Here is a 103,217-nt window from a genome sequence, read left to right on the forward strand (position 1 = left end):
GAGCTGTTCCGCGACGACTGGCAGGAGCGCATCAACACCTTCATGCACCGCTGGCTGCAGGAGCGGCAACTGGCGCTCAATACCCTGTCGCGCCAGCACCGCAAGGAGCTGGTCGAGGCGCTGTACGCCGAGGGCGCCTTCAACGGCAAGAGCGCCACCCACTACATCGCCAACGTGCTCGGTCTCGGCCGCGCCACGGTGTACAAATACCTGCAGACGCTGAAATAGCCCGCCGCCAATGAAAAAGGTTGGCCGCATGACTGCGGCCAACCTTTTGTTGTCTGCGGCCCGTGCGGGCCGGCGACTTACTGTTTTTGCAGCAGCCGCAGCGTAATCTGCAGCTCGCCGTTGTCACCCTTCACCGTCTGCACGTTCTGCAGGCTGAGATCGGACGGCAGCAGCAAGCTGATGCCATTGCCGACGCCAACCTTGCTCCAGCTCTTTTCCAGCCGCCGCGCCATGCCCTGCGCCGGCAGCCGCACGTCGCTCTCCAGCGCAAAGCCATAGTTCTCGGCGGCGCTGTCGAACAGGCGCCCGACCTGCTCCGGCTCGACGTAGCGCTCTGCCATACTGCCCATCTGCCGCGGCGACACTTCCGGCACCGTCTTGCACAGCGTCATTACCTCGTCCTTGAAGCGCACCTGCGCCAGCGGGTCTTCGATCTCTTCCGAGATCTGTTCCATCACCTCGGCCACCAGCTTGCTGCTACTGCTGGTATCCGGCACCCGCATCGCCTGCAGGAAGTCGTCGAGCCAGAACTTGGCCTCGTGGCCCTGGCGGTCGACCGCGTACAGCAGCGGGCCGTTTTCCAGGATCAGTGCACCCTTGTCGATCAGGCGCGGGTTGATACCGCTGGCGTGGCTGATGTCGAACACCTCGCCACTCTCGACGATGGTCAGGAAATCCTCCTGGATCTCCGCCTTGAACACGCCTAGCGCGCGCTGCGGGCTGTCCGCTTCACCTAGGCCCGAGAACAGGATCACCAGCAGGTCGCCGGCAGCGATGTTCGGGTGCTGCGAGCGCGCGAACAGGTGCTTGGCGATGCGCTGCGACACCTCCAATAGATCGACGTCGCCGCGGAAAAACTGCCGCGTGTAGTGGTACAGCTCGTTGAGGTTGAGATCGGTCTCGTGGAAGAACTGGTACTTCTTCTTGTCGGAGACGATGCCCTTCAGGTAGCCGTCCAGAATCAGCGCCGACACCGCCTCGTCCACGCCGATGGCCTTGTGCGACAGCTGCAACGGCTCGCCGCGCGCCGGATTGCCGACACGGTGTACCACCAAACGCTCTACCCTGGATTCGCTAATCAGCATGCTCGGATCTGTCCTCATTCAATCAAGGCGCGATTATCGCCGCCCTTGCCCGCCACAACAAGGTTGGCCGCAGTTCAGCCAGCCAGCCCGAACTGCAAGGCGGCCAACCTCGCGTACAGCGGCGAGCGCTGTAGCAGCTCGGCGTGGGTGCCTTCCGCCACGATGCGCCCCTGCTCCAGCACCACGATGCGGTCGGCCTGCTTGACGGTGGCCAGCCGGTGCGCGATGACGATGGTGGTGCGCCCGGCGGCGGCGCGTTCCAGCGCCTGCTGCACCAGCTGTTCCGATTCGGCATCCAGCGCGCTGGTGGCCTCGTCCAGCAGCAGGATGGGCGGGTTTTTCAGGATGGCGCGCGCAATGGCGATGCGCTGGCGCTGGCCACCGGACAGGCGCACGCCGCGCTCGCCCAGGTAGCTGTGATAGTCCTCCGGCAGGCGCTCGATGAATTCGTGCGCGGCGGCGGCGCGGGCGGCGGCGATCACCTCCTCGTCCGTCGCCTCCGGCCGGCCGTAGCGGATGTTCTCCAGCGCGCTGGCACCGAAGATCACCGTATCCTGCAGCACGATGCCGATGTGGCGCCGCAACGCCTGCGGGTCCAGCTGCGCGATATCGGTGCCGTTGAGCGTGATGCGGCCAACTTGCGGATCGTAAAAGCGCAGCAGCAACTGGAACAGCGTGGTCTTGCCTGCGCCGGACGGCCCGACCAGCGCCAGCTGTTCGCCGGGGCGGACCGCAAGGCTGACGCCGGACAGCGACGGCTGCCCGGGGCGCGACGGGTAGGCGAAGCCGACGTCTTGCAATTGCAGACCGTCGCCCGTTGCCGGCAAGGGCAGCGGCTGCGCCGGCGGCTGGACCGGCGAGCGCTGCGCCAGCAGCGCCATCAGCCGCTCGGTGGCGCCGGCAGCGCGCTGCAGGTCACCCCACACCTCGGCCACCGCGCCGATGGCGCCGGCGGTCACCACCGCGTAGAGGATGAACTGCGCCAAGAGGCCGCTGGACATCTGCCCGGCCAGCACCGCGCGCGCGCCCAGCCACAGCACGAACACCACCGCGCCGAACACCAGCATGATCACCACCGCCGTCAGCTGCGACCGGGCACGGATGCGCGCCAGCGCGGTGTCGAAGCTCAGTGTCACCGAGCCGTCGAAGCGCACGGTTTCGCGCGCCTCCTGCGCGAAGGCCTGCACCGTCTGCACCGCGTTCAGCGTCTCGCCGGCCATGGCGCTGGAATCGGCGATGCGGTCCTGGCTGGCGCGCGACAGCGTACGCACGCGGCGGCCGAAGACCAGGATAGGCAGGATCACCAGCAACAGCGTCACCAGGATGTAGCCGGTCAGGCTGGGGCTGGTCACCGCCAGCATCACCAGCCCACCCAGCATCAGCAGCAGGTTGCGCAGCCCCATCGACAGGCTGGTGCCGATCACGGTCTGCACCAGCGTGGTGTCGGTGGTCAGCCGCGACAGCACCTCGCCGGTCTGCAGCGTCTCGAAGTATTCCGGGCTCATGCGGATCACGTGGCGGTACACCGCGCTGCGCACGTCGGCGGTGACGCGCTCGCCCAGCCACGACACCAGATAAAAACGCAGCGCGGTGAACAGCGCCAGCACCAGTGCCAGCCCCAACAGCGCCAGAAAGTAGGTATCGACCGCCTCGCGCTGCACGAAGGCGTGGTCGATCAGGTAGCGGAACGCCACCGGCAGCAGCAGCGTGGCCGAAGCCGCCACCAGCAGCGCCATGGCGGCCAGCAGCGCGCGGGTACGATACGGCCGCAGGAACGGCCACAGGCCGGACAGCGGGGTAAGACGTTGCAATAAACCCGGGCTAGCCACGGCAGCACTCCACAATTAGCATACGATGCGTAACAAGTGCCGCAACGGTACGCTTTTTTCAAGAGCGGCACCGCAATTGCCATCCCCATCCGGCGCCGCCCGCCCCGGCCGGCGCAGGTCACCACAAGGCCCCTCATGCTGATCAACTGTGTTGCCTACCGCCACGGCCAGAAACTCGGCGACATCACGGTAAGCGCCATTCCCGAACACCTGGCCCAGCCGGACTGCCTGGTGTGGGTCGCGCTGCAGGACCCGACCCCGGACGAAATCACCCACTTCGGCCACCAGTTCGCACTGCACCCGCTGGCGGTGGAAGACGCGCTGCACGGCCACCAGCGGCCGAAGCTGGAGGAGTACGGCGACACCCTGTTCCTGGTGATGAAGACGCTGGAGCCGGACCGCGAGAACGGCATCCACGTCGGCGAGGTCGACCTGTTCGTTGGCCGCAACTTCCTGCTGTCTATCCGCAACCGCACACGCAAAGGCTTCCAGGACGTGCGCGCACGCTGCGAGCGCGAGCCGCACCTGCTGGCGCACGGCAGCGGTTTCGTGCTGTACGCGCTGATGGATGCGGTGGTCGACCGCTACCTGGGCGTGATTCACCGGCTGGAAGACGAGCTGGACAGTATCGAAGGCCGGCTGTTTCTCAAGGGCAGCTCGGCGCGGCGCAATATCGCGGCGCTGTACGCGCTCAAGCGCAAGCTGATCGCCGTCCATCACGCCGCCGCGCCGCTGCACGAGGCCACCGCGCGGCTGTACGGCGGCCGCGTGCCGCCGCCCTGCCACGAGCTGCCGGAATATTTCCGTGACGTGGACGATCACCTGTCGCGCATCCTGCACACCGTGGAATCGCAGCGCGACCTGCTGGCCACCGCCATCCAGGTCAATATCGCGATGATCTCGCTGGACGAAAGCAGCATCAGCAAGAAGCTGGCCGCCTACGCCGCGCTGTTCGCGGTGCCGACCATGATCGCCGGCATCTACGGCATGAACTTCGACTACATGCCGGAGCTGCGCACGCCGCTGGGCTACCCGCTGTCACTGCTGAGCATGGTGGTGCTGGATGTGCTGCTGTGGCGCCGCTTCCGCCGTGCCGGCTGGCTGTAGCATTACGCAACTAAAAGTAAAAGATGTTATCGATTATTGGCGCTTTTACCCCCACCATGACATCGGTACACTCGAATCATTCGCTAAAGCAAAGCGTCCTCATCCGGCGCACGACGATAAAGAGAGAAACTTCATGACTACGCGCATCCAGAACCACCGTCTGCAGGTTGCGGCCAACCTTTATCACTTCATCGAGCAGGAAGCACTGCCCGGCACCGGCATTGATGCCGCCGCCTTCTGGCAGGGTTTCGATGCGCTGGTGCACACGCTGGCACCGAAAAACCGCGCGCTGCTGGCCGAGCGTGACCGCCTGCAAGGCGAGATCGACGCCTGGCACCGCGCCCACCCCGGCCCGATCGCCGACATGGCCGCCTACAAGACCTTCCTCGCCGGCATCGGCTACCTGAAACCGGTTCCGGCCGACGCGCAGATCAGCACCAGCAACATCGACAGCGAAATCGCGGAACAGGCCGGCCCGCAGCTGGTGGTACCGGTGATGAACGCCCGCTACGCACTGAACGCGGCCAACGCGCGCTGGGGCAGCCTGTACGACGCGCTGTACGGCACCGATGCCATCAGCGAGGACGACGGTGCCAGCCGCGCCGGCACCTACAACCCGGTACGTGGCGGCAAGGTAATCGCCTTCGGCCGTGATTTCCTCGACCAGGCGGCACCACTGGAATCCGGCTCGCACCATGCTGCCACCGCCTATAGCGTGGTCGCCGGCCAGTTGCAGGTACAGCTGGACAACGGCACGGCCAGCGGCCTGAAACAGCCGGCACAGTTCATCGGTTTCAATGGTGATGCCGCCGCGCCGAGCGCCATCCTGCTGAAGCAGAACGGCCTGCACTTCGAGATCCAGATCGACAAGAACAGCGCCATCGGCGCGCAGGACGCAGCCGGCGTCAAGGACATCGTGATGGAGGCCGCGATCAGCACCATCATGGACTGCGAGGACTCCGTCGCCGCCGTCGATGCCGACGACAAGGTGCTGGTATACCGCAACTGGCTGGGCCTGATGAAGGGCGATCTGGTCGAGGAAGTGAGCAAGGGCGGCAGCACCTTCACCCGCCGCATGAACCCCGACCGCCAGTACACCGCCGCCGACGGCAGCGCGCTGTCGCTGCACGGCCGCAGTCTGATGTTCATCCGCAACGTCGGCCACCTGATGAGCAACCCGGCCATCCTCGACGGCGACGGCCGCGAGATTCCGGAAGGCATCATGGACGCGGTGGTCACCACCCTGATCGCGCTGCACGACCGTCAGCGCCGCGGCAACTCGCGCGCCGGCTCCATCTACATCGTGAAACCGAAGATGCACGGCCCGGACGAAGTGGCGTTCGCCAACGAGCTGTTCGGCGCGGTGGAAAGCCTGCTCGGCCTGCCGCAGTACACCGTGAAGCTGGGCATCATGGACGAGGAGCGCCGCACCAGCGTCAACCTCAAGGCCTGCATCGCCGCCGCCCGTCACCGCGTCGCCTTCATCAACACCGGCTTCCTCGACCGTACCGGTGACGAGATGCACACCGCGATGGAAGCCGGCCCGATGATCCGCAAGGGCGACATGAAGACCAGCAAGTGGATCGCCGCCTACGAGCGCAGCAACGTGCAGGTCGGCCTCGCTTGCGGCCTGCGCGGCCACGCGCAGATCGGCAAGGGCATGTGGGCGATGCCGGACCTGATGGCGGAGATGCTGAAGCAGAAGATCGGCCACCCGAAAGCCGGCGCCAACACCGCCTGGGTGCCATCGCCGACCGCCGCCGTGCTGCACGCGCTGCACTACCACCAGGTCAACGTGCAGGACGTGCAGAAGAGTCTGGAAGGCCAGGCCATCGACGTGCTGGACGAGCTGCTGACCATTCCGGTTGCGGCCAACCCTCAATGGTCTGCGGCCGAAATCCAGCAGGAGCTGGACAACAACGCGCAGGGCATCCTCGGCTACGTGGTGCGCTGGATCGACCAGGGCGTCGGCTGCTCCAAGGTGCCGGACATCCACAACGTCGGCCTGATGGAAGACCGCGCCACGCTGCGCATCTCCAGCCAGCACATCGCCAACTGGCTGCGCCACGGCATCACCAACGAGGCGCAGGTGATGGAAACGCTCAAGCGCATGGCCGCGGTGGTCGACCAGCAGAACGCCGGCGACCTGGCCTACCGCAACATGGCCGGCAATTTCGAGACTTCGGTTGCCTTCAAGGCCGCCTGCGACCTGGTGTTCAAGGGCTGCGCGCAGCCGTCCGGCTACACCGAGCCGCTGCTGCACGCCTGGCGCCTGGTGGCCAAGGCGCAGTAAGCCCCGCCGCCAGCCGCCCCGCAAACGCGCCATCACCGATGGCGCGTTTTTTTATGCCGGACACGCCGACGCAACAAGGCCGGCGCCCGCGGCGGCGCGAACTATACTGCACTGTCGCTTATTCGGGAGGACACCATGAAGCAACTGATCATCCTGCTTGGCCTGCTGGCGGCGCCGGTCATGGCGCTGGACATCAACGACGCCAGCTACGACGAGCTGGTCGCCGCCGGTTTCAGTACCGTCGATGCGCAGCGCATCGTCGACGCACAGCTTACCACCACCTTCACCAACAGCCGTGACCTGCTGGCGATCAAGGGCATCACCCAGGGCGATCTCAACCGCGTGCGCGCGTCGCTGACCATCAACGGCGAGCCGGTCACTACCCGTTCCGGCACCGCGCCGGCCATCCCCGGCGTGCGGGCCGCCATTCCGGCCAGCAAGAGCAGCACCGTTGAGCTTACCGACAAGGGTGCAAGCCAGGGCAAGAGCGGCAACAGCCAGCGCGGCGGCCACGGCGGTGGTGGTGGCAGCAACGGCGGCGGCGGCAAAGGCAAGGGCAACTGATCCGGAACCATCCCCGGCGGCACGCCATCCGCCAGCGACAACGCGCCACCCTGCCGGTGGCGCGTTTTTTTGCCATCGCCCCGGGCCAGGCCTGCGCGCCACACCGTAGCTTGCCTTGTCCACCGGCGGCGGCATACGGAACTTGCCAGCCACTGTGCCCTTCTAAGGCCAGTAAACTGCATTCGCTGACCATTCAACCGTCGGCCCCACCCTAGGAGCACATAATGAAATCCACCCTCACCCGTTCACTGACCCTGCTGGCCGCCATCGCGGCACTGACCGGCTGCGCCGGCATGACCCATAACCAGAAGAATGCCGCCATCGGCGCCGCCATCGGCGGCGTGGCCGGCTCGGTGCTGACCGGTGGCGACACCCTCGGCACCATCGGCGGCGCGGCCGTCGGCGGTGTCATCGGCAGTGGCGCCGTCAAGTAAGCCCCCTGCGCCATTCCCGCTGCCGGGCACTGCACACGCCCGGCCACCCCACCGCCGTCACGCTACCGTGACGGCGGTTTTGCTTGTGGCGGCCAACCTTGGCCGCAGGCATGCCGGCAGGCGATACCGGCAATCCAGACAAAAATAAAATCGTTACAGAACAGCGCACTAGCGAACAGTCCAGTATAAAAAACAGCCGCATCGGCACATGGCCAGCCGGCGATCAGCGGCTATACTGCGATATGAGCCGCGACCTCCCGCCGCGACCTCGCCAAGGAGCAGCATCATGGGCAAGATCCGACACAGCACCAAGGAAGCGAAAAAGCAGGCACAGCACACGCCGAAGGAGAAACGCGCCGCCAAGCAGCTGAAGAAACACGCTGGCGACCAGCCTCCTCTGCTACCCCCGCACTGAACCCCGCCCGCTTCCATCCCGTCCTCCCGTAACAAGCCCCTTGCGCTGCCTGGTCACCCATACCGCACCAGGCAGCCGCAGGCATGCCCCCTCTCCGTCATCAAAGTCTCCCGTCCCTGGCGGCAGACTGGCGCACGGCGCCATGGTCTAGACTGAAAGCAGCGCCCTGATGGCGCGGAGTTTCGCAATGAGCAAGCTGTGGCAGTTCCTCGCCGTGCTCTGGCTGGCCCTGCTGCCGGCCCTGACGGCAGCAGCCACGCCGGCACCGGTCGTCGTCATCCCGCTCAGCGGTGCCATTGGCCCAGCCAGCGCCGACCACGTTGGTCGCAGCCTGGCGCGCGCGCAGCGCGAAGGCGCGCAGCTGGCGGTGCTGCAGATGGACACCCCCGGCGGGCTGGACACCTCGATGCGGCAGATCATCAAGGCCATTCTCGCCTCACCGGTGCCGGTCGCCAGCTTCGTCGCCCCCAGCGGCGCCCGCGCCGCCAGCGCCGGTACCTACATCCTGTACGCCAGCCACATTGCCGCGATGGCCCCCGGCACCAACCTCGGCGCCGCCACGCCGGTGCAGATCGGCATGACCGGTTCGCCGGACAAGGCCGGCAAGCCCGACAGCAGCGCCCCGGCCAGCAGCAACCAGGATGCGCTCAGCCGCAAGCAGGTGAACGACGCCGCCGCCTACATCCGCGGCCTGGCGCAGCTGCGCGGCCGCAACGTGGAGTGGGCCGAGCGCGCGGTGCGCGAGGCCGTCAGCCTGTCGGCCGGTGACGCACTCGCGCTGCGGGTGGTGGACCTCACCGCTCGCGATCTCCCCGACCTGCTGCAACGGCTGGACGGCCGCAGCGTACCGATGGCCGGCGGTACACGGGTGCTGCACACCAACGGCGCCGCAGTCATCACCCTGTCACCGGACTGGCGCAGCCGCTTCCTCGGCGTGATCGCCGATCCCAGCATGGCGATGATCCTGATGATGCTGGGCATCTACGGCCTGCTGTTCGAGTTTTCCAACCCCGGCTTCGTGCTGCCCGGCGTGGTCGGCGCCACCTGCCTGCTGCTGGGGCTGTACGCGCTGCAAATGCTGCCGGTCAACTACACCGGGCTGGCGCTATTGCTGCTGGGGCTGGGCTGCATGATCGCCGAGGCCTTTTTGCCCAGCTTCGGCACGCTGGGACTGGGCGGCATCGTCGCCTTCGTCATCGGCGGGGTGATGCTGGTCGACACCGAACAGCCCGGCCTCGGCGTGCCGCTGGGGCTGATCCTGGCGCTGGCCGTCACCTCCGGCCTGTTCGTGTTCCTGGTCAGCGGCATGGCGCTCAAGGCCCGGCGCCGGCCGCAGGTCGGCGGCGAGGTGGCGCTGATCGGCAGCCGCGGCGAAATGCTGGACGATCTGGACGGCGAAGGCTGGGCCATCATCCGCGGCGAATGCTGGCACGTGTACAGCGCGACGCCACTGAAACGCGGCCAGCCGGTGCGGGTGACCGCGCGGCAAGGGCTGCGGCTGGAAGTGACGCCAAGCAGCGACACCGACAAAGGAGCACCGTCATGACTTACGAAATGGGCAGTGGCTTGTTAATGCTGATACTGGTGCTGCTGGGGCTGCTGCTGATCGCGTCCTCGTTCCGCATCCTGCGCGAATACCAGCGCGGCGTGGTGTTCATGCTCGGCCGCTTCTGGCGGGTAAAGGGGCCGGGGCTGATCCTGGTCATCCCCGGCGTGCAGCAGATGGTGCGCGTCGACCTGCGCACCGTGGTGATGGACGTGCCGACGCAGGACGTGATTTCGCACGACAACGTGTCGGTCAAAGTCAATGCCGTGCTCTACTTCCGCGTGGTCGATCCGGAACGCGCCATCATCCAGGTCGCCAACTTTCTGGAAGCCACCAGCCAGCTGGCGCAGACCACGCTGCGCTCGGTGCTGGGCAAGCACGAGCTGGACGAGATGCTGGCCGAGCGCGAACGGCTGAACCTGGACATCCAGAAGGCGCTCGACGCGCAGACCGACGGCTGGGGCATCAAGGTGTCCAATGTCGAGATCAAGCACGTCGACCTCAACGAGTCGATGATCCGCGCCATCGCCCGCCAGGCCGAGGCCGAACGCGAACGGCGCGCCAAGATCATCCACGCCGAAGGCGAGCTGCAGGCCTCGGTAAAACTGCTGGAAGCCGCGCGCATGCTGGCGCAACAGCCGGAAGCGATGCAGCTGCGCTACATGCAGACGCTGACGCAGATCGCCGGCGACAAGAGCTCCACCATCGTGTTCCCGATGGACATCCTGCAGGCGCTGCGCGGCAAGACACCGCCGGAGTGAGGCGAAGCGGCAACACAAGCGTAAAAAGCCTGGCCGCAAACCGGCAAGCGCTTGCGGCCAACCTTCACTGCCCAAACCTGAACAGTATCGGCAGCGCTGCACCTGGCGGCAAGCGACCGGCCCGTGCCGGCCACCATCAAGAACAAGGAGGGCAACATCATGAAATGCTGGACCTACGACACCCGCTACGGCCCGTTCGAGATCGTGCCACTCGATGGCCGCTACCACATCATGCACGAGGGCGAGGCGCTCGCCGCCTACCCGACCCCGGAAGAAGCCGCCAAGGCGCTGGCCGAAGGCCACAGCCCGTGGCCCCCCTTCGGCAACCCGCGCGACCTCGGCATCCCGGCCGACCTGCAACAATGGCATTGCCGCCTGCTGGCCTGAGCAAGGCTGCGGCATGAGTAATTGCCAAACAACGTTGGCCGCAAACCGGTGATGGTTTGCGGCCAACGTTTGAGCATCGCCGGTGCGTCGCCAGGCAAGCCGGGTGACGACACCCTACGGGTTTTCCACGTCAATACCGGACACCGTCAACCGACAGCCAGAATCGAACCGACTCACCCATCCCGTTGGGGCAAGCCGTGCAAACTGCCGCCAGCCCGGAAGCAAGCCGCCCTCTTTTGAGCGCAGCGTATGGGCGGCGCCGGGCTGGCGGCAGTTTGCACGGGAATTTTTGCCCCTTCGGGTCGCCTTTTCTTTGCTTACGTTCTTTTTGGCGAAGCAAAAGAAAGTAAGCCGCCGCCGCGCGGAAAGCGGCAGTTAAAAAACATCCGCGCAGCGGATACCACATTAAAAACAAGGTTGGCCGCAAACCTTTACGACTTGCGGCCAACCTTGGGGCGAGGTGAGCGCTGGGCTGCACTGCATTTAGCCCAACCTACCGTACTATCTCAGTTGGCACACAGCTGCCAATTTTCATCCAGAATTTCTTGTAGTTTTACACAATAATTTACATTGCTCAACGAAATAAATTTCAAACCCCAAGAGTCTGGCTTAAACACAACAAACTTCACCACAACCCCTGGGTTTACTTTAAAAATAAAACCAACAACCCTCTTGAGAACATGATGCTGCTTATCAAGCCGTTCTGATGGATTATCATACCATTTCCGCATAAAAGAAAAATTAGACAAAAATCTTAATCCTAAAATTACTTCCTTTATGCCTTCAATAGGGATTATATGATCTTCAAAATTTTCTAAGCTGTTTATTGCTTTTTTGACAACTCTAACTTCTTCCTCATACTACCAAACTTGGTTTTTATAAAGAAACGCTTTTTGTAAAGAACCAATATTATTTACATCAAAACCGCAATCACTCTCAAATATTCTTTTCACACCATCTTCAAAAAAACAATCACTAGGCTTGGTTTTTGTATAAACAACAGAACCATATTGCACTGGAATAATATATTCCGAGCATTCAGCAAGCTTCGCCAGCTTCACATCATAACCAATGACGATTCCTCGATGACTATCACCATAATGCGACCACATCAACGAATTCAAAGGATTACGAGCCAAGCAAAATATTCTAGAAACTTCATCCACAGCACCCTGATATAAGGGAGCCCGCCCGTAAATATTTGCAGTAACAAGTTCAAATGGGTCATTAAAAGTACTAGCTCGACTAAAGCGAACCGTTTTTTTAGACAGGGCAGCAACCCCAATCTTTCGATTATAATATTTGTATAAAATCATAAAACCCCCGCCACCTTTCGATGACGGGGGTTTTATCACGAATGACAACGAGCTATCAAGCCAATTTGGCCAACTGCCCCTTCACCTTCTCCAGCTTGTCATTCAACTCCGCCAGCTGCGCCTTGTCGCGCTCCACCAGATGCGCCGGCGCCTTGTCGACGTAGCCCGGTTTCTCCAGCTTCGCCGTCAGCTTCTCCAGCTCGGCGCCGAGCTTGCCGATTTCCTTGGTCAGGCGTGCGGTTTCCGCCGCCTTGTCCACTTCCACCTTCAGCATCAGGCGGGCGTCACCGCTGATGGCCACCGGCGAATCGTCTTCCGGCAAGGCGGATACGATGCTGCCTTCGGTGAGGCGGGCCAGCAGCTTCAGGTACGGGATGAACTCGGCGATGGAGACGTCGGCGGTTTCGATGAACAGCGGCGCCTTCACGGCCGGGCCGATGCCCATTTCACCGCGCAGGTTGCGCACCGCGTTGACCAGGTCCTTGAACGCGTCCATGCGCGCGTTGGCGGCGGCGTCGATCTTCTCCGGCACGGCAACCGGCCAGGCGGCGACCATGATGGAGTCGGTGTGCTTGGCGTTGGCCAGCGGGGCGACGGTCTGCCACAGCTCTTCGGTGATGAACGGCATCAGCGGGTGGGTCAGGCGCAGCGCCACTTCCAGCACGCGCACGATGGTGCGGCGGGTGGCGCGCTGCTGCGCCTCGTTACCGGTCTGCAGCTGTACCTTGGCCAGCTCGACGTACCAGTCGCAGTACTCGTTCCAGATGAACTCGTACACGGTCTGCGCGGCGAGGTCGAAGCGATAGGTTTCCAGCGCCTCGGTCACGTCCAGCTCGGCCTGTTGCAGGCGGCCGATGATCCACTTGTCAACGAAGCTGAATTCCAGCGGCAGGCTTTCGTCCTGGCCGCAGTCCTTGCCTTCCACGTTCATCATCACGAAGCGGGTGGCGTTCCACAGCTTGTTGCAGAAGTTGCGGTAGCCTTCGGCGCGCTTGAAGTCGAAGTTGACCGAGCGGCCCAGCGTCGCGTAGCTGGCCATGGTGAAACGCAGTGCGTCGGTGCCGTAGGCCGGGATGCCGTCCGGGAACAGCTTTTCGGTGGCCTTGGCGATCTGCGGGGCCTTTTCCGGGCGGCGCAAGCCGGTAGTGCGCTTGTCGACCAGCGGCGCCAGCGCGATGCCGTCGATCAGGTCCACCGGGTCGATGACGTTGCCCTCGGACTTCGACATCTTCTTGCCTTCGTGGTCGCGCACCATGCCATGGATGTACACGTCCTTGAACGGCACCTTGCCGGTGAAGTGGGTGGTCATCATGATCATCCGGGCAACCCAGAAGAAGATGATCTCGTAACCGGTGACCAGTACCTGCGACGGGATGAAGGCGCGCAGTTCCGGGGTATCTTCCGGCCAGCCCATGGTGGAGAACGGCACCAGCGCGGAGCTGAACCAGGTGTCCAGTACGTCCTGTTCACGGCGCAGGGTCTTGCCCGGCGCCTTGGCCTGGGCCTCGGCTTCGGTGCGGCCAACGTAGATGTTGCCGTCTTCGTCGTACCAGGCCGGGATCTGGTGGCCCCACCACAGCTGGCGGCTGATGCACCAGTCCTGGATGTTGTTCATCCACTGGTTGTAGGTGTTGACCCAGTTTTCCGGGATGAAGCGCACTTCGCCGGATTCGACGGCGTCGATGGCTTTCTGGGCAATGGATTTGCCGGTGGCATCCCCGTCGCCTACCTTGCTCATCGCCACGAACCACTGGTCGGTCAAGAGCGGCTCGATCACCGAGCCGGTACGGTCGCCGCGCGGCACCATCAGCTTGTGCGGCTTGGCTTCCAGCAGCAGGCCCTGGGCGGTGAGATCGGCCAGCATCGCCTTGCGTGCGTCGGCGGTGGACAGGCCGGCGTAGGCGGCCGGCAGGTCGATGGTGCCCTGCGCGGTGCCGTCAAAGCCGAACAGCTGCGCCTTGGCAAGGATGGTCGCCTGCAGCGACATCACATTGATGAGCTGGGTGTCGTGGCGCTTGCCGACCTGGTAGTCGTTGAAGTCGTGCGCCGGGGTGATCTTGACGAAACCAGTGCCGAAGGCGGCATCGACGTAGTCGTCGGCGATCACCGGGATCTGGCGACCGGTGAGCGGCAGCTCCAGCATCTTGCCCAGCAGGTGCTGGTAGCGCTCGTCGGTCGGGTTGATGGCCACGGCCACGTCGCCGAGCAGGGTTTCCGGACGGGTGGTGGCGACCGTCACAAATTCGTCGCTGCCGACTACCGGGTACTTGATGTGCCACATGAAGCCGTCTTCTTCCTCGGAGACCACTTCGAGGTCGGAGATGGCGGTACCCAGTTTCGGGTCCCAGTTGGACAGGCGCTTGCCGCGGTAGATCAGGCCCTGTTCGAACAGGCGCACGAATACCTCGGTCACCACATTGGCGCGGGTGTCGTCCATGGTGAAGTATTCGCGGTCCCAGTCCACCGAGCAGCCGACGCGGCGCATCTGGCTGGTGATGGTGCCGCCGGACTGTTCTTTCCACTCCCACACCTTGCTGGTGAAGGCTTCGCGGCCGAGGTCGTGGCGGTTGATGCCCTGCTCTGCCAGCTGGCGCTCGACCACGATCTGGGTGGCGATACCGGCGTGGTCGGTGCCCGGAATCCACACCGTGTTGTCGCCCTTCATGCGGTAGTAGCGCGTCAGGCCGTCCATGATGGTCTGGTTGAAGGCGTGGCCCATGTGCAGGGTGCCGGTCACGTTCGGCGGCGGCAGCTGGATGCAGAAGGCGGGTTTGCTGGTGTCCATGTGCGGCTTGAAGTAGCCGGACTGTTCCCATTGATCGTACCAGCGACGTTCGATGTCGCCCGGCTCGTAGCTTTTGGCAAGTTCAGTGGTCATGGTGTGAATTCGGTCTTTATCGATGCAGAAAAATGACGTCGATTATAAACCGAATCGGCTACAGCGTCGTCAGCATCCGTTGAGATGACCGGGCGGCAAGCCTGTTCACGTGCCCATGAAAAATGCCCCGCCAAGGCGGGGCATTCGCGGTGTGTTGCGGCCAACGTTGGCCGCAACGCTACGCTTACAGCACTTCGATGATGCCGGCGGCACCCATGCCGGTACCGATGCACATGGTCACCATGCCGTAGCCCTGCATGCCGGCATTGCGCATGCCGTGCACCAGCGTGGCGGTACGGATGGCGCCGGTGGCGCCCAGCGGGTGGCCCAGCGCGATGGCGCCGCCGTGCGGGTTGACCAGGTTCAGGTCTAGCTCCAGGTCGCGCGCCACCGCCAGACCCTGCGCGGCAAAGGCTTCATTCAGCTCAATCCACTTCAGCTGATCCTGGGTGATGCCGGCGTTGCGGCAGGCTTCCGGAATCGCTTCCTTCGGGCCGATACCCATGATTTCCGGCGGCACGCCCTTCACTGCGAAGGTCACATAGCGCGCCAGCGGCGTCAGGTTGAACTGCTTCAGGATCTTCTCGGACACCAGGATCACGGCACCGGCGCCGTCGGACATCTGCGACGAGTTGCCGGCGGTGACGCTGCCCTTGGCATCGAACACGGTCTTCAGCTTGGCCAGGCCTTCCAGCGTGGTCTCGCGGCGCGGGCCTTCGTCGGTGTCCAGCACGCGGGTGGTGCTGATCACTTCGCCTGTTTCCAGGTTCGGCGTGCGGTAGGTCACCTCCAGCGGCGTGATCTCGCTCTTGAACTTGCCGCCGTCGATGGCCGCGATGGCGCGGCGGTGCGATTCAACCGCGAACGCGTCCTGGTCTTCACGCGACACGCCCCACTGCTGCGCCACTTTCTCGGCGGTCAGGCCCATGCCGTAGGCGATGGCGTAGTTCTCGTCCTTGGCGAAGATCGCCGGGTTCAGCGACACCTTGTTGCCCATCATCGGCACCATGGACATCGACTCGGAACCGGCGGCGATGACCACGTCGGCCTCACCCAGGCGGATGCGGTCGGCGGCCATCTGCACCGCGTTGATGCCGGAGGAGCAGTAGCGGTTGATGGTGATACCGCTGACGGTGTTCGGCAGTCCGGCCAGCAGCACGCCGATACGCGCCATGTTCAGGCCCTGCTCCGCCTCGGGGAAGGCGCAACCGACCACGCAGTCGGAAATCAGGTTCGGGTCCAGCGTCGGCACCTGGGCCAGCGCGCCGCTGATCACGTGCGCCAGCATGTCGTCCGGACGCACGTTGCGCATCATGCCGCGCGGCGCCTTGCCTACCGGCGTGCGGGTCACGGCGACGATGTAAGCTTCCTGTACTTGTTTAACCATTTTTTGCAATCTCCTTCAGGCCGGAGCGGCGGCGCACACGCCACCCTCCGGCCGCTGTTCGGCGGTATCAGTTACGCAGCGGCTTGCCGGTAGTGAGCATGTTGGCGATACGGTCCTGGGTCTTGCTGGACTTGAGCAGGGTCATGAACGCCTTGCGTTCCAGATCCAGAATCCACTGCTCGTTGACCAGCGTGCCCTGCTCCACGTCGCCACCGGTCATCACGTCGGCGATCAACGCGGCGATGGTGAAGTCGTGCTGGCTGATGAAGTGGCCTTCCAGCATGTTGACCAGCTGGCCCTTGATCGAGGCGGCACCGGCGCGGCCGGCAACCGCGAAACCGGCGACCTTGAGCGGCGGACGGTAGCCGGACTCGTACAACGCCAGCGCCTGCTGCTTGGCGACGTACAGCAGCTCGTAGGCGTTGAACACCACGCTGTCGCTGTTGCGGAAGAAGCCGATCTCCTGCGCCTCGTGGCCGCTGGTGGCGACCTTGGCGGTGGCAATGGCCATGAAGTAGTCCTTCAGCGCCGCCAGCACGTCGCCCTGCGCGTTCTGCGCCGCACGCAGCGCGAACTCCTTGCAACCGCCGCCACCCGGCAGCAGGCCAACACCGACCTCAACCAGACCGACGTAGGATTCCAGCGCGGCGACGACCTTGTCGCAGTGCATCGCGAACTCGCAGCCACCGCCGAACACATAGCCCTGCGTCGCGGCGACGGTCGGGATGTGGCTGTAGCGCAGGCGCATCGAAGTGGTCTGGAAGCGGTGCACCATGGTGTCGATCGCGTCCCAGTCGCCCATCATGAACGCCGGCAGCATGGACTGCAGGTCGGCACCGACCGAGAACGGCTCTTCGGTCTGCCAGATCACCAAGCCCTTGAAGCGGGCTTCGGCGATGTCGATGGCGGTGTTGACGCCGTCGATCACGTCCGGGCCGATGGCGTGGGCCTTGGACTTGAACGACACCACCAGCACGTCGTCACCGGTGGTGAAGGCGCGCACGCCCTCGTTCTCGAACACGGTCTCGCCCAGCAGGCCGGCGGTTTCGCCCAGTACCTTGGCCGGGGCCAGCTGGCGCTGGTACACGTCCAGCGTGGAGCGGCCGACCAGTTTGCCGGCGGTGGCATCGAAGGAGCCATCGGCAAAGTGCACGCCGGCACGGTCGGTTTCCAGCGCCCAGGCCGGCAGCGCGGCTGCGGCCAACGTTTTGCCGGCCTTGATGTCTTCATCGATCCAGCCGGCAACCTGCTGCCAGCCGGCCGCCTGCCAGGTCTCGAACGGACCGACCGACCAGCCGAAGCCCCAGCGGATGGCAAAGTCGACGTCGCGCGCGCAGTTGGCGATGTCGCCGAGGTGATAGGAAATGTAGTGGAACACGTCACGGAAGCAGGCCCACAGGAACTGTGCCTGCGGATGGCTGCTGGCGCGCAGCTGCTTGAACTTCTCCGCCGGGTTCTCGATCTTGAGGATGGCCTTGACCGCGTCGTCGCCCTTCTCGCCGGCGCCCACGTACTCGCCCTTGGCGGCGTCGAAGACAAACATCTGTTTGCCTTCCTTCTTGTAGATGCCGCGCTTGGTCTTGGCACCCAGGCTACCGTCGGCGATCAGCTGCTGCAGCCACTGCGGCGACTTGAAGTAGGCGTGCCACGGGTCGTTCGGCAGCGTGTCGTCCATGGTTTTCACCACGTGGGCGAAGGTGTCCAGGCCGACCACGTCGGCGGTGCGGAAGGTGGCGGACTTCGGACGACCAAGGCGCGGGCCGGTCAGATCGTCGACCACGTCAAAGCGGATGCCGAATTTTTCGGCGTTGGCGATGGTGGCCAGCATCGAGAACACGCCGATGCGGTTGGCGACGAAGTTCGGGGTGTCCTTGGCACGGATCACACCCTTGCCCAGCGTGGTCACCAGGAAGCGTTCCAGGTTGTCCAGCATGCCGGCGTCGGAGCCCGTGCACGGGATGATCTCGACCAGGTGCATGTAGCGCGGCGGGTTGAAGAAGTGCACGCCGCAGAAGCGTGGCGCCAGCTCGGCCGGTACGCCGGCGGCCAGCTGGTTGATCGACAGCCCGGAGGTGTTGGTCGCGAAGATGGTGCGCTCGCCCAGATGCGGCGCCACCTTGGCGTAGAGGTCGGTCTTCCAGTCCATGCGCTCGGCGATGGCCTCGATCACCAGATCGCAGTCCTTCAGCAGGTGCAGGTGCTCTTCGTAGTTGGCCGGCTGGATGTAGTTGACCGCATCCTTGTTGGACAGTGGCGACGGCTTGAGCTTTTTCAGGCCGTCGATGGCTTTCAGTGCGATGCCGTTCTTGTTGCCGTCTTTTGCCGGCAGGTCGAACAGCACGGTCGGCACCTTGGCATTAACCAGATGAGCGGCGATCTGCGCCCCCATCACGCCGGCGCCGAGAACGGCGACCTTGCGTACGATAAACTTGGTCTGAGACATGGTTTCCTCGGTTGTCTTAACGAACAAACATGGTTGCGGCTTCACGGATTATAGATTCCGGGTAAGCCATTCCGCGGGAAAGTCGGCTGAATCACAGTATCTGAACAACGGTTCAGCACTTCCCGAAAAAAACACGGCAACAGGGTCGCCGTGCCTGCTGCGGCCAACGTCAAACGTTGGCCGCAAAGCCTCGCGGCTTAGAAACGGTGGTTGTACTGCACCCCCAGGATCTGGGCGCTGGCTTTGTAGTTGGCGGTGCCCACGGTCTGGCTGGAAACACAAACAGTCTGGCCTTGCGAGGTGCAACGACCGTCAACATTGGCCTTCGCATCCTTGATGTGGATATAGCTGTAGGCAAAGTCGATGGAGGACTGCTTGTTCAGATCGTATTTGCCACCCAGCGAGAACCAGTAACGGTCGTTGTCAGGCATGGTGGCCAGACGATGGTTGTCATCCGGCACCGGCGACTTGTCGAAGGCAATACCGGCGCGCAGCTGCAGCGGCTCGGAGTACTGGTAAGCGCCACCCAGCGAGATCTTGTAGGTATCTTTCCACTGCGGATTCAGGTAGGTGGTATCACCCTGATTCACCGCCGGGAGAGACACTTTTGGCGTACCGTATTTCAACTGTGCAACATCAAAGCGCGAGTGCTTTGTCCAGGTCAGGTCGCCAAACAAAGTCACCTTGCGATCCAGCTTGTGCATGGCATGGAGCGACAAGGACTCGGGGGTCGTAATTTTTACGCTAGCATCTTCAGAATCGGGATACAGACTCTTGACCAAGTCAGCGACTGCATTGCCTGGACCGCCGGCAAGCACATCGGTGGAGCGTGACCACTTGGCCGATCCCTTGAGTTCATGATCAACCTTGGATCGGTAGTTCACACCAACACGAGTGCTATCATTTATGTCCCATAACCACGCCAGGTTGTAGCCAAAGCCCCAGTCTTTACCGTCAACATCCGCATATCCATCATACGTGCCGTTACCCCCGCCCAAGCCACCAGGAACCGCGGCGCCATGGTTGGCGTACTGGCGCAGAGTCGCCTCAGCGTGCTGGGCGACCACACCAACTGCAACCGAGTGCTGTTCGTTCAGCTTCAGTGCCACGGTCGGATTGATATCCATGGTCTTGAGCGAAGTGGCATTCAGGTTGTAACGCAACACTGAATCACGCTGGTATTCGGTTTCCGATGCAAAAGGAACGTAGATGCCCAAGCCCACAGTGACTTTTTCATTCAACTGGTGGGTCAGGTACATCTGCGGCACGGCGATCAGGTCATCTGTGATTTTACCGCTTGTTGTTCCGGCAATAGCGCCACCAACTGGGCGTGGCGTACTGCCAGGAACAGTGTAATTACCTGTTGCGTTGGAATACTCAACACTCGGCGCTACCAGGTTCAATGCACCGGAAAAGTTGGTCCCCTCCAGCTTGGTCATGCCCGCCGCGTTATAGAAAATAGTGGAAGCGTTGCCGGCTTCGGCAGCACTGGCATTGGCGGTAGATTGGGCGCTGACCGACTGGGTACCGAAGTGATAGCCGGAAGCCATGGCAATACTGGTTGCACCCATCATCATGACGGACAAGCTGACGTGTTTCAGTTTCATGTGTTATTCCCTCTGTGCATTGTTATTCATGCTGTTCCGAACGTCTGTTTGATTGACGATCTGGCCCGATACTACCTAGACACGAAGCCGTTATCCAGCTTTTTCGAGCATTCGTTCCAAACAATCGTTTCAATGAAACAACACATCAAATGCACTCAGGAAATGATTCTGGATTTGCCTTCGGCATCAATGGCGACATAGGTGGCAATCACCTCGGTAATCGGCACCACTTCGCCGCCCAAGCGCTCCGCCTCTACCGTCACCTTCAGCGTGACCGACTTCTGTCCGAGACGGAAACACTCGGCATACAGTGACACCACGTCACCGACATGGATGGGGCTGGTCAGCTGGAAAGCATTGACCGCGACCGTCGTCACCGGCCCCTTGGCCAGCCTTTCGGCGCAGATGGCACCGGCGGTATCGATCTGGAACATCAGCCAGCCGGCATGGACGCGGCCGTGGGCATTGGTGCTGCGCGGCTCGGCACGCAGGCGCAGCACCGGCTCACGGCAGATTTCGGGTTGTTGCTGTGGGGATGGGGTCATGTTGTCTCTCTCGATGGCGCTCTGTCGACAGAGTGCCATCGACAGAGACGGGCGTGGCCGCCCGACTCCTTATTGTTTAGCCGATCAGAAGATCAGCCGCTGCAGCAATTTGTCATCATGCTGCTCAAGTTTCATGTCGAAATCATCGACCATGATCACGTCGCGCTTCAGCTTGCGCGCACGCGTCACGGCGTCGAATTCCTGTTGCGTAATCTGGCCGGACTGCAAGGCCTCCGCCAGCCGCTCGCGCGCGGTGACAGTCTTGAACTTGCCATCCCGCCCCAGTTTGCGCAACTTCTGTTCCAGCGGCTCGGTCTCCAGCATCGCCTTCAGCGCCGGCTCCAGCACGCCGACCGGATCCGATTCGTCGCTCGGCGCGAAGATACCACGGGTCAAACGCTCGCGTGTCGGACCCAGCTCCATCAGCAGCCGCGCCACCTTGGTGCCGGTGTGGTCGCTGGCCGGCTTCAGCGTCAGCCCCCACGGGAAAATCACCTTGCGCAGGATTGCGGCCAACGTGCGGCTCGGCAGGTTTGCGAGGAAGCCGTCCATCGCCTGCTGCAGGTCGTACAGCGCATTCTCCACCGCCCACTGCAGCACCGGTAGGTCTTCCTTCGGCGCACCGTCACGTTCGAAGCGCTTCAGGCAGGCAGAGGCGATGTACAGGTTGGACAGCATGTCACCCAGCCGCGCCGACAGCTTCTCGCGGAACTTCAGGCTGCCCCCCAGGCTGAACATCGCCATGTCGGACAGCAGCGCAAAGGCGCTGGAGAAACGCGTCAGCTGCTTGTAGTAGGCGGCCACTTCGCCGCCTTTCGGGCTGCCGACCAGCTTGGCGCCGGTCAGGCCCATCCACAGCGAGCGGAACACGTTGCTGATCACGAAGTTGATGTGGCCGGTGATGGCCTTGTCGAATTCGGCGGCGTCATTGCTCATCGCCGCTTTCATCTCGCGCAGCACGAAGGGATGGCAGCGGATTGCGCCCTGCCCGTAGATGATCATCGAACGGGTCAGGATGTTGGCGCCTTCCACCGTGATCGCGATCGGGATCGCCTGGTAGGCACGCGCCAGGTAGTTGCGCGGCCCCAGCACCACAGCCTTGCCGCCATGGATGTCCATCGCGTCGTTCAGCGTTTTGCGCATGCGCTCGGTATTGTGATATTTCAGCACCGCGGACAGCACCGACGGTTTTTCGCCGATATCGAGGCCCGTCAGTGCCAGATCCTGCGACGCTTCCATCTGGTAGGTGAAGCCGCCGATGCGCGCCATCGCCTCGTCCACGCCCTCGAACTTGCCGATGGACAGGCCGAACTGGTCGCGGATGCGGGCATAGGCGCCGGTAGTGTAGGTTGCCACCTTGCCGGAGGCCACCGACATCGCCGGCAGCGAGATGCAGCGCCCTACCGACAGGCACTCGACCAGCATACGCCAGCCCTGGCCGGCGTAGTCGCGGCCGCCGATGATCCACTCCAGGGGAATGAACACGTCTTTACCCCAGGTCGGGCCGTTCATGAAGGCGGCACCGCCAGGGAAGTGGCGACGGCCAATGCAGACGCCCTCGTGCTCGGTCGGCACCAACGCGCAGGTGATGCCGATGTCTTCCTTGTCGCCCAGCAGGTGATCCGGGTCGTACATCTTGAACGCGAGGCCAAGGATGGTGGCGACCGGCGCCAGCGTGATCCAGCGCTTTTCCCAGCTCACGCGCAGGCCGAGTACGTCGTCAAAACGTTGGCCGCTGCGCGGATCGGTGTAGCTGCCGCGGCAGACGATGCCGTAGTCGGGGATGGCACCGGCGTCCGAGCCGGCGTAGGGGCTGGTCAGCGCGAAGCACGGCACTTCCACGCCCTTGGCCAGACGCGGCAGGTAGTAGTCTTTCTGCGCCTCGGTGCCGTAGTGCTGCAGCAGCTCGCCCGGGCCGAGCGAGTTCGGCACCATCACCGATACCGCCGCGGTGCCGCCACGGGTGGCAATCTTGGTGACCACCTTGGCGTGCGCGTAGTTGGAGAACTCCAGACCGCCGTACTTCTTCTTGACGATCATGCCGAGGAAGCCATTGTCCTTGATGAACTGCCATACTTCCGGCGGCAGGTCCTTCAGCTCGTGGGTGATCTTCCAGTCATCGACCATCTTGCACAGCTGCTCGGTCGGGCCATCCAGAAACGCCTGCTCTTCAGCAGTCAGTTTCGGATCCGGGAAGGACAGCAGACGATTCCAGTCCGGCTTGCCGGAGAACAGGTCGCGATCCCACCACACGGTACCGGCGTTGATCGCCTCCTGCTCGGTCTGAGACATCGCAGGGGTGATTTTCTTGAAGACGGAGAATACCGGGCCGGTGAACACGGCGCGGCGCAGCGGCACCAGATTCAGAACCAGCGCGATGACAGCAAACAGCGCCCACAGCGCAAGCGGGACCTGGCAGCCCCAGACTGGCTGCAGGCTGGCAAGCCAGCCCGCGATGACGACAGTCCACGCCAGAACGGGGGCGCGGAAATACGCGAGCGCCCCGAGCAGCAGGATCAGAACAATAGCAGAAGACATTATGGTTACCCTCGTGTTGACCTCGTGGAGTCAATCAGACGGGCGCCGTCAACCCCGCTACGACGAAAGGCACCAGGTGCTTGACGACCATGTCCGGGTCACGGGCGGAAACCACCTGACTGCGGACGAAGATCTTCAGCACATCATTACCGGCGAAGGCATTGAACATCACGCCAAAGGCAAAGTGCATGCGCCAAGCAATGTCTTCGGTTTCAAACTGCGGCAAAGCTGCCTGGAAGGCACTGCTGTAACGCTGTACAAACACGCTGTACTGCTGGTTCAGTGCCTCGCGCAGCAGGCGGTGGTTTTCCACCAGCGTGCGCGACATCAGCCGGACAAACAGCGCCCCGCCCTTGGTCGGGTCTTTCGACAACATCAGGCAGGGCTTGATGAAGGTCAGCACCAGCGCCTCGGCGGTCAGGGCTTGCCCGGATTGTTCCAGCGCGTCGAGCTCGGCCAGACAGGCGGCCACAAACGGGCCGATCCTGCGCATGAACACCGATTCGAACAGCGCATCCTTTGAACCGAAGTGGTAGTTCACAGCGGCCAGGTTGACTTCGGCCTGCTGTGTGATCATGCGAAGTGAGGTAGCTTCAAAGCCGTGCTCGACAAACAGCCGCTCGGCAACATCGAGAATCCGAGTTGCGGTATCGGGTTTGTTCACTTCCATGTCGTCTTGCACTTTCATCGGATTGAGTAATTGCGTCGCCTTGTCCATCATGATTTTAGAACAAGCGTTTGAAACTTACGTTTTAAATTGATGCCTGTCAAGAAATGCATTCCTGAAGCCTCCCGCGGTAAACACAAGTAAAACGGCAGTCCTTAGTCTAGACTGCCGTTCGATTGAAACAAACGTTTTTTATTACAAGCCTCTAGCGAGATCCGCCTTCAGGTCATCGACGTGCTCCAGACCGACGGCAACCCGCAACAGTCCCTCACTGATGCCGGCACGCGCGCGCGCCTCCGGCGTGATGCGTGCGTGGGTGGTCGATGCCGGATGGGTCAGCGTGGTCTTGACGTCGCCGAGGTTGGCGGTGCGCGAAATGACCTGCACCGCGTCCACCACCCGCCAGGCCGCTTCGCGCCCACCCTTGATCTCGAACGACACCACCGCCCCGCCGCTGCGCTGCTGCTTTTGCGCCAGCGCAAATTGCGGGTGGCTCTCCAGCCCAGGGTAGAACACGCGCGCCACCGACGGTTGCTGTTCCAGCCAGCGCGCCAGTTCGAGCGCGTTGGCGGAATGCTTTTCCATGCGCAGGTGCAACGTTTCCAGACCGGACAACAGTACCCAGGCATTGAATGCCGCCAGGGTCGGGCCGGCGGTGCGCACGTGCAGGTAGATCTGCTCGATCAGCTTGTCGTTGCCGACCACCGCGCCGCCCAGCACCCGGCCGTGGCCATCGAGGTACTTGGTGGCGGAGTGCACCACCAGATCGGCGCCCAGTTGCAGCGGCTGCTGCAGTGCCGGCGAACAGAAGCAATTGTCGACCACCAGCAAGGCGCCGGCTTCATGCGCGATGGCGGCGACAGCGGCAATATCGGCCAGCTCGGTGAGCGGGTTGGACGGCGTTTCCAGGAAGAACACCTTGGTATTGGGCTTCACCGCCGCCCGCCACGCTTCCGGATCGGCAGCATCGACATAGGTCGTCTCGATATTGAACTTGCCGAGAATGCCGTTGAACAGGTTGATGGTGGAGCCGAACAGGCTCTGCGACGACACTACGTGATCGCCGGCCTTGAGCAGGGTCAGCATGGTGGCCTGGATCGCGGCCATACCGCTGGCGGTGGCAATCGCGCGCTCGCCGCCTTCCATTGCGGCCAACCTTTGCTGAAAGGCGCTGACGGTCGGATTGGTAAAACGGGAGTAGGTGTAGCCTTCGATCTCGCCCATGAACATGGCGGCGGCCTGGGCGGCCGTATCAAAGGTGAAGCTGGAGGTCAGGTGCAGGCTCTGGCTGTGTTCGCGGTATTCGCTGGTTTCGCGGCCGGCACGGATGGCCAGCGTCTCGGGATGCAAGGGGGGACAGGTGTCTTCGCGCGACATGGTGGGCTCTCGTACGGCGTATGGCTGAAAGACTTTCAACAATAACAAGGGTTGGCCGCAACAGCCAACCCTTGTCGTTATATAGAAATTCAGATCAGGTTTTGTTCGGCAACATTCAGGTTGAGGTCAACCATCTGGTTGCTGCTGTCTTCCTCTTTCTGCTCGCTGGCCGCCTTGCCCTTCTTGCGTGCTGCCTCGATGGCGTCCAGATAGGCTTCGTTGATGTCGCCGGTGATGTAGCAACCGCTGAAGCAGGACGCCTCGAACACGTTCAGCTCGCGATTCAGGCCCTGCACCGCCTGCTCCAGCGCTTCCAGCTCCTGGTAGATCACCGCATCGGCACCGATCTCGGCGGCGATCTGCGTGTCGTTGCGGCCGGTCGCCAGCAGCTCGGCACGGGTCGGCATGTCGATGCCGTACACGTTGGGGAAGCGTACCGCCGGCGCTGCCGAGGCGAAGTACACCTTCTTGGCGCCGGAATCGCGCGCCATCTGCACGATTTCCTTGGAGGTGGTGCCGCGCACGATGGAATCGTCCACCAGCAGCACGTTGCGGCCGGCAAATTCCAGCGGTACCGGGTTCAGCTTCTGGCGCACCGACTTCTTGCGCACCGCCTGCCCCGGCATGATGAAGGTGCGGCCGATATAGCGGTTCTTGATGAAGCCTTCGCGGTACGGCAGGCCCAGCGCGCTGGCCAGCTGCATCGCGCTCTGGCGGCTGGAATCCGGAATCGGGATCACCACGTCGATGTCGATGTCCGCGTACTGGCGGCGGATCTTCTCGGCCAGCATCTCGCCCATCACCAGACGCGACTGGTAGACCGACACGCCGTCGATCACCGAATCCGGACGTGCAAAGTACACGTACTCGAACAGGCACGGTGCCAGCTGGGTGTTTTCGGCACAGACACGCGCCTGCATGTCGCCGTCGAAGGTGACGTACACGCACTCGCCCGGCTGCACGTCGCGCAGCACCTTGAAGCCGGAGCAGTCCAGCGCCACCGATTCGGAGGCGAACATGTACTCGGCCTTGCCGTCGACCTCGGTGGCACCCATCACCATCGGGCGGATACCGTGCGGATCGCGGAACGCCACCAGTCCGTAACCGGCGATCATCGCCACCACGGCGTAGGCACCCTTGACGCGGCGGTGTACCGCCTCGACCGCACCGAATACCGCATCCGCGGTCAGCGTCGCGTTCTCGACGCGGGCCGCAATCTCGTGCGCAAACACGTTGAGCAGCACTTCCGAATCGGAATTGGTGTTGATATGGCGCAGGTCATTGCGGTACATGTCCTGCTTCAGCTCGTCGGTATTGGTCAGGTTGCCGTTGTGCGCCAGCACGATACCGAACGGCGAGTTGACATAGAACGGCTGCGCCTCGGCCAGGCTGGATGCCGAGCCGGCTGTGGGGTAGCGCACATGACCAATGCCTGCATTACCGAACAGCGAGCGCATATTGCGGGTGCGGAACACGTCCCGCACCAGGCCGCTGCCCTTGTGCATGTGAAAGGTCTTGCCATTGGCCGTAACAATCCCGGCTGCGTCCTGACCACGGTGCTGCAACAATTGCAAACCGTCATACAACAGCTGGTTTACGGGCGACTGACCCACCACCCCCAAAATTCCACACATAGCTCATCCCCAGACTACACGAGTAAAAACAAGGGGTGACAGCGGATCGCACCATCACCCCTCTTGGTACTGCTAAAAAAATTTCACCGCTTGCGCCAGCGTATCCGGCAGCCACGGTCGGGCTGCCAGCGCCACCGCCTCGAAAGGCTGTACCAGCAAGGCGTCGTGCCAAAAACTCTGTTGCGGCATGGTACTCATCCCACCCAGCATTACCAGCACCGTGACCAGCAGCAGGCCACGGGCCAGGCCGAACACGACGCCAAGAAAACGGTTGACGCCCCCCAGACCGACCGCATCGATCAGCGCGGTCAGGGTGACGCGAAACAATGCGGTTGCCAGCCAAGTCAGCAACAGCAAAACCACGAAGGCGGCAATCAGCTGCAGCCCCTGGCCGGCCAATGGCATGAAGCCGGCGACCTCCGGGGCGAAACTGCGCGCCACCCAGAACGCCAGCAACCACGAACTCAGCGACAGCAGCTCGGCGGCCAGGCCGCGGAACAGCGCCACCGCCATGGAACCTAAGATGATGGCTAGAATCAGCCAGTCAAGAGCCGTCAGCATCATTTGGTGACAATGATTCCCGACACGCCGGCCCGTTCCAGTTTACGCAACGCGGCATCGGCTTCGGCACGGCTGCCGAACGGGCCGACACGCACCCGTGTCACCTCGCCCTTGCTGGTCTGCGCCTTGCTGAAACGGGCGGCCACGCCGGCTGAGGAGAGGCGCTGTTTCAGCGCGCTGATCTTGTCCGGATCGGACAGCGCGGCCAGCTGCACCTGGTATTTTTCGGCCGTCGCCGCGGTGGTCGCTGCGCGTGGCGCCGCCGCCTCGCGCCCTTCCAGAATCGCCATCGGGTCCGGTGCCGACTTCTTCTCTGCCACGACCGGCTCAGGCTTCTTGTCGGCCGCCTTCGGCGTCACCGGTTTCGGCTCGGCTGGTTTCGGCTCGGCTGGCTTGGGCGCGACCGGTTTCGCCTCCGCAGGCGGCACCACCTTGGCCTGAGCGGCTGGCGCAACGGCCGGTGCCACAACGGGCACGACGGCCTGCGGACGGCTGGCCTCGGCGGCCGGCGGCGGCGCCAGCACGCTGTCTTCCGGTGGCAGCGTGGCGAGAATGTCGGTTTCCTGCGGCGCCGAGGCCGCCACGGGCGGCGCTGCGACGGGGGCAGGAACCGGTGCCGAGGCCGGCAGGCCGGAGATCTCGACCTGCTCCGGCTTCATTTCCTGCTCCGGCAGTGCGTCCAGCACATTCCACAACACGGTGGTGGCCACCAGCACCAGCACGATGGCGCCGACCAGGCGGCGGCGCGCCCGCTTGCGCAGCATCAGCAGTTCATCGTGTGCAGAAAGAGACATCTGGCGTCCTCAGGCGTGATTGGTTTTCGCGGCCATCACTTCGGCGACGGTGTGGAAGGATCCGAAGACCACGATTCTATCATTCTCCCCTGCCGCCGATAAAGCCGCGCGCCACGCCTCGGCGACGCTGGCGAACGGTTTCACCTTGGCCACGCCCTGCTCATGCAGCTGGCTTGTCAATGCTGCGGCGGTTTGGCCACGCGGCATATCCAGACCGCCGACAAACCACTCGTCGAACTCGTCCTTCAGCGCCGCCACCACCGCCGGCAGGTCCTTGTCGGACAGCATTGAGAACACGGCAAAGCGGTTCTGCGCGTAGGCCATGCGCTTCAGGCTGTCCGCCAGCGCGCGGGCGGCGTGCGGATTGTGGCCGACGTCGAGTATGGTCAGCGGCCGTCCCGGCAGCACCTGGAAACGCCCCGGCCAGTCCACCTCCAGCAGGCCGCGCTTGATGGCGCCGATGCCGACCGGCAGCAGCGGGCGCAACCCTTCCAGCGCCGCCAGTGCCGCCGCGGCGTTGATCATCTGGTACTCGCCGCGCAGCGCCGGCACCGGCAAGGCGTGGCGGTGCACGTCGCCCATGTGGAACGACCACTGGTGATCGAGACGGGTGATGCCGAAATCCTTGCCCACCAGCCGGAGATCGGCGCCAAGCTTCGCCGCATGCTCAAGCAGGCTTTGCGGCGGATTGGGGTCGGCGCAAATCGCCAGCTTGCCGGCACGGAAGATGCCGGCCTTCTCGAAGCCGACCAGCTCGCGGGTGTCGCCAAGATAGCTCTGGTGATCGAGATCGACGCTTACCACCACCGACACATCCGGCTCGAAGATGTTGACCGCGTCGAGACGGCCGCCGAGGCCGACTTCCAGCACCGCGACATCGACCTGCTCGTCGATGAAGGTGTGCATCGCCGCCAGGGTGCCGAACTCGAAGTAGGTCAGCGTGGTGCCGCCCCGGGCTGCCTCGATGGCGGCGAAGCTCTGCACGATGCGCTCGTCGCTGACCGGCTGCATGTTGATGGCAACGCGCTCGTTGTAGCGCAGGATGTGCGGCGAGGAGTAGGTGCCGACCTTGAAGCCGGCACGCTCCAGTATGGTGGACAGCATGGCGCAGACCGAGCCCTTGCCGTTGGTGCCACCGACCAGCACCACCGGGAACGTTGGCCGCAGGCCCATCGCATCGCGCACCGCGCTGACCCGCGCCAGGCCCATGTCGATGGTGGCAGGGTGGATCGATTCCAGATGGGAGAGCCAGTCGTTCAGGGTGTCAAAACTTGCCATGCTTGATTACATCCGTTCGGTTTCAGGGTTGCCGGCGCCGCGGCACCAGCGCACATAGACGCGCAACGCGCGGTGGGTGTCGGCCGGCACCGCGTCCGGCCATACCAGCAGTTTGTAGCGGCGGCCGTTGTCGTCGCTCACGCTGAGTACCACCAGCAGCGGCAACGCGATACTGGCCGGCAACAGGCTGACGCGGCAGGCCCGGCCGCCCTGCTGCAACTGCAACACGCCGCGCATGTCGACGGCAAAGCCGTCGAAGGTTGGCCGCAGCATGCCGCTCTGGCGCAGCACCTGCCAGCCGCAGCCGGCGGCCGCCAGCGCCACCACCAACGCGAGGTCACGCTCCAGAAAGGACAGTGCCGCCAGCAGCATCAGCAGCGCCACGCCCACCAGTACGACGGCAAGGCGTGACGCCGCCAGCGTGGCGGCAAAAGGGCTGACGCGGCTAGCGTGCATCGCGGCGGCGGTCAGTCTTCGTCGACGTCGACCGGGGAGTTCATGATGTCGGCGTCGACGGTGTCCAGCAGCGTGGAGTGCACCTCGACGTCGAACCATTCCCAGAAGGTTTTCAGCGAGCGGTCCTGCGGCCACAGCGCCTCGTCCTCGTACCACGACGACAGTTCGATGCGGAACAGCTTGTCGTACATCTCGTCGATGTGACCGATCGCCTCTTCCGGCTCATCGAATTCGGGCAAAAGGATCACCGTGCAGTCGGCACGCAGCGCGTCCAGCGACAATTCGATCATGTCGTTGTCCGGCACGGCATTCAGCCACGCCAGAAACGGGGCCTTGGGCTTGATAACGGCAACGGAGCGATCAACAAAGTACATGGCAAATCCTTTCGCATTGACCTGCAGCGCAGGTCTTCGGTTGGCGCGCATTGTAACAGCGACCGCCCCCGAGGCGAAGGGCGATGCAGCCACATGCTACAATCCGCTCCATTGCAATAAGAAGACAGCCTCCCGCATACCATCATGGCCCTGATTACCGTAGAAAAAGCCTGCCTCGCCTTTGGTCACCACGCACTGCTCGACAAAGTGGATTTCTCGCTGGAACCCGGCGAAGTCGTCGGCCTGATCGGCCGCAATGGCGCCGGCAAGTCGTCGCTGCTGAAGGCGATTGCCGGCAGCATCAAGCTCGACGACGGCCGCATCAACCAGCAGGGTGACCTCAAGGTCGCCAACGTGCCGCAGGAGCCGCTGTTCAGCGAGGGCCACACCGTATTCGAGGCGGTGGCCGAGGGGCTGGGCGAGCTGCAGCAGCTGCTCACCGACTACCACCACATCACCCAGCAGCTGTCCGACCCTGCGGCCAACCATGAGCAGGTAATGGCGCGCATGACCCACATCCAGCAGGAGCTGGAAGCACGGGACGGCTGGCAGTTCGACGCGCTGATCAGCACCACGCTGTCGCACCTCGGCCTCAACCCGGACACGCTGGTCAGCGACCTGTCCGGCGGCTGGAAAAAACGCGTGGCGCTGGCGCGCGCGCTGGCCTCGCGCCCGGACGTGCTGCTGCTGGACGAACCGACCAACCACCTGGACATGAGTGCCATCGAGTGGCTGGAAGGGCTGATGAGGAGCTTCAGCGGCAGCGTGCTCTTGATCACCCACGATCGCCGCTTCCTCGACAACGTCGCCACCCGCATCATCGAGCTGGATCGCGGCATCCTGCGCAGCTACCCCGGCAGCTTCAGCGCCTACCAGGTGCGCAAGGCGGAAGAGCTGGCGATCGAGGAAGAACAGAACCGCCTGTTCGACAAATTCCACGCCCAGGAAGAGGTGTGGATCCGCAAGGGCATCGAGGCGCGCCGCACCCGCAACGAGGGTCGCGTACGCCGCCTGGAACAGATCCGCCGCGAACGCGCCTCGCGCCGCGAGCGTGTCGGCCAGGTCAACTTCCAGCTCGACGCCGGCGAACGCTCCGGCAAGCTGGTGGCCGAGCTGGAACACGTCAGCAAGGGCTTTGACGGCAAGCAACTGATCAAGGATTTCACCACCCGCATCCTGCGCGGCGACAAGATCGGCCTGATCGGCCCCAATGGCGCCGGCAAGACCACGCTACTGAAGCTGATCCTGGGCGAACTGGAAGCCGACAGCGGCAGCATCAAGCGCGGCACCAAGCTGGAAGTCGCCTACTTCGACCAGTTCCGCACCCAGCTGGACGAAGAGACCAGCGTCGCCGACATCATCAGCCAGGGCAACGACTTCGTCGAAATCGGCGGTCAGCGCAAGCACGTGATGAGCTATCTGGAAGACTTCCTGTTCTCGCCGCAGCGCGCGCGCAGCCCGGTGAAGTCACTGTCCGGCGGCGAACGCAACCGCCTGCTGCTGGCGCGCCTGTTCACCCGCCCGGCCAACGTGCTGGTGCTGGACGAACCGACCAACGATCTCGACATCGACACGCTGGAATTGCTGGAAGAACTGATCGAGCAGTACAGCGGCACCGTGTTCCTGGTCAGCCACGACCGCGCCTTCCTCGACAACGTGGTGACGCAGGTGATCGCCTTCGAGGGCAATGGCAAGCTGGAAGAATATCCGGGCGGCTACCAGGACTGGCTCGACACCAAGGCGCGCATGGCCTCGCTGAAACAGGAGGCGCCGCGCAAGGAGGCGGCGGCCAACGTCGAGGCCGCCAAGAGCGAGCGCGACCGCAGCAACCGCACACAAAAACTGAGCTTTAATGAAAAGCGCGAACTGGAACGGTTGCCGGCGGAAATCGCGGCACTGGAAGACGAGCAGGCCGGGCTGAACCAGAAGCTGCTGGACCCGAACGTGTACCGCGACGCGCCGCAGGACGCGCGCCAGTGGCAGGCGCGCATCGAGGAGATCGAACTGCTGCTGCTGGAAAAACTCGAACGCTGGGAAATCCTGGAGAGCAAACAGTCATGACCCGCCGCTGGCCTACCCTCTTGCTACTCGTCCTGCTGGCGGGCTGCGCCAGCACTCCCTCGAAAACCGTGCTCAAGCCCAAGCCGCGCCCGCCGGCGGCCAGCAACCTGTCCGCGCTCAAGGCCGACGGCGTCAACCGCGAAATCCTGCTCTACACCCTGAGCCTGCTCGACATCGACTACCAGTTCGGCGGCAGCAACCCGGAGGCCGGCCTCGACTGCAGCGGCATGGTCGCCTACATCTACCAGCACGCCGCCGGCATCCGGCTGCCGCACAATGCGGCACAGATCGCGGCGCTGGCACGGCCGATCGCCAACCACCAGCTGCAGGTCGGCGACCTGGTGTTCTTCAACACCATGAACCGGCCGTTCTCGCACATGGGGCTTTATATCGGCGACGGCAAGTTCGTGCACGCGCCGCGCAGCAACAGCGTGATCCGGGTCGACCGCCTCGACAACCGCTACTTTGCCAGCCGCTTCGAGGGTGCGCGCACCCTGTTCGGCTAAAACGCCGTGAGTAGCGCGCCCTGGCAACAGCGCTGGCGACAGTGGCAGGCGCTGCGCCCGAAACTGCACCGCGACGGCGCCTCGCTGCCGGCCGCGCTGCTGCTGGCCGGCCTGCAACGACAGCTCGACAGCGAGCAACTTCAGGTCATTTCCCTGCGGTTGCAGCCGCAGGAAAGCGTGCTGGAGCTGGATATACAACAGCCGCTGCGCGCCCGCCTGCAATTATCTTTCCACTTCGGCGAGCTCGACTGGCCCAGTCGCACCCTGCTGATCCACTACCGGCTGCAGGGCACACCGCACGACAGCGGCCTGATCCGGCGCACGCTCGGCACCCTGCTGCTGACGGCGCTGGATGCCGGCCTTGGCAGCCATCTGCTGCAAAGGTTGGCCGCAGAGCTGGCTTTCCTCGACATCCAGCCGCAACACATCGTTGTCCACCTCGACCAGCTGCCACCGTTTGCCCGCTGGCAGACACAGCCCTTCCCCGGCCAATCCCTGGCCCGCCATCTACAGCTGAAATCCGTCACCACTCCACCCGGCCACCTGCGCCTGACCCTGGGCTGGCACAGGCAAGGGTAATCCCCTATGTCATACCGCTTTGCAAGGGCAAATGACTATGCTCTTATAGCCACACACCGCTAGACGGTGGCGGCGTTGGAGAGCGCTGCAAAAAAACAAGGCCACAGAGCCTCACAACACATTAGGAGAAAACAGTGCAATTGCTGCTTGCCTTGTCGCGTCTTATCGACGCGATCAACGCACGCATCGGTCAGGCTGCGTCTTGGCTTGTCCTGGTGGTCGTGCTTATCAGCGCGGGTAACGCTGTGGTGCGCAAACTGTTCAACGTCAGTTCGAACGGCTTGCTGGAAATCCAGTGGTACCTGTTTTCTGCCATCTTCCTGCTGGCAGCCGCCTACACCCTGCAAAAGAACGAACACATCCGCATCGACCTGCTGGTCGGCAAGCTGTCCGCGCGCGGTCAGGCCGTCGTCGACATTGTCGGCACCCTGCTGTTCCTGATGCCGGTCTGCTACCTGCTGATCAGCTTCGGCTGGCCGATGTTCCTCGACGCCTGGAACAGCGGCGAGATGTCGTCCGACGCGGGCGGCCTGGTGCGCTGGCCGGTCTTCCTGCTGATCCCGGTTGGTTTTGCGCTGCTGATGGCCCAAGGCCTGTCCGAGCTGATCAAGCGCGTTGCCTTCCTGCAGGGCCTGATTCCGAATCCGGCCATCAAGTCCAACGACCCGCACAAGGAGCCAGCATGAGTCTCGACCTGATGGCCCCGATCATGTTCGTGTCGCTGATCTTCTTCCTGCTGATCGGCTACCCGGTTGCCTTTGCCCTGTCCGCCGTCGGCCTGCTGTTCAGCTGGATCGGCATCCACTTCGATCTGTTGCGCCCCGAGCTGTTGCAGGCCCTGCCCAACCAGGTCTACGACATCATGCGCAACGACACGCTGCTGGCGATCCCGTTCTTTACCTTCATGGGGCTGATCCTGGAGCGCTCCGGGCTGGCGGAAGACATGCTGGACACCATCGGCCAGCTGTTCGGCACCATGCGCGGCGGCATCGCCTACGCGGTGATCTTCGTCGGCGCGCTCTTGGCAGCCACCACCGGCGTGGTCGCCGCCTCGGTGATCTCGATGGGACTGATCTCGCTGCCCATCATGCTGCGCTACGGCTACGACACCCGAATCGCCACCGGCGTCATTGCCGCCTCCGGCACGCTGGCGCAGATCATCCCTCCGTCGCTGGTGCTGATCGTGCTGGCCGACCAGCTGGGCACCTCGGTCGGCGACATGTACGCCGGCGCCATGCTGCCCGGCCTGTTGCTGTGCGCGTTCTACACCGTGTTCATCTTCATGGTGTCGATGGTGAAACCGCAGTGGGTCCCGGCGCTGCCACCGGAGGCCCGCACCCTGCGCGGCGCGGCGCTGGGCAAGCGCGTGGTGCTGGTGATGATTCCGCCGCTACTGCTGATCTTCCTGGTGCTGGGCACCATCTTCCTCGGCATTGCCACCCCGACCGAGGGCGGCGCCATGGGCGCGGTCGGCGCCATCATCCTGGCGATGATGAACCGTCGTCTGGACATGTCACTGCTGAAGCAGGCAATGGACTCCACCGTCAAGCTGTCCACCTTCGTGGTGTTCATCCTGATCGGCGCCCGAGTGTTCCGCATCGCCTTCCTCGGCGTTGATGGCGACAAGTGGGTCGAGCACCTGCTCACCAGCCTGCCCGGCGGTGCCACCGGCTTCCTGATCACCGTCAACATCATGGTGTTCTTCCTGGCCTTCTTCCTCGACTTTTTCGAGATCGCCTTCATCCTGGTGCCACTCTTGGCGCCGGTGGCACAGAGCCTGGACATCAACCTGGTGTGGTTCGGCGTCATCCTGGCGGTGAACATGCAGACCTCCTTCATGCACCCGCCGTTCGGCTTCGCGCTGTTCTACCTGCGCAGCGTGGCACCGAAGGAAGTGAAGAGCACGCAGATCTACTGGGGTGCGGTGCCCTACGTGGTGATGCAGCTGATCATGGTCGGCACCCTGATCGCCTTCCCCGGCCTGGTCACCGGTTCGCTGCACGCCGAGGTGAAGACCAACGCCGACGACGCAGCGTCGATCATGCAGCAGATGGAGACAACACCTAGCAGCGACCTGCCGCAAGGCATCGAGATCCCGGCCGGCGACGCCTCCGCCGCCGACGGCGACAGCCAGCAATCGGACGCACTGCTCAAGGAACTGACTGGCCAATAAGCAGCAAGCGAGGCATCATGCCAATGGCAACATGCCTCGCTCGCCAAACCGCAAACGCATTACCGACAACATCCTCTGGCGGCACGCATCGCCCGGGACACACAGCAAGCACAACACAAAGGAGATCACGGTGGAAAGACGTTCGTTTCTGAAGAAAGCCGGCGCGGCCGGCCTGGTAGGCGCCGGGGTATCGGCACCGGTACTGGCCGCCGAAGGACCGGCTATCCGCTGGCGCCTCGCGTCCAGCTTCCCTAAAAGCCTGGATACCATCTACGGTGGCGCCGAGCAGCTATCCAAGCGCGTGGCCGAGCTGACCAGCGGCAAGTTCCAGATCCGTGTCTTCCCGGGCGGCGAGATCGTGCCGGGCACCCAGGTGCTGGATGCGGTGCAGAACGGCACCGTCGAGTGCGGCCACACCTGCGGCTACTACTATGTCGGCAAGAACAAGACCTTTGCCTTCGACACCACCATGCCGTTCGGCCTGACCTCTCGCCAGCAGAACGCCTGGCTGTACTACGGCGGCGGCATGAAGTTGCTGCGCGAGTTCTACGCCAAGTACAACATCGTCAACTTCCCGGGCGGCAACACCGGCACCCAGATGGGCGGCTGGTTCCGCAAGGAAGTGAAATCGCTGGCCGATCTCAAGGGCCTGAAGATGCGTATCCCGGGCTTCGGTGGCGAGATCATGGCCAAGCTGGGCGCGGTACCACAAACCCTGGCCGGCGGCGACATCTACCCGGCACTGGAAAAAGGTACCATCGACGCCACCGAATGGGTCGGTCCCTACGACGACGAGAAGCTCGGCTTCTACAAGGTGGCCCAGCACTACTACTATCCGGGCTTCTGGGAACCAGGTCCGAACATCTCGTTCTACGTGTCGAAGAAGGAATGGGACAAGCTACCGGCCGAGTACAAGGCTGCCTTCGAAGCCGCTGCCGCCGAGGCCAACCTCAGCATGCAGGCCGAATACGACGCCAAGAACCCGGTGGCACTGGTCAGCCTGCTGCAAAAAGGCACCAAGCTGCACCAGTACCCTGCTGACATCATGAAGGCAGCACAGAAGGCCGCCTTCGAACTGTACGAGCAGGAGGCGGCCACGAACGCGGACTTCAGGAAGATCTATACCGAATGGAAGAAATTCCGCACCCTGCAGCACGGCTGGTCCAACCTTGCCGAAAGCAAGATGGAAAACTTCATGTACGCCAACCGCGTCAAATAAGGCGCCAGCCACCGCAAAAACCGCGCGTCATGCGCGGTTTTTGCTTTTTGCAGGGGCGGCCGCTAGGCTGAAATGAGGCAACCACCGGGGTAACACCATCATGCGCCAAGCCATCCTGCTGTTCTGGCCGTCCTTCATCATCGCCGCGCTCGCCACCGGCCTGTTCTTCTCGATCTTCGACCCGCAGGAGCTGACCCTGCACGGCGCGCAGCTGTTTGCCGACAAGCTGTCCGCCTACTCGGTGTTTTTCCTGATTGCCTGGGGCTTTGGCGCGCTCAACACCAGCATCGTGCTGCTGCTGGAAAAATCCGCCCGCCAGATCAACGGCTTCCAGCCACCACGGGTGGACCCCGACGCCTACCCCGACGATCCGCCGCAGCTGCGGTCGTGAATCCGCCATCCCAGCTGACATAGTTCGGCGCACCCAGCACGGACAGCAGGGCATGACGCCCGTGCCCTGCCCCGCTACAATGGCGCGATGAACTCACCGCGCTTCGTCCACCTCCGCCTCCATTCCGAATTCTCCATCAGCGACGGCATCGTGCGCCTTGATGACGCGGTCAAACGCGCCGTCAAGGACGGCATGCCGGCGCTGGGCATGTCGGACCTGATGAACCTCTTCGGCATGGTCAAGTTTTACAAGTCCTGCCGCAACAAGGGCATCAAGCCCATCGTGTCCTGCGATATCTGGCTGGAAAACGAGGACGATCGCGACAAGCCGTTCCGCCTGCTGCTGATGGTGAAAAACCGCGCCGGCTACGGCCGCCTGTCCGAGCTGCTGGCCGCCGCCTATACCGGCAACCAGTACCGAGGCCGCGCCGAGATCAAGCGCGAATGGCTGGAGCAAGGCGACAACAGCAACCTGCTGTGCCTGTCCGGCGCCCATCTGGGCGATATCGGCGTGTCGTTCAGCAACGGCAACCCCGACGAAGCCCGTGCCCGCGCTGAGTACTGGGCGCGCCTGTTCCCCGGCGGCTTCTACCTTGAAGTTCAACGCCTGGACAACCAGCAGGTCGAGAACATCGTGCAGTCCACGCTGTGGCTGGCCGGCGAAACCGGGCTGCCGGTCGTCGCCACCCATCCGATCCAGTTCATGGACCCGGACGACTTCAAGGCGCACGAGGCGCGGGTGTGCATCGCCGAGGGCTACACCCTGTCTGACAAGCGGCGGCCGAAGAGCTTTGCCGAGTGCCAGTACTTCCTGTCCACCGACGAGATGCTGGCGCGCTTTGCCGACATCCCGGAGGCGCTGGCGAACAGCGTCGAGATCGCCCGCCGCTGCAACATCAGCGTACAGCTGGGCAAGAACTACCTGCCGGACTTCCCGACGCCGGACGGCATGACGCTGGACGACTACCTGGTACACCTGTCGCGCGAAGGGCTGGAAACGCGGCTGGAAAAACTGTTCCCCGATCCAGAAGTCCGCGCCGTCCGGCGCCCGGAGTACGACGCCCGCCTGGAAATCGAGTGCAAGACCATCATCGACATGGGCTTCCCCGGCTACTTCCTGATCGTGGCCGACTTCATCATCTGGGCCAAGAACAACGGCTGCCCGGTGGGGCCAGGCCGTGGCTCCGGCGCCGGTAGTCTGGTCGCCTACAGCCTCGGCATCACCGATATCGACCCGCTGGCCTACGCGCTGCTGTTCGAGCGTTTCCTGAACCCGGAACGGGTGTCGATGCCCGACTTCGATATCGACTTCTGCCAGGACAACCGCTACCGCGTGATCGAGTACGTGCGCCAGCGCTACGGCGCCGAGGCCGTGTCGCAGATCGCCACCTTCGGCACCATGGCCGCCAAGGCGGTGGTGCGCGACGTTGGCCGCGTGCTGGACCTGCCCTATATGTTCTGCGACGGCGTGTCCAAGCTGATCCCGGCGGCGCCGGGCAAGCAGTACTCGCTGGATGACGCGGTGGAAATGGAGCCGGTGCTGAAGCAGCGACTGGACAACGAGGAAGAGCTGCGCGAGCTGTGGGAACTGGCGAAAAAGCTGGAAGGCATGACCCGCAACATCGGCATGCACGCCGGTGGCGTGCTGATCGCGCCGGGCAAGCTGACTGACTTCTGCCCGCTGTACCAGGCGGCCGGCGATGACACCGTACCGGTGTCGATGTACGACAAGGACGACGTGGAGCAGATCGGGCTGGTGAAGTTCGACTTCCTGGGCCTGCGCAACCTGACCATCATCGACCTGGCGGTGCGCTACATCAAGGCGCTGGACCCGAGCTTCACCACCGACATCAACCTGCTGGAATTCACCGACCCGGCCGCCTACAAGGTACTGCAGCAGGCCAACACCACCGGCGTGTTCCAGCTTGAATCGGACGGCATGAAGCGGCTGCTGGAAAAGCTGAAGCCGGACCGTTTCGAAGACATCATTGCGGTGCTGGCGCTGTACCGTCCGGGCCCGCTCGGCTCCGGCATGGTCGACGACTTCATCCTGCGCAAGGCCGGCAAGCAGGAGGTCGACTACTACCACCCCGACTTGCAAGCCTGTCTCGATCCGACCTACGGCGTGATCGTGTACCAGGAACAGGTGATGCAGATCTCGCAGATCATCGGCGGCTACACCCTGGGCGGCGCCGACATGCTGCGCCGCGCGATGGGCAAGAAGAAGCCGGAAGAGATGGCCGAACACCGCGGCAAGATTGCCGAGGGCGCCAAGATCAAGGGGTATGACCCCAAGCTCGCGGAAATGCTGTTCGACCTGATGGCGAAGTTCGCCGAGTACGGCTTCAACAAGTCGCACACTGCCGCCTATGCGGTGGTGTCCTACCAGACAGCCTGGCTGAAGGCGCACCACACCTCCGCCTTCATGGCCGCCACCATGTCGTCGGAACTGGACAATACCGACCAGCTGAAGATCTTTTACGACGACAGTATCGATAGCAAGAACGGCCTCAAATTCCTGCCGCCCGACGTCAACCACAGCTTCTACCGCTTCGTGCCGGTCGACCGCAAGCACATCCGCTACGCGCTGGGCGCGGTCAAGGGCACCGGTGAATCGGCCGTCGATCATATCGTCGCGGTGCGCAATGCCAGCGGGCCGTTTACCAGCCTGTTCGACTTCTGCCAGCGCACCGACAAGAAGCTGGTGAACAAGCGGGTGATCGAGTCGCTGATCCGCGCCGGCGCCTTCGACAGCATCGACCCCAACCGTGCCCGCCTGTTCGCCAACGTTGGCCTGGCGATGACCGCCGCCGACCAGGCTGCGGCCAACGTCAACCAGGGTGGGCTGTTCGACATGTTCGACGACGACATCGCCCCGCCGGTGGAGATGGTGGACTGCAAGCCGTGGACGCCGGCGGTGCAGCTGGCGGAAGAAAAGATCGCCATTGGCTACTACCTGTCCGGCCATCCGTTCACCGCCTACGAAAAAGAGGTGCGTGGCTTCATCAAGACGCCGCTGAACCGCCTCAGCCCCAAGCGCGAGCCGCAGCTGCTGGCCGGCTTCGTCACCGGCATCCGCACCAAGGTCGGCAACCGCGGCAAGATGGCCTTCGTGCAGCTGGACGACGGCACCGCCAAGATCGAGGTCAGCCTGTTTGCCGAGGCGGTGGACGCCAACCGCACCCGGCTCAAGGACGACGTGGTGCTGGTGGTGGAAGGCAAGGTCAGCGAGGACAAGTTCTCCGGCGGCCTGCGCATCATCGCCGACAACGTGTACGAGCTGGGCGAGGCGCGCAGCCGCTACGCGCGCAGCCTGGCGGTGCAGATGGACAAGCGCCACGACGTCACCACCCTGCGCAACATCCTGACGCCGTACCGCAGCGAGGACGCCGGCTGCCCGGTACGCATCAGCTACAACAACGGCCAGGCGCGCGGCGACCTGATGCTGCCGCCGGAATGGGGCGTGCGCCTCGACGACGGCCTGCTGCTGACGCTGCAGGACTGGCTGGGCGAACAGACCGTCAAGGTCCTCTGGTAACACCGGTGCGTGCGGCCAACGTTGGCCGCACGCCGTCACCAAGGAGCAACCATGCTGCGTATTGCCATCCTGCTGCTGTGCAGCCTGCCGGCGCTGGGCAACGAGTTGTTCATCGGCACCGTCAGCCGCCACGGCACGCAGCTGGTGCTCACCCGTTGCGACGCCGCCAAGAATCGCTACCTGCTGGTCGATGCGGCAGACAATCCGCAGCCGGTGATTCCCACCCTGCTTGGCGCCGGCCTCGATCCGCAACGGCCGACCTACCTCGCGCTGTTTGCCAGGTACGATGCGCGCCAGGGCCGGGACTACCTGATCGTCAGCGCGGTCAAACACCTGGAGCAAGGGCGCAGCTGCCATCTGCCGGACTAAGCACCGCTAACAAGACCTCGCAGAGCCCCTGAGACTAGGCACGCCGATGCAGACAGTACACGTCGTACGGCAAGGAGGCGCAACGCAGGATCAGGGGTTTTGTTAGTGGCGCTAAAGCGGCAACGGCGCAGTTGCGGCCAACCTTGCTCCCCTTAACCACCCGTTTTTCACCGGAGTCACCATGCCCGCCACCGTCGTACCCGGCACCTACCGCCACTACAAGGACAAGCTGTACCAGGTCATCGGCGTCGCCACCCACTCCGAAAGCGGCGAACAGCTGGTGGTGTACCGCCCGCTGTACGGCGAAGGCGCGTTGTGGGTGCGGCCACTGGCCATGTTCTGCGAAATGGTCACCGTCGACGGCCGCAGTGTGCCGCGCTTCGCCCTGCTGCAGGCGGACTGATGCAGATCTACCGCACCGACCAGTTCCCGCTGCCGCTGCCAGACGGCCACCGCTTTCCGGCCGAGAAGTACGCGTTGCTGGCGCATGCGGTCGAGGCCATCGCCGCCGCACACATGGCGACGGCACCTGCTGCGACGCCGGCCGAGCTGGCGCTGGCCCACGACGCCGGCTACATCCACGCCATGTTCGACGGCAGCATCGCCCCGGCGGTCATGCGCGAGATCGGCCTGCCGTGGAGCGCCGCCCTGATCGAACGCAGCGCCCGCTCCACCGGCGCCACCATTGCCGCGGCACGCTCGGCGCTGCTGCACGGCCACGGCATCAATCTGGCCGGCGGCACCCATCACGCCAACCGCCAACAGGGCAGCGGCTTCTGCGTATTCAACGACGTCGCGGTCGCCATCCGCGTGCTGCAGCAGGAAGGCCGCATCCGCCGCGCGGCGGTGATCGATCTCGACGTGCACCAGGGCAACGGCACCGCCGCCATCTTCGCCGGCGACGCCTCGGTGTTCACGCTGTCGCTGCACGGCGCCAAGAACTTTCCGTTTCGCCGCAGCCCGTCGACGCTGGATGTCGAGCTGGCCGACGACTGTGGCGACGCAGCCTATCTCGCAGCACTGACGCCGGCGCTGGCGCAGCTTGCGGCCAACTTTGCGCCGGACATCGTGTTCTATCTTGCCGGCGCCGACCCGTACCGGGGCGACCGCCTCGGACGACTGCAACTGAGCATGGATGGCCTGCAGGCGCGCGACGCACAGGTGCTGGCCCTGTGCGAGGCGCGGCAGTGGCCGCTGGCGGTGATGATGGCCGGCGGCTACGCGGTGCCGATCAGCGACACCGTCGCCATCCACCTCAATACCGTGCGCGCGGTGCTGGCCTGTCACCATGGCCACCGCTAAGCGCCACTAACAAAACCCCTGATCCTGCGTTGCGCCTCCTTGCCGTACGACTTGTACTGCCTGCGTCGGCGCGCCTTGGCTCAGACGCGCTGCGAGGTTTTGTTAGCGACTCTAAACTGTGCCCTGCGCGGCGGAGCATCACGGCAAACCACACCACCGTGCTAAGATAGCGCGCAGTTTTTACGGGGCCGCCTTCCGGCACCGCGCGCCCGGCCCAAGGTTGGCCGCAAGCGGGGGCAGAGAAATCGGCAGCGCGGGATTGAGATTCCGCCCGTCAGCCCCACCTGCACTGCACTCATTTCAAAACCGGCACCACGGTGCCACCATCAGACAGGACACCTCATGGCCATCATCGTTAACGGCGTTGAAATTACCGACGCAATGGTACAAGCCGAGCTGGAAAATCACGCCGATACCCCGAGCCCGCGCGACGCCGCGATCCAGCAACTGGTACTGCACCAGCTGCTGCTGCAACAGGCCCGGGAAAGCGGTTTCGACACCGCCAACGAAGGCCAGGCCATCGGCGCCCTGCTCGACAAGGAACTGCAATTCGTTCCGGCGGACGAAGCCGCCTGCATCGCCTACTACGAAGCCAACCAGCAGCAATTCAAGCAAGGCGACAGCGCCAAGGCCAGCCACATCCTGTTCCCGCTGGGTAGCGGCGACGAGCTGTCCGCCACCCTGGCTCGCGCCAAGGCAGAAGGCGTACTGGCCGAAGTCCAGGCCAACCCGTCGCGCTTCGCCGACCTGGCACGCGAGCACTCCACCTGCCCGTCCGGCAAGCAGGGCGGCGATCTCGGCCAGTTCGGCCGCGGCCAGATGGTGCCGGAATTCGAACAAGCGGTCTTCGGTACCGACGCCGGCCAGATCACCCCGAACCTGGTGGAAACCCAGTTCGGCTACCACATCATCCAGGTCAACGCGCGCAACGAAGGCGGCCAGATCGCCTTCGAGGACATCAAGGATCGTCTGGGCCAATACCTGAACGAGATGGCCGGCCGTCAGGCAATGCACGACTACCTGACCAAGCTGGTCAGCGCCGCCAAGATCGAAGGCTACACCATGCCGGGCATGAACTAAGCCGCGTCATCCGGCTACAACGCCTCGTTACGGCAAGCCCGTAACGGGGCGTTTTTCATTTTCTGGCCGCCAGTCCGGCTCGTACCCGGCCATGTCCGGCCGGCAGCGCTAGCGGCGACAGACCATGTTGCGGCCCTTGCGCTTGGCACTCAGCAAGGCCCGGTCGGCACGCAGCAGCACCTCGTCGAAGCTTTCACCCGGCTGGCGCACGGTCAGGCCGATACTGACCGTGGTCGACAATTCCTGCTCGCCGGAATGGACCGTCAGGCGTTGCACCGCCTGATGCAACTGCACCACGACGTCATTGGCGGCCGCCATGTCGGCATTGCCGAGCACCAGCAGGAACTCCTCCCCGCCCCAGCGCCCGCACAGGTCGTAGTCGGACAACGGCGCAGACAGACTACGCGCAATGGCGATCAGCACCCGGTCGCCGATATCGTGACCGTGCAGATCGTTGAACTGCTTGAAGTGATCGACATCCACCATCGCCAGCGCGTAGCTGCCGCCGCGACGGCCGATGCTCTTCAGGAAGTCGAGCAGGCCGCGACGGTTCGCCAGCCCGGTCAGCGGGTCCAGCCGCGCCTGCATCGCCAGCTGCGCCTCATGCTCCTTCTCCTGGGTGATGTCGCGGTGGGCGCCCAGGATGCGCAGTGGTCGCCCGGCCTCATCCCGCTCCGCCACCCGGCCGCGGTCCCACAGCCAGCACACGCCGCCGTCCGGGGTAAAGGTGCGGTACACCGCCTCGTAACACGGCGTCTTGCCGGCAAGATGCGCGTAGTAGTTGTCCAGCACCGCCTGCCTGTCGTGCGGGTGCAGCTTGGACAGCCAGAGACTGAAGTTCGGCGCCATATCGCCGACTTCGAAGTTCTGGTAGTTGAATACGGTCAGATCGCCCGTTTGCGGGTGCCCCTGCCAGATGCAGATACCGGTGCCGTCCAGCGCGGCATCCAGCTTTTCCTTGAGGTGGGCAACTTCAGCCAGTGCCGCAGCCAGTTGCGCTTGCAGCTGCTGTACCTGGTCGGCGGGGGGCATTGAGCCATCCGTCATTCATTTTTCCTTAGCAGAAACAGTTCGTGAGTCTGACGGCCCCGTAGAAGGCAACGATCATGCCGGGCTGTCATAGCGCCATTCACTTACAGTAAACCGAGATCGAGCCGGCAAGCAGCACATATTGTTTACTTTGAAACAAAAAATTACATATGAATGGGAAGATTCGGCAAAAAAAGACGCCCCGCCCGCCAGGACAAGAATGGGACTGCTTCGCACTCTGTTTGGCGAAAACAGAAACAGGGCCGGCACCCGCAATCAGACCGTTTTAAAACGATCGTTTCATGGTAAATTATAAACCGCCTGGTAGCCACCGCTGCTGCCATGCAGGGCAAACAACACATGAACAAGCCGGCATCCCGAATGCCGCTCACTTTCGCAAGGAGTCAACATGTCCGATCTGCAGACCCAGTTTGAACAAGCACAAAAAGATGTCACCACCCTGGCCGAGCGCCCGGACAACCAGACCATGCTGCAGCTGTACTCCCTGTTCAAGCAGGCCACCTCCGGCGATGTCACCGGCGAACGCCCGGGCATGATGGATTTCATCAACCGCGCCAAGTACGACGCATGGGAAAAGCTGAAGGGTCAAAACGCCGAGGAAGCAATGCAGAACTACATCAACCTCGTTAAATCGCTGATGGCCTGATCGCAGACAGCACAAGCGGCACCACCCAGTGCGGCCACAACAGACCAACACCGACAAGGCCGGTCACGATTACCTCGTGGCCGGCCTTGTCGGCTTTTCGGCATGATGCCAATACCCAATCCGTTTTGCCCGCCTGATACGGACAAGCCGTCCCGACTCTCCGTCCTGCCCCAGAAAATACGCGTCGAAAGCGTTGCCAATGCTTGTTCTTTTCAGGGGCTGGTAGCACAATTCGGCACTAACTTTTTCCGCTTTTAGACAGTGTCCGTGGCGGGCACTGCTTTGTGTATTGGACTCTTGGTGAAACAGAACTTCCTCTCCCGCATTCAGGACAAGTCTGCCGTGATCGGCATCGTCGGACTGGGTTATGTCGGCTTGCCGCTCATGCTGCGCTTTGCCGAAGTCGGCTACAAGGTCCTCGGCTTTGACATCGACAACAACAAGGTCGACAGCCTGCAGCAAGGGAAAAGCTATATCGAGCACATCAGCGCTGACAGCATCCGGCTGGCGCGTGAGCGCGGTTTCGAGGCCACCACCGATTTCAGCCGCGCGCCGGAAGCCGACGCGCTGATCCTGTGCGTGCCGACCCCGCTGAACAAGTACCGCGAACCGGACCTGTCCTTCGTCCTCAACACCATCGACAGCCTGGTGCCCTACCTGCGCGAAGGCCATCTGGTGTCGCTGGAATCGACCACCTATCCCGGCACCACCGACGAAGAACTGCTGCCGCGCATCGAATCGCGCGGCTTCAAGATTGGCGAGAACGCCTTCCTGGTGTTCTCGCCGGAACGTGAAGATCCGGGCAACCCCGACTTCACCACCCGCACTATTCCCAAGGTGTGCGGCGGCGTGACCGAGGCCTGCCAGGAAGTCGGCGTGGCGCTGTACAGCGCGGTGATCGACAAGGTGGTACCGGTGTCGTCCACCCGCGCCGCGGAGATGACCAAGCTGCTGGAAAACATCCACCGCGCGGTAAACATCGGCCTCGTCAACGAGATGAAGATCGTCGCCGACAAGATGGGCATCGACATTCACGAAGTGATCCGCGCCGCCGCCACCAAGCCGTTCGGCTTCGTGCCCTACTACCCGGGCCCGGGCCTTGGCGGCCACTGCATCCCGATCGACCCGTTCTACCTGACCTGGAAGGCACGCGAATACGGCGTCCACACCCGCTTCATCGAGCTGGCCGGCGAAGTGAACTCGTCGATGCCGGACTACGTGATCAGCAAGATCGCTGCGGCGCTGAACCAGCGCAAGAAGGCGATCAACGGCAGCAAGATTCTAGTTCTGGGTATCGCCTACAAGAAGAACGTCGACGACATGCGCGAAAGCCCGTCGGTGTTTCTGATGGAAAAACTGCGTGACCTGGGTGCCGACATCAGCTACAGCGACCCGCACGTACCGGTGTTCCCGAAGATGCGCGAACACCACTTCGAGCTGTCCAGCGTGCCGCTGAGCGCCGAAACGTTGGCCGCCTACGACTGCATCCTGCTGGCTACCGATCACGACCGTTTCGACTACGAGCTGATCAGCAAGCATAGCGACCTGATCGTGGACAGCCGCGGCAAGTATCTGCAGCCGGCGGCCAACGTGGTCAAGGCATAAGCCGACGGAAATCCGCGCGGCAAGATGCCAGCAATAAAAACAGGGCGTAACTTTGAGTTACGCCCTGTTTTCATGATCGCCAGTAATCCCGTAGATCTCGCGGTAATTCGCTTACTCTCAAGCCAAAGCCAATACCTACTCTCAATATCTATGCTACGGGATTGTCACCGGCGTGGCACTGACATTGCTGATACGGGTCGACAGCACGATATTCTGCGACTGGTTTTTGCTGTCGGTCCACGTTACCGTCACGCCGACATCCTTGTAGGCCAACCCACCACTGGCGGCAGTCACCGACCAGCTACGCTGGTAATTGGCGCTACTGCCGCTGGAACTGGCAGCCGTAACCGTATCCGTTGCCGACACCAAGCTGGCGTAGCTTTGCCCGCGCAGCTCTTCCAGCTTTTTCTCTGCCAGCACCACCGCCTCGCTGCGCTGCTTGGACAGGGTATTGGCATTCAGGATTGCGCCATACATGCTGGCGATCGCCAGCAGGCCGCTGGCCAGTACGATGATGGTGATCAGCATCTCCAGCAGGCTGAAGCCAGTCTGCTTCGGCAGCCACGGACCGACACGGGCCATCAGAAGTCTCTCCACGATGCGGCCAACTTGGCGAAGGTTTGTGCAGTTGTCGTGGTAGTGATCGGCGGCAGCGTGATGGTTCCAGTACCGCTATTGACCGACCACCCGATAAAGTCAGTATTAGCCGTAAGTTTGGTAATAGGTCGGTCCGCAATCATGCTGCCGTAAATGGTGGCGCCACCCCAGCCATTCTGATTGCAATCGTCATAATAATAAACAACCCCATAAATGGTCACATTACCGTTTATCTTCGGACAGCCTGCACCTTCATCAAAAATGATAACAACTGCATTATTTGAAGACCCAACGATCTTATTGCTACTCCACGGGGAGATTTCCCAAGGCATTTGCGTATAACTGCCGGGATAATAAAAAATGGTCCTGGGGTCTGACAGCAACTTCTGCTTTTCAGACTCCGCTTTCATCTGTACCTTGGTGGTATTCGGAAAAATGTAATCCCACGCGGTGCCGGTAAAAGCGCCATAGCTGATAGTGCCACCATGCAAATTCAAGTGCCCGGTATCGATCTCGGACGAATTCGTTGAAGACGTCACAATTGCAGCACCGCCCGCCGTATTGGGGTAAACGTCCGGCGTACCGGTAATACCACTCAGCCCCCCCTTGATTACGATCGGCGCCACCGTGGCAATATTCAGCGAGTTCGGCGTAGTCGTCGTCACCGTGGTGGTACCAAGGCGGATTCGCTGACGGATGGTGGCATTGGCATCACCGCTGGCAACAGCACTCACCTCCAGAATCGTTGGCGTCGCGGAGTTGCGCCATAAGGAGACCGCCACCGCGTAAGAGCCGATAGTCTGGCTGCTCACCGAGGACGGAAACGATGCCGCCGTCGCCTTCTGGTTGGTGCCGCTCGGACCTGTGGCATCTGCCGTCCACGCCAGGCTGCTGGTATTGCTGCTGTTGACCAGCCACGCCATCGAGTGCTCCACGCCACCGCGGGCAGCCTCCAGCGCCTTCGACTGGTACAGTTGGTTATTGCCGGTCTTGATCTCGAACAGCATGCCGGAGCTGGTATAGAACACCATCAGACTGGTCAGAAACAGCACCACCAGCGACATGGTCAGCGTGGCCATGCCTTGCTGTGCTTTTGATACGGAAATCATGATCGGGTTACGCATCTTGCAAGCCCTCAATTGAAGGTAAGCGGGCCATTTTCCAGTTTGACCGTTTCCACCAGTGTCTGTTTGACCGCACTGGCATTTTTCAGCTCGCCCACCAGGGTGATGGCGATGGAGCCGGAAGCACTGCTGGGCACAAAGCTCAAGGACGAGATATTGACCACTGCATCATCGGTCACTGCCTCCCAGACATTGTTTGCCCCCGGGGTGCAGGTGTAGCTCGACCCGCTGCTGCGCATATAGACCGCGCCACTCGCGCGCAAGAACCCGTACTTCACATCACTGGGCACCGTGGTCGATGCCGTGGCATTGCGGTCATAGCTGTACAGCACGCAGCCGGCGGTAGAGGTCGTCATGGTCTGGAACGGGTTGGTAGCGGACGCGGTGCTGGCCCAATAACCGGCACGCCGCAGTTCGCGGCTCATCAGCATCATGGTGGCACGCATTTCCTGATTCAGGCGGATCGCTTTCAACGTGTCGCTATTGCTACGAATGTTGTTGATCAGAAAGGTGGTCAGCCCCAGCATCAGCAACAGGCCGATTACCAGCGCCACCATCAGCTCGATCAGGGTAAAGCCGCGCTGCCGGGTAGGTTTCAACATGCCGGATAGGTCCCCGTTAGCCCGACACCCGCCGGCGCGCAAACACTGATGCGGCCAAGCAGCGCCAGGTTCACCTGCGCCTGCTTGCCCAGTGCCGACTCCATGATGACGTGACCGGTGCTCAATGCCACGCCGCGCACCGGGTCGAAGCCGGTCTTGTTGCTGCTGAAGCTGATCCCCGCCGACGCCGGGATCGACACCTTCTGGAAGTCCAGATAGTCCACCCGTTTCAGTGCGCAATAACCGGTGCCGCTGGCCATCACAGAACAGTCGCAGGCCGTTGCCCCCAGAATCATGCCGTAGCACCAGCTGGCGCCTCCGCTAAAGCTGATCTGCACGTTCTGGTTGTTGCGGATGGCTTCCGAACGCGCATATTGCATGTCGCCATAAATGGCATCGACCACCGCCATCAGGCGCCGCTTGTCGATCTGTTCATTCAGCACCGGTACCGCCATCACCAGCAGGATGCCGGTAATGGCCAGTGCCACCACCAGTTCGATCAGGGTAAAGCCCCGGCCAACACCTGTTGTCGTACAAGCCGGATGCTTCATGTCATTTGCTCCAGCACGCGCTTGGCGTGGTGGTGATGCTGCCCGCCGCCTGCTGCAGCTGGATCGCGGTACAGCCGGTATCCGATGCCTGCGATTTGCCGGACACCGCCGTGGCCGTCACCACATAGCCGGTGGCGGTGGCACTACCGACGGCAATGGTGTAATAGCCGCTCTCGGTCGTCGCCGGCATGCCGATATCGGTCAGCGAGCCGTATGTGGTGTTATTGCCGCGATACTTCTCCTGCGCAAACTGGACCGCCCGAATCGCCACCGTCGCATCGGTGCGCCGGCTTTTCTGGATATAAGCGGAGTAAGCCGGCATCGCAATCGCCGCCAGGATGCCGACAACCGCCACCACCAGCAGCAATTCAATCAGGGTAAAACCTTTACTTGTTGCCATCGATTTTTTTATAAACGTCATAAATTGCGCTCAATTCCGGTTGGGTGCCAGGCGTCACGCCGCAGAAAGTGATAACAGCAATTGAAATTTCTATAAAACAGCTTTAAAAACAATGCACTCACTGCAGCAGTGTAATGAATTTTGCCAGCTTGGGCGCAAAACAGCAGCAAAAATGCGCGGTCACGACCGAAAACCAGCCAACGGTGCTGAGCTTACCAACAGAGCATAGCGGACTTATGCACCCAAGGCCCGCTCTCGCCCTTGTCGCTACTGTTTTCAGCCTAGTTGTCCCGCCATCGTTGTCAACGATGATTTAAAAGCCAACACGCTGGTGCTACAAATAGCAACAAGCCAGTCAGGATAATTAATACGCATAAATCGGGATGCAATATTCCACTCATGCACAGTTAATGCATTTGAGATAAACAACACCCAAACAAAAAGGGAAAGCCTTGCCGTACGGTCAACCACCGCGCCGGCAAACACCTTCCCGTCTTCGTTCAAGCAGCCTGCTTATTTTGCCGCCAGATGTCGCTCGATCTCTGCCAGCGGAATGGCACCGGCCACCAGTTCACCGCTCGGGAACACCAGCGCCGGGGTACCGCTGATGCCCAAGCGCTCGCCCAGCGCCGCGATTTCGGCCAGCGGCGTCGCGCACTTGTCGCTGCCGCCCGGCGCCTTGCCCTCGCGCATGAAGCCCAGCCAACTGCCAGCGCGATCACCGCTGCACCATATCTGACGCGCTTTGCGTGGCGCGTCCGGGTGCAGCTGTGCCAGCGGATAGAGGAAGGTATACACGGTCACGTTGTCCAGCTGGCTCAGCGATTCGCGCTCCAGCTTCTTGCAGAACGGGCAGTCCGGATCGGAGAACACCACCAGCTTGCGCTCGCCCTTGCCGCGCACTTCCTTGATCGCCTTGTCCAGCGGCAGCTTGGCCCAGTCAACGGTAACCTTGTTCAGCTCTGCCAGGCGCTCTTCGGTCACGCTGGTGCGGGTCTTGGTGTCGATCAGGTCGCCAGTGATCAGGTGGTCCACCTTGGCGTCGGTGTACACCACGCTGTACTGTGCGCGCCCCTGCTGCTTCATCTTCACCACCACCTCGAACAGCCCCGCCACCGGCGCCGGCTGCACGCTACTGACTTCGTGCTGCGGAAACTTGCTCTTGAAGGCGGCGCGCACCTGGTCCGGTGTCTCGGCGGAGGCGGAGCAGGCCAGCAGCGGCAGTATCAGGGTGGCAAGGGCAAAACGGCGCATAGGCAGCATCATGATTGTGCTTTCTTCTGGTTAAAAACCCACCGCGTGGCGGGCCAGTTGTTTTTTGATCAGGGGCAGGCGGTTGGTCAGGTTAAGGCCGGCGTTGCGCAGCCAGGCAAGACCGGGCGCCTGCTTGGCGTGGAATAGCTGGAACAGCGCGTCGCAGGTCAGCTGCATGGTTCTGACCGCTTCCTTGCGCGTTCGTTCGTAGCGGCGCAGCGTCAGCCATTCGCCGCAATCGCGGGTGCCAGCCAGCACTGCGGCCAACCTTGCCGCATCCTGGAAGCCGAGGTTGACGCCCTGCCCCGCCAGCGGGTGCACAGTGTGGGCAGCGTCGCCGACCAGCGCCACCCGCTCCGCGATCACGTTGTCCGGCGTGATCAGGCGCAGCGGAAAGGCCGCCGCCGGCGACAGCAGCGTCAGCTCGCCCAGTGCATGTTCACCCGCCTCTGCCACCACCGCCGCCAGACGTGCGTCATCCAGCACCAGCAACGGCTCCGGCTGGCTGGTCGACCACACCATCGAGATGCGGTTGCCCGGCATCGGCAGCCAGGCGAGGATGCCGTCACCGAGGAACCACTGCCGCGCGATATTGCCGTGCGGCCGCTCGCAAGTAAAGTTGGCCACCACGCCGCTGTGGCCGTAGGGCTTGATGCTGGCGGCGATACCGCTCTGCTGCCGCACCCAGGAATTGGCGCCGTCGGCGCCGACGATCAGCTGCGCCTGCAGCTCGCGACCGTCGTCGAGCACGATGGCCGCCTCGCGTGCGCCGTGGCGCAACAGCTGCGGCCGCACCCCGCTCAGCAATTCGACACCGCTGTCCCGCTGCAGCTTCTGCCAGATCGTGGCCAGCAACCAGCGGTTTTCCGCGATCCATGCCAGCGCCTCGGCGCCGGCATCGGCGGCGGAAAAGGCGATCTGGCCGCCCTGGTCGCCACGGACATCCATGCTGGCGATCACACCCAGACGCGAGGCGTCCGGCCACGCGCCCAGCTGCTGCAAGAAGGCGCGGTTGGCAGGGCTGACCGCGTAGATGCGCGCGTCCCAGCCCTCTTCCAGCGCGTCAAAGCGCTCGGCCAGGCCTTCGACCAGCGCCACCCGCTTGCCCTGCTTATCCAGCGCCAGGGCCAGCGCGGCGCCGACCAGCCCGCCGCCTACCACGATTACGTCAAACTTGTCCGACATGTTTCTCTTTCTTTGTGTCCGGCGTCCGATGCCTGCGGCCAACGTTGGCCGCATCAGACGCCGACACCGAATACCAGATGTCCGGCAAACGCCTTGCGCAGCGGCGGTACCGCGTCGATGGCGCTCATGCCCAGCCCGCGCAGCGCCTTCACCGTGATGCCCTGGCCGTCGAACAGGCGCACCAGGCCATGGGTAAAGCCGACCACCGCGTGGCTATCGACGCGGCGCGCGGCGCCGTAGCGGCGCAGCAGCGCGGCATCGCCCGGGTCGGCCGCGCCTTGCAGCACGTCGACCAACCCCACCGCGTCGCGCAGGCCGAGGTTGAAACCCTGTGCCGCCACCGGGTGCATGGTCTGTGCCGCGTTGCCTATCATCACCACGCGGCCGCTGTGCACGCTGTTGAGCTGGCGTAACGCCAGCGGAAATACCGCGCGCTCACCGACGCTGACGAACTTGCCCAGCCGCTCGCCGAAGGCCTGCTGCAGCTCGGCCAGCAGCACGCTGCCGTCGGCGGCGTGCAGTCGCGCCGCCTCTTCGTGGCTGCGCGTCCACACCAGCATCATCTGCTCTCCGTGCGGCAGCAGCGCGAACGGCCCCTGCGCCGAGAAGCGCTCGTACGCGATATTGCGATGCGGCTGGCTGGCCTCGACCATCGCCAGCACCGCGCTTTGCTGGTAGTCGTGCACATGGCGCCGGATGCCGGGCAACGACTCCGCCAGCGCACCGCCCTCGGCCAGCACCAGCAGCCGGCAGGTCAGCAGATGCTGCTGCTCGTTCAGCGTCAGCGTCACGCTGGCGTAGCGTGCCAGCGACGCAACCTTGCTCACCCGCGCCTGCCACAGCACGCGCACGCCGGCCTGCTCCAGCTCCGTCGCCAGCGCCTCGGTCAGCGCCGGGTAATCCACCACCGCGCCCAGGTGCGGCAGGCCCAGATCCTGCTTTGTCAGCACGGCGCGGCCGAAGCCACCCTGTTGCGACACGTGCACGCTGTCGATCACCGTCGCCGGCAGCGTGTCCGGCCAGGCGCCGGCGGCGGCCAACTGCTGGCGGCTGTACCACGACAGCGCCAGCGCACGCGCATCGCGCAGCGGCGCATCCTTGGCCCGCGCCTCGATCAGCGTCACGTCACGACCGGCCTGTGCCAGCCGCAATGCCGCCAGCGCGCCAACCGGCCCGCCGCCGACGATGACAATCTCACTATGTTCGGGTACGCCTTGCATGCTCGTTCCGCCTCTCGCGGCGGCCTCGTTCAGAGTCAATGTTGTTTCATCAGCGCTTCGATGTCGTCGATGCGCTTCGGTACGTCGTCGGTGTACACCTGGTGGCCGTCGTCGGTCACCAGCACGTTGTCTTCAATGCGGATGCCGATATTGTGGAACGCCACCGGCACGCGGTCGTCCGGGCGGATGTACAGCCCCGGCTCGATGGTGGTGCACATGCCGCTCTGGAAGCTGCGCCACTGCCCGCCCGGGCGGCGGGCGCCGACATCGTGCACGTCCAGCCCGATGAAATGGCCGATGCCGTGCATGTAGAAACGGCGGTAGTCGCCGGATTCGATCACACCGTCCACGCTGCCGGCCAGCAGTTTCAGGTCCAGCATACCCTGCACCAGCACCCGCAACGCGGCGTCGGCCGGCGCGTCCAGCCGCGCACCGGGCTGCACCGCGGCAATCGCCGCCAGCTGCGCCGCCAGCACCACCTCGTACACGTCGCGCTGCGCGCCGCTGAAACGGCCATTGACCGGGAAGGTGCGGGTGATGTCTCCAGCGTAGCCGTTGAACTCGCAGCCGGCATCGATCAACAGCAGCTCACCGTCGTTGAGTCTGGCATTGTTGGCCGCATAGTGCAGCGTGCAGGCGTTGGCACCGCCGGCGACGATGCTCTCGTACGCCGGCTGCCGAGCGCCGTGGCGCACGAAGTGATGCAGCAGCTCGGCCTCGATCTGGTACTCCATCATGCCGGGGCGGCAGGCCTGCATCGCGCGGACGTGCGCTTCGGCAGAAATGCGGCCGGCCTGTTGTAACACGGCGATTTCGCGCTCGTCTTTGATCAGGCGCATCTCGTCGATCAGTGCCAACAGGTCGCCATACTGCTGCGGCGCGTCCTTGCCGACACGCGCCTGCTGCCGTGCCTGCTGCAGATAGCCGGCGATGCGCGCATCCCAGCCATTGTCGCGCCCCACCGCCCAATACAGCGCAGGGTGGTCGGCCAGCAGCGGCGGCAGGCGTTGATCCAGCTCGCTGATGCTGTACGCCTCGTCAAAGCCGAACGCCTCCGCCGCCGCGGCCGGGCCGTAGCGGAAACCGTCCCAGATCTCGCTGTCCGGATTCTTGTCGCGACAGAACAGCAGCGCTTTGCCGGCCTTGCCGTCCAGCACCAGCACCGCCTCCGGCTCGGCAAAGCCGGTCAGGTACAGGAAATGGCTGTCGCCACGGTAGGGATAGTGGGCGTCGGCGTTGCGGATCACTTCCGGCGCGGTGGGCAGGATGGCGATGGCGTCGCCCAGTTGCGCCAGCAGGCGCTGGCGGCGGTGTTGAAAGCTGACATGCATGACGACTGCGTCCGGCAAGGTGGAAATCGCGCTAGTTTAGCAGAACAGGCGCACCACGCCTGCCCACCGCCACTGCGGCAACGCTTACAATTGGCCATCCCCACCGCCCCGTTAGCCCGCCATGCCTACCGACCCCCACATCAGCCAGCGCACGCTGGAACACTACCAGCGCAACGCCGACGAGTTCTGGCAAGGCACCCGCGACCACGACGTCAGCCAGAACATCGCCAGCCTGCTGCGCCACCTGCCGCCGGCGCCACAGACCATCCTCGACTTCGGCTGCGGCCCGGGCCGCGACCTGAAGACCCTGCGCGAGCTTGGCCACCTGGCGATCGGGCTCGACGGCGCGGCGCGCTTTGTCGCGATGGCACGCGAATACAGCGGCTGCGAGGTGTGGCAGCAGGATTTCCTGCAGCTGCAACTGCCGGCGGCGCACTTCGACGGCGTGTTCGCCAATGCCGCGCTGTTCCACATCCCCGGCACCGAGCTACCGCGGGTGCTGGCGCAGTTGTTCGCCACCCTCAAGCCCGGCGGCGTGCTGTTCTGCTCCAACCCACGTGGCAACGGCGAGGAAGGCTGGCAGGGCGAGCGCTACGGCTGCTGGCACAGTTGGCCGCAATGGCAGGCGCTGTTGCAAGCCGCCGGCTTTGTCCCGCTGGAACACTACTACCGCCCGCCGGGCCTGCCACGCGAGCAGCAACCGTGGCTGGCCAGCGTATGGCGCCGCCCCTGAGACCCGCGATGCACTGCCGCTTCCACACCGCCATCGACGACATTGCGGCCACCCTTTGGGACGCGCTCAACGTCACCGGCTCGCCCTTCCTCAGCCACGCCTTCCTGGCGGCGGCGGAGCGTCACGGCGCGGTGGCGCCGGCACTGGGCTGGCAGCCGGCGCACGTCACGCTGCACGCCGACGACGGCAGCCTGCTCGGCGCACAGCCGCTGTACCTGCGCACGCACTCGTTCGGCGACTTCTCGCACGACTGGGCGTGGGCCGATGCCTGCCAGCGTCTCGGCCGACGCTACTACCCGAAACTGGTATGTGGCATCCCCTACACCCCGGCCAGCGGCGCGCGGCAACTGATCCACCCCGACGCCGACCGCGCCGGCATCAGCCGCGCGCTGCTGCAGGCCAGCCTGCAGCTGGCTGCCGGCGAACAGGCGTCCTCGCTGCAATACCTGTATCTGGACGACGATGCCGCCCTGCGCGCGGCGCTGGCGAGCGAGGGCTTCCTGCTGCGTCGCGGCTGCCAGTTCCACTGGCACAACGCCGGCTACCGCGACTTCGACGACTTCCTCGCTGCCTTCAGTGCCGACAAGCGCAAGAAGGTGAAGCGCGAACGGCGCCGCGTCGCCGAGGCCGGCCTGCGCATCGAGGTCCGCCACGGCGAAGACATCGACGCCGCGCTGTGGCGGCAGATCTACCCGCACTACGTGTCGACCTTCCGCCGCTTCGGCAATCACCCGGCGTTCAGCCTCGGCTTCTTCCGCGAAGTTGGCCGCACGCTGGCGCGGCAGCTGGTGGTGTTTCTGGCGCGCGACGCCAGTGACATGGTAGTCGCCGCCGCCATCTGCTACCGCAGCGACGACACCCTGTACGGCCGCCATTGGGGCGCGGCGGCGGACTACCACAGCCTGCACTTTGCGCTGTGTTTCTACGAGGGCATCGCCTACTGCATCCGTGAAGGGCTGCAGCACTTCGAGCCTGGCGCCCAAGGCGAGCACAAGGTCAGCCGCGGCTTTGTGCCGCAGGCGACGTGGTCGGCGTTCCACATCGCCGACCCACGCCTGCGCGGCATGATCGGCGACTTCCTGCTGCGCGAACAGCAGGCGGTGGCGCAGTATCAGGACGAGATGGCGGAGCATTTGCCGTTCCGGCAGCAGGACTGAAGGTTGGCCGCAGTTGATCTAGCCACGTCCTGCGGCCACTGGCGGCGGGATGGAGGCAGCGGCACGAGTGTTGAAACCGAAGCGAGATCCCTGCCGCGTCAGGAACCGGACGGCCTTGCGACTTCGATATCTCGCAGCGTGTCCAGCAGCGTCGCGCGCAGCGGGCCGGCCAGTGCCAGGCCGTCTTCTGCCGCCTGCTTCGCCTCGGCGGCACGGCCCTGTTGCAGCAGGATGCGCGCCAGATTGTTGTAGGCGGCCGCCAGCCGGTGCGTTGTGGCGGCGTCACGGAACACCTGCGCCGCGGCCGGCAAATCGCCGTTGGCGTACAGCGCATTGCCCAGCCCCATCGCCAGCGTGGCGTTGTGCGGCCAACGTTGCAGCGCCGCGCGATAGGCGGTAACTGCCGCGGCCGGCTTGGCGTTGCGCTCGAAGGCCACCAGCGCCCGCGTCGCATCCGGCTCCGCGACACTCGCCGGCAGACGCCCCGGTGGCAGCGCGACGAAGGCCCAGTAGCCGCTGCGCTGCCAGGTATGGCCGAAGGTACGCAGCGTCATCTCCTGCCGCCGCATCGGCCCCGAGCGCAGCAGCAGCAGCTCCCGCTCAAGGTCGTAACCGACCACCACCGCGTAGTGCCAGGACGGCGCCCACGATAGCCCCAGGTTCTGCAGCACCACCACCGGATGCCCAGCGTCGATCTCCTGTTTCAGCGCCGCCAGCGTGCCCGGGATGACCATCGCCACCGCGCCCTGCCGCCGCGCGCCGCTCAGCATCTCGATCTGCAGCGTGCCCTCCCGCCCCGGCAGGAACACCTGCCCCACCAGCTGCGCCGGCGTGGTGGCCAGCCCGACGGCGGACAGGCTGGTCGCCAGCGCCGCCGGGCCGCAGAAATGGCTGGCGTCGGAAAAGAACGGGGTCTCGACCAGCTCGGCGCGGGTCGGCGCACCGGGCGCGAGCGCGACCGGCTGCAGCGGCGTGGCGCAGGCGGCCAGCAACAGCGCGCACAGCGCGGCGGGGAGCGCCCGCCGCAGCGCCCGCAACGGCCGGATCAGCGTTGTCAGCATCGGCTTGCCGCTCAGCGCACGGAGCGGGTGAACGGGAACACCTTGGTAAAGCCGAGAATGTCGGTGACCAGCAGCACGAAGAACACAAACAGGATGGCTTCAATGATGCCGCCGGCGGGTGCCTTGTCGATCTGGTCGGCAAGGTTGGCCGCTTCCTCGTCGGTCAGCGCGGCGACACGCTCCTGCGCGCTGGCCGGATCGATGCCCAGACGCTCCATTTCGCCACGCACATTGTCGCGGGCCAGCACCGCGGCCAGCCGCGCGTGGCCGGAGTCGGGCGCGCTGGTCACCGCCAGACGGGCGACTTCCTCGGTGCTGACCATGGCGGCGTGGGCGGACTGCAGCATGCTGAGGTTGAGCATGGAGCCGCAGAGGACAAGGGCGAGCGTGCGCTGAAAGCGTTTCATGATGTGTTCCTCATAACAGGATAAGAAGCAGAAAACGCCGCGTCGCATGCAGCAAACCATCGAGAGAGGACGAGCGTTGAGCCATTATAGACAGCGCATTGGCATGATCTGGCCTATTGCATGAGCGCTTGTCAACGCGGGCGTAGACGAAGCGGGACAGCCGCAAGGTTGGCCGCAAGCCGACACAAAACAAAACGCCCACCGGATGACTCCAGCGGACGTCTTGGCGGTGCATCTCAAGCGATTCCAGGCGCACCCTACTGCTCCGGCTGGTCGCTGAGCGCCTTGAGGTTGGCCTTGAGGCGATCGCTCATCGGCATGTTCAGCACCATGCCATTGGGCGGGATCGGCGACTCGAACCACTTCTGGTACAGCCGGCCAAATTCGCCGGACTGCATCAGCCGCGCGATGCTGCCGTCCACCAGTTTCTTGAACTCGGGATCATCCTTGCGCAGCATGCAGCCGTAGGGTTCGACCTGCAGTGTGTCGCCGACGACGCTCAGCGCGGCCGGATCCTTGGCGTTGGCGCGCAAGCCGAACAGCAGGATATCGTCGAGCGCCAGCGCGGCCGCGCTATTGTTTTCCAGCAGGGCCAGCGACTCGGCGTAATCCTTGGCCAGCACGAATTGCATGCCAAGATTGTGGTCGGCGCTGTACTTGCGCATGACTTTCTCGTTGGTACTACCCGCGGTAGTGGCAACCATTTGTCCGGCCAGATCGGCGTAATTCCGGACCTTGCTGCCGGTTTTCACCAGCAGGCGGGTGCCGGCATAAAAGTGGCTGACCGCGAAGGCGACGACCTTGCCGCGGGCGGCGTTATTGGTGGTGGAACCGCACTCCAGGTCATAGCTGCCGTTCACCAGCAAGGGAATGCGGTCTTGCGCGTTGACCGGCATATAGGCCACCACGAGACCCGGTCTGTTCAGCCTTGTCCGCACGTCGCCGACGATGGCCTCGGTCAGGTCGACCGCAAAGCCCATCGGCTTGTGCTGGGCGGGCCGGTAGCTGAACGGGACGGCCGCCTCGCGGTAGGCGACGGTGATCCTGTTCGTTTCAAGGATCTTGTCTAGGGTCTGCGCCTGGACGAAGGACGGCATGGCCGCCAGGCCGGCGATGAGCAGCGCAGCTGGCTTCAGATTCATGGTTTTCATGGAGTTTCCTTCAAACAAGCGGCCCGGACCCGTGGCCCATCGCGTCGACGCTGCCATCAGCAAAGCCGCCCGTTTGACAGCCGTGCCGTTGAGATCCTTGAAAAGGCATGTGAGGATAAGCGTCCGCACACCCCCGCGCACGACACGCATCCTGCCGCTACCCACAACCGGCCATGGATCGTGCTTCCTTAAACCTAGATGCCCGTCCGCAATGCGCCATGACGTACATCAAATGCCGGCACCCTGTTCACGCGTCACACCCGGACATCGCGCAGCTGGCCAAGGTTGGCCGCAAGCCGTCGCCGCAAAACAAAACGCCCACCGGATGACTCCGGCGGGCGTTTGGCGTTTCAGCGCGCAGACATCAAGTGCGCGGCTTGCGGCCAACCTTGGGCGGGCCACCGCGTTTGGGTGGTGTGATGTGGGTCGGCTTGTGCGCCGGCTTGCGCTGCTGGCGGTGGCGGGTGTTCTGCACCTGCAGCAAGGCGTCGATCTTCTCCGACGTCGACTGCATCAGGCTTTGCGCCAGCTCGCCGTGCGGGAAGGTCTCCGGCATGCGGTAGCCGAGCCAGGCGTAGGCGGAGTACAGCTTGCAGGTGTCCTCCAGGAACTGCAGCTCGTTGCGGCCGCCACGGCCTTCCATGCGCAGCAACGACGCCTGCTTGCCCCTGGCGCGGCACTCCGCCCAGTCCTGCAGCGCGTGCTCCAGCATCGCGATCTTGGTCGATACCGGGCACAGGCTGAACAGGAAGCGGTCTTCCAGCGGCAGTTGCAGCGTGTCCAGCCACTTGGCCTTCTCGATCTGGTCGCTGAGGTTGGCCGGCAGGAAGAATTCGTCGTGCACATTGATGTGCTTGGCGAACAGCTCCAGCAGCGCCTGCAGCCGCTCTTGGCCGCTGGCCTCGGCGATCTGCTGCAGGTAGGACAGGTTGGGCGCCACGTAGAAACCGGTGCTCGGCAGCGGCTCCAGCTTTTGCTGCAGCAGCGCGGCGATCACCTTGTGCGTCTTGCCGTCGAAGCCGGCGACGTAGCCGGTCTCGTGCTGGCCGAAGCGGCCGGCGCGGCCGGCGATCTGCTTGGCCAGCGCGGCGGCGATGGTGCCTTCGGCGTAGCCGTCCCACTTGCTGGAGGTGGTGAAGATCACGCGCCGCGCCGGGGTGTTCAGCCCCATGCCGATGGCGTCGGTGCCGACCACCACCTGCGTCTCGCCGTCGATAAAGCGCTCGGCCTGCGCCTGGCGCACTTCCGGCGACAGGTTGCCGTAGATCGCCGACACGTTCAGACCCTGGGCGATGGCCTGGTCGCGCCAGTTCAGCACCTCGCGGCGCGAGAAGGCGATCAGCACATCGCCCGGCTTCAGGTTTTTCAGGCTGCCGAGCGGCGCCTTTTCCATCTCCAGCGGCGACTTGCGTTGCAGCTCGCGGATTTCCAGCGTGCCGCCGACGCGCTTGACCAGCGACTGGATCGCCTCCTTCGCTTCCAGCGCACCGAGCAGGTACACCGTCTGCGCCGGCACGCCGCACACCGCCGCCGTCCACGCCGCGCCGCGATCCGGGTCGTCCAGCAGCTGGATTTCGTCGATCACCGCCACGTCCACCGCGCGGTTGGGATTGAGCATTTCCACGGTACTGGCCACGTGGCTGGCGTGCGGGTGCAGCTTGCGCTGCTCGCCGGTGATCAGGCTGACCGCGACGTTGGCATTCAGCAGGCGCTGGTAGTTTTCCATCGCCAGCAGCCGCAGCGGCGCGAGGTAGACGCCGGTCTTCGCCTGCGCCAGGTGTTCCATCGCGGCGTGGGTCTTGCCGGAGTTGGTCGGTCCCAGCACCGCGATGAAGTGGCGCTGCATGCCGGCAGCGAGGGTGAACGATTCCGGGTACAGCGACAGGTTGATGGCGTTGCGGGTCTTCTCCGCCTGGCTGGCGGCGGCACGGGTTGCCACCAGTGCCGCGATGCGGTCCAGCGCCAGTTCGCAGCGCAGCCGCGCCAGCTCGTACTTGGCCTGCAGCGCATTGAGCGCGCTTTGCGGATCGACGCTGTGCTCGCTGGCCAGCGTCATCACCTGGCCGGCGCAGCGCAGCAGCTGCGCCTCGAGCCGTTCGCGCGCCTCGTCGTTCCAGCGCAGCTGGACCAGCGCCAGCCGTTCGGCGGCGTCGAGCTTGCGCCACTTGCCGGTCTTACCGAGGAAGCCGGCGTCTGGCACCAGGTGGTAAGGCACGGTGCGCTTGCCGACCTTGATCTGCCCCTGTACCGAGACGGCGTAGCTGCCCTCGGTGGTCACCAGCGTGGCGTGGTATTGCTGCAGATAGGCGTTCAGCGCGCCGATGGCGTCTTCGGACGCGGTGTCGGGGGCAATCGTGGGTTCGGTCATGGGTATCCGTCAGGGAAAAACAGCGTGGCATGGCGCCGGATGGCAAGGGAGGGACAGGCGCACCGCAAACAAAAACCGCCTGCGGGCTGCGCGCAGTCCGTCAGGCGGCGTATTCCGGCGCGATCAGTTCTGGCCGCAGCAGGCCTTGTACTTCTTGCCGCTGCCGCACGGGCACGGATCGTTGCGGCCAACCTTGTCGCCTTCGCGACGCAGGGTCACCGGCGCCTGCTCCTTGGCACGCCAGTAGGCATACACCGCCAGCACGGCTTCGTCCAGCTCACTCTTGAAGCTTTCCAGTTCCGCAGCGGTGAATTCCATCATCGCCGGCTCGTCACCGTCGGCATCGAACATGCCACCCAGCGCCATGACCGGCATCAGCAGCTCTTCGAAGCCTTCGTCGTCGGCGGCCTCGAACCAGTCGGTCGGCACCACGTCCAGCGCGTACATGAAGGCATTGCACCACGGGCGGAAGTCCGGCGCCTCGCCCTCTTCCTCGCTGTACAGCGTCAGTTCCGGCAGGTCGCCGTCGGCCAGCGCCTCGGCGGCGGCATCGTAATACTTCTGCAGCAGGGCCTTGATCTCGGCTTCGCTGTCGGCGCTCTCAAAGGCCGGTGCATCGCCCAGCACGTCCTGCAGCCAGTCGTCGATGGTGAGCTTGTCCGGGCCGCACGCCAGCGCGCAGAAGAAGCCCTGCACCTCGTCCGGGCGCATGGTGGTGCCGGCCTGGGACAGCGGGGTCAGCAGCGTTTCCAGACGCTCCAGATCAACTTCATTGAAATCGGTCATGTTCATTCTCCGTAAGGGTTGGCGCGCATTGTACGCGTGTTCCCCAGTACTGGCAGCAGGCGTGCTGTTTTCAGGATAGCAAAAAGCCCGTCAGGTGCTTGACGGGCTGTGGCGACTGCGGGAGATTGCCGGACTCAGGCGGCGGCCAGTTCCGGCTCGCTGATCTGCAGCAGCGTCTGTTTGCGGATCTGGTTGGTCTGGCAGGCACAGCTGCCGCACTCGGTAGCAACCTTCAGTTCGCGCGCCAGATCGCTCATGCGCGTGGCACCATTGCAAACGGCGGCGCGGATATCGCGATCGGTTACTCCGTGGCAAAGGCAGACGTACATGGCATGAATCCTGAATAAGAATTGATCTTGATATCCATACTAGAAGACAATGATAACGATTGTCAATTGACAGGAAAGCAAATCCGCAATGAGCAGCACGCAATGGAAACCGAATACCACAGTCGCCGCCATCATCGAGCGCGACGGCCGCTTCCTGATGGTGCGCGAGCAGACCGATGACGGCATCCGCCTCAACCAGCCTGCCGGCCATCTGGAGCATGGCGAAACCCTGCTGCAGGCAGTGGTGCGCGAAGCACGCGAGGAAACCGCCTACGACTTCACGCCGCAGGCGCTGGTCGGCATCTATCTGGCAGACAAGGCCGGCAGCGACATCACCTATCTGCGCTTCGCCTTCAGCGGCGACGTCGGCACCCACGATCCGGCACAACAGCTGGACGACGGCATTCTCGGGGCCGAATGGCTGAGTGCGGACGAGATCATGGCCAGCGTGGAACTATGGCGCAGCCCGCTGGTGGGGCGTTGCCTGCAGGACTATCTTGCCGGCCAGCGAGCCAGCCTGGCCTTGATCCACCACCACTTGCCGGACTGATCCGATGGCGAGCGTCCTGCGCTGGCTGCCGATTGCGCTGCTTGCGACACTGCCGGCCGTGGCCGCCGCTGCGGAGGTGCTGCCGCTCTGTTACCATTACGGCTGCGATCGCACGCAGCGCATTGAAGTGGACGATTCTGCCCTGATCTGGTTCCGACAGCGGCTGGATGCTGCTGCCGACGCCGACGCCGAACGCGCGGCGCTGCAGGACATCGTGTTGTCCTATTACCAGCGCGCGGCGCGCGAGGCACCGATCGCCAGCGACCGGGGCGGCAATCACGAGGACGCGGCCAACGTTGGCCGCATGGATTGCCTCGATCACAGCCACAATGTGCTGGTGCTGCTGCAACTACTGGCCGGCAACGGCTGGCTGCAACACCACCGGCTGCTCGGTCAGGTGCATCGCGCACCGCTGCTGTTCGACCATCACGCCGCTGTGGCCGTACGCGACGAGACATCCGGCCGGGACTGGGCGATCGACAGCTGGTTTCGGGATTTCGGGGCACCGCCGGTGGTGGTGCCTCTTGCTATTTGGAAGGAAGGATTTTCTCCGTGACGGGTAAAAAACGTATTGTCGTCGGCATGTCCGGCGGCGTGGATTCGTCGGTCACTGCCTGGCTGCTGAAGCAGCAGGGGCACGAGGTGATCGGCGTGTTCATGCAGAACTGGGAAGACGACAACGACGACGAATACTGCTCCATCAAGCAGGACGCGCTGGACGCGATGAGCGTGGCCGACATCGTCGGCATCGACATGGAGATCGTCAACTTCGCCAAGGAATACAAGGACCGCGTGTTCTCGTACTTCCTCAAGGAATACTCCGCCGGCCGCACGCCGAACCCGGACGTGCTGTGCAATGCCGAGATCAAGTTCAAGGCCTTTCTCGACTACGCAATGGAGCTGGGTGCCGACTGCATCGCCACCGGCCACTACGCGCGCAAGCTCGAACGGGACGGCGTGCACTACCTGATGAAGGGTGTCGACCACACCAAGGACCAGAGCTACTTCCTGTACCGCCTGCAGCAGCACCAGCTGGCGAAAGCCCTGTTTCCGCTGGGCGACATCCGCAAGACCGAGGTACGCCGCCTGGCCGAGGAAGCCGGGCTGCCGACCGCGGCGAAGAAGGACTCCACCGGCATCTGCTTCATCGGCGAACGTCCGTTCCGCGAGTTCCTGCAACGCTACCTGCCGACCAAGCCGGGCGAGATGATCACCCCGGACGGCAAGGTGGTCGGCGAACATGTCGGGCTGATGTTCTACACCCTCGGCCAGCGCAAGGGCCTGAATATCGGCGGCAGCAAGGACGGCAACGGCGAGCCGTGGTTCGTCGGCGGCAAGGATATTCCGGGCAACAAGCTGATCGTGGTGCAGGGCCACGACCACCCGCTGCTGCTGAAGTCGACACTGGCGATGGACGACCTGTCGTGGACGCTGCCGCAGGCACCGACCGCCGGCGACTACGCCGCCAAGAACCGCTACCGCATGGCCGATGCACCGTGCAGCCTGTCGCCCGTCGTCGACGGACGCGCCACCCTCACCTTCCGCGACAAGCAGTGGGCGGTCACCCCCGGCCAGTCGGCGGTGCTGTACGACGGCGATATCTGCCTGGGCGGCGGCATCATCCAGTAAGCGCCACTAACCCCCCCTGATCCTGCGTTGCGCCTCCCTGCCGTACGGCGTGTACTGTCTGCGTCGGCGCGCCTTGGCTCAGGTGCTCTGCGAGGTTTTGTTAGCGGCTCTAAGCCCTACCCTGCGGCCAACGTTGGCCACAACGACGACACCCCGCCGCGGCGGGGTGTTTTGCTTTTGTCCCGTCGCGTGACTCAGCCTTTCAGCTGCAGATGCCATGCCTGCAAGGCCGCCAGCTGCAGACGGATCTTCTCCTGGATCGCGGCGTCCACCAGGTTGCCGTCGCCGTCAAAGGAGGCGCTGAACGCGTTGGCGAAGACCTCCGGCTGGTTCAGGATGTGCAGGTTGAGGAACACGCCGCTCTGGCGCAGGTGGTGCTGCGCGCGCGAGCTGCCCATGCCCCCGGCCGCACCCATGATCGCCGCCGGCTTGCCGCTGAGCAGCGCGTTACCTGGCTCACGCGACGCCCAGTCCAGCGCGTTTTTCAGCGCCGGCGCCATCGAGTAGTTGTACTCCGGGCACACCAGCAGCAAGGCGTCGGCGTCGGCAAACTGCTGCAACAGCGTCACCACGGCCGCCGGCTTGACCGTGATGTCGGCATTGTAGAACGGCACCTCCGACAGATCCGCGACCGCGATCTGCATGCCTGCGGGTGCATTGGCCACCGCATAACGCATCAGGCCCTTGTTGGTGGATTTCTGGCGCAAACTGCCGCATACGGCAAGAACATTGAGGCTCATCGGCTTACTCCCCGGCAAGAACTGGACATGGTTTTACCGGTATAGGAGCTGTATCACGGAATTGCGACTTCTGCATGTCATGATCGGCTGCCATACTGGCGCCTGCGACCACAATCGACTGTTTAATGCCAACCATCCAGACCCCCGGACAAAACCGAATTCCGGCTGAATTTCACCTACCGACAAAATGGTTAATTGACACCAGAAAATAAACAGCGCCATCAAGGCCTGATTAACAAGAAATATCCGCCAGAAAATAATCCAGTCTTTAATTCAAAAACGATTAACACCTTGCCCTTACCCGATATTGAATTAAAATATATCAATACGATTTATGACGAAGGAGCACCTCCCATGCAAGGCGACAAAGCCGTAATCAAGGCGCTCAATACCGTGCTATGCAACGAGCTGACCGCCATCAACCAGTTCTTCCTGCATGCCCGCATGTGCAAGAACTGGGGACTGAACGGTCTCAACAAGCATTTCTATCAGCAGTCGATCAAGGCGATGAAGCGCGCCGACGAGCTGATCGAACGCATCCTGTTCCTGGAGGGCCTGCCCAACCTGCAACAGTTGGGCAAGCTGATGATCGGCGAGAATGTCGAGGAAATGCTGGCCTGCGACATTGCCCTGGTCAGCGGCCACATCGGCGACCTGCGCAAGAGCATCACCCTCAGCGAAAAAGCGGAAGACTACGTCACCCGCGAAGAGCTGACCGAGCTGCTGGAAGCGGAAGAAGAATACGTGGACTGGCTGGAAACCCAGCAAACCCTGATCAGGGACGTTGGCCTCGCCAACTACCTGCAATCGCAAATGGAAGACTGAGGAAACCGCCATGCAAGGCAGCAAGAAAATCATCGAAGCCCTGAACAATCTGCTCACTGCGGAAATGACCTCGGTTGACCAGTACTTCATCCACAGTGAAATGTACGGCAACTGGGGCTACGGCAAGCTGTACGAACGCCTGCACCACGAACGCGACGAGGAAATGGGCCACGCCAAGATGCTGATCGAACGCATCCTGTTCCTCGACGGCGTGCCGGACATCGCCCCGCGCGGCAAGCTGCGTATCGGCAAGGACGTGCCGACCATGCTGGCCAACGACCTGGAGACGGAATACGAAGTCGCCGCCGCCCTGAAAAAGGCCATCGTGCTGGCGGAGAAGGAGCACGACTTCGTCACCCGCAGCATCCTGACCAAGCTGCTGGACGACACCGAAGTCGACCACGCGCACTGGCTGGAGCAGCAGCTGAGCCTGATCAAGGCCATGGGTCTCAACAACTACCTGCAATCGCAAGCCAGCTGAGCGCGCGACACCCCACGGCCCTGCCAGTCATCGATAGCGGTGGCTGGCAGGGCCTGTTTTTTTGGTCCGCGCCATCCCCAGCCACAGCAACAAGCGCTAGAATTGCGCGACCGTGCCCGCTAGCCGCGCGAACCATCGCCACCGTGCGCACTCTAAGCTCCTTGTAGCCGAACAAACCCAGCCCTGCGCGCTGTCGCAGGCTTGCCCATTGCCACAGGACGACCATGGCCGCAGCAAAGAAAAACAACCAGCTCCTCGAGCTGCTCATCAACATCGTGATTCCCTCGCTGGTCCTGATGAAGCTCAGCGCGGAACAGTACCTCGGCACAGCCAACGCGCTGCTGCTGGCCTTGGCCTTTCCGCTGGGCTGGGGCCTGTACGACCTGCTGCGCAACCGCAAGACCAACTTCATCGCCATCCTTGGCCTGGTCAGCATCCTGCTCACCGGCGGCATCGGCCTGCTGCACCTGGACGCGCAGTGGCTGGCGGTGAAGGAAGCCGCCATTCCCGGCCTGATCGGCATTGCGGTACTGGCTTCGACCCGTACCCGTTATCCGCTGATCAAGACCGTGCTCTACACTCCGGCTGTGATCGACGTCGCCAAGGTGCAGCAGCATCTGGAGCAGCGCGGCAATACCCGCCACTTCGAGGCGCGCCTGTTGAAGGCGACCTACCTGCTCAGCGCCACCTTCTTCTTTTCCTCGGTGATGAACTACGTGCTGGCCAAGTGGATCGTCACCAGCCCATCCGGCACCGAGGCCTTCAACGAGGAGCTGGGCCGCATGACGCTGCTGAGCTACCCGATGATCGCCATCCCGTCGCTGGTCATGATGATGGCGGTGCTGTACTACATCTCGCGCGGCATGCGCGAGCTGGCCGGGCTCAGCTTTACCGAGGCATTGCGCCAGGACCTGGGCTAATCGACCTGAGCTGAAACCCCAACCTGCACCCGGCAGAAAAACGCCCGTCACAGACCGTGACGGGCGTTTTCTCATTTACGGCAAACGATCCTGCACACGCCGATCAGGCCAGCGATGCCCTGGGCATCGCCGCGTAATAGCAGTAGCCGTTGCGCCCCGCCTTCTTGGCCGCATACATCGCCTGGTCGGCATTGCGCTGCAGGACGTCGATATTGTCGCCGTCCTGCGGGAACAGCGTGATGCCGATGCTGGCCGACACGTGCACCTGCTCGTCGCCAAGACAGAACGGTGCGGCCAACCTTTGCAGTACCTGCTGTGTGACCCGCTCCAGCGACTGCTCCGATTCCATGTCGCTGATCACGATGGTGAACTCGTCGCCGCCGAGGCGGGCCACGGTATCGGTCTCGCGGATGCAGCCTTGCAGGCGCAAGGCAGCCTCCTTCAGCAGTAGATCGCCGGCGCGATGTCCTAGCGTGTCGTTGACCTCCTTGAAGTGATCCAGATCGATGAACAGCAGCGCAAGCTTGCCGTTGCTGCGTTCGCTCTTGCGCAATTCCAGCGCGAAACGGTCGAGGAAGCGGTGGCGATTGGGCAGGCCGGTCAGCGAATCGAAGTTGGCCTGCGCCCAGATCAACTGGGCCGATTTCTTCTTTTCGGTAATATCGCGGAACGACACCAGACAGTGTGGCACCGCCGCGATCTCCACCGCGGTCACGATCCATTCAGCGTCGAACTCGCTGCCGTCACGGCGCTGGTGACGCCATTCGAAACGGCGTGCCGGGCCATCGCTCTCGGGCTGCAGATAGCTGGCCAACAATTGTCGCGAAGCCCCGCCGCCATCCTGCCGTAACGGCGACAGCGACTCCAGCGTCGCCCCGGTCAGGTCGGCCTGCTTGCAGTGGAAGATTTCTGCCGCCGCCTGGTTGCAGTCGACGATGACCTGCCCGTGCAGCACGAAAATGCCGTCGCCTGACGCATCGAACAGCGCACGGTAGCGCCGTTCGCTATCGCGCCATGCCGTCTCGGCACGCACCAGCGCCGTGAGGTCGATATCGAGGCAGAACAGGGTCAGCCCGCTTTGCGGCGACTCCACCACCGCATGACTGGAGTAGACCTGCACGATATGGCCGTCCTTGTGCTGCAACCCGAGGCGGGCGGCAGGCACGCCGCGCCGCTCGCGGAACATCCACGCCACCTCGGCCTCGACATGCGCCCTGGCTGCCGGCGGGATGATCAGCTCGAACAGGGTGCGCCCCAGCGCCTCGGCGGCGCTGTAGCCGTACAGCGCTTCCGAGGCGTGGTTCCAGTACAGCACGGTGCCGTCCGGCGCGTAGCCCTGGATCGCCAGCGCGTCGGTGTTCTCGAAGATGGCACGAAAACGGTCCTGGCTCGCGCGCAGCGCGAGGTCGCTGAGGTATTGACGGGTGATGTCGCGCGCGGTGCCCAGCACACCGAACACGTCGCCCTGCGCCTGCAATGGCGTGGTCACGATCTCCAGCAGGATCCGCTGCCCGCTTTCCGCCGACACCAGCCACTGCTGGCTGGACACCGGCTCTTCCGCCGCCAGCGCGGCAATGTCGGCCTGGCTCAGTGCCGCTGCCTGCTGCTCGGCCAGCACCGCACCATCGCGCTGGCCGATGAGAGCCTGGCGACTGACTCCGGCAAAGACTTCGAAACGGCGGTTGCAGGCCAGGTAACACCCGGCGGCATCCTTCAGCCAGGCCATATCCGGCAGTTGCTGCACCAGCCACAGCAGCCCCTGCTGTCCTGACAACAGCGGCAGGCTATCCGCCGCGGCCAACTTGTCCGGTATCTGCGTCATAGATCACCGACTGCGCGGAGTTGATCGATATGGCCCCTACTCGCCGGGCAAGCATGAGCCGTCATTCAGCATAGGAGGCAAATCGTCATCCTGCCACGCAGCCGCGCGCTTCAAGGTTGGCCGCAGCGGGCCGCGGTGCGACAATCGCGTTTTCAGTGATGCGGAACCAGCATGTCAGCCCCGACCTTCTTCTGGCACGACTACGAAACCTTCGGCGCGATGCCGCGCAGCGACCGTCCGGCGCAGTTTGCCGGCATCCGCACCGATGCCGAGCTCAACGAAATCGGCGAACCGGTGATGCTGTACTGCCAGCCAGGCCAGGACTACCTGCCGGCACCGGAAGCCTGCCTGCTCACCGGCATAACGCCACAGCGCTGCGCCGAGCTCGGGGTACAGGAGCAGCAGTTTGCCGCCGCCATCGAGCGCGAGCTGGCCGAGCCGGGCACCATCGGCGTCGGCTACAACTCGATCCGTTTCGACGACGAGGTCACCCGCTTCCTGTTCTGGCGCAACCTGATCGACCCCTACGCCCGCGAGTGGCAAAACCGCTGCGGTCGCTGGGATCTGCTGGACGTGGTGCGCGCCACCTACGCGCTGCGCCCGGAAGGCATCAACTGGCCGCGCCACGACAACGGTCTGCCCAGCTTCAAGCTGGAGCACCTGACCGCTGCCAACGGTCTCGCCCACGACGCCGCCCACGACGCGCTGTCCGACGTGCGCGCCACCATCGCGCTGGCGCGATTGATCCGTGACAAGCAGCCGCGGCTGTTCGCGTTCTGTCTCGGCCTGCGGCAAAAAGACGCGGTACGCCACCAGCTGCAACTGCACCAGCCGGTGCCGCTGATCCACGTCTCCGGCATGTTCGGCAGCGAGCGCGGCAACCTGGCGCTGGTGTGGCCGCTGGCGGAACACCCGAGCAACAAGAACGAGGTGCTGGTCTGGGATCTGGCGCACGATCCGCGCGAACTGCTGGCGCTGGATGCGGCCAACGTTCGCCGCCGGCTGTTCACCAAAAGCAGCGAACTGGCGGAGGGGGAAAGCCGGCTGCCGATCAAGAGCATCCACGTCAACAAGTCGCCGTTCGTGATCAGCGACCTGCGCGTGTTGCGCGCGGAACGGGCACAGCAGCTGGGCATCGACATGGACTGCGTGCAACGCCACGCCACCCACGCGCAGGCACTGCCCGATCTCACGCCGCTGTGGCGCGAGGTATTCCGCCGCGAACCGGGCGAGACGCCGGATGTCGACGAAAACCTGTACGGCGGCTTTGTCTCCAACCAGGACCGGCGTACCCTCAACCGCCTGCGCGGCCTGTCGGCACCAGCGCTGGCCGCGGCGCGCGAAAGCTTCGACGACCCGCAGCTGCAGCGCCTGCTGTACCGCTACCGCGCGCGCAACTTCCCGGACAGCCTCAGCGCGGAAGAACACCGGCACTGGCAGCAGTGGTGCGCGCGCAAACTGCATCTGGGCACGCCGCCGGGGCGCACCTTCGCCGCGTTCCATCAGGAAATTGCCGACCTGCGCGCCGGCGCCGATACCCAGCAGCTGCAGATCCTGGACCAGCTGCAGCAGTGGGGCGAGCAGCTCGCCGCCCTCCTGCCGCGGGCGGACTGAATCAGCCCCAAAACAAACGCCCCCGCAGTGCGGGGGCGTTTGTCGTGCAACCGGCGACTCAGGCCAGCGCCGGTTGCAGGGTCGCCGCCGGCTCGCGACCGGCGACGACACGGTTGCGGCCCTGCTGCTTGGCCATGTACATGCGCTGGTCGGCGATCTCGATCAGCTGGCGCCAGTCGTTGCAGCCCTCCTCCAGCATGTCGGCGACACCGATACTGGCAGTCAGTGGTGTCTGGTCCGGCCGCTGGCCGAGGCCGTTGCGACGCAGACGCTGCAAGGCGCTCATCGCCTGACGGCAATCGATGTTTGGCAACAACAGCAGGAACTCCTCGCCGCCCCAGCGCACCAGCACGTCGCCCTTGCGCAGGCCATGGGTCAGGGTCTGCGCAAACTGCTTGAGCACGACATCACCCTGCTGGTGGCCGAACTGGTCATTGATCGCCTTGAAATGATCGATGTCGATAAAGGCCACCGAAAACGGACTGCCGCTGCGCCCGGCCAGAATGAACTGCAGTTCCAGCACTTCCTCGCCGCTGCGCCGCGAAAAGGCGCCGGTCAGCGGATCGCGCACCGCCTGCTGCACCAGCGCGATCATGAACGCCAGCTGGCAGACGCCGGCCAATGCCGCCACACCGGCGATCAGCCCCTGCAGCCAGAACGCGCCCCAGAACGACGGCCAGTCCACCACCGTGAACTGGAAGTAGCCAGCAGTGACGTGCGCCACCAGAATCGGCGCGGCAAACACCACGCTCTCCAGCAGCGTCAGCGGAAAAATGGCAAAGCCGGCCAGCAGGATGAAGGGTAGAAAGGCGTAACCGGTGCCGACCGCGGCCGAAGCGCCGCTGAGGTGGTAGTGCGTCAACAGCACATAGGACACCACGTAGAACAGCGTGGGAATGGAGAACAGCATCGCCATGCCGCGCCAGGCATTGAACAGCGTCACTTCCGGCCGGTAGCAGTACAGGATGAAGGTGAAACAGCCGGTGGCGCCCAGCCGCAACAGGGCCAATTGCCACGCCAGCGGATTAGGCAGCACCAGCAGATCGACGAACATCCACAGCGGGGTCAGCACCGCGAACAGGCTGGCAAACAGGCGCACCCGGTTCAGGATCATCTGGGCGCGCCGGTTGCTCATCAGCGACATGTGGTGCCGCGGCGACACCAGCCAGCTGGCTTCGTTCGGGTTCAGCTCGCCAGGCAGCAGGCCCAGCAGTTTGACCCAGGTCGTGGAGTGAAGAATGGTCATGTGTTCCGCAAGCAAGCAGAAGATGTCAAGAGACCATTATCATGACATAAACGACGCGGCCGTTTGCCCAATATCAAGCCGCCGCCAGATTTCGGCGACATTTCGTGACATTACCGGACGCAACAATGCCCGGCACACGGCCGGGCATTTTCAGGGGCGACCGCCGTGGTGGCAACTCAGCCAAGATACTGCAGATGCGCCCGTTTTACGTTGCACAGCAGCTCGTAGCTGATGGTGCCGGCATGGGAGGCCACGGCGTTGACGCTGACCTGCTCGCCCCACAGTTCCACCTCGCTGCCGATGCCCGCCTGCGGCAAATCGGTCAGGTCGACGGTGATCATGTCCATCGACACGCGGCCGATGATGCGGCTGGGCTGGCCGTCGATCGCCACCGGGCTGCCGGTGGAGGCCAAGCGCGGATAACCGTCGGCATAACCGCCGGCGATCAGGCCGACGCGGGTTGGCCGCGTGGTGATGAAGCTGGCGCCATAGCCGACCGGTTCGCCGGCGGCCAGTTCGCGCACGCCGAACACGCGGCTGGCGAGCCGCATCACCGGCTTGAGGCCGACGTTGGCCGCATGGCCGTCCGGCAGCGGTGTCGAGCCGTACAGCATGATGCCGGGGCGGCCCCAGTCGCGGTGCGCGTGCGGGTGGATCATGATGCCGGCTGAGTTGGCGACGCTGCTGTCGCCCGCCAGACCCGCGGTCGCCGCATCGAAAGCAGCCAGCTGCAGGGCGGTCGCCTCGCAGCCGGGCTCGTCGGCGCGGGCAAAGTGCGTCATCTTGACGATGGCGTCGACCTTGCCGCTTGCGGCCAACCTTTGATAAGCCGCGGCGTAGTCGGCCGGGAAGAAACCGGCGCGGTGCATGCCGGAGTCCATCTTCAGCCACACGCGGTACGGCTTGTCGGCCGGCGCTGCCAGCAGCATGTCCAGCTGTTCGCGGTTCTGCACCACCAGCCACAGGTCGTGCGCCTGCACCTCGGCCAGTTCGGCCGGCTCGAATACGCCTTCCAGCAGCAGGATCGGACCGGCAATGCCGCCGGCGCGCAGCTGCAACGCCTCTTCCAGACAGGCCACGGCAAAGCCGTCGGCGACGTCGGCCACCGCCTGCGCACAGCGCACAGCGCCGTGGCCGTAGGCATTGGCCTTCACCACCGCCAGCGCGCGACCGCCGTGCTGCTCACGCGCCAACAGGTAGTTGTGGCGAAAATGATCGAGACGGATAGTTGCAATCAACGGACGCATGATCTTCCTTACACGTTGGCCGCAAGCGGGCGCGACATCGGCACCACCAGCGTCTCGCCGCCCTTGGCGTAACGCTGCATCGACAGGCCGTCGATCAGGATTTCCGGCTGCGTGCCGGTGATCAGGTCGGCCAGCACCTTGCCGGAGCCGGCGCTCATGGTCCAGCCCAGCGTGCCGTGGCCGGTGTTCAGCGACAGGTTGGCAAAACGGGTGCCGCCGATGATCGGCGTGCCATCCGGGGTCATCGGACGCAGGCCGGTCCAGAATTCGGCACGCGACACGTCGCCGCCGTCCGGATACAGGTCGGTGACCACCATTTCCAGCGTGGCGCGGCGTTTCGGGTTCAGGCTCAGGTCGAAACCGGCCAGCTCGGCCATGCCGCCGACGCGGATGCGGTCGTCGAAGCGGGTGATGGCGATCTTGTAGGTCTCGTCCAGCACGGTGGACACCGGCGCGCCCTTGGCGTTGGTGATCGGCACCGTCAGCGAGTAGCCCTTCACCGGGTACACCGGAATGTCGATACCAAGCGATTTCACCATCTCGCGCGAGTAGCTGCCGGTGGCGACGACATAGTGGTCAGCGGTCAGGCGCTCGCCGTCGACGCGCACGGCGGTGATCTTGTCGCCGTAGTGCTCGATGGCCTCGATGCTCTTGCCCCACAGGAACTTGACGCCGATCGCCGCCGCCATCTCCGCCAGGTGGCTAGTGAACAGCTGGCAATCGCCGGTGTCGTCGTTCGGCAGACGCAGACCACCCTTCAGCTTGTGCTTGGTCTTTTTCAGTGCCGGCTCGACACGGGCGCAGCCGTCGGCGTCCAGCACCTGGTATTCCACGCCGCACTCCTTCAGCACCTCGATGTCCTTGCCCATCGCGTCCACCTGCTGCTGGCTGCGGAACAGCTGCAGCGTGCCGCCGGTGCGGCCTTCGAAGTTGATGCCGGTCTCGGCCACCAGTTCGCGGATCTTGTCGCGGCTGTACTCGGCCAGGCGCATCATGCGGCCCTTGTTGATGTTGTAGTCCTGGTAGTTGCAGTTGGCGAACATGCGCGCCATCCACTCCCACTGGTAGGTGCTGCCGTCAACGCGGATCGCCAGCGGCGCGTGCTTCTGGAACAGCCACTTGGCCGCCTTCATCGGGATGCCCGGCGCCGCCCACGGTGCGGCATAGCCCGGAGAGATCTGGCCGGCGTTGGCAAAGCTGGTTTCCAGCGCCGGGCCGGGCTGACGCTCGATCACCGTCACCTCCACGCCTGCCTTAGCCAAATACCATGCGGTCGAAATACCGATAACGCCGCCACCAAGCACGATTACTTTCATGATCTCTCCTGCCAGTTATGCTGTCTTGATCAGGCCGGAGCCTGTTTTTTCGGGTTCAGAAAGCGCATTTGCACTTTCAGTGAATTTGCGTAGTATATTGATTGCTAGCTAGTTTTTTTAACTTAGTTAAAACAAAAAAGCAGTTAAGTTAACTATTAATTGGTGATTATTTAGTGAAAACGCAGCGCATCAATTTGAACCTGTCCCGCCCACTGGACCGCATCGACCGCAAGATCCTGTTGCACCTGCAGGAAAATGGCCGCATCGCCATGACCGAACTGGCGGAAAAAGTCGGCCTTTCGACCACGCCGTGCACCGAGCGCGTACGCCGACTGGAACGCGAGGGGGTAATTGAAGGCTATCACGCGAAACTGAACCCGCAAGCGCTGGGCGCCAGCCTGCTGGTCTTCGTCGAGATCAAGCTGTCGGCCAAGTCCGGCGACATTTTCGACGCCTTCCGCCGCGAGGTACAGAAGCTGCCGGACGTGCTGGAGTGCCATCTGGTGTCCGGCGAGTACGACTACCTGCTGAAGGTGCGGCTGCCGGACATGTCGATGTACCGCAACATCCTCGGCGACATCCTGCTGAAGCTGCCGCAGGCCAACGAATCGCGCAGCTATGTGGTGATGGAAGAAGTGAAGGAAACCGGCATCCTGCCGATCACGCCCTAGCCCCGGCGGCGCGCGGCGGCGGCCGCAAGGTTGGCCGCAAGCGGCTGAGCCATAAAAAAGGCCGCAGCATGCGCTGCGGCCAACCCTAACAACGACCCACTCAAAAAATCAGCGGACTTCGTCCTCCAGCGCGCGGGCGATCACCAGCTTCTGTACGTCGGAAGTCCCTTCGTAGATCTGCGCCACGCGCACGTCGCGGTAGATGCGCTCCAGCGGGTAGTCGGACAGGTAGCCGTAACCGCCCAGCGTCTGGATCGCCGCCGAGCACACCGCCTCGGCCATCTCGGAGGCCACCAGCTTGGCCATGCTCGATTCCTTCAGGCATGGCTTGCCGGCATCCTTCAGCGCCGCCGCGTGCCGCACCAGCTGCCGCGCCGCTTCCAGCCGCGCCGCCGCTTCCGCCAGGCGGAAACCGACCGCCTGGTGGCGGATGATGGCCTGGCCAAACGTCTGCCGCTCGGTGGCGTAGCGGGTGGCAAACTCCAGCGCCGCGCGCGCCATGCCCAGGCACTGCGCGGCGATGCCGATACGGCCGGACTCCAGATTGGCCAGCGCGATCCTGTAACCCTCGCCCTCCTTGCCCAACAAATGACTGGCCGGCACGCGCACGTTGTCGAACACGATCTGGCAGGTGTCGGACGCATGCTGGCCTAGCTTGTCTTCCACCTTGGCCACGGTGTAGCCGACAGTGGCGGTCGGCACCAGGAAGGCGCTGATGCCCTTCTTGCCGGCGGCCGGATCGGTGACCGCGAACACGATGGCGACATCGGCATGCTTGCCGTTGGTGATGAACTGCTTGACGCCGTTGATCACGTAGTCGTCGCCATCACGCAGCGCGCGGCTGCGCAGCGCGGCGGCATCGGAGCCGGCATCCGGCTCGGTGAGGCAGAAGGCCGAGATCCACTCGCCACGCGCGATCGGCCGCAGGAAGGTGTCCTTCTGCCAGTCGTTGCCGAAGCGCTCGATCGGGCCGCAGCCCACCGAGTTGATCACCGAGATGATGGTGGACAGCGCGCCGTCACCGGCGGCGATCTCCTCGATCACCGCGGCCAACGTCACGTAGTCCAGCCCGGCACCGTCCCACTGCGGCGCCACGGTCAGGCCGAAGCAGCCCAGCTCGCCCAGGCCACGCAGCGCCTGGCGCGGAAAGCTGTGTGTCTTGTCCCACTCGGCGGCGTGCGGGGCGATTTCGCCCTGCACAAAGTCGCGCACCGCATCGACCACCTGTTCCTGTTCTGTCGTCAGCAGCATGGCCCGCTCCTTACACCAGTTCCAGCGCCAGCGCGGTGGCTTCGCCGCCGCCGATGCACAGGCTGGCGACGCCGCGCTTCAGTCCGCGCGCCTGTAGCGCCGCGATCAGTGTCACCACGATGCGCGCGCCGCTGGCGCCGATCGGGTGCCCCAGCGCGCAGGCGCCGCCGTTGACATTGACCTTGGCGTGCGGCAGGCCCAGATCGTGCATCGCCGCCATGGTCACCACCGCGAACGCCTCGTTGATCTCGAACAGGTCGACGTCGTCCACCGTCCAGCCGGCCTTGGCCAGCAGCTTCTGCATCGCGCCCACCGGCGCGGTGGAGAACCACGCCGGCTCGTGGGCGTGGGTGCTGTGGCCGACGATGCGTGCCAGCGGCGTCAGGCCGCGCGCGGCGGCTTCGCTCTCGCGCATCAGCACCAGCGCGGCGGCGCCGTCGGAAATGGAGCTGGCGTTGGCCGGAGTGACGGTGCCGTCCTTCTTGAACGCCGGTTTCAGCGTCGGAATCTTGTCCAGATTGGCCTTCAGCGGCTGCTCGTCCTCGGCCACCACCTCCTCGCCCTTGCGGCCAACGATGGTCACCGGCGCGATCTCGCTCTTGAACGCGCCGCTGGTGATCGCTGCCTGGGCACGGGTCAGCGATGCGATCGCGTACTCGTCCTGCGCCGCACGGCTGAAGCCGTACTTTTCCGCGCACAGCTCGGCGAACACACCCATCAGCTTGCCCTTGTCGTAGGCGTCTTCCAGGCCGTCGAGGAACATGTGGTCCTTCAGCTCGCCGTGGCCGAGACGCAGGCCGCCGCGCGCTTTCGGGATGATGTAGGGCGCGTTGCTCATGCTCTCCATGCCGCCGGCCACCATCACGTTGGCCGCACCCGCTTTCAGCAGGTCGTTGGCCAGCATCAGCGCCTTCATGCCGGAGCCGCACATCTTGTTGATGGTGGTAGCACCTGCCGCCAGCGGCAGGCCGCCCTTGATCGCCGCCTGGCGTGCCGGTGCCTGACCCTGGCCGGCCGGCAGCACGCAGCCCATGATCACCTCTTCCACCGCTTCCGGTGCCACACCGGCGCGCTCCACCGCGGCCCGGATCGCCACCGCGCCCAGCTCGCTGGCGCTCTGGCCGGACAGGCTGCCCTGGAAACCGCCCATCGCGGTACGCGCCATTCCGACAATCACAATTGCATCGTTCTGCATCATCCGGTTCCTCTGCGGTGAAATATACGTTTACGTTAACGTAAACTACCCACAAAAAACAAGCCGCATCGCAGCGGCTGTGGCACAAACACAAAAACCGGCCCGCGCCGGCTTACAGATCGGGCAGACCGCCAGTGCGCTTTTCCATCCACTGCTCGCACTGGCTGCGCAGCTGGCCGATTTCCTTCAGCACCAGCTGGATATCGTCCAGCTGCTGCAACAGCTGCCGCTCGCGCCGCGACAGGATGTCGACGAATTTCATCAGCTGCGGCTCGTCGGTATTGGCCGCGTCGTACAGCTCGAACAGCTCGCGGATCTCCTGCAGCGACAGGCCGATGCGCTTGCCACGCAGCGTCAGCATCAGCCGCACGCGGTCACGCCGCGAATAGATGCGGCGCTGCCCCTTGCGCTCCGGCGTCAGCAGACCCTCGGCCTCGTAAAACCGGATCGCCCGGGTGGTGACGTCGAACTCCTGCGCCAACTCGGAAATGCTGAAAGTACGATCAGCAGTGACAACCACGGCAACCCCCTTGCTTACTGTCCAGATAAACGGCTCTTGTCGGCCACCCGCCATTGTAATACGGCCGGCGGACATCCGGCGACGCCCGGCACGGCGACAAGGCACCACGCGGTCACCACAATCCGTCACCTCACATCTTTACTTTAGTTAACGTTAACGTAAACTGGAAATAATTTTAGTGCACCCCAACCAGGAGAACAGCATGGAATTCAAGCAGATTGGCGTGATCGGCGCCGGCACCATGGGCAACGGCATTGCCCAGGTCTTTGCCCAGGCCGGTTTCAGCGTGGTGATGGCCGACGTCAGCGATGCCGCCGTGGCACGCGGACTCGCCAGTATCGGCAGCAGCCTCGCGCGCCTGGTGAAAAAAGGCGTGCAGACCGAAGCCGGCGCCGGCGAGGTGCTGGCCCGCATCCACGGCCGCACCGGCCTCGCCGCGCTCGGCGACTGCCAGCTGGTGATCGAGGCCGCCACCGAAAACGCCACCATCAAGGAACAGATCTTCCGCGAGCTGGCCGGCATCGTCAGCCCCGACTGCATCCTCGCCAGCAACACCTCGTCGATCTCGCTGACCACCATCGCCGCCTGGGTGCCGCAGCCGCAGCGGGTGATCGGCATGCACTTCATGAACCCGGTACCGGTGATGCAGCTGGTGGAGATCATCCGCGCGCTGCAAACCGACGACGCCACCCACGCCGCCATCCATGCGCTGAGCCTGCGGCTGGGCAAGACGCCGGTGACGGTGAAGGACGGCCCCGGCTTCGTGTCCAACCGCGTGCTGATGCCGATGATCAACGAGGCCGCCTTCGTGCTGTACGAGAACCTCGCCACCGCCGAGGACATCGACACCGTGATGAAGCTGGGCATGAACCACCCGATCGGCCCGCTGGCGCTGGCCGACCTGATCGGGCTGGACACCTGCCTGTCCATCATGGACATCCTGCACCGCGAGTTCCGCGATTCGAAATACCGCGCCTGCCCGCTACTGGTGCAACTGGTCGCCGCCGGCCGGCTAGGCCGCAAATCCGGCAAGGGCTTCTACGACTACTGATTTTTTCCATCAAAAATCAGCATCTCCCGTCACGCGGCGCCACCATGGTGACGGCTTATGCCCCCCGTCGCCGTGCGACCGCAGCAACCAGCGCATCCGGGGCTGGCTCGGCCGCGCCGACCAGAGCACCAAGGTCAAGGGCATGTTCGTGCACCCGGAACAGGTACACGCGGTGACGCAGCATGAGCACCTCGATGTGATGACGCTGCACGCCGAAGTCGGCGATCAGCACGACAGCAGCCTTGCGGCCAACCTTGCCGCCACCCTGCGCGAAGTGTGCAAGCTGCGCGGCGAGGTGGTGCTGTGCGCGCCCGGCAGCCTGCCTGCCGACGGCAAGGTCATCGACGACGTGCGCAGCCTGGCCTGAGTGTCGCACCGGGCCGGCGGCCGCACTTTCGCCGCCGGCGGCGGTCTATGAGACAGATGACAGGCGATACGGACCGCCGGCTGTACCCGCCACGCAACAGCCTGGCCGCCCGGTTTGCGCTCCCTGTATTGCGCCCTTCAAAAAACCAAGCGCTTGCTCTAAATTGAGATTAAATTGACGTTTACGTCAACGTGCACTAATTATCTAACACCACGGCTACCAGCCGCACGCGCCACGCCGCCCGCAAAGGAGAAACACCATGTCGCACCTGCCCACCGTCAAGCTGCTGATCAACGGCGAATTCGTCGAATCGACCACCAGCGAATGGCGTGACGTGATCAACCCGGCCACCCAGCAAGTGCTGGCGCGCGTGCCGATGGCCACCGCCGCCGAGGTGGCCGCCGCCGTCGCCGCCGGCAAGGCCGCGTTCAAGAGCTGGAAAAAAACCCCGATCGGCACCCGCGCTCGCATCTTCCTCAAGCTGCAGCAGCTGATCCGCGAACACATGAAGGAACTGGCCGCCATCCTCACCGCCGAGCAGGGCAAGACCCTGGCCGATGCCGAAGGCGACGTGTTCCGCGGCCTGGAGGTAGTCGAGCATGCGGCCAACATCGGCAGCCTGCAGCTGGGCGACTACGCCGAGAACGTCGCCGGCGGCGTCGACACCTATAGCGTGCTGCAGCCACTGGGCGTCTGCGCCGGCATCACCCCGTTCAACTTCCCGGCGATGATCCCGCTGTGGATGTTCCCGATGGCCATCGCCACCGGCAACACCTTCGTGCTGAAGCCGTCGGAGCAGGACCCGATGGTCACCATGCGTCTGGTCGAGCTGGCGCTGGAGGCCGGCGTGCCGCCGGGCGTGCTCAACGTGGTGCACGGCGGCGCGGAAGTGGTCAACGCCATCTGCGACCACCCTGACATCAAGGCGATCTCCTTCGTCGGCTCCAGCAAGGTGGGCACCCACGTCTACAACCGCGCCAGCCTGAACGGCAAGCGCGTGCAGTGCATGATGGGCGCCAAGAACCACGCCATCGTGCTGCCGGACGCCAACAAGGAACAGGCGCTGAACCAGCTCACCGGCGCCGCCTTCGGTGCCGCCGGCCAGCGCTGCATGGCGCTGACGGTGGCGGTGCTGGTCGGCGACGCGCAAGCGTGGATCCCCGATCTGGTGGCCAAGGCCAAGACGCTGCAGGTCGGCCCCGGCCATACCAACCCCGACATCGGCCCGCTGATTTCCTGCGCCGCGAAGGATCGCGTCGCCACGCGGATCGCCAAGGGCGTCGAGCAAGGCGCCACGCTGGAACTGGACGGCCGCAGCGTCAGCGTCGCCGGCTTCGAGCACGGCAACTTCGTCGGCCCCACCATCTTCAGCGGCGTGAAGCCCGGCATGGCGATCTACGACCAGGAAATCTTCGGCCCGGTGCTGTGCCTGATGGCCGCCGACAGCCTCGACGAGGCGATAGACATCATCAACGCCAACCCCAACGGTAACGGCACCGCCATCTTCACCCAGAGCGGCGCCGCGGCGCGTCACTTCCAGGAAGAGATCGACGTCGGCCAGGTCGGCATCAACGTGCCGATCCCGGTACCGGTGCCGCTGTTCTCGTTCACCGGCTCGCGCGCGTCCAAGCTTGGCGACCTCGGCCCTTACGGCAAACAGGTGGTGTTGTTCTATACCCAGACCAAGACCGTCACCAGCCGCTGGTTCGACGACGACGCCAGCAGCGGCAAGGTGCATACCACCATCGCGCTGAAGTAAGGACAACGTTGGCCGCAGCCACCCCGTGCCCGCTGCACGGTGTGGCCAGCGATCATCCCGGCCGGACTGCGCCACAAGCGCGGCGGCCGGCGAAGCAGAACAAGGAACAAGACATGGACTTCGCACTCAGCGACGAACAGATCGCCTTTCGTGACAGTGCTCGCGCCTTCGCCGACAACGAGCTGGCGCCGCACGCCGCGCACTGGGACGAAGCGGAAATCTTCCCGGTGGACGCCATCCGCCGCGCCGGCGAGATCGGCTTCTGCGGCCTGTACACACCGGAACAGTACGGCGGGCTGGGCCTGACGCGCCAGGACGCCGCCATCGTGTTCGAGGCGCTGGCCGGCGGCTGCACCTCCACCACCGCCTACCTCACCATCCACAATATGGTCAGCTGGATGATAGGCAGCTTCGCCCGACCGGAGGTGGCGGCGCAGTGGGTGCCGCAGCTGGCCAGCGGCGAGCTGCTGGGCAGCTACTGCCTGACCGAACCGGGCGCCGGCTCCGACGCGGCCAACCTGCGCACCCGCGCCGAGCGCGACGGCGACGGCTACATCCTCAACGGCAGCAAGGCCTTCATCTCCGGCGCCGGCAGCACCGACGTGCTGGTGGTGATGGCGCGCACCGGCGGGCCGGGACCGAAAGGCATCTCCGCCTTCGTGGTGCCGGCCGACCTGCCCGGCATCGTCTACGGCAAGAAGGAAAAGAAGATGGGCTGGAACAGCCAGCCCACGCGCGCCATCACCTTCGACAACGTGGTGGTGCCCGCGGCCAACCTGCTGGGCGAGGAAGGCCAGGGCTTCGCCTTCGCGATGAAGGGGCTGGACGGCGGCCGCATCAACATCGCCACCTGCTCGGTCGGCACCGCGCAGGCCGCGCTGGACGCCGCCACCCGCTACGTGCAGGAGCGGCAGCAGTTCGGCCAGCCGCTGGCCGAGTTCCAGAGCGTGCAGTTCCGCCTCGCCGACATGGTCACCGAGCTGGTCGCCGCGCGGCAGATGGTCAGGTTGGCCGCATGGAAGCTGGACAACGGCAGCGCCGACGCCAGCGCCTACTGCGCGATGGCGAAACGCTTCGCCACCGACACCGGCTTCAAGGTCGCCAACGAGGCGCTGCAGCTGTTCGGCGGCTACGGTTACATCAAGGAATACCCGCTGGAACGCTACGTGCGCGACAACCGCGTGCACCAGATACTGGAAGGCACCAACGAAATCATGCGCGTGATCATCGCCCGCCGCCTGCTGCAGGACGGCGCGCTGGACACGCTGCGCTGATCGAAATACGGATCAGCCACGGAAGCGCACGGACGGCACGGAAGAAAACAACGGCCCCGGCGCCGCCCCTCTTCTCGTGTTTCTCGCGGGCTTCGTGGCAAAAACAAAGGAATCTTTAACATGCACTACGCCAACCTGAACGTCGAAAAAATCGGCCACACCGCCCTCGTCACCATTGCCAACCCGCCGGCCAACACCTGGACCTACGACAGCTTGCAGGCGCTGAAGCGGCTGGTGGCCGACCTCAACGCCGACCGCGACATCTACGCGCTGGTGATTACCGGCGAAGGCGAGAAGTTCTTCTCCGCCGGCGCCGACCTCAAGCTGTTCACCGACGGTGACAAGGGCGTTGCCGCCAGCATGACCATCCTGTTCGGCGAAGCGTTCGAGACATTGTCGGCGTTCCGCGGCGTGAGCATCGCCGCCATCAACGGCTACGCGATGGGCGGCGGGCTGGAGTGCGCGCTGGCCTGCGACCTCCGCATCGCCGAGGAACAGGTGCAGATGGCGCTGCCGGAGGCCGCCGTCGGCCTGCTGCCCTGCGCCGGCGGCACGCAGAACCTGCCGCACCTGGTCGGTGAAGGCTGGGCCAAACGCATGATCCTGTGCGGCGAGCGCGTCGATGCCGCCACCGCGCTGCGTATCGGCTTGGTGGAAGAAGTGGTATCGAAAGGCGCCGCGCGCGACGCGGCGCTGGCGCTGGCGGAAAAGGTTGGCCGCCAGTCGCCCTGCTCCGTCACCGCCTGCAAGACGCTGGTACAGGCCGCGCGACACGCCCCGCCTGCGGCCAACCTGATCCACGAGCGCGAACTGTTCATCAAGCTGTTCGACACCGAAGACCAGCGCGAAGGAGTGCAGGCCTTCCTGCAGAAGCGCACGCCGCAGTGGCAAAACCGCTAAACCCTGTTAGCCACGGAACCCACGGGAAACAAGGCAATAATGCGGATAGCGATCCGGAGCAGCACGCCTCCCTGACACGCCTGCCTGTGTTTTTCCGTGGAGGCGAAAACCAAGAAGGAAGACCATGAACGACGTCGTACTGTTTGACGAAATCCCCACCGCCAGCGGCCACCGCCTCGGTGTGGCGACGCTGAACGCAGAAAAGGCGCTCAACGCGCTCAACGGCGACATGATCCGCCTGCTCGACGCGCGGCTGTCGATCTGGGCACAGGATGAAGGCATCGCTGCCGTGCTGCTGCGCGGCGCCGGCGACAAGGCCTTCTGCGCCGGCGGCGACGTGCGCGCGCTGCGCGACGCGCTGGTGGGCGACCCCGAGCAGCAGTGGCCCAATCCGCAGGCCGAGGCGTTCTTCACCGCCGAGTACACGCTGGACTACCGCATCCACACCTACGCCAAACCGATCCTGCTGTGGGGCAGCGGCATCGTGATGGGTGGCGGCCTCGGCCTGATGGCCGGCGCCAGCCACCGCGTCGCCACCGCCAGCACCCGTATTGCGATGCCGGAGATCAGCATCGGCCTGTATCCCGATGTCGCCGGCAGCTGGTTCCTGCAACGGATGCCGGCCAAGGCCGGCCTGTTCCTCGGTCTGACCGGCGCGCCGCTGAACGCGCGCGACGCGCTGCTGTGCAATCTCGCCGACCACATCCTGCCGCAGGACGGCTGGCCGCAACTCTTGGCCACCCTGACCGCCAGCGGCTGGCACGCCGACCCTGCGGCCAACCATGGCCAGCTCACCGCGCTGCTGGGCGAGCTGGAGGCCGGCAACGGCGACGCGCTCGCCGACAGCAACGTCATGCGTTGCTTGCCGCTAATCCACCAGCTGATGAACAAGGGCTCGCTGGCGGCGGTGGACCAGGCGCTGCGCCACACCGCCTTCGAGGATGCGTGGCTGGCCGCGGCCGCCAGGAGCTACGCCGCCGGCAGCCCGAGCAGCGCCGCCGTCACCTGGGAGATCTTCCACCGCGCCAAGCACCTGTCGCTGGCCGAGGCGCTGCGCATGGAGCTGGTGCTGTCGCTGAATTTCTGCGCCGCGCCGGACTTCCGCGAAGGCGTGCGCGCGCTGCTGATCGACAAGGACCGCAATCCGCAGTGGTCGCACCCGACGCTGGCTGCGGTCGATCAAGCCTGGGTGGCACAGCACTTCCGCTCGCCGTGGCGCGAGCAGGATCACCCGCTAGCCGCACTGCACTGACACACGAGAACAGGAGCAACACATGCAACACATCGCCTTTATCGGCCTGGGCAATATGGGCGGCCCGATGGCCATCAATCTGGTGCGCGCCGGCTTCAGCGTCAGCGGGGTCGACCTCTCCGCCGAGGCACTGCAGCACTTCAGCGACAACGGCGGCAAGGCTGCCGCCAGCGTCGCCGAGGCCATCCAGGACGCCGACGCGGTGATCTCGATGCTGCCGGCCGGGCGTCATGTCGAGGGGCTCTACCTCGGTGACAACGGCCTGATCGCGCACCTGCCCGCCGGCACGCTGGTACTCGACTGCAGCACCATCGCCGCCCACACCGCGCGCAGCGTCGGCAGCGTCGCCAGCGACGCCGGCCTGCGCTTCCTCGACGCACCGGTATCCGGCGGCACTGCGGGCGCCGCCGCCGGCACCCTCACCTTCATGGTCGGCGGCGATGCGGCCAACGTTGAGGCGGCGCGACCGCTGCTGGCGGCGATGGGCAAGAACATCTTCCACGCCGGCGACATCGGTGCCGGCCAGACCGCCAAGGTGTGCAACAACATGCTGCTCGGCATCCTGATGGCCGGCACCGCCGAAGCGCTGGCGCTGGGCGTGAAAAACGGCCTCGATCCGGCGGTGCTGTCCGAGATCATGAGCAAAAGCTCGGGCCGCAACTGGGCGCTGGAGCTGTACAACCCGTGGCCGGGCGTGATGGAGAACAGTCCGGCCAGCCGCGGCTACAGCGGCGGCTTCATGTCGGAGCTGATGCTGAAGGATCTTGGCCTCGCCGAGGAAACCGCACTGCAAAGCCACGCCGCCAACCCGCTGGGCGCGCTGGCGCGCAACCTGTACGAAAGCCACGTCGCCGAGGGCAACGGCAAGCTGGACTTCTCCAGCATCGTGAACCAATTCCGCCACTGATGGCGCCGCACGGGGTGTTGCCATGCAGCACCCCGCACCATCCCGACCGCATACCGGCAATTTATTGTCAATGATTCGCTGCACAACGGCGGCAATCGGAGTACACTAGCGAATCGCGTGCCACCAATCACCGCGACCTTTTCTTCAGACCCGCACTCTCCCGCCGGGTCCTCCATTGAAAACACTATTTTTGTCCGCCCGGATTGGTATTGTCTTTGCAATGGGCAGACATCCTGATTGCACAATAAATGTCCGAACTGACTTTTGCCGCCTTGGGCCTTGCCGAGCCACTGTTGCGTGCCGTAGCCGATACCGGCTACACCCAGCCTACCCCTATCCAGGCGCAGGCCATTCCCCAAGTATTGCAAGGCGGCGACCTGCTGGCCGCCGCGCAGACCGGCACCGGTAAAACCGCCGGTTTCACCCTGCCGCTGCTGCACCGCCTGATGGACCAGCCGTCCAAACAGAAAGGCCGTCCGCTCGCGCTGGTGCTGACTCCGACCCGCGAACTGGCCGCCCAGGTAGAAGAATCCGTGCGCGAGTATGGCAAATACCTGCCGCTGAAATCCATGGTGATGTTCGGCGGCGTCGGCATCAATCCGCAGATCGCCCAGCTGAAGAAGCCGGTCGACATCCTGGTGGCGACACCGGGCCGCCTGCTTGATCACGCCGGCCAGAAGACCGTTGACCTGTCCGGCGTCGAGATCCTGGTGCTGGACGAAGCCGACCGCATGCTGGACATGGGCTTCATCCACGACATCAAGAAAGTGCTGGCCCTGCTGCCGAAGGAGCGCCAGACACTGCTGTTCTCGGCCACCTTCTCCAGCGAGATCAAGACCCTGGCCGACAAGCTGCTGAACCAGCCCAAGCTGGTGGAAGTGGCGCGCCCAAACCAGACCAACGCCCAGATCACCCAGAAGGTGCACTTGGTCGACCGCGACCGCAAGACCGAACTGCTGATCGAGATGATCAAGGGCGGCGACTGGCACCAGGTGCTGGTCTTCACCCGTACCAAGCACGGCGCCAACCGTCTGGCGGAAAAACTGGAAAAGGCCGGCATCGCCTCGATGGCGATCCACGGCAACAAGAGCCAGGGTGCACGCACCAAGGCGCTGGCCGGCTTCAAGGACGGCAGCCTGCCGGTACTGGTTGCCACTGACATCGCCGCCCGTGGCCTGGATATCGAAGAGCTGCCGCACGTAGTCAACTACGAACTGCCGAACGTACCGGAAGACTACGTACACCGCATCGGCCGTACCGGTCGTGCCGGCTGCGTCGGCGAGGCGATCTCGCTGGTTTGCGTCGACGAACTGGGCTTCCTGCGCGACATCGAGAAACTGACCAAGCAGACCGTGGAGCGCTTCACCGTGCCCGGCTTCGAGGCCAACCCCAACGAAACGCCACAGGCCATCGAGATCGGTCTTGGCCGCTACATCCACGGTGCACTGACCCCGACTGCCACGCCACCGAAAGGCAGCAGCAAGCGCCGTGAAGGCAGCGGCGGCAGCAACCAGCGCCGCCAGCCGGCGGCACAGGGCAAACCGCGCCAGGGTGACAGCAACGCACGTCGCAGCGAAGCGCGCGATGACGCCGCCCGCCCGGCGGCCGCACGCGGCAACGGCAAGCCCGCCGCCGCCAAAACGGCCAACGGCAGCAAACCGGCAGCCGGCAAGCCGCGCCAGCCGCAGGCCGAACCGCGTCGCAACGAGTCGCGCAACAGCGCACCCAAGCGCAATCCGCAGCAGGAGCCGAACGGCAACTACTTCCACGACGACGGCCCGCGCCAGCCAACGCTGACGCTGCACGCACTCGGCATCTCGCCGACCGAAGATGCCCCACTGCGCAAGCCGGCCAGCCAGCCGCGCAATGGCGGCAACGGCAAGCCTCGTCAGGGTGGCAGCGGCAAGCCGCGCCAGACCTCGGCCCTGTTCAGCCCGCCGAAGCGCTAAGCACCAGGGTTGGCCGCAAACAAAAAACCACCGCATTGCGGTGGTTTTTTCGTTTCGAGACTGCCGGCTGGCTCAGCGTGACCACGCCGCCAGATGCAACGCCAGCCGCCGCAACATCGCCGCCGTGGCGCCCCAGATGAAGTAGTCGCCATAGCTGATCGCATAGTAGTGGCCGCTAAAGCCGTCGCGCTGTACCGCATGGCGCTGGTAGGCGGCGACATCCATCAGATGCGCCAGTGGCACAAAGAACACCTCGTCGACCTCGTCCGGCGCCGGCACCGGCTGGAACGGCTGCGCCAGCAGCCCCAGCACCGGCGTCACCTCGTAACCGGTAACGGTGACATAGCGCGGCATCACCCCCGCCAGTTGCACCAGTGCCGGCGGCAGGCCGACCTCCTCCTCTGCCTCGCGCAAGGCGGCGCTGGCCGCGTCCGCGTCCTGCGGTTCCAGCTTGCCACCGGGCAAGCTGATCTGGCCGCCATGACTGCGCAGGTGCGCGGTGCGCCGCGTCAGCAGCACGCTGGGCTCATCCTGCTGCCAGACAATGGCCAGCAGCACCGCCGCCTGGCTGCGCACCTGCGGCCGCGGCAGCAAGCCTTCGTCGTCCACTCCCGCCGGCATCTGCGCCAGTGCGGCGGCAAACCAGGCGTGGGCACGCTCGAATTCGGCAGGCCACATCAGTTGTCACGTCCTTTCCGTTGCGCCGCCAGCTTGGGCAGCGACAGCTCGCCCCAGTGCGCCAGCAAGCGCAAGGCTACCCCGGCAACGAATACCAGCTGCAACGCCAGCAGATGATCCCAGCCGAAACGGCTGAGCACGAACAACAGTGCCGCCACCACAATAGACACCGTGCCGTAGAAATCCTTGTGCAGGATAAATGGCACGTCGTTAACCATCATGTCGCGCACAATGCCGCCCCCGACCGCGGTGACAAAACCCAGCAGGATCACGCCGAAGGCATTGAGATGGAACTCCACCCCCAGCTTGGCGCCGGCCAGGCTGAATGCCACCAGGCCGATGGAGTCGGCAATGATGAACAGCGTAGTCAACACCTCATTCTCGCGCTTGTGCAGGCGCACCAGCCACGCCAGCAGCACGGTCAGCGCGATCACCACCAGGTTGGTGTTATCAAGGAACACCATCGGCATGCGGCCAACCAGTATGTCGCGGATGATGCCGCCTCCGATTGCGGTCAACAGCGTGACGATGGCCACGCCCAGCAGGTCGAGGTGCTTGCGCACCCCCAGCAGATAGCCGGAGACCGCAAACGCCACCGTGCCGATGATCGAATAGCCGTCCAGATCCAGCAGTAAATCCATCCAGTTCATTATTTCTCTTCAGCAAAGAAAAACGCCAGGTAAACCTGGCGTTTGGAAAGTCATGCCTGGCGTCTCAGCGACGCATGGAATCAAAGAAAGCCAGGTTGGTCTTGGTGGCCTTGATCTTGCCCAGCAAGAATTCCATCGCCTCCAGGTCATCCATCGGGTACAGCAGCTTGCGCAGCACCCAGATGCGCTGCAACTGGTCCTGCTGGATCAGCAGCTCTTCGCGGCGGGTGCCGGAGCGGTTGATGTTGATCGCAGGGAAGGTGCGCTTCTCGGCCATACGGCGGTCGAGATGCAGCTCCATGTTACCGGTTCCCTTGAATTCCTCGAAGATCACGTCGTCCATGCGCGAACCGGTATCGACCAGCGCGGTGGCGATGATGGTCAGCGAGCCACCCTCCTCGATATTGCGGGCTGCACCGAAGAAACGCTTCGGACGCTGCAGCGCATTGGCGTCGACACCACCGGTCAGCACCTTGCCTGAGGACGGGATCACGGTGTTGTAGGCGCGCGCCAGACGGGTAATGGAGTCCAGCAGGATCACCACGTCCTTCTTGTGCTCGACCAGACGCTTCGCCTTCTCGATCACCATTTCGGCAACCTGCACGTGACGGGTGGCCGGTTCGTCGAAGGTCGACGATACCACTTCGCCCTTCACCGAACGCTGCATCTCGGTCACTTCTTCCGGACGCTCGTCGATCAGCAGCACGATCATTTCCACTTCCGGATGGTTGGCGGTGATGGCGTGCGCGATGTGGGTCAGCATCACCGTCTTGCCCGACTTGGGTGGTGCCACCAACAAGGCACGCTGCCCTTTGCCGATCGGCGCGATCAGGTCGATGATACGGCTGGTGATGTTCTCTTCGGCCTTGATGTCACGTTCCAGCACCAGGCGCTCGGTCGGGAACAGCGGCGTCAGGTTTTCGAACAGGATCTTGTGCTTGGCCGCTTCCGGCGGACCACCGTTGACCTTGTCGACCTTGACCAGTGCAAAGTAACGCTCGCCCTCTTTCGGGGTGCGGATCTCGCCTTCGATGGTGTCGCCGGTATGCAGGTTGAAACGGCGGATCTGCGACGGGCTGACGTAGATGTCGTCAGGGCCGGCCAGATAGGACGCTTCCGGGCTGCGCAGAAAACCGAACCCGTCGGGCAGCACTTCCAGGGTGCCTTCGCCGAAAATGCTTTCGCCTTTTTTGGCCTGATGCTTCAGGATGGCAAAGATGAGATCCTGCTTGCGCAGGCGGTTGGCACCGTCGATCTCGTTGGCGATGGCCATTTCTACGAGTTCGCTGACGTGCTGATGCTTGAGATCGGATAAATGCATGGTATGTGTGGCGTCGACCGGTAACGGGACAAAAAAACGGGATGTGCTGCTAATGGATACGGGGGAAACCGGATGAGAATCGAGCGACCGTGTCAGGTCGCTCGACTTTTGAAGATCTGGCTTGAAGATAGCCGATCAGTACAGACGTGTCAAATCAATCAGGCCAGGTTATTGTTCAGGAATTCAACCAGTTGCGTTTTGGACAAAGCGCCAACCTTGGTTGCGGCCACTTCGCCGCCCTTGAACAGCATCAGCGTCGGGATACCACGGATGCCGAACTTCGGCGGGGTGGCTTCGTTCTGGTCGATGTTCAGCTTGGCAACGGTCAGACGGCCCTGATATTCCTTGGCAACATCATCCAGGATCGGTGCAATCATCTTGCAGGGACCGCACCACTCGGCCCAGTAATCCACCAGCACCGGCTGCTCGGACTTAAGTACTTCTTGTTCGAAAGAATCATCAGTCACATGCAGGATCAGGTCGCTCATCGTCTTCCTCTCGAAGTCTGTCAATTTCAGGTTTGATGGGCGATGGTAGCAATACCCGGCACCGGCAGCAAGCCTTGACAGGAGCGGTTTCAACACAGGCTGCACGACAAGCGCAGAGAGAACAAACACTGTCGGACAATAGGCGGTTATAATGCGCGCTTGCTTGAAAATAACGAAGGATTCAACATGGGTTTCTTGCAGGGTAAAAAGATCCTGATTACCGGCATGATTTCTAACCGGTCGATTGCCTACGGTATCGCGCAGGCCTGTCACCGTGAAGGCGCGGAACTGGCGTTCACTTATGTCGTCGATAAACTGGAAGACCGCGTCCGCGAAATGGCCGCCGACTTCGGCAGCACACAGGTGTTCCGCTGCGACGTACAGAACGATCAGGAAATCGATCAGCTGTTTGCTGACCTTGGCAAGGAATGGGACGGCCTCGACGGTCTTGTACACGCCATTGCGTTCGCCCCGCGCGAGTCGCTGGAAGGCGACTTCCTCGACGCGCTGACCCGCGAAGCATTCCAGACCGCACACGACGTGTCGGCCTACAGCTTCCCGGCGCTGGCCAAGGCTGCCCGTCCGATGATGCAGGGCCGCAACGGCGCGCTGCTGACCCTGTCTTACCTCGGCGCGGTGCGCGCGATCCCGAACTACAACGTGATGGGTCTGGCCAAGGCCAGCCTGGAGGCTTCGGTCCGCTTCATGGCGGCCAGCCTGGGCAAAGACGGCATCCGCGTGAACGCCATTTCCGCCGGCCCGATCAAGACCCTGGCCGCAGCCGGCATCTCCGGTTTCGGCAAGCTGCTGTCGATGGCGGCCAACCAGTCCTGCCTGCGCCGCAACGTGACCACCGAAGAAGTCGGCAACACCGCCGCCTTCATGCTGTCCGACCTCGCGTCGGGCATCACCGGTGAAATCACCTATGTTGACGGCGGCTTCAGCATCAACTCGCTGAACGTACCGGACGCGTAAGCCAACGCAAGAGATCGAGCCTTGCGCCCCTCCCCAGGGCGCTTGCGATAAACAGGAGGCATCAACTACCCGCGTAGTGATGCCTCTTGTTACATCTGCGCCGCTCTTGTGAGCGTGCCGGAATCCCCCGCCAAGCATCAGCAGCAAGAGCCGGGGCTGCCACAGCGCGCATCATCATTCGCTACAACACCGGCCGCTGCCACGCACACCATGACGCAACGCATAAAAAAGCCGGCACAGAATACTGTGCCGGCTTTCCTGACTGCGTGCTAGCGCTTACTGGGCAGCGGATGCGGCCGGAGCAGCGGCGGCAGCACCACCACCCACGGTTTCCATCACTTTCCACTCACCGCCTTCAACCTTGTACACGGTGATACCGCCGTCTTTCAGGTCGCCGTTCTGGTCGTAGGACCAGGACGCGGAGGTCACGCCGGAGTAGTTGATCGCGGCCAGTTTCGGCAGGTAGTCGGCCGGCTTGGTCGAATTCGCCTCTTTCATTGCGGCGATGATCACGCGGGTCGCGTCGTAGCCGTATGGCGAGTAGGTTGCCACGTCAGCATTGAAGCGCGCCTTGTAACGGGTGGCGTAGTCGCTACCTTTAGGCATTTTTTCCAGCGGCAGGCCGGCCAGCGAGGCGATGGTGCCTTCGGCTTCCTTGCCAGCCAGTTTCAGGAAGGTTGGAGTCTTGGTCATTTCGCCGGACACCAGCGGAGCCTTCAGACCCAGACGCTTCATCTGCTTGGCCATCGGAGCGGACTGGGCATCGGCACCACCGAAGAACACCACGTCAGGAGCCACACCCTTGATCGAGGTGATGATGGCAGCAAAGTCGGTCGCCTTGTCGTTGGTGAATTCGCGCTTCACGACTTCGCCACCGGCAGCCTTCACGGCCTTCTCGAACTCGTCAGCCAGACCCTGGCCGTAAGCGGTACGGTCGTCAACGATGACGATCTTCTTGGCGGCCAGCTTCTCGACCACGAACTTGCCCATTACCGAACCCTGCTGGGTGTCGGAAGTCATGGAGCGGAAAGTGGTCTTGTAACCTTGCTGGGTGTACGCCGGAGCGGTCGCCATGGCCACTTGCGGCAGGCCCGCGTCGGAGTAGATCTTCGAAGCCGGGATCGAAGTACCGGAGTTGAAGTGACCAACAATGCCGCTTACCTGGTTGTCGACGAACTTCTGCGCCAGCTGGGTCGCAGTTTTCGGGTCGGCCTGGTCGTCTTCCGCCACCAGTTCGAAGGTCACCGGCTTGCCGCCGATGGTTGGCTTCTCGGCGTTGGCATCTTCGATCGCCAGGGTCACGCCGTTTTTGTACTCTTCACCGTAGTGCGACTGTGGGCCGGTCAGCGGGGCGGCAAAGCCGAGCTTCACGACTTCACCAGTAGCAGCACCGGCTTGGGCGCCAGAAGCATCGGCCGGGGCTTCTTGTTTATTGCCGCAAGCAGCCAAAGTCAGTGCAGCAGCAACAGCGAGGGAAAGACGGGTCATTTTGGTCAGTTGCATGTTTCTCTTCTCTAGTTATGTCAGGGAAAGACATCGGAACGATTGTGCCGCTCCAAGGCAAAATGCCAAGGTTGGCCGCATTATTTCAATGCAGCCAACCTCAGGCAAGTCTGATTAGTCACCAATGCTCATCAGGCTGGCATTACCGCCCGCAGCTGTGGTGTTTACGCTCACTGCGCGCTCCACAACCAGACGATGCAGGTTGTAGCCGTCCTCATCCGCGATCAGCAGCGGGATCAGCGCACCGTCGCGCTGCGCCAGGATCTGGCGCAGACGGTCGGCGGCATCGCCCTCGTACAGCACGGCAGTCACGTCGGCACTGGCGACATCGCCACCCTTGGCCACGAAGAAACCGGCCAGCGCAGCCGGCAGGGCTGCCGTGAGGGTGCCATCCAGCAGCACCGCACTGTTGCCGGTGGCAAATGCTGCTACCAGCTGCTGCAGCAGGCCTTCCAGCGTCTGTGCGAGGCAACCGACGCGACCACGGGCGGCAAAGTGCAGACTGTTGCGCTCGCCGGTCGGGCCGGGCAGCGTCACCATGCTTGCCAGCGGTGTATGGCGGCGCGCATAGGCGATCGCTTCGCGCAGACGGGCCTGGGCGGCGGCATCCGGCAACACCTGCCCCAGTACGCCCTGCAGGCGGTCCAGCTCGGACAGCGCCGGTACCACCGGGTTGGCCGCCAGTTCCGGATTCCAGCTGGCGCCGCTGAGACGATAGACGTAGAACGGGCCACCAGCCTTCGGACCGGTACCGGACTTGCCTTCGCCACCGAACGGCTGCACGCCGACCACGGCGCCAACGATATTGCGGTTGACGTAGACGTTGCCGACCTTGATGCGGGCGACGATGTTGTCGATGGATTCGTCGATGCGGCTATGGATGCCGTGAGTCAGACCGTAGCCGGTGGCATTGATTTCATCCACCACGCGGTCGATATCCTGCGCCGAGAAGCGGATCACGTGCAGCACCGGGCCGAACACCTCGCGTTGCAGCAGGCTGACGCTGTCGATCTCGAACAGGGTCGGTGCCACGAAGGTGCCGTCGGCACACTCCGGCGTCAGTCGTGCCTGGTAGCAGTCGCGGGCCTTGGTTTTCATGCTGTCGATGTGACGCAGCAGGCCCTGCTGCGCCTCGGCGTCGATCACCGGACCGATATCGGTTTCCAGCAGCGCCGGGTTGCCGACACGCAGCTCGTCCATCGCGCCCTTGATCATGGTGATGACCTTGTCGGCGATGTCCTGCTGCAAGTACAGCACGCGCAGCGCCGAGCAGCGCTGGCCGGCAGAGTCAAAGGCGGACGACATCACGTCGGCCACCACCTGCTCAGGCAGCGCCGAGCTGTCGACGATCATCGCGTTCTGGCCGCCGGTTTCGGCTACCAGCGGCACTTCGCCGCTGCGCTTGGCCAGGGTACGGTTGATCAGCTGCGCCACCTCGGTGGAGCCGGTAAAGATCACGCCCTTGACGCGCTCGTCGCGGGTCAGCGCGGCGCCGACCACTTCGCCACGGCCCGGCAGGAACTGCAGCGCACCGGCCGGCACGCCGGCCTGATGCAGCAGCTGCACGGCAAAGCCGGCGATCAGCGCGGTCTGCTCGGCCGGCTTGGCCAGCACCACGTTGCCTGCGGCCAGCGAGGCCACCACTTCACCGATGAAGATCGCCAGCGGGAAGTTCCACGGGCTGATGCACACCACCGGGCCCAGGGCCGGATGGGTCTGGTTATTGAATTCGCGACGCACCTGTGCCGCGTAGTAACGGCAGAAATCGACCGCCTCGCGCACTTCGGCGATGGCGTTGGCAAAGGTCTTGCCGGCCTCGCGCACGGCCAGCCCCATCAGGGTGGCCATGTGCTGTTCCATCAGGTCCGCCATGCGCTCAAGGCAGGCGGCACGCTCGGCCGGCGCGGTGGCGGCCCATTGCGGGGCTGCCAGCACGGCCTGCTGCAAGGCCAGCTCGACATCGGCGGCGCCGGCTTCCTGGATGGTGCCAACCACGTCCTGCAGGTTGGCCGGGTTCAGCACGTTCTGCGCCACGCCTTCGCTCAGCGGGCCTGCGGCCAACATCGGCTTCAGGTGCAGGCTCTGCGCGGCACTGGCGTTCAGTGCGTCGTTCAGTTGCTGCAGTACATGCTCGTTGGACAGGTCCATACCCAGCGAGTTGAGACGCTCCGCGCCGTACAGAACACGCGGCAACGCGATCTTGCGATGCGGCTCGCCGCCCTGACGCAGCGCCTCGGCGACCGGATCTTCCACCAGCTCGTCGATGGAGACATTTTCGTCGACGATACGGTTCACGAACGAGGAGTTGGCACCGTTCTCCAGCAGGCGGCGCACCAGGTAGGCGAGCAGGGTCTCGTGCGAGCCGACCGGCGCGTAGATGCGGCACGGCTTGTCGAGGTTGTCGGCACCGACCACCTGGTCGTACAGGCTCTCGCCCATGCCGTGCAGGCACTGGAATTCGTAGTCCTTGCCGGCGGCAAGGTGGTACACCGCGGACAGGGTATAGGCGTTGTGCGAGGCGAACTGCGGATAGATCGCATCCTGTGCCGCCAGCAGGCGCTTGGCGCAGGCGAGGTAGGACACGTCGGTGTAGACCTTGCGGGTGTATACCGGATAGCCATCGAGGCCGTCGACCTGTGCGCGCTTGATCTCGGCATCCCAATAGGCACCCTTCACCAGGCGCACCATGAAGCGGTGCTTGCTGCGGCGGGCGAGATCGATCAGGTAGTCGATCACGTACGGGCAGCGCTTCTGGTAGGCCTGCACCACGATGCCGATGCCCTCGAAGCCGTCCAGATCCGGATCGTTAGCCAGCGCTTCGATCAGGTCGAGCGAGATTTCCAGACGATCGGCCTCTTCGGCGTCGATGTTGAGACCGATGTCGTACTGCTTGGCCAGCAGGAACAGCTGTTTCAGGCGCGGCAGCAGCTCCGCCATCATGCGGTCGTGCTTCATGCGCGCGTAGCGCGGGTGGATCGCCGACAGCTTCACCGAGATGCCTGGGCCCTGGTAAATGCCGCGGCCGTTGGATTCCTTGCCGATGGCGTGGATGGCGACTTCGTAGTCGCGCAGGTAACGCTGCGCGTCGGCCTCGGTCATCGCCGCCTCACCCAGCATGTCGTAGCTGAAGCGGTAGCCGCGGGCTTCGCGCTCGCGGCCGTTGACCAGTGCCTCGTTGATGGTCTCGCCGGTCACGAACTGCTTGCCCAGCATGCGCATCGCCAGATCGACGCCCTTGCGGATCAGCGGCTCGCCACCCTTGGCGATCAGGCGGGTCAGGGCCGAGGACAGGCCGTATGCGCTGTGCGACGACACCAGCTTGCCGGTGACCAGCAGGCCCCAGGCAGCGGCGTTGACGAACAGCGAGGAGCTGTTGCCCAGGTGGGACTTCCAGTCACCGCCGGAAATCTTGTCGCGGATCAGGCGGTCGGCGGTCGCGCGGTCCGGGATGCGCAGCAGCGCTTCGGCCAGGCACATCAGCGCCACGCCTTCCTGGCTGGAGAGGGAGAACTCGTGCATCAGCGCGTCAACACCGCTGGACTTGGTGCGCTCGCTGCGCACTTTCGAAACCAGCTTGGCGGCCAGGGTCTTGACCGATGTCACCTGTTCGGAAGACATCTGTGCCTCGGCGGCCAGTGTCTTGACACAAGACTGCTCGTCACGGCGATAGGCTGCCGTAATGGCGTCACGGAGTGCGGTTTGCTTGCGCGCGAATGCCTGAAACTGCATGAGAACTCACCTCTATCAATTTTATTTGCCAACCTGACTATTGTATACAATATATATTTAACCTGTTGGACAATATAAAATATAACGCAACAACAGTGACGACTGCGCCCTAAACGCAACAAAAATATAGACCACCGTTCCGCGACCGCAACAGCAACGTAACCCCCCCCACCGCCCTTGCGTCCGCAGGTGCTACTGACAGCCTCTTCGCCACCCGTCAAGTCCACGATGGGCCGCTCCTGCCGCGCCTCAACTTCACCACCTCCACCTGCACCAGCTCATCAGGCCGGCCTCGTCCGCCGCCGGCAAAACTGCGACAATTGCGGCTCCTGCATTTACGCCACGAAACCGCCATGGCCCTGTCGCCCTACCTGCTGTCACCGCTACTGCTGATCCTGTCCAATATCTTCATGACTTTTGCCTGGTACGCGCACCTGCGCGACATGGCCGCCAAACCGTGGTATCTGGCAGCGTTCCTTAGCTGGAGCATCGCACTGTGCGAATACCTGCTGCAGGTACCGGCAAACCGCATCGGCTTCAGCGTGATGAGCGTGGCGCAACTGAAAATCATCCAGGAGGTGATCTCGCTGTCGGTGTTCGTGCCGTTTGCCATCTTCTATATGAACCAGCCGTTCAAGTGGGACTTTGTCTGGGCCGGCTTGTGCATGGTCGGCGCGGTCTATTTCATGTTCCGCGGCTGACACGCATCCGCCGCCTGCGGCCAACCCTGCCACACCAAGGTTGGCCGCAAGCACCCACCCCTCATCTGCCGAGCCCGAATGTCCTTCACCCTGCAACACGCGGTCCATAGCGAGATCGAGATCAAGAAAAGCCGCTTCCTCGGCCGTGTCGAACCGATGGCGGACCGCGAAGCCGCACTGGCACGCATCGCGGCACTGAAAGCGGCACACCCGGCGGCGGCACACGTGTGCTGGGCACTGATGGCTGGCGGCCACTCTGCCGCCAACGACGATGGTGAGCCGTCCGGCACCGCCGGCCGGCCGATGCTGGAGGTGCTGCGCCACCAGCAACTTGAGGGTGTGCTGGCCAGCGTGGTGCGCTACTACGGCGGCGTGAAGCTCGGCGCCGGCGGCCTGGTGCGCGCCTACACCGACAGCATCGCAGGTGCATTGACCCAGGCGGTACGGTTGCCGCAAATCCGCCAGCGCCAGCTGCAGTGCCTCGCGCCCTACCCGCTGGAAGGCAAACTGCGCCGTCTGCTGCAGACAGCAGACGCGCAACTGCTGGCGGTGGAGCACGGCGCGGCTGTGCTGCTCAGCTTCAGCATTGCCGAAGCGCAGTGCGCGACGCTGGTCGCCAGCCTCAACGAGGCCTGTCACGGCCAGCTGCAATGGCCGGATGGCGACTGAAAAGAAAACGGCCCGCAGCAGCGGGCCAAATTAAGACAGGATTGCAGGGACTATCAGCTGTACAGGATGCAGCGAGGCAAGCTTAGCCCGCCAAGGTTAATGTTCCGTGACAGCACTTGCGGCCACATTGCGCGCGACGGCACGCTGACCGCGGGCGTAGATCATTTCCAACAGCTTGCTGCGCGAGGCGATGTGATGATCCAGGTGCCACTCGCGGATCAATTGCAACGCGGTATCGAAGTACGGCTCGTCCAGATCATGCAGTGGCTGCAACTGGAACGGCTTGCCGGTCTGCAGACTGTACGCCAGCTCCAGCAGGATTTCGACCTGGGCCGCGTCCTGCCCGGACTGCAGGTAATGCCGGATTTTCTTTGCTGCGTTCATCTTGCTCCTCGTCACCGCCATGACTGCCCACCCGTGCCAATCGCACAGGCACAATATGAACCGTCATTTATTCCGAACAAATAGCACATCAATATGAAACAAAGTGCCAGCACTTGCAACCGCGGCGCACACATCTGTCGACAAAACAGCTACGCACAGCCACGGATGGCCAAGTAAACTGAAGTATTGCCCAGCAGTCCGCCAATGGAGGCGCCAATGCTGAAATATCTGCTCCCGCTGCTACTGGCAACCCTGCTCAGCGGCTGCGCCGGCCTGTCGCGGCCGAAGCCGGAAGTGCAACTGGCCGACATCCAGCCCACCGACAAGGCCACCCTGTTCGAGCAGGAATTCGAGGTCACGCTACGCATCAGCAATCCGGACCGGCAGCCGCTGAGCGCACAGGGACTGCGCTTCAGTGTCAGTCTGGATGGCGACGACTTTGCCCGCGGCGCCAGCAGCCAGCCGTTCAGCATTCCGGCGCTGGGCAACGATACCATCAAGGTGCTGCTGCACACCTCGCTCTCCGGCTGGCTGAAACAGCTGGGCAAACTGGCGGGCGGCAAGACGGCGCTTGCCTATCAGATTGACGGCACCGTGTTCGGCGCCGGCGCGCTCGGCGACATCCCGTTTCGCAGCAAGGGCGACTGGCAGCTGCCGGGGCCGTAATGCAAACGCAAAAAAGCCAGCTGCAGGCAGCTGGCTTTTTCAATACTGGCGGAGAGGGGGGACACTCCGCAAAACGACTATAAGCGATTGATTCACTTACATAACAACATCTTACATGCTTAACATGTGGTAACTTGATGTGGTAAGTTCATATGGTAACAACCATTCTCCGCCATATCGAAATACTGCTATGTCTAAGAATATCGAGCGCAGAGGGAACACTTGGTTCGCTACCCTCCACGTCCCCGAAGATGTGCGGCACATCATTGGCAAGTCCAAGTTCTTCAAGACACTCAAAACCACAGACAAACGGATCGCCGAGACTCGCGCCGCGCCCATAATTGCCTCTTGGAAAGCTCAGATTCAGGCAGCCAGAGGGGTCAGCGACCCATTCCTTGAGGAAGCCCTACGTCTCCGACGCGTCATCGAAACTGCGCCAGTAGGTGCTGATCCCGGCCAGTATTCCAAGCATGACCTTGAGCTTGAAGCTGCTCAACAAATCGCGAATCAGATCACCAAGGAAGAAGCGGAGAGGAAGTTGTTCCTCGACATCGCAATCGGGAATCAAACCCTCTTATCCAATTTCTACGATGAATGGGCTACTCACCTGACCCAAGCCCCGAAAACAATCGACCAGATGAAGAAAGATGTGAAGCTGATGGTCGATCACTTCAAGACAATAGAACGGATTGACAAGGCAGCTGTCCTCGAATGGGTACGGGAATTGATGGCTGGATCACCGGAGCGAAAGCCCTATACCTACTCTTCACTCGAACGCATTTTCACGTTTAGCCGGAGCTTCTGGGGGTACCTTCAAGACATCGGTAAGGCCGACCTTGAGAGACAACCCTTCACGCTGCCGAACTTTGCTAAACGTGGCACTGCAAAAAGCAATGGCACCAGCAAAGGTAGAGATGGATGGATCCCCTTTGAACCAGCGGAGGTTGTTGCCCTGCTGAATGCGGCGATTGAGAAAAGAGATCATCAGTTGGCTGATCTGATCAGGCTCGGTATGTATACAGGGGGAAGAATCGAAGAACTCTGCTCCCTGAAGGCTGATGATTGCAGCGAGGCCGTTCTGAAAGTCACTGACAGCAAGACAGAAGCGGGTCTCAGAGAGGTGCCAGTTCATTCCATGCTGGTCGATGTCGTCAAGCGGCTGAAAGAGGCCAGTACGGACGGATACCTGATCAGTGGGCTGTCGTTCAACAAGTACAACGACAGATCGAATGCCATCGGGAAACGATTCGGGCGGCTCAAGAAATCACTGGGCTTTCCAGATAAGAAGGTATTCCATTCGATCCGCAAGACTTTGGTCACATTGCTTGAGAATGAAGGTATCAGCGAAAACCTTGCCGCCGACATCGTTGGGCATGAGAAGCCGAGAATTACCTATGGGCTGTATTCGGGTGGTGCAACACTGGCTGTGAAGAAGGAGGCTCTTGAACGAGTCAGGTATCCCTTTCAATTTTCTCCCAAATACCCGGACTGAAATTACTGCAAAAATCTGAGAGGGGAGTCCTTGAGTCTTGATCTAGAGACTTCCCCCCGTACCCCACCCTTCGTAGCCGCTGTCAGGTGACGTCTGTAATACAGAAGCGTGGTGGACTGAACCCGTAGTTCATACAATCTCTTCTTCATGCCATTCGCAAAGGAGGTTCATGGATGTCTCAATCGAGCAAAGTCTCATCACTTCTGAAACCGAAGCATTTCGATGGTCTGGACACCAGTCTGACAGATCAAGGGTTGCGTTTCAGTACGCGCATCGGCCCGACTGAAAGACAGGATGAGATTTTCGAGATTGCTGATGGAGATTATGAGGTTGAGAACAAGCTGGAAGAGATACAGCATCTTCGGCCATACACAAAGGTAACAGCGAATCCGAGGAGGCTCTCCGCCCGATCGTTACTGAAGGCCTTTCGTGACGCCCAGGAGCGACTGTTTCCAGACGAATCGATCTCCCTAACACACGGGCTGCCAGACAAGTACGAGCTTCGATGGGATCGGCAGCGTAAGTCGGCCAGCGATGACGTGGAAGGGCAATCCATTGTTTTGGTTGCAATGCATGGTGATGATCTTGTCGGATTTGCGGGGTTAGGAATCAGGTTACTTCACGATGCCGAGAGAAAACAGATCGACATCTACCACTCCCTTAACTTGGTCTACGTTCACCCGGCCCACCGTGGTCAAGGCTTTGGAATAGACCTTTCCATCGCTTGCGGATATCTCTGTCGAGATGTGTTCTCTGCGACCTACCGAGCAGCCCCTGCTGGCTACACGATTGTTCCCGTCATAAAAGCCGATCTTGAATCTAAGGGAGGCGAGCGTTTTACTCAGCAAGTTTCTGATGCTCTGGACTTCCAAGCGGACATGCTCCGCATGGACGGCAAACGGAAATCCATCACTGTTGAATCGACATGCCTAGACGCGGGTTACTGATGTACTGAAAAACCGACGTTTTACGGTACAAAACTCGGTACGGTTTGTGTGTACCGAAAAATACGGTATTGAATGCGGGTCAATGTACCGATATGATTTACCTGTCAATCAGCGTCGAATTTTGACCAGCAGGGGGTGCGGACAAAAACTTGGACTACTGGGAGGTAGTTCATGTACTCGTACGAAGATCGCATCCGCGCAGTTCTGCTTTACATACAGCTCGGCAAGCGCACTGGGGTGACCATTCGCC

At 63.5% G+C, this 103,217-nt stretch carries 97 protein-coding genes (1 of these 97 only partly in view); 47 read left to right on the top strand and 50 right to left on the bottom strand.

Annotated elements, in window-relative coordinates; genetic code table 11:
- Window positions 1–228, top strand: the end of a protein-coding gene (locus PQU96_RS11485) for a helix-turn-helix transcriptional regulator (RefSeq protein ID WP_272772489.1). It extends 399 nt beyond the left edge of the window; 228 of the gene's 627 nt are visible here — the last part of the coding sequence; its start codon lies beyond the left edge, outside the window; the stop codon is at window positions 226–228.
- Between the two features lie 77 nt (window positions 229–305).
- Here PQU96_RS11485 and PQU96_RS11490 read toward each other — a convergent pair whose 3' ends face one another.
- Window positions 306–1,313 carry a nucleoid-associated protein gene (locus tag PQU96_RS11490; protein ID WP_047966046.1) on the bottom strand — a complete coding sequence of 336 codons (1,008 nt, stop codon included), beginning with the start codon at window positions 1,311–1,313 and terminating at the stop codon, window positions 306–308.
- A gap of 74 nt (window positions 1,314–1,387) precedes the next feature.
- Window positions 1,388–3,142 (bottom strand): ABC transporter transmembrane domain-containing protein, encoded by a 1,755-nt coding sequence (locus tag PQU96_RS11495; RefSeq protein ID WP_272772490.1) that lies wholly within the window; start codon window positions 3,140–3,142, stop codon window positions 1,388–1,390.
- A gap of 135 nt (window positions 3,143–3,277) precedes the next feature.
- On the opposite strand from PQU96_RS11495, the gene corA reads away from it, so the two are divergent.
- From corA to PQU96_RS11535, 8 genes are all read left to right on the top strand, one after another.
- Window positions 3,278–4,249 (top strand): magnesium/cobalt transporter CorA, encoded by a 972-nt coding sequence (gene corA, locus PQU96_RS11500; RefSeq protein ID WP_272772491.1) that lies wholly within the window; start codon window positions 3,278–3,280, stop codon window positions 4,247–4,249.
- Between the two features lie 133 nt (window positions 4,250–4,382).
- Window positions 4,383–6,542, top strand: a complete 2,160-nt coding sequence (locus tag PQU96_RS11505) for a malate synthase G (RefSeq protein WP_272772492.1) — start codon at window positions 4,383–4,385, stop codon at window positions 6,540–6,542.
- A 135-nt stretch (window positions 6,543–6,677) separates the two neighbouring features.
- Window positions 6,678–7,106 carry a ComEA family DNA-binding protein gene (locus tag PQU96_RS11510; protein ID WP_272772494.1) on the top strand — a complete coding sequence of 143 codons (429 nt, stop codon included), beginning with the start codon at window positions 6,678–6,680 and terminating at the stop codon, window positions 7,104–7,106.
- A 224-nt stretch (window positions 7,107–7,330) separates the two neighbouring features.
- Window positions 7,331–7,540 carry a YMGG-like glycine zipper-containing protein gene (locus tag PQU96_RS11515; RefSeq protein ID WP_189373990.1) on the top strand — a complete coding sequence of 70 codons (210 nt, stop codon included), beginning with the start codon at window positions 7,331–7,333 and terminating at the stop codon, window positions 7,538–7,540.
- A gap of 286 nt (window positions 7,541–7,826) precedes the next feature.
- Window positions 7,827–7,955 (top strand): hypothetical protein, encoded by a 129-nt coding sequence (locus tag PQU96_RS11520; protein WP_268245224.1) that lies wholly within the window; start codon window positions 7,827–7,829, stop codon window positions 7,953–7,955.
- Between the two features lie 187 nt (window positions 7,956–8,142).
- Complete coding sequence (locus tag PQU96_RS11525) at window positions 8,143–9,501, top strand: NfeD family protein (RefSeq protein ID WP_272772496.1); 1,359 nt, start codon at window positions 8,143–8,145, stop codon at window positions 9,499–9,501.
- Complete coding sequence (locus tag PQU96_RS11530) at window positions 9,498–10,262, top strand: slipin family protein (RefSeq protein ID WP_272772497.1); 765 nt, start codon at window positions 9,498–9,500, stop codon at window positions 10,260–10,262. Before PQU96_RS11525 ends, PQU96_RS11530 begins: the two co-directional genes overlap by 4 nt.
- 159 nt (window positions 10,263–10,421) lie before the next feature.
- Window positions 10,422–10,649 carry a hypothetical protein gene (locus PQU96_RS11535; protein WP_189373993.1) on the top strand — a complete coding sequence of 76 codons (228 nt, stop codon included), beginning with the start codon at window positions 10,422–10,424 and terminating at the stop codon, window positions 10,647–10,649.
- A 506-nt stretch (window positions 10,650–11,155) separates the two neighbouring features.
- On the opposite strand, the gene PQU96_RS11540 is transcribed toward PQU96_RS11535, so the two are convergent.
- The 16 genes from PQU96_RS11540 to PQU96_RS11615 all read right to left on the bottom strand — a co-directional run bounded on the left by PQU96_RS11540 (window position 11,156) and on the right by PQU96_RS11615 (window position 30,504).
- Window positions 11,156–11,398: a hypothetical protein gene (locus PQU96_RS11540; protein WP_272772498.1), complete on the bottom strand. Its 243-nt coding sequence runs from the start codon at window positions 11,396–11,398 to the stop codon at window positions 11,156–11,158.
- A gap of 111 nt (window positions 11,399–11,509) precedes the next feature.
- A complete protein-coding gene (locus PQU96_RS11545; protein ID WP_272772499.1) occupies window positions 11,510–11,965 on the bottom strand; it encodes a DUF2971 domain-containing protein in 456 nt (151 codons plus the stop codon).
- A gap of 55 nt (window positions 11,966–12,020) precedes the next feature.
- On the bottom strand, window positions 12,021–14,843 hold the full coding sequence (locus tag PQU96_RS11550) for a valine--tRNA ligase (protein ID WP_272772501.1): 2,823 nt from the start codon (window positions 14,841–14,843) through the stop codon (window positions 12,021–12,023).
- 184 nt (window positions 14,844–15,027) lie between these two features.
- A complete protein-coding gene (locus tag PQU96_RS11555) occupies window positions 15,028–16,230 on the bottom strand; it encodes an acetyl-CoA C-acyltransferase (RefSeq protein ID WP_272772502.1) in 1,203 nt (400 codons plus the stop codon).
- 67 nt (window positions 16,231–16,297) lie between these two features.
- Entirely contained in the window at window positions 16,298–18,673 is a 2,376-nt protein-coding gene (locus tag PQU96_RS11560) for a 3-hydroxyacyl-CoA dehydrogenase/enoyl-CoA hydratase family protein (RefSeq protein ID WP_272772503.1), read from the bottom strand.
- 197 nt (window positions 18,674–18,870) lie between these two features.
- Window positions 18,871–20,280, bottom strand: coding sequence for an OmpP1/FadL family transporter (locus PQU96_RS11565; RefSeq protein ID WP_272772504.1), 1,410 nt, complete (start codon window positions 20,278–20,280; stop codon window positions 18,871–18,873).
- A 155-nt stretch (window positions 20,281–20,435) separates the two neighbouring features.
- Window positions 20,436–20,825 carry an acyl-CoA thioesterase gene (locus PQU96_RS11570; protein WP_272772505.1) on the bottom strand — a complete coding sequence of 130 codons (390 nt, stop codon included), beginning with the start codon at window positions 20,823–20,825 and terminating at the stop codon, window positions 20,436–20,438.
- 84 nt (window positions 20,826–20,909) lie between these two features.
- Complete coding sequence (locus PQU96_RS11575) at window positions 20,910–23,363, bottom strand: acyl-CoA dehydrogenase (protein ID WP_272772506.1); 2,454 nt, start codon at window positions 23,361–23,363, stop codon at window positions 20,910–20,912.
- Between the two features lie 34 nt (window positions 23,364–23,397).
- Window positions 23,398–24,033 carry a TetR/AcrR family transcriptional regulator gene (locus tag PQU96_RS11580; protein ID WP_189352475.1) on the bottom strand — a complete coding sequence of 212 codons (636 nt, stop codon included), beginning with the start codon at window positions 24,031–24,033 and terminating at the stop codon, window positions 23,398–23,400.
- Between the two features lie 192 nt (window positions 24,034–24,225).
- Window positions 24,226–25,407: an O-succinylhomoserine sulfhydrylase gene (locus tag PQU96_RS11585; protein WP_272772507.1), complete on the bottom strand. Its 1,182-nt coding sequence runs from the start codon at window positions 25,405–25,407 to the stop codon at window positions 24,226–24,228.
- An 89-nt stretch (window positions 25,408–25,496) separates the two neighbouring features.
- Window positions 25,497–27,041, bottom strand: a complete 1,545-nt coding sequence (gene purF / locus PQU96_RS11590; protein ID WP_272772509.1) for an amidophosphoribosyltransferase — start codon at window positions 27,039–27,041, stop codon at window positions 25,497–25,499.
- A gap of 72 nt (window positions 27,042–27,113) precedes the next feature.
- Window positions 27,114–27,605, bottom strand: coding sequence for a CvpA family protein (locus PQU96_RS11595; protein ID WP_272772510.1), 492 nt, complete (start codon window positions 27,603–27,605; stop codon window positions 27,114–27,116).
- A complete protein-coding gene (locus tag PQU96_RS11600) occupies window positions 27,602–28,396 on the bottom strand; it encodes an SPOR domain-containing protein (RefSeq protein WP_272772511.1) in 795 nt (264 codons plus the stop codon). The genes PQU96_RS11595 and PQU96_RS11600 overlap by 4 nt, the downstream gene beginning before the upstream one ends.
- A 9-nt stretch (window positions 28,397–28,405) precedes the next feature.
- Window positions 28,406–29,674, bottom strand: coding sequence for a bifunctional tetrahydrofolate synthase/dihydrofolate synthase (folC, locus tag PQU96_RS11605; protein ID WP_272772512.1), 1,269 nt, complete (start codon window positions 29,672–29,674; stop codon window positions 28,406–28,408).
- Window positions 29,675–29,680: 6 nt separating this feature from the next.
- On the bottom strand, window positions 29,681–30,130 hold the full coding sequence (locus tag PQU96_RS11610; protein WP_272772513.1) for a protein YgfX: 450 nt from the start codon (window positions 30,128–30,130) through the stop codon (window positions 29,681–29,683).
- An 11-nt stretch (window positions 30,131–30,141) separates the two neighbouring features.
- A complete protein-coding gene (locus tag PQU96_RS11615) occupies window positions 30,142–30,504 on the bottom strand; it encodes a hypothetical protein (RefSeq protein WP_272772514.1) in 363 nt (120 codons plus the stop codon).
- A 144-nt stretch (window positions 30,505–30,648) separates the two neighbouring features.
- Here PQU96_RS11615 and PQU96_RS11620 point away from each other — a divergent pair, with 144 nt between their 5' ends.
- From PQU96_RS11620 to PQU96_RS11675, 12 genes are all read left to right on the top strand, one after another.
- Window positions 30,649–32,565: an ATP-binding cassette domain-containing protein gene (locus PQU96_RS11620; RefSeq protein ID WP_272772515.1), complete on the top strand. Its 1,917-nt coding sequence runs from the start codon at window positions 30,649–30,651 to the stop codon at window positions 32,563–32,565.
- On the top strand, window positions 32,562–33,071 hold the full coding sequence (locus PQU96_RS11625) for a C40 family peptidase (RefSeq protein ID WP_272772516.1): 510 nt from the start codon (window positions 32,562–32,564) through the stop codon (window positions 33,069–33,071). The genes PQU96_RS11620 and PQU96_RS11625 overlap by 4 nt, the downstream gene beginning before the upstream one ends.
- A gap of 6 nt (window positions 33,072–33,077) precedes the next feature.
- Window positions 33,078–33,650, top strand: coding sequence for a hypothetical protein (locus PQU96_RS11630; RefSeq protein WP_272772517.1), 573 nt, complete (start codon window positions 33,078–33,080; stop codon window positions 33,648–33,650).
- Between the two features lie 221 nt (window positions 33,651–33,871).
- On the top strand, window positions 33,872–34,336 hold the full coding sequence (locus PQU96_RS11635) for a TRAP transporter small permease subunit (protein WP_272772602.1): 465 nt from the start codon (window positions 33,872–33,874) through the stop codon (window positions 34,334–34,336).
- On the top strand, window positions 34,333–35,823 hold the full coding sequence (locus PQU96_RS11640; RefSeq protein WP_272772518.1) for a TRAP transporter large permease: 1,491 nt from the start codon (window positions 34,333–34,335) through the stop codon (window positions 35,821–35,823). The genes PQU96_RS11635 and PQU96_RS11640 overlap by 4 nt, the downstream gene beginning before the upstream one ends.
- 130 nt (window positions 35,824–35,953) lie before the next feature.
- Window positions 35,954–37,042 carry a TRAP transporter substrate-binding protein gene (locus PQU96_RS11645; protein WP_272772519.1) on the top strand — a complete coding sequence of 363 codons (1,089 nt, stop codon included), beginning with the start codon at window positions 35,954–35,956 and terminating at the stop codon, window positions 37,040–37,042.
- A 100-nt stretch (window positions 37,043–37,142) separates the two neighbouring features.
- On the top strand, window positions 37,143–37,433 hold the full coding sequence (locus PQU96_RS11650) for a hypothetical protein (protein WP_272772520.1): 291 nt from the start codon (window positions 37,143–37,145) through the stop codon (window positions 37,431–37,433).
- 87 nt (window positions 37,434–37,520) lie between these two features.
- The gene (gene dnaE, locus PQU96_RS11655) at window positions 37,521–40,970 is read left to right on the top strand and encodes a DNA polymerase III subunit alpha (RefSeq protein WP_272772522.1); all 3,450 of its coding nucleotides are present in this window, start codon (window positions 37,521–37,523) and stop codon (window positions 40,968–40,970) included.
- 51 nt (window positions 40,971–41,021) lie between these two features.
- A complete protein-coding gene (locus PQU96_RS11660; RefSeq protein WP_272772523.1) occupies window positions 41,022–41,339 on the top strand; it encodes a hypothetical protein in 318 nt (105 codons plus the stop codon).
- 181 nt (window positions 41,340–41,520) lie between these two features.
- A complete protein-coding gene (locus PQU96_RS11665) occupies window positions 41,521–41,742 on the top strand; it encodes a DUF1653 domain-containing protein (protein ID WP_272772524.1) in 222 nt (73 codons plus the stop codon).
- A complete protein-coding gene (locus PQU96_RS11670; protein ID WP_272772525.1) occupies window positions 41,742–42,641 on the top strand; it encodes a histone deacetylase family protein in 900 nt (299 codons plus the stop codon). Before PQU96_RS11665 ends, PQU96_RS11670 begins: the two co-directional genes overlap by 1 nt.
- A gap of 342 nt (window positions 42,642–42,983) precedes the next feature.
- Entirely contained in the window at window positions 42,984–43,721 is a 738-nt protein-coding gene (locus PQU96_RS11675; RefSeq protein WP_272772526.1) for a peptidylprolyl isomerase, read from the top strand.
- 108 nt (window positions 43,722–43,829) lie between these two features.
- On the opposite strand, the gene PQU96_RS11680 is transcribed toward PQU96_RS11675, so the two are convergent.
- Entirely contained in the window at window positions 43,830–44,768 is a 939-nt protein-coding gene (locus PQU96_RS11680; RefSeq protein WP_272772527.1) for a GGDEF domain-containing protein, read from the bottom strand.
- Between the two features lie 391 nt (window positions 44,769–45,159).
- On the opposite strand from PQU96_RS11680, the gene PQU96_RS11685 reads away from it, so the two are divergent.
- Together PQU96_RS11685 and PQU96_RS11690 are read left to right on the top strand one after the other, a co-directional pair.
- Window positions 45,160–45,417 (top strand): acyl-CoA-binding protein, encoded by a 258-nt coding sequence (locus PQU96_RS11685; protein WP_272772528.1) that lies wholly within the window; start codon window positions 45,160–45,162, stop codon window positions 45,415–45,417.
- A gap of 300 nt (window positions 45,418–45,717) precedes the next feature.
- Window positions 45,718–47,022, top strand: a complete 1,305-nt coding sequence (locus tag PQU96_RS11690) for a nucleotide sugar dehydrogenase (RefSeq protein WP_272772529.1) — start codon at window positions 45,718–45,720, stop codon at window positions 47,020–47,022.
- A 153-nt stretch (window positions 47,023–47,175) separates the two neighbouring features.
- On the opposite strand, the gene PQU96_RS11695 is transcribed toward PQU96_RS11690, so the two are convergent.
- The 10 genes from PQU96_RS11695 to pepP form a co-directional block, all read right to left on the bottom strand.
- Complete coding sequence (locus tag PQU96_RS11695) at window positions 47,176–47,604, bottom strand: type IV pilus modification PilV family protein (protein ID WP_272772530.1); 429 nt, start codon at window positions 47,602–47,604, stop codon at window positions 47,176–47,178.
- Window positions 47,604–48,743: a hypothetical protein gene (locus PQU96_RS11700; protein WP_272772531.1), complete on the bottom strand. Its 1,140-nt coding sequence runs from the start codon at window positions 48,741–48,743 to the stop codon at window positions 47,604–47,606. Before PQU96_RS11700 ends, PQU96_RS11695 begins: the two co-directional genes overlap by 1 nt.
- 11 nt (window positions 48,744–48,754) lie before the next feature.
- A complete protein-coding gene (locus PQU96_RS11705; protein WP_272772533.1) occupies window positions 48,755–49,345 on the bottom strand; it encodes a PilW family protein in 591 nt (196 codons plus the stop codon).
- Window positions 49,339–49,896: a GspH/FimT family pseudopilin gene (locus PQU96_RS11710; protein WP_272772535.1), complete on the bottom strand. Its 558-nt coding sequence runs from the start codon at window positions 49,894–49,896 to the stop codon at window positions 49,339–49,341. Before PQU96_RS11710 ends, PQU96_RS11705 begins: the two co-directional genes overlap by 7 nt.
- Before the next feature lies 1 nt (window position 49,897).
- The gene (locus PQU96_RS11715; RefSeq protein WP_272772538.1) at window positions 49,898–50,317 is read right to left on the bottom strand and encodes a type IV pilin protein; all 420 of its coding nucleotides are present in this window, start codon (window positions 50,315–50,317) and stop codon (window positions 49,898–49,900) included.
- A 255-nt stretch (window positions 50,318–50,572) separates the two neighbouring features.
- Window positions 50,573–50,800 (bottom strand): hypothetical protein, encoded by a 228-nt coding sequence (locus tag PQU96_RS11720; RefSeq protein ID WP_272772539.1) that lies wholly within the window; start codon window positions 50,798–50,800, stop codon window positions 50,573–50,575.
- Window positions 50,801–50,809: 9 nt separating this feature from the next.
- Window positions 50,810–51,562 (bottom strand): DsbC family protein, encoded by a 753-nt coding sequence (locus tag PQU96_RS11725; protein ID WP_272772540.1) that lies wholly within the window; start codon window positions 51,560–51,562, stop codon window positions 50,810–50,812.
- An 18-nt stretch (window positions 51,563–51,580) separates the two neighbouring features.
- Complete coding sequence (locus PQU96_RS11730; protein WP_272772541.1) at window positions 51,581–52,735, bottom strand: UbiH/UbiF family hydroxylase; 1,155 nt, start codon at window positions 52,733–52,735, stop codon at window positions 51,581–51,583.
- Window positions 52,736–52,788: 53 nt separating this feature from the next.
- Complete coding sequence (locus tag PQU96_RS11735) at window positions 52,789–53,955, bottom strand: FAD-dependent oxidoreductase (protein ID WP_272772543.1); 1,167 nt, start codon at window positions 53,953–53,955, stop codon at window positions 52,789–52,791.
- Between the two features lie 35 nt (window positions 53,956–53,990).
- The gene (gene pepP, locus PQU96_RS11740) at window positions 53,991–55,286 is read right to left on the bottom strand and encodes a Xaa-Pro aminopeptidase (RefSeq protein WP_272772544.1); all 1,296 of its coding nucleotides are present in this window, start codon (window positions 55,284–55,286) and stop codon (window positions 53,991–53,993) included.
- 121 nt (window positions 55,287–55,407) lie between these two features.
- On the opposite strand from pepP, the gene PQU96_RS11745 reads away from it, so the two are divergent.
- Both PQU96_RS11745 and PQU96_RS11750 read left to right on the top strand, forming a co-directional pair.
- Entirely contained in the window at window positions 55,408–56,019 is a 612-nt protein-coding gene (locus PQU96_RS11745) for a class I SAM-dependent methyltransferase (RefSeq protein WP_272772546.1), read from the top strand.
- Between the two features lie 8 nt (window positions 56,020–56,027).
- Window positions 56,028–57,176, top strand: a complete 1,149-nt coding sequence (locus PQU96_RS11750; protein ID WP_272772547.1) for a GNAT family N-acetyltransferase — start codon at window positions 56,028–56,030, stop codon at window positions 57,174–57,176.
- Window positions 57,177–57,274: 98 nt separating this feature from the next.
- Here PQU96_RS11750 and PQU96_RS11755 read toward each other — a convergent pair whose 3' ends face one another.
- The 6 genes from PQU96_RS11755 to PQU96_RS11780 form a co-directional block, all read right to left on the bottom strand.
- Window positions 57,275–58,237, bottom strand: a complete 963-nt coding sequence (locus PQU96_RS11755) for a PA2778 family cysteine peptidase (RefSeq protein ID WP_272772548.1) — start codon at window positions 58,235–58,237, stop codon at window positions 57,275–57,277.
- Window positions 58,238–58,248: 11 nt separating this feature from the next.
- On the bottom strand, window positions 58,249–58,644 hold the full coding sequence (locus PQU96_RS11760; RefSeq protein WP_272772549.1) for a PA2779 family protein: 396 nt from the start codon (window positions 58,642–58,644) through the stop codon (window positions 58,249–58,251).
- A 257-nt stretch (window positions 58,645–58,901) separates the two neighbouring features.
- Window positions 58,902–59,795: an amino acid ABC transporter substrate-binding protein gene (locus PQU96_RS11765; protein ID WP_272772551.1), complete on the bottom strand. Its 894-nt coding sequence runs from the start codon at window positions 59,793–59,795 to the stop codon at window positions 58,902–58,904.
- 364 nt (window positions 59,796–60,159) lie between these two features.
- A complete protein-coding gene (locus tag PQU96_RS11770) occupies window positions 60,160–62,163 on the bottom strand; it encodes a helicase-related protein (protein WP_272772552.1) in 2,004 nt (667 codons plus the stop codon).
- A 123-nt stretch (window positions 62,164–62,286) separates the two neighbouring features.
- A complete protein-coding gene (locus PQU96_RS11775) occupies window positions 62,287–62,955 on the bottom strand; it encodes a UPF0149 family protein (protein ID WP_373316294.1) in 669 nt (222 codons plus the stop codon).
- A gap of 128 nt (window positions 62,956–63,083) precedes the next feature.
- Window positions 63,084–63,278: a (2Fe-2S)-binding protein gene (locus PQU96_RS11780; RefSeq protein WP_272772555.1), complete on the bottom strand. Its 195-nt coding sequence runs from the start codon at window positions 63,276–63,278 to the stop codon at window positions 63,084–63,086.
- A gap of 88 nt (window positions 63,279–63,366) precedes the next feature.
- On the opposite strand from PQU96_RS11780, the gene PQU96_RS11785 reads away from it, so the two are divergent.
- Genes PQU96_RS11785 through mnmA form a run of 3 tightly spaced genes read left to right on the top strand, consistent with a single transcriptional unit; the run spans window position 63,367 to window position 65,457 of the window.
- Window positions 63,367–63,828, top strand: coding sequence for an NUDIX hydrolase (locus PQU96_RS11785; RefSeq protein WP_272772557.1), 462 nt, complete (start codon window positions 63,367–63,369; stop codon window positions 63,826–63,828).
- Window positions 63,829–63,832: 4 nt separating this feature from the next.
- Entirely contained in the window at window positions 63,833–64,384 is a 552-nt protein-coding gene (locus PQU96_RS11790; RefSeq protein WP_272772559.1) for a hypothetical protein, read from the top strand.
- Window positions 64,372–65,457, top strand: a complete 1,086-nt coding sequence (gene mnmA / locus PQU96_RS11795; protein ID WP_373316296.1) for a tRNA 2-thiouridine(34) synthase MnmA — start codon at window positions 64,372–64,374, stop codon at window positions 65,455–65,457. Before PQU96_RS11790 ends, mnmA begins: the two co-directional genes overlap by 13 nt.
- 194 nt (window positions 65,458–65,651) lie before the next feature.
- Here mnmA and PQU96_RS11800 read toward each other — a convergent pair whose 3' ends face one another.
- Window positions 65,652–66,197: an NADPH-dependent FMN reductase gene (locus tag PQU96_RS11800; RefSeq protein ID WP_272772562.1), complete on the bottom strand. Its 546-nt coding sequence runs from the start codon at window positions 66,195–66,197 to the stop codon at window positions 65,652–65,654.
- 354 nt (window positions 66,198–66,551) lie between these two features.
- On the opposite strand from PQU96_RS11800, the gene bfr (PQU96_RS11805) reads away from it, so the two are divergent.
- From bfr (PQU96_RS11805) to PQU96_RS11815, 3 genes are all read left to right on the top strand, one after another.
- The gene (gene bfr / locus PQU96_RS11805; RefSeq protein ID WP_272772564.1) at window positions 66,552–67,022 is read left to right on the top strand and encodes a bacterioferritin; all 471 of its coding nucleotides are present in this window, start codon (window positions 66,552–66,554) and stop codon (window positions 67,020–67,022) included.
- 10 nt (window positions 67,023–67,032) lie between these two features.
- A complete protein-coding gene (gene bfr, locus PQU96_RS11810; RefSeq protein ID WP_272772565.1) occupies window positions 67,033–67,503 on the top strand; it encodes a bacterioferritin in 471 nt (156 codons plus the stop codon).
- 224 nt (window positions 67,504–67,727) lie between these two features.
- Window positions 67,728–68,423 (top strand): VC0807 family protein, encoded by a 696-nt coding sequence (locus PQU96_RS11815; protein ID WP_272772566.1) that lies wholly within the window; start codon window positions 67,728–67,730, stop codon window positions 68,421–68,423.
- Between the two features lie 103 nt (window positions 68,424–68,526).
- Here PQU96_RS11815 and PQU96_RS11820 read toward each other — a convergent pair whose 3' ends face one another.
- Window positions 68,527–70,245, bottom strand: a complete 1,719-nt coding sequence (locus PQU96_RS11820) for a sensor domain-containing protein (RefSeq protein ID WP_272772567.1) — start codon at window positions 70,243–70,245, stop codon at window positions 68,527–68,529.
- Window positions 70,246–70,416: 171 nt separating this feature from the next.
- Between PQU96_RS11820 and sbcB the strand changes: the two genes are divergently transcribed.
- Window positions 70,417–71,859, top strand: a complete 1,443-nt coding sequence (gene sbcB, locus PQU96_RS11825) for an exodeoxyribonuclease I (RefSeq protein WP_272772568.1) — start codon at window positions 70,417–70,419, stop codon at window positions 71,857–71,859.
- A gap of 58 nt (window positions 71,860–71,917) precedes the next feature.
- Here sbcB and PQU96_RS11830 read toward each other — a convergent pair whose 3' ends face one another.
- The 3 genes from PQU96_RS11830 to PQU96_RS11840 all read right to left on the bottom strand — a co-directional run bounded on the left by PQU96_RS11830 (window position 71,918) and on the right by PQU96_RS11840 (window position 75,668).
- On the bottom strand, window positions 71,918–73,105 hold the full coding sequence (locus PQU96_RS11830) for a GGDEF domain-containing protein (RefSeq protein ID WP_272772570.1): 1,188 nt from the start codon (window positions 73,103–73,105) through the stop codon (window positions 71,918–71,920).
- A 176-nt stretch (window positions 73,106–73,281) separates the two neighbouring features.
- Window positions 73,282–74,352 carry an alanine racemase gene (alr, locus tag PQU96_RS11835; RefSeq protein ID WP_272772571.1) on the bottom strand — a complete coding sequence of 357 codons (1,071 nt, stop codon included), beginning with the start codon at window positions 74,350–74,352 and terminating at the stop codon, window positions 73,282–73,284.
- A gap of 8 nt (window positions 74,353–74,360) precedes the next feature.
- A complete protein-coding gene (locus tag PQU96_RS11840) occupies window positions 74,361–75,668 on the bottom strand; it encodes a D-amino acid dehydrogenase (RefSeq protein WP_272772573.1) in 1,308 nt (435 codons plus the stop codon).
- Between the two features lie 194 nt (window positions 75,669–75,862).
- Between PQU96_RS11840 and PQU96_RS11845 the strand changes: the two genes are divergently transcribed.
- Window positions 75,863–76,339 (top strand): Lrp/AsnC ligand binding domain-containing protein, encoded by a 477-nt coding sequence (locus PQU96_RS11845; protein WP_373316295.1) that lies wholly within the window; start codon window positions 75,863–75,865, stop codon window positions 76,337–76,339.
- Window positions 76,340–76,447: 108 nt separating this feature from the next.
- Here the strand turns inward: PQU96_RS11845 and PQU96_RS11850 are convergent, their stop codons facing one another.
- The 3 genes from PQU96_RS11850 to PQU96_RS11860 form a co-directional block, all read right to left on the bottom strand.
- Window positions 76,448–77,590, bottom strand: a complete 1,143-nt coding sequence (locus PQU96_RS11850) for an acyl-CoA dehydrogenase family protein (protein ID WP_272772575.1) — start codon at window positions 77,588–77,590, stop codon at window positions 76,448–76,450.
- A 10-nt stretch (window positions 77,591–77,600) separates the two neighbouring features.
- On the bottom strand, window positions 77,601–78,785 hold the full coding sequence (locus tag PQU96_RS11855; protein WP_272772604.1) for an acetyl-CoA C-acyltransferase: 1,185 nt from the start codon (window positions 78,783–78,785) through the stop codon (window positions 77,601–77,603).
- 112 nt (window positions 78,786–78,897) lie between these two features.
- The gene (locus tag PQU96_RS11860; RefSeq protein WP_047965983.1) at window positions 78,898–79,305 is read right to left on the bottom strand and encodes a MerR family transcriptional regulator; all 408 of its coding nucleotides are present in this window, start codon (window positions 79,303–79,305) and stop codon (window positions 78,898–78,900) included.
- A gap of 202 nt (window positions 79,306–79,507) precedes the next feature.
- Here PQU96_RS11860 and PQU96_RS11865 point away from each other — a divergent pair, with 202 nt between their 5' ends.
- The 8 genes from PQU96_RS11865 to PQU96_RS11900 all read left to right on the top strand — a co-directional run bounded on the left by PQU96_RS11865 (window position 79,508) and on the right by PQU96_RS11900 (window position 88,764).
- Window positions 79,508–80,356, top strand: coding sequence for a 3-hydroxybutyryl-CoA dehydrogenase (locus PQU96_RS11865; RefSeq protein WP_272772577.1), 849 nt, complete (start codon window positions 79,508–79,510; stop codon window positions 80,354–80,356).
- A 142-nt stretch (window positions 80,357–80,498) separates the two neighbouring features.
- Window positions 80,499–80,723, top strand: a complete 225-nt coding sequence (locus PQU96_RS11870) for a hypothetical protein (RefSeq protein ID WP_272772578.1) — start codon at window positions 80,499–80,501, stop codon at window positions 80,721–80,723.
- 259 nt (window positions 80,724–80,982) lie between these two features.
- Complete coding sequence (locus tag PQU96_RS11875) at window positions 80,983–82,482, top strand: CoA-acylating methylmalonate-semialdehyde dehydrogenase (RefSeq protein WP_272772579.1); 1,500 nt, start codon at window positions 80,983–80,985, stop codon at window positions 82,480–82,482.
- A gap of 113 nt (window positions 82,483–82,595) precedes the next feature.
- Complete coding sequence (locus PQU96_RS11880; protein WP_272772580.1) at window positions 82,596–83,756, top strand: acyl-CoA dehydrogenase family protein; 1,161 nt, start codon at window positions 82,596–82,598, stop codon at window positions 83,754–83,756.
- A 120-nt stretch (window positions 83,757–83,876) separates the two neighbouring features.
- Window positions 83,877–84,656: an enoyl-CoA hydratase gene (locus PQU96_RS11885; RefSeq protein WP_272772581.1), complete on the top strand. Its 780-nt coding sequence runs from the start codon at window positions 83,877–83,879 to the stop codon at window positions 84,654–84,656.
- A 124-nt stretch (window positions 84,657–84,780) separates the two neighbouring features.
- Window positions 84,781–85,908, top strand: a complete 1,128-nt coding sequence (locus tag PQU96_RS11890) for an enoyl-CoA hydratase/isomerase family protein (protein ID WP_272772583.1) — start codon at window positions 84,781–84,783, stop codon at window positions 85,906–85,908.
- A gap of 22 nt (window positions 85,909–85,930) precedes the next feature.
- Window positions 85,931–86,815 (top strand): 3-hydroxyisobutyrate dehydrogenase, encoded by an 885-nt coding sequence (gene mmsB / locus PQU96_RS11895; RefSeq protein ID WP_272772585.1) that lies wholly within the window; start codon window positions 85,931–85,933, stop codon window positions 86,813–86,815.
- Window positions 86,816–87,063: 248 nt separating this feature from the next.
- Window positions 87,064–88,764, top strand: coding sequence for a DEAD/DEAH box helicase (locus PQU96_RS11900; protein WP_272772587.1), 1,701 nt, complete (start codon window positions 87,064–87,066; stop codon window positions 88,762–88,764).
- A 72-nt stretch (window positions 88,765–88,836) separates the two neighbouring features.
- Here the strand turns inward: PQU96_RS11900 and PQU96_RS11905 are convergent, their stop codons facing one another.
- The 4 genes from PQU96_RS11905 to trxA form a co-directional block, all read right to left on the bottom strand.
- The gene (locus PQU96_RS11905; protein WP_272772589.1) at window positions 88,837–89,442 is read right to left on the bottom strand and encodes a CoA pyrophosphatase; all 606 of its coding nucleotides are present in this window, start codon (window positions 89,440–89,442) and stop codon (window positions 88,837–88,839) included.
- Window positions 89,442–90,092, bottom strand: a complete 651-nt coding sequence (locus PQU96_RS11910) for a trimeric intracellular cation channel family protein (protein ID WP_272772590.1) — start codon at window positions 90,090–90,092, stop codon at window positions 89,442–89,444. Before PQU96_RS11910 ends, PQU96_RS11905 begins: the two co-directional genes overlap by 1 nt.
- A gap of 64 nt (window positions 90,093–90,156) precedes the next feature.
- Window positions 90,157–91,413: a transcription termination factor Rho gene (rho, locus tag PQU96_RS11915; RefSeq protein WP_189372538.1), complete on the bottom strand. Its 1,257-nt coding sequence runs from the start codon at window positions 91,411–91,413 to the stop codon at window positions 90,157–90,159.
- A gap of 158 nt (window positions 91,414–91,571) precedes the next feature.
- Complete coding sequence (trxA, locus tag PQU96_RS11920; RefSeq protein ID WP_047967082.1) at window positions 91,572–91,901, bottom strand: thioredoxin TrxA; 330 nt, start codon at window positions 91,899–91,901, stop codon at window positions 91,572–91,574.
- A gap of 186 nt (window positions 91,902–92,087) precedes the next feature.
- Here trxA and fabI point away from each other — a divergent pair, with 186 nt between their 5' ends.
- Window positions 92,088–92,876 carry an enoyl-ACP reductase FabI gene (gene fabI / locus PQU96_RS11925; RefSeq protein WP_189372537.1) on the top strand — a complete coding sequence of 263 codons (789 nt, stop codon included), beginning with the start codon at window positions 92,088–92,090 and terminating at the stop codon, window positions 92,874–92,876.
- Between the two features lie 276 nt (window positions 92,877–93,152).
- Here fabI and PQU96_RS11930 read toward each other — a convergent pair whose 3' ends face one another.
- On the bottom strand, window positions 93,153–94,379 hold the full coding sequence (locus PQU96_RS11930) for a branched-chain amino acid ABC transporter substrate-binding protein (RefSeq protein ID WP_272772591.1): 1,227 nt from the start codon (window positions 94,377–94,379) through the stop codon (window positions 93,153–93,155).
- A gap of 114 nt (window positions 94,380–94,493) precedes the next feature.
- The gene (putA, locus tag PQU96_RS11935; protein ID WP_272772592.1) at window positions 94,494–98,108 is read right to left on the bottom strand and encodes a trifunctional transcriptional regulator/proline dehydrogenase/L-glutamate gamma-semialdehyde dehydrogenase; all 3,615 of its coding nucleotides are present in this window, start codon (window positions 98,106–98,108) and stop codon (window positions 94,494–94,496) included.
- A 353-nt stretch (window positions 98,109–98,461) separates the two neighbouring features.
- Here putA and PQU96_RS11940 point away from each other — a divergent pair, with 353 nt between their 5' ends.
- Both PQU96_RS11940 and PQU96_RS11945 read left to right on the top strand, forming a co-directional pair.
- A complete protein-coding gene (locus PQU96_RS11940; RefSeq protein WP_272772594.1) occupies window positions 98,462–98,809 on the top strand; it encodes a DMT family protein in 348 nt (115 codons plus the stop codon).
- A gap of 78 nt (window positions 98,810–98,887) precedes the next feature.
- Window positions 98,888–99,478 carry an IMPACT family protein gene (locus tag PQU96_RS11945; RefSeq protein WP_272772595.1) on the top strand — a complete coding sequence of 197 codons (591 nt, stop codon included), beginning with the start codon at window positions 98,888–98,890 and terminating at the stop codon, window positions 99,476–99,478.
- A 96-nt stretch (window positions 99,479–99,574) separates the two neighbouring features.
- Here PQU96_RS11945 and PQU96_RS11950 read toward each other — a convergent pair whose 3' ends face one another.
- Window positions 99,575–99,862: a hypothetical protein gene (locus PQU96_RS11950; RefSeq protein WP_272772596.1), complete on the bottom strand. Its 288-nt coding sequence runs from the start codon at window positions 99,860–99,862 to the stop codon at window positions 99,575–99,577.
- 216 nt (window positions 99,863–100,078) lie between these two features.
- Here PQU96_RS11950 and PQU96_RS11955 point away from each other — a divergent pair, with 216 nt between their 5' ends.
- From PQU96_RS11955 to PQU96_RS11965, 3 genes are all read left to right on the top strand, one after another.
- On the top strand, window positions 100,079–100,528 hold the full coding sequence (locus tag PQU96_RS11955) for an LEA/WHy family protein (RefSeq protein ID WP_272772597.1): 450 nt from the start codon (window positions 100,079–100,081) through the stop codon (window positions 100,526–100,528).
- A gap of 190 nt (window positions 100,529–100,718) precedes the next feature.
- Window positions 100,719–102,020: a tyrosine-type recombinase/integrase gene (locus PQU96_RS11960; protein WP_272772598.1), complete on the top strand. Its 1,302-nt coding sequence runs from the start codon at window positions 100,719–100,721 to the stop codon at window positions 102,018–102,020.
- A gap of 173 nt (window positions 102,021–102,193) precedes the next feature.
- Window positions 102,194–102,967 (top strand): GNAT family N-acetyltransferase, encoded by a 774-nt coding sequence (locus tag PQU96_RS11965; RefSeq protein WP_272772599.1) that lies wholly within the window; start codon window positions 102,194–102,196, stop codon window positions 102,965–102,967.
- Window positions 102,968–103,217 lie beyond the last annotated feature (250 nt).

The sequence above is a fragment of the Vogesella margarita genome (genome assembly GCF_028548475.1).
Lineage (GTDB): Bacteria > Pseudomonadota > Gammaproteobacteria > Burkholderiales > Chromobacteriaceae > Vogesella > Vogesella margarita.

What these genes read in the sequence shown, in the direction of transcription:
- PQU96_RS11490 (WP_047966046.1), bottom strand. Translation starts at nt 1,313, where the DNA reads ATGCTGATTAGCGAATCCAGGGTAGAGCGTTTGGTGGTACACCGTGTC.
- corA (WP_272772491.1), top strand. Translation starts at nt 3,278, where the DNA reads ATGCTGATCAACTGTGTTGCCTACCGCCACGGCCAGAAACTCGGCGAC.
- PQU96_RS11505 (WP_272772492.1), top strand. Translation starts at nt 4,383, where the DNA reads ATGACTACGCGCATCCAGAACCACCGTCTGCAGGTTGCGGCCAACCTT.
- PQU96_RS11510 (WP_272772494.1), top strand. Translation starts at nt 6,678, where the DNA reads ATGAAGCAACTGATCATCCTGCTTGGCCTGCTGGCGGCGCCGGTCATG.
- PQU96_RS11515 (WP_189373990.1), top strand. Translation starts at nt 7,331, where the DNA reads ATGAAATCCACCCTCACCCGTTCACTGACCCTGCTGGCCGCCATCGCG.
- PQU96_RS11520 (WP_268245224.1), top strand. Translation starts at nt 7,827, where the DNA reads ATGGGCAAGATCCGACACAGCACCAAGGAAGCGAAAAAGCAGGCACAG.
- PQU96_RS11525 (WP_272772496.1), top strand. Translation starts at nt 8,143, where the DNA reads ATGAGCAAGCTGTGGCAGTTCCTCGCCGTGCTCTGGCTGGCCCTGCTG.
- PQU96_RS11530 (WP_272772497.1), top strand. Translation starts at nt 9,498, where the DNA reads ATGACTTACGAAATGGGCAGTGGCTTGTTAATGCTGATACTGGTGCTG.
- PQU96_RS11535 (WP_189373993.1), top strand. Translation starts at nt 10,422, where the DNA reads ATGAAATGCTGGACCTACGACACCCGCTACGGCCCGTTCGAGATCGTG.
- PQU96_RS11545 (WP_272772499.1), bottom strand. Translation starts at nt 11,965, where the DNA reads ATGATTTTATACAAATATTATAATCGAAAGATTGGGGTTGCTGCCCTG.
- PQU96_RS11550 (WP_272772501.1), bottom strand. Translation starts at nt 14,843, where the DNA reads ATGACCACTGAACTTGCCAAAAGCTACGAGCCGGGCGACATCGAACGT.
- PQU96_RS11555 (WP_272772502.1), bottom strand. Translation starts at nt 16,230, where the DNA reads ATGGTTAAACAAGTACAGGAAGCTTACATCGTCGCCGTGACCCGCACG.
- PQU96_RS11560 (WP_272772503.1), bottom strand. Translation starts at nt 18,673, where the DNA reads ATGTCTCAGACCAAGTTTATCGTACGCAAGGTCGCCGTTCTCGGCGCC.
- PQU96_RS11565 (WP_272772504.1), bottom strand. Translation starts at nt 20,280, where the DNA reads ATGAAACTGAAACACGTCAGCTTGTCCGTCATGATGATGGGTGCAACC.
- PQU96_RS11570 (WP_272772505.1), bottom strand. Translation starts at nt 20,825, where the DNA reads ATGACCCCATCCCCACAGCAACAACCCGAAATCTGCCGTGAGCCGGTG.
- PQU96_RS11575 (WP_272772506.1), bottom strand. Translation starts at nt 23,363, where the DNA reads ATGTCTTCTGCTATTGTTCTGATCCTGCTGCTCGGGGCGCTCGCGTAT.
- PQU96_RS11580 (WP_189352475.1), bottom strand. Translation starts at nt 24,033, where the DNA reads ATGGAAGTGAACAAACCCGATACCGCAACTCGGATTCTCGATGTTGCC.
- PQU96_RS11585 (WP_272772507.1), bottom strand. Translation starts at nt 25,407, where the DNA reads ATGTCGCGCGAAGACACCTGTCCCCCCTTGCATCCCGAGACGCTGGCC.
- purF (WP_272772509.1), bottom strand. Translation starts at nt 27,041, where the DNA reads ATGTGTGGAATTTTGGGGGTGGTGGGTCAGTCGCCCGTAAACCAGCTG.
- PQU96_RS11595 (WP_272772510.1), bottom strand. Translation starts at nt 27,605, where the DNA reads ATGATGCTGACGGCTCTTGACTGGCTGATTCTAGCCATCATCTTAGGT.
- PQU96_RS11600 (WP_272772511.1), bottom strand. Translation starts at nt 28,396, where the DNA reads ATGTCTCTTTCTGCACACGATGAACTGCTGATGCTGCGCAAGCGGGCG.
- folC (WP_272772512.1), bottom strand. Translation starts at nt 29,674, where the DNA reads ATGGCAAGTTTTGACACCCTGAACGACTGGCTCTCCCATCTGGAATCG.
- PQU96_RS11610 (WP_272772513.1), bottom strand. Translation starts at nt 30,130, where the DNA reads ATGCACGCTAGCCGCGTCAGCCCTTTTGCCGCCACGCTGGCGGCGTCA.
- PQU96_RS11615 (WP_272772514.1), bottom strand. Translation starts at nt 30,504, where the DNA reads ATGTACTTTGTTGATCGCTCCGTTGCCGTTATCAAGCCCAAGGCCCCG.
- PQU96_RS11620 (WP_272772515.1), top strand. Translation starts at nt 30,649, where the DNA reads ATGGCCCTGATTACCGTAGAAAAAGCCTGCCTCGCCTTTGGTCACCAC.
- PQU96_RS11625 (WP_272772516.1), top strand. Translation starts at nt 32,562, where the DNA reads ATGACCCGCCGCTGGCCTACCCTCTTGCTACTCGTCCTGCTGGCGGGC.
- PQU96_RS11640 (WP_272772518.1), top strand. Translation starts at nt 34,333, where the DNA reads ATGAGTCTCGACCTGATGGCCCCGATCATGTTCGTGTCGCTGATCTTC.
- PQU96_RS11650 (WP_272772520.1), top strand. Translation starts at nt 37,143, where the DNA reads ATGCGCCAAGCCATCCTGCTGTTCTGGCCGTCCTTCATCATCGCCGCG.
- dnaE (WP_272772522.1), top strand. Translation starts at nt 37,521, where the DNA reads ATGAACTCACCGCGCTTCGTCCACCTCCGCCTCCATTCCGAATTCTCC.
- PQU96_RS11660 (WP_272772523.1), top strand. Translation starts at nt 41,022, where the DNA reads ATGCTGCGTATTGCCATCCTGCTGCTGTGCAGCCTGCCGGCGCTGGGC.
- PQU96_RS11665 (WP_272772524.1), top strand. Translation starts at nt 41,521, where the DNA reads ATGCCCGCCACCGTCGTACCCGGCACCTACCGCCACTACAAGGACAAG.
- PQU96_RS11670 (WP_272772525.1), top strand. Translation starts at nt 41,742, where the DNA reads ATGCAGATCTACCGCACCGACCAGTTCCCGCTGCCGCTGCCAGACGGC.
- PQU96_RS11675 (WP_272772526.1), top strand. Translation starts at nt 42,984, where the DNA reads ATGGCCATCATCGTTAACGGCGTTGAAATTACCGACGCAATGGTACAA.
- PQU96_RS11680 (WP_272772527.1), bottom strand. Translation starts at nt 44,768, where the DNA reads ATGACGGATGGCTCAATGCCCCCCGCCGACCAGGTACAGCAGCTGCAA.
- PQU96_RS11685 (WP_272772528.1), top strand. Translation starts at nt 45,160, where the DNA reads ATGTCCGATCTGCAGACCCAGTTTGAACAAGCACAAAAAGATGTCACC.
- PQU96_RS11695 (WP_272772530.1), bottom strand. Translation starts at nt 47,604, where the DNA reads ATGGCCCGTGTCGGTCCGTGGCTGCCGAAGCAGACTGGCTTCAGCCTG.
- PQU96_RS11700 (WP_272772531.1), bottom strand. Translation starts at nt 48,743, where the DNA reads ATGCGTAACCCGATCATGATTTCCGTATCAAAAGCACAGCAAGGCATG.
- PQU96_RS11705 (WP_272772533.1), bottom strand. Translation starts at nt 49,345, where the DNA reads ATGTTGAAACCTACCCGGCAGCGCGGCTTTACCCTGATCGAGCTGATG.
- PQU96_RS11710 (WP_272772535.1), bottom strand. Translation starts at nt 49,896, where the DNA reads ATGAAGCATCCGGCTTGTACGACAACAGGTGTTGGCCGGGGCTTTACC.
- PQU96_RS11715 (WP_272772538.1), bottom strand. Translation starts at nt 50,317, where the DNA reads ATGACGTTTATAAAAAAATCGATGGCAACAAGTAAAGGTTTTACCCTG.
- PQU96_RS11725 (WP_272772540.1), bottom strand. Translation starts at nt 51,562, where the DNA reads ATGATGCTGCCTATGCGCCGTTTTGCCCTTGCCACCCTGATACTGCCG.
- PQU96_RS11730 (WP_272772541.1), bottom strand. Translation starts at nt 52,735, where the DNA reads ATGTCGGACAAGTTTGACGTAATCGTGGTAGGCGGCGGGCTGGTCGGC.
- PQU96_RS11735 (WP_272772543.1), bottom strand. Translation starts at nt 53,955, where the DNA reads ATGCAAGGCGTACCCGAACATAGTGAGATTGTCATCGTCGGCGGCGGG.
- pepP (WP_272772544.1), bottom strand. Translation starts at nt 55,286, where the DNA reads ATGCATGTCAGCTTTCAACACCGCCGCCAGCGCCTGCTGGCGCAACTG.
- PQU96_RS11745 (WP_272772546.1), top strand. Translation starts at nt 55,408, where the DNA reads ATGCCTACCGACCCCCACATCAGCCAGCGCACGCTGGAACACTACCAG.
- PQU96_RS11750 (WP_272772547.1), top strand. Translation starts at nt 56,028, where the DNA reads ATGCACTGCCGCTTCCACACCGCCATCGACGACATTGCGGCCACCCTT.
- PQU96_RS11755 (WP_272772548.1), bottom strand. Translation starts at nt 58,237, where the DNA reads ATGCTGACAACGCTGATCCGGCCGTTGCGGGCGCTGCGGCGGGCGCTC.
- PQU96_RS11760 (WP_272772549.1), bottom strand. Translation starts at nt 58,644, where the DNA reads ATGAAACGCTTTCAGCGCACGCTCGCCCTTGTCCTCTGCGGCTCCATG.
- PQU96_RS11765 (WP_272772551.1), bottom strand. Translation starts at nt 59,795, where the DNA reads ATGAAAACCATGAATCTGAAGCCAGCTGCGCTGCTCATCGCCGGCCTG.
- PQU96_RS11770 (WP_272772552.1), bottom strand. Translation starts at nt 62,163, where the DNA reads ATGACCGAACCCACGATTGCCCCCGACACCGCGTCCGAAGACGCCATC.
- PQU96_RS11775 (WP_373316294.1), bottom strand. Translation starts at nt 62,955, where the DNA reads ATGAACATGACCGATTTCAATGAAGTTGATCTGGAGCGTCTGGAAACG.
- PQU96_RS11780 (WP_272772555.1), bottom strand. Translation starts at nt 63,278, where the DNA reads ATGTACGTCTGCCTTTGCCACGGAGTAACCGATCGCGATATCCGCGCC.
- PQU96_RS11785 (WP_272772557.1), top strand. Translation starts at nt 63,367, where the DNA reads ATGAGCAGCACGCAATGGAAACCGAATACCACAGTCGCCGCCATCATC.
- PQU96_RS11790 (WP_272772559.1), top strand. Translation starts at nt 63,833, where the DNA reads ATGGCGAGCGTCCTGCGCTGGCTGCCGATTGCGCTGCTTGCGACACTG.
- PQU96_RS11800 (WP_272772562.1), bottom strand. Translation starts at nt 66,197, where the DNA reads ATGAGCCTCAATGTTCTTGCCGTATGCGGCAGTTTGCGCCAGAAATCC.
- bfr (WP_272772564.1), top strand. Translation starts at nt 66,552, where the DNA reads ATGCAAGGCGACAAAGCCGTAATCAAGGCGCTCAATACCGTGCTATGC.
- bfr (WP_272772565.1), top strand. Translation starts at nt 67,033, where the DNA reads ATGCAAGGCAGCAAGAAAATCATCGAAGCCCTGAACAATCTGCTCACT.
- PQU96_RS11815 (WP_272772566.1), top strand. Translation starts at nt 67,728, where the DNA reads ATGGCCGCAGCAAAGAAAAACAACCAGCTCCTCGAGCTGCTCATCAAC.
- PQU96_RS11820 (WP_272772567.1), bottom strand. Translation starts at nt 70,245, where the DNA reads ATGACGCAGATACCGGACAAGTTGGCCGCGGCGGATAGCCTGCCGCTG.
- sbcB (WP_272772568.1), top strand. Translation starts at nt 70,417, where the DNA reads ATGTCAGCCCCGACCTTCTTCTGGCACGACTACGAAACCTTCGGCGCG.
- PQU96_RS11830 (WP_272772570.1), bottom strand. Translation starts at nt 73,105, where the DNA reads ATGACCATTCTTCACTCCACGACCTGGGTCAAACTGCTGGGCCTGCTG.
- alr (WP_272772571.1), bottom strand. Translation starts at nt 74,352, where the DNA reads ATGCGTCCGTTGATTGCAACTATCCGTCTCGATCATTTTCGCCACAAC.
- PQU96_RS11840 (WP_272772573.1), bottom strand. Translation starts at nt 75,668, where the DNA reads ATGAAAGTAATCGTGCTTGGTGGCGGCGTTATCGGTATTTCGACCGCA.
- PQU96_RS11850 (WP_272772575.1), bottom strand. Translation starts at nt 77,590, where the DNA reads ATGCTGCTGACGACAGAACAGGAACAGGTGGTCGATGCGGTGCGCGAC.
- PQU96_RS11855 (WP_272772604.1), bottom strand. Translation starts at nt 78,785, where the DNA reads ATGCAGAACGATGCAATTGTGATTGTCGGAATGGCGCGTACCGCGATG.
- PQU96_RS11865 (WP_272772577.1), top strand. Translation starts at nt 79,508, where the DNA reads ATGGAATTCAAGCAGATTGGCGTGATCGGCGCCGGCACCATGGGCAAC.
- PQU96_RS11870 (WP_272772578.1), top strand. Translation starts at nt 80,499, where the DNA reads ATGTTCGTGCACCCGGAACAGGTACACGCGGTGACGCAGCATGAGCAC.
- PQU96_RS11875 (WP_272772579.1), top strand. Translation starts at nt 80,983, where the DNA reads ATGTCGCACCTGCCCACCGTCAAGCTGCTGATCAACGGCGAATTCGTC.
- PQU96_RS11880 (WP_272772580.1), top strand. Translation starts at nt 82,596, where the DNA reads ATGGACTTCGCACTCAGCGACGAACAGATCGCCTTTCGTGACAGTGCT.
- PQU96_RS11885 (WP_272772581.1), top strand. Translation starts at nt 83,877, where the DNA reads ATGCACTACGCCAACCTGAACGTCGAAAAAATCGGCCACACCGCCCTC.
- PQU96_RS11890 (WP_272772583.1), top strand. Translation starts at nt 84,781, where the DNA reads ATGAACGACGTCGTACTGTTTGACGAAATCCCCACCGCCAGCGGCCAC.
- mmsB (WP_272772585.1), top strand. Translation starts at nt 85,931, where the DNA reads ATGCAACACATCGCCTTTATCGGCCTGGGCAATATGGGCGGCCCGATG.
- PQU96_RS11900 (WP_272772587.1), top strand. Translation starts at nt 87,064, where the DNA reads ATGTCCGAACTGACTTTTGCCGCCTTGGGCCTTGCCGAGCCACTGTTG.
- PQU96_RS11905 (WP_272772589.1), bottom strand. Translation starts at nt 89,442, where the DNA reads ATGTGGCCTGCCGAATTCGAGCGTGCCCACGCCTGGTTTGCCGCCGCA.
- PQU96_RS11910 (WP_272772590.1), bottom strand. Translation starts at nt 90,092, where the DNA reads ATGAACTGGATGGATTTACTGCTGGATCTGGACGGCTATTCGATCATC.
- rho (WP_189372538.1), bottom strand. Translation starts at nt 91,413, where the DNA reads ATGCATTTATCCGATCTCAAGCATCAGCACGTCAGCGAACTCGTAGAA.
- trxA (WP_047967082.1), bottom strand. Translation starts at nt 91,901, where the DNA reads ATGAGCGACCTGATCCTGCATGTGACTGATGATTCTTTCGAACAAGAA.
- fabI (WP_189372537.1), top strand. Translation starts at nt 92,088, where the DNA reads ATGGGTTTCTTGCAGGGTAAAAAGATCCTGATTACCGGCATGATTTCT.
- PQU96_RS11930 (WP_272772591.1), bottom strand. Translation starts at nt 94,379, where the DNA reads ATGCAACTGACCAAAATGACCCGTCTTTCCCTCGCTGTTGCTGCTGCA.
- putA (WP_272772592.1), bottom strand. Translation starts at nt 98,108, where the DNA reads ATGCAGTTTCAGGCATTCGCGCGCAAGCAAACCGCACTCCGTGACGCC.
- PQU96_RS11940 (WP_272772594.1), top strand. Translation starts at nt 98,462, where the DNA reads ATGGCCCTGTCGCCCTACCTGCTGTCACCGCTACTGCTGATCCTGTCC.
- PQU96_RS11945 (WP_272772595.1), top strand. Translation starts at nt 98,888, where the DNA reads ATGTCCTTCACCCTGCAACACGCGGTCCATAGCGAGATCGAGATCAAG.
- PQU96_RS11950 (WP_272772596.1), bottom strand. Translation starts at nt 99,862, where the DNA reads ATGAACGCAGCAAAGAAAATCCGGCATTACCTGCAGTCCGGGCAGGAC.
- PQU96_RS11955 (WP_272772597.1), top strand. Translation starts at nt 100,079, where the DNA reads ATGCTGAAATATCTGCTCCCGCTGCTACTGGCAACCCTGCTCAGCGGC.
- PQU96_RS11960 (WP_272772598.1), top strand. Translation starts at nt 100,719, where the DNA reads ATGTCTAAGAATATCGAGCGCAGAGGGAACACTTGGTTCGCTACCCTC.
- PQU96_RS11965 (WP_272772599.1), top strand. Translation starts at nt 102,194, where the DNA reads ATGTCTCAATCGAGCAAAGTCTCATCACTTCTGAAACCGAAGCATTTC.